Consider the following 112,098-nt stretch of genomic DNA (forward strand, 5'->3'; position numbering starts at 1 on the left):
CCGGCGCGGCCGGCTCCAGCGCCCCGGCCGGCGCGGCGAACCCCGGCAGCGCGGGCGGCACGGGGCGCGCGGGCGATTCCGGACGTACGGGCAGCGGCGGCTCCGGCAGTGCGGGTGCGGCCGGCTCGTACCCGGGTGCGAGCGCCGGCAGGGGCACGGGGGCGGGGCCGGTGGGGGCCGGTGCGGGGGGCACGTCGTCGTCGGCTTCCGGACGGGGCACCGGGGCGTACCCGCACAGCGCCTCTTCCGCCGCGCCCGCCGCGAGCCCCGTCAGCACCACGCGCCCGTCGTCGCAGACCAGCACCGTGCGTACCGTGATGTTCCGGTGGACCCAGCCGTGCGCGTGGAGCGCGCGCAGCGCGGTGAGCACCTCGGAGCCGATCTCGGCCGCCCGGTAGGGGCTCAGCGGCTCCTCGGCGAGCAGGGCCGCCAGGGGCCTGGCCGCGACCAGTTCACTCACTACCCACAACGACCCGGCCTCGGCGAAAACGTCGAACACCTGGTCGAGACGAGGATGGTCCGGGATCTGCGCGGCGGCCTGGGCGGCCTCGATGGCCCGCCGTACCGCCGGGTCACCGGAGCGCCGGGACACCCGCCCCCGGACCGGCCCGCGTGGCGGCACCCGCCCTCCGGCCGGACCGGCGTACCCGTCCGGCTCCTCCGGATCCACCACCTCGGCGTCGACGACCTCCGGCAACGGCACCTGCCGTACCAGCACTTCCTGGCCGCTGTACGTGTCGAAGGCCCGCGTCTCGACGAGTTCGTACTCGTCGGACGGCGGCAACGGCAGGCGGTAGCGGTCGGCCAGCACCCTCCCCGCATAGTCGTCCACGACGCCGCCTCCCCACGAGCGAGCTGTCCCCGGCTTCACAACCCGTGCGAAACCGTCAAATCCGGTCGTTCGGTGCGCAGTTACCCGCTCACTCCGGCTGCGTACGGCTCACGAGCTCTCACGATACGTGGCCCTGGTCAGTCCTTGGGGCTGAATGTGGCGAACGCCGTGTCCCGCAGCGTCCTGCACTCCGTGCCGTTCCACTCACCGGCCTTGCAGGTGATCATGATCGCGTAACCGTGCTCGGCGTCGACCTTGAAGCCCCGGTTGAGCACCCGCACCCGCTCCCCGTTCTGCTCGCGCTCGAACTGCCAGTCGGCGACCGTCGGATAACCCTTGTACTCCACCTTGTCGATCCCATGGTGCCGGTAGCCACTGACACTCGCCCTGAGACCGGCCAAGGCGGCCGTCCAGGCGGCCACCGCGTCGTCCTTGGGGCTGCTGGTGAAGTCGACCTGGACGCGCGGGAACCCGCCGCTCTCGCTGTATATCGCGCCCGAGTTCCGCCCGGCCACGCCGGTCGGGCGGAAGCTCGACGGCATGGCCATGGTGAAGTGGAACCGGTCGTTGCCGACCATGGTGTACCCGGCGGGCAGGGACGCCCCCGCGTCACCCTTCGAGGGCCCGCCGGACGGCGTCGCCCCACCGGTGCCGCCCGTGCCCCCGGTGCCGGGCTGCTCGCTTCCCCGCCCCTCGTCCTGCTCCTTGCCCTGTTCGCCGTCGGGCCGGCCGTCGTTGCCGCCGGTGGCGCCCTGCGCGACCGCGGAACCCGCCGAGGCCGTCCGGTCGGTTCCGGGTGTGCCCTGGCCCTTGGCGCCCGGCTCGTCGTCGCCGCTCAGGGCGATGGCGAGCACGGTCGCGAGCACGGCGAGTGCGACGACGACCGCGATGATCACCAGCGTACGGCGCGGCACCACATCCGTGAGCGGTGCCCGCGCGGGAGCCACCGGCGCGGAACGCTCGGCGGTCTGCGACCCGGCCGCCGGCTCCGCCTTGGCGAACGCCGCCGCGTTGCGTACCGAACGCAGCGCGCCGCGCATCCGCTCCGCCGCGGCGTCGTCCGCCTCCTTGGGCCTGGCGAGCGCCTCCTCGCCGGGCAGCGGCAGCAGGGGCACGATGCGCGTGGTCTCCGGCGACAGCTCGGCCACCGGCGCCACGGACGCCTCCGGCGCGTGGATCACGTGGTTGAGCAGGACCCGGGCGCCCGCGTCGTCGAGGCGCTTGGCCGGGTCCTTGTGGAGCAGGCCGTAGATGACCTCCTCCAGCAGTCCGGCGTTCTTCGGCGGGTCGAGCTGCTCGGTCATCACGGCGGTCAGCGTCGCGATGGCGGAACCCTTGTCGTACGGCGGGCAGCCCTCCACGCACGCGTAGAGCAGGCCGCCCAGCGACCACATGTCCGCCGCCGGTCCGGGCTTGTGGCCACGGGCCCGCTCGGGCGAGATGTAGGAGGGGGCGCCGACGAGCATGCCCGTCGACGTGATGGACGGGTCGCCCTCGACCTGCGCGATGCCGAAGTCCGTGAGAACGACCCGGCCGTCGTCGGCGATGAGGACGTTGGACGGCTTCACGTCACGGTGCAGGATGCCCTCGCGGTGCGCGGAGCGCAGGACGTCGAGGATGGCGAGGCCGACCTCGGCCGCGCGCCTGGGCGTGAGGACGCCGTCCTCCCGGATGGCGTCGGCGAGCGACCTGCCCTCGATCAGCTCCATGACGATCCAGGGGCGGTCGTCCTCGTCGACGACGTCGTAGACGGTCACCGCGCCGTTGTTGCGGATCCGGGCGATGGCCTTGGCCTCGCGGAGGGTACGCGTGATGAGGCGGCGCTTCTCCTCCTCGTCGATGCTGCTGGGGAAGCGGAGTTCCTTGACGGCGACGGTGCGTCCGAGCGTCTCGTCCACGGCCCGCCAGACGGTTCCCATGCCGCCGCGGCCCAGTACGCCGCCGAGGCGGTACCGGCCGGCGAGCAGCCGTCCCTCACCCGTCGGCCGCGTCGCCGACGCCGCCCCGGCCCGGCCGCCGCGCCCGCCGGGCGGCGCCGGCTTCGCCTCCGCCGGCCCCGACGCCACCTTGCCGCCCTTGGACTCCCCCGCTCCCTTCGGCTCCTTGGCCCACTTGGGCTCCCCCATGGCCTTGGCCGCCTGCGGCTCCCCGGCCTTCTTCGGCTCCTCGGCCTCCCCGGTCCCCGGGGCCTTCAGCGGCTCCCCCGCCCCCTTCGGCACCTCCGAGCCCTCCGAACCCTTCAAGCCCGCAGCCCCCTTCGCGCCCGCCGGCCCTTCCGAGCCCAGCGAACCCCTGGACGCCAGCGGCGCCTCCGGCCCCTCCGAACTCTTGGACGCCACCGGCGCCTCCGAGCCCTCCGAACCCTTCAGACCCGCAGCCCTCTCCGGCACCCCCGGCACCTCCGGGCCCTTCGGGTCCTTCGGCTCGTTGGCGCCACCGGCCGCGCCGGAACGCGCCGCGGGCACCGAACGGCCGCCACTTCCCGCGCCGGTGGCGGACGACGGCGCCTCGACCCGCGCTTCGTCGGCCACGCTCGCCGCGCCGCCCTGCCGAACCGCGTCCCGCTCGCCGCCCGCGCCCTTGGCCGGCCGGTCACCGGACCCGGTGGTTTCGGCGCCCGCGTCCGGCCGGCCCCCCGGTCCACCCGGTCCACGCGATCCGTCCGGCCGGGCCGATCCGGCCGTGCGGGGGGCGGGAACGGAACCGCCCGCGCCCGAACCGGGCGTCGCGGCGGGGTCCTTGCCCGAGGGCCCGCCGGCCGCGCCGGCCGCGTCGGACGCGTCGGACGCGTCGGACGCGTCGGACGCAGGCTTGGACCTGGGGTCGCCGGACCCGTCGGCCGCAGGCTCGGGCCGGCCGGCGCCCAGCTTCATGGTCGCGTCCTTGACCGGCTCGGTACCCGGCATGGCGGGTGCGCCCTCGGCCGATTCGGCGCGCGGTCCCCTGTCCGGCCCGTCCGCCCCGACGCCCGGCTTCGCCGCGTCCCGCTGAGGTTCCCGAGCCGCGTTCCGCGACTGCTCCGCTCCCGACATGCGTCCCCTCTGCGATCCCTGATCCTCGCCCGCGCCTGCCGCTTCCGCGCGATGCGGTAACCCGCCCTGGAAGAGCGTCCATTGTCTCTCACTCCGGGACCGGTGGATGTCCCGGGTCCTCAGTCCGTCAGGATGGGCCCCGAAGAAGGGACCCCACGATGCCACTGCTCCGTGCCCGGCTCGCCATTCCGCTGGTCACCGCCCTGCTCGGACTCGGCGTCAGCCCGCTGCCGGGGGGCCCCTCCCCCACCCCTCCCTCCGCCGTTCTGCCCCGGCTCGTCACCGAGGGCCGGGCCCCGGCCGCGGCGATGGTGTCCGCTTCGCCCACCGCGTCGCGGTTCCAGGCGGCGGGTCCCGGTATCCGCCGCGCCGACCGCTTCCGCGCGGGCAGCGTCACCAAGACGTTCATCGCGACGGTGGTGCTCCAACTCGCCGCGGAGGGCAGGCTGCGCCTCGACGATCCCGTCGCCCGCCACCTGCCGGGCCTGGTCCCCGGCACGGCGGGCCGCCGCGTCACGCTGCGCGCGCTGCTCACCCACACCAGCGGCCTGCCCGAGTACACCGACGCCGGGGCGGCCCTGTCGTCCTTCACGCGGACCACCGCTCGCGAGGCGGTCCGCCGCGCGCTGGCCGGCCACCCGCCGGGTCCCGTCGGCCGCTACGCGTACTCCAACACCAACTACGTCCTGCTGGGCCTCGTCATCGAGCGGGTGACCGACCGCTCCTACGCGGCCGCGGTCGGTCGGCGCATCATCAGGCCCCTTCAGCTCACGGGCACTTCCCTCCCGGGCGCCCGCACGACGCTGCCCACGCCGCACGGCCGGGCGTACGACGTCACCGGCCGGGACGTCACCGTTCTCGACCCGCGGGCCGCCGACGCCGCGGGTGAACTGATCAGCACCCTCGACGACCTGAACCACTTCTACGCCGGACTCCTCTCCGGGCGCCTGCTGCCGCCGCCCCAGCTCCGGGAGCTGCTCGACACCCGTCCCACGAACGGCTGGTACGGCATGGGCGTCTATCCGCTCCGGCTCTCCTGCGGCGTCACGGTGTGGGGGCACAACGGCCACATCACCGGCAGCTATGTCCGTTCCGCCACGACCGGCGACGGCCGGCACACCGTCACCTTCCGTGTCAATACGGACCACCTCGCCGACCGGACCCGCCACGTCCTCGAACCGGCGTTGCTGGAGGAGGAGTTCTGCCGGGGTACCGCCCCGCGCGCCCACGCGCAGCACGACCGGGGAGCGCGCCCGCCCTCCGCCACCGGCGCCCAGCACCCGCCCTCCGCCGCCGCCGGCGCCCAGCGCCCGCCGGGCGCCGGGCGGACGTCGCACCGCCGCGTCCCTGGTCCTGCCTACAGCGGCACGATGTCCGGCGCGCCCAGCCGTGCCGCGTCCGCCGTCAGGTCGTCCGGCTGCCGCTGCGACTCGCGTTCCGCCTCGACCCGCTTCTCGTAGTGCTCCACCTCCCTTCCGATCTGCCCCTCGTCCCAGCCCAGCACCGGGGCCATCAGCTCCGCGCACTCCCGCGCGCTGCGCGTCCCCCGGTCGAAGGTCTCGATGGAGATCCGGGTCCGCCGGGTGAGCACGTCGTCCAGGTGCCGGGCCCCCTCGTGCGACGCGGCGTAGACGACCTCCGCCCTCAGGTAGTCGTCGGCGCCGCCCAGCGGTTCGCCCAGCTTCGGGTCGGCGACGATCAGCTCCAGCAGCTCCTCCACCAGCGAGCCGTACCGGTTCAACAGGTGCTCCACCCGCGCCACGTGAAGCCCCGTCCGGGCGGCGATCCTCGCGCGCGCGTTCCACAGCGCCCGGTATCCCTCGGCGCCCAGCAGCGGGACGTCCTCGGTGACGCAGGCCGCGACCCGCGTGTCGAGGCCGTGCACCGCCTCGTCCACCGCGTCCTTGGCCATCACCCGGTACGTCGTGTACTTGCCGCCCGCCACCACGACGAGACCCGGCACCGGGTGGGCCACGGTGTGCTCGCGGGACAGCTTGCTCGTCGCGTCGGACTCGCCGGCCAGCAGGGGCCTCAGTCCGGCGTACACGCCCTGCACGTCGTCCCGGGTGAGCGGGACCGCCAGCACGCTGTTCACGTGCTCCAGCAGGTAGTCGATGTCGGCGCTGGACGCCGCCGGGTGGGCCTTGTCCAGGTCCCAGCCGGTGTCGGTGGTCCCCACGATCCAGTGGCGGCCCCACGGGATGACGAAGAGCACCGATTTCTCGGTGCGCAGGATGAGACCGGTGCTCGAGTGGATCCGGTCCTTGGGCACGACCAGGTGGATGCCCTTGGACGCCCGGACGTGGAACTGCCCCCTCTCCCCGATCAGCGCCTGGGTGTCGTCCGTCCACACTCCGGTCGCGTTGACGATCTGCTTGGCCCGGACCTCGTACTCGCCACCCGCCTCCACGTCCCGCACCCGGGCGCCGACCACCCGCTCGCCCTCGCGCAGGAAGCCGACCACCCGCGCCCGGCTGGCGACGTGCGCGCCGTAGCTCGCGGCCGTCCGCACCAGGGTCGCCACGAAACGCGCGTCGTCCATCTGCGCGTCGTAGTACTGCAACGCCCCGACCAGTGCGTCCTTCTTCAGCGCGGGCGCCACGCGCAGCGCCCGGCGCCGTGACAGGTGCCGGTGCACGGGAAGTCCGCGCCCGTGGCCGGACGAGATGGACATCGCGTCGTACAACGCCACGCCGGAGCCCGCGTAGAACCGCTCCCAGCCCTTGTGCTGGAGCGGGTAGAGGAACGGCACCGGTTTCACCAGGTGCGGTGCGAGGCGCTGCAGCAGCAGCCCGCGCTCCTTCAGCGCTTCCCGTACGAGCGCGAAGTCCAGCATCTCGAGATAGCGCAATCCGCCGTGGATCAGCTTGCTCGACCGGCTGGAGGTGCCCGACGCCCAGTCGCGCGCCTCCACCAGTCCGGTCGTCAGTCCGCGTGTCGCCGCGTCGAGTACCGTCCCGGCGCCGACCACTCCGGCACCCACGACCAGCACGTCCAGTTCACGATCGGCCATGGCCGCCAGCGCCTGTGCGCGCTCGGCGGGTCCCAGTGTCGCTGTCCTCACCGCTGCCTCCCGTCGCCCCCGTGTGGTCCCTGTGTGGTCGGGCTCACAGACTCGATTCTGTCCCGGCCCCCCGACTTCAGCCACCGCCTGTGGACAACACTCGGCCGAACCACGGCTCACAATGCCGCATAACGGTCATATTTACGCCTAGTCTGACATTGCGCTGCGCTCGTTCCGTCCACAGGACTTGCGTCTCTCGTCCACTCCGGCTACTGGGAAGGACGGCATCACCCCATGCCCGCAGACCTCGCCGTCATCGGCCTCGGCCACCTCGGACTGCCCCTCGCCCAAGCCGCCACAGCCGCCGGGATCGACACCATCGGCTATGACACCGACCCGCGACCCGTGGCGGAGCTGGCGGCCGGCCGGCCCCCGGTCGACGGCTCGCTCACCGCCTCGGAGATCCGCCGGATGCTCTCGGGGGGCTTCCGGCCGACCACCAACCCCACCGAACTGGGCCGAGTCCGCACCGCCGTCATCTGCGCCCCCACCCCCCTCGGCGCCGACCGCACCCCGGACCTGGCCGCCGTCACGGAGGCGGCGCGGGCGCTGGCCGCCCGGCTGCGGCCCAACACGACGGTCCTGCTCGAATCGCCGGTCCACCCCGGGACCACCGAGGACGTCCTGCGCCCGCTGCTGGAAACGGGCTCGGGGCTCACGGCCGGCCGCGACTTCCACCTCGCGTACTCCCCCGGCCGCCTCGACCCCGGCAACCGCGCGCACGGCTTCGCGCACACGCCCCGGGTCATCGGCGGCCTCACCCCCGCCTGCACGGAATCAGCCGCCGCCTTCTACGGCCGCCTCACCGACAAGGTCGTACGGGCCCGGGGCACCCGCGAGGCCGAGACCGTCAAGGTGCTGGAGACCAACTTCCGTCACGTCAACATCGCCCTGGTCAACGAGATGGCGGTGCTCTGCCACGAACTCGGTGTCGACCTGTGGGACGTCATCCGGTGCGCCGAGACCAAGCCCTTCGGTTTCCAGGCGTTCCGCCCCGGCCCCGGCGTCGGCGGGCACGGCGTCCCCGTCGACACCATCGGCCCGCACCGCCCTCTGCGCCTGGTGGAGCTGGCCGGCCAGGTCAACGAACGCATGCCCCAGTACGTCATCCAGCGCTGCGCCACGCTCCTCAACGAGCACGGCAAGTCCGCGCGCGGCGCCCGCGTCCTGCTGCTCGGCGTCACCTACAAGCCGGACCTGGCCGACCAGGAGGGCTCCCCCGCGGCCGAGATCGGCCGCCGCCTGATGGACATGGGCGCGGTGGTCAGCTACCACGATCCCTATGTCGCCGACTGGCGTGTCCGCGACCTGCCCGTCCCCCGGGCCGACTCCCTGTACGAGGCGGCGGCCGCGGCCGATCTGACGGTGCTGCTCCAGCACCACCGCACCTACGACCTCCAGGGGCTGGCCGTGAAGGCCCAGCTCCTCCTGGACACCCGGGGAGTCACCCCGGCGGGCGCGGCCCACCGCCTGTAGGGCGGGCTCCTGCCCGGATATCGGGGGGCGGACGCCGGACCGGACTGTTAGTCTCCGGACCCTCTACTTCACACGGCCTTTATACGCACAGGTGTGCGGCTTGGCCGTGCACGTTCCAGGGGGAATTCCCAGCATGAGCCAGCCCGTTCCGCCGCCCGGCAACCCGTTCGGCGGTCCCGCCGGTGCCACGCCCTACCCGCCCGCACCCGCCCCGGCTGCCGCCCCCGCGCGGGACAACGTCGCGCTCGGCCTGGTGGCCGCGGTCGTGGCCGCCCTCGTCGCCGCCGTCGCGTACGGCGCGATCGGTGGCACCATCGAACGGGAGATCGGGTACGCCGCTGTCGGTGTCGGGTTCCTCGTCGGCTTCGCCGCCGCCAAGGCCGGCGGTCGCAATCCGGCCCTGCCCGTGGTCGCCGCGGTCCTGTCGATCGCCGCCGTCTACCTCGGCCAGCTGGTCGCGATGGCGGTCGTCATCAGCAACACCCTGGGCGGGTCCGCCCCCGAAATCCTCATGGAGGAGTTCGGCTCGCTGACCGACCTGTGGAAGGAGACCGCCGAAGCCATGACGTACGTCTTCCTCGCCATCGCCGCCGTCACGGCCTTCGCCGGCGCCAAGAAGGCCGACTCCTGAAGGCCGACTCCTGAAGGCCGACTCCTGAAAGCCGGTTTCTGAGGGCCTGAGCGGTCGCCGCACGGACGGAAGGGGCCCGCACCGGTTGGTGCGGGCCCCTTCACGTACCGGCGAATGCGGGTCAGCGCTTGTGCTGGGCGTCCGCGACCGTGACCTCGACGCGCTGGAACTCCTTGAGTTCGCTGTAGCCCGTCGTCGCCATCGCGCGGCGCAGCGCGCCGAAGAAGTTCATGGAACCGTCGGGCGAGTGCGAGGGACCCGCCAGGATCTCCTCGGTGGTGCCGACGATGCCCAGATCGACCAGCTTGCCGCGCGGCACGTCCTCGTGCACCGCCTCCATGCCCCAGTGGTGGCCCTTGCCCGGCGCGTCGGTCGCCCGCGCGAGCGGCGAGCCGATCATCACCGAGTCGGCGCCGCAGGCGATCGCCTTGGGCAGGTCGCCGGACCAGCCCACCCCGCCGTCCGCGATGACGTGGACGTACCGGCCGCCGGACTCGTCCATGTAGTCCCGGCGGGCGGCCGCCACGTCCGCGACGGCGGTCGCCATCGGGACCTGGATGCCCAGCACGTTCCGGGTGGTGTGCGCGGCGCCGCCACCGAAGCCGACCAGGACGCCCGCCGCACCGGTGCGCATCAGGTGCAGGGCGGCGGTGTAGGTGGCGCAGCCGCCGACGATGACGGGGACGTCGAGCTCGTAGATGAACTGCTTGAGGTTGAGCGGCTCGGCCGCGCCCGACACGTGCTCGGCGGAGACGGTCGTGCCGCGGATGACGAAGATGTCCACACCGGCGTCGACGACCGCCTTGGAGAACTGGGCGGTGCGCTGCGGGGAGAGCGCCGCCGCGGTGACCACGCCCGAGTCGCGCACCTCCTTGATGCGCTGCCCGATCAGCTCCTCCTGGATCGGGGCCGCGTAGATCTCCTGCAGACGGCGGGTGGCGTTGTCCTCGTCCAGCCCGGCGATCTCGTCGAGCAGCGGCTGCGGGTCCTCGTACCGGGTCCACAGACCCTCGAGGTTGAGGACGCCGAGGCCGCCCAGCTCGCCGATGCGGATCGCGGTCTGCGGCGAGACCACCGAGTCCATGGGAGCGGCCAGGAACGGCAGCTCGAAGCGGTAGGCGTCGATCTGCCAGGCGATCGAGACCTCCTTCGGGTCCCGGGTGCGCCGGCTCGGTACGACGGCGATGTCGTCGAACGCGTACGCCCTGCGGCCGCGCTTGCCGCGCCCGATCTCGATCTCAGTCACGATGTGTGGCCTTTCCCTCTACGTCTGCGCCTACCAGTATCCCCGACACGCGCGTGGGGGGCGGTTCCGGCCACATGCCGGTACCGCCCCCCACGCGCGCGTGGATCACTTCCTGCTGTAGTTGGGCGCCTCGACGGTCATCTGGATGTCGTGCGGGTGGCTCTCCTTGAGGCCCGCCGAGGTGATCCGGACGAACCGTCCGCGCTCCTGGAGCTCGGGAACCGTGCGCCCACCGACGTAGAACATCGACTGGCGCAGGCCGCCGACCAGCTGGTGGACGACCGCGGAGAGCGGGCCGCGGAAGGGCACCTGGCCCTCGATGCCCTCGGGCACCAGCTTCTCGTCGGAGGCGACGCCCTCCTGGAAGTACCGGTCCTTGGAGAAGGACCGCTGCTCGCCCCGGGACTGCATGGCGCCGAGGGAGCCCATGCCGCGGTACGACTTGAACTGCTTGCCGTTGATGAACATCAGCTCACCGGGCGACTCCTCGCAGCCCGCCAGGAGCGAGCCGAGCATCACCGTGTCGGCGCCGGCGACCAGGGCCTTGGCGATGTCGCCGGAGTACTGCAGGCCGCCGTCGCCGATGACCGGGACACCGGCCGCCTTGGCGGCGAGGGAGGCCTCGTAGATGGCGGTGACCTGCGGGACGCCGATACCGGCGACCACGCGGGTGGTGCAGATGGAGCCGGGGCCGACACCGACCTTGATCCCGTCGACGCCGGCGTCGATCAGCGCTTGGGCGCCGTCGCGGGTGGCGACGTTGCCGCCGATGACGTCCACCGAGGAGTTCGACTTGATCTTGGCGACCATCTCGCCGACGAGCCGTGAGTGGCCGTGCGCGGTGTCGACGACGATGAAGTCGACACCCACCTCGATCAGTGCCTGGGCGCGCTCGAAGGCGTCGCCCGCGACACCGACGGCGGCGCCGACGAGCAGCCGGCCTTCCTTGTCCTTCGCCGCGTTCGGGTACTTCTCCGCCTTGACGAAGTCCTTGACGGTGATGAGGCCCTTGAGGATGCCCGCGTCGTCGACGAGCGGCAGCTTCTCGATCTTGTGGCGGCGCAGCAGCTCCATGGCGTCGACACCGGAGATGCCGACCTTGCCGGTGACCAGCGGCATCGGCGTCATGACGTCGCGCACCTGCTGGGTGCGGTCGGTCTCGAAGGCCATGTCGCGGTTGGTGACGATGCCGAGGAGCTTGCCCGCCTGGTCGGTGACGGGGACGCCGCTGATGCGGAACTTGCCGCAGATGGCGTCGGCCTCGGCGAGCGTCGCGTCCGGGTGGACGGTGATCGGGTCGGTCACCATGCCGGACTCGGAGCGCTTGACCAGGTCGACCTGGTTGGCCTGGTCGGCGATGGACAGGTTGCGGTGGAGCACACCGACGCCGCCCTGCCGGGCCATGGCGATCGCCATCCGGGCTTCGGTGACCTTGTCCATGGCGGCGGACAGCAGCGGGATGTTCACCCGTACGTTCTTGGAGATGTACGAGGAAGTGTCGATCTGGTCGGGCGCCATGTCGGACGCGCCCGGCAGCAGCAGCACGTCGTCGTAGGTCAGCCCGAGTGTCGCGAATTTCTCGGGCACTCCGTCGACGTTGGCAGTCATGACACCTTCCCCAAATGGCCTTGATCGGTGCGGATGTCCATGCTAACGGGCCGCGGCCGTGTCTCATTCCACGAGCAAGATCACCCGAAAGGTTTGTACGTTCACACGTACGGCCGCACGCGCGTCCACCCCGCCCGCGCGGATCACTGCTCGGCGAGCGCCCGCAGCCGGCTGAGCGCGCGGTGCTGCGCCACCCGCACGGCCCCGGGGGACATGCCCAGCATCTGGCCGGTCTCCTCGGCGGTCAGGCCGACCGCGACCCGCAGCACCAGCAGTTCGCGCTGGTTCTCGGGGAGGTTGGCGAGCAGACGCTTGGCCCACTCCGCGTCGTCGCTGAGCAGCGCCCGCTCCTCCGGACCGAGGGAGTCGTCGGGCCGCTCGGGCATCTCGTCGGAGGGCACGGCGGTGGACCCGGGGTGCCGCATGGCGGCGCGCTGGAGATCGGCGACCTTGTGGCCGGCGATGGCGAAGACGAACGCCTCGAAGGGGCGTCCGGTGTCCTTGTAGCGCGGCAGCGCCATGAGCACCGCCACGCAGACCTCCTGGGCGAGGTCCTCGACGAAGTGGCGCGCGTCGCCGGGCAGGCGGCTCAGCCGCGTACGGCAGTAGCGCAGCGCCAGGGGGTGGACGTGGGCCAGGAGGTCGTGCGTGGCCTGCTCGTCGCCATCCACCGCACGGTGTACGAGCGCACCGATGGCCCCGTGGGCATGGGCCGCCTCGTCGTCGCGCATCGGTCCATGGTGCCTTGGCGGTCGCTCGTCCGCGGCACCGCCTCCACTGTTGTGCACCGAAGCGTTATGAGCAGGTGCGCCGGACGTCATCTCCTGCGCCCTCCCCTCCCGCTCGATCGACTCGTCCCCGAGGAACTCCACCCTTCAAGGATGCGGCATCGGGCCGGAAACGGATATCGGGCCTCCGCCGCCCCGTCCGCCGGGCGGCGGACGGGGATCGGTACGGTCACGCGCTAGCGCACCAGGCCCCAGCGGAAGCCAAGCGCCACCGCGTGCGCCCGGTCCGATGCGCCCAGCTTCTTGAAGAGCCTCCTGGCGTGCGTCTTCACCGTGTCCTCGGAGAGGAAGAGCTCGCGGCCGATCTCCGCGTTGGAGCGGCCGTGGCTCATCCCTTCGAGCACCTGGATCTCACGCGCGGTGAGGGTGGGGGCCGCGCCCATCTCGGCCGAGCGCAGCCGGCGCGGGGCGAGCCGCCAGGTCGGGTCGGCGAGGGCCTGGGTGACCGTGGCCCGCAGCTCGGCGCGCGAGGCGTCCTTGTGCAGGTAGCCACGGGCACCGGCGGCGACGGCGAGCGCCACGCCGTCCAGGTCCTCGGCGACGGTGAGCATGATGATGCGGGCGCCGGGGTCCGCGGAGAGCAGCCGGCGGACGGTCTCCACGCCGCCCAGCCCGGGCATGCGTACGTCCATCAGAATCAGGTCCGAGCGGTCCGCGCCCCAGCGGCGGAGGACTTCCTCGCCGTTGGCCGCGGTCGTCACGCGCTCGACGCCGGGCACCGTCGCGACGGCGCGGCGGAGCGCTTCTCGGGCAAGCGGGGAGTCGTCGCAGACGAGGACGGATGTCATGGCCGTCCTCCGCAGCTGATGCGCGTCACCTTGAGCCTCCAGGCTGGTTACGAATCGTCACCTGTGCGGTTGACGCCCCCGGACATCTGCCCGAGCGCTTGTTCTCTCAACCGCCTCCGCACTCTCAACGACGGTCACTCGAAAGAGTTACGGGTACGCCCCACCCCTTCGGCACTCTACGTGAGGGAGCGCGTACGGAGCAGAGCGACGCAGGTCACCGTTGCTTCACTCAGAGCTATGCCCCATTTAGCGGCTTTTCCTTCACTTTGTTGGTGTCTGTGGCTAGATTCGCAATGAGTCATATTTACATCTACTAAGACAGTAGTTGTACGGTCGAGGCTGTATCAGCCCACTCACCCGCTCAGTACCGGAACCAAGGGGACATGCGCTATGGCAGATTTCTCCCGCCTTCCCGGACCCAACGCCGACCTGTGGGACTGGCAGCTGCTCGCGGCCTGCCGGGGGGTCGACAGTTCGCTCTTCTTCCACCCCGAGGGGGAGCGCGGCGCGGCGCGGAGTGCGCGCGAGAACTCGGCGAAAGAGGTCTGCATGCGGTGCCCGGTCCGCGCGGAGTGCGCGGCCCACGCGCTGGCCGTGCGGGAGCCCTACGGCGTATGGGGCGGCCTCACCGAGGACGAGCGCGAAGAACTCATGGGACGAGCCCGCAACCGTCTCGTCACGGCTTCGCAGGGGACTCCGGCCCGCGCCTGAAGGAACGTTTCTGCGCGGGTTCCCGGCTCTTCCGGGCGCTCACGGCTCCGCACCCCACCCGCTCCATCCGGCCCTCGGCGAGGCGGCTGCCCCGCATCAGGCCGAGGGGCGGCCTCGCCGGGCCGCCCCTCGGTACGCGTGACGGGCTCGGGGCCCGGGGCGCCCTACGCCAGCGCCGCCGCGCGCGTCAGCTGGTCGAGGGTGGCGGCGACCGCCGGGACCTTGGCCAGATCCGGGAGGGTGAGGGCGACGATCTCCCGCTCGACGGCCGGTTCCACCACCACCGTCCTGGCGCCCCGGGGGCGTACCGAGCGGATGGCGAGCTCGGGCATGACCGCGACCCCGAGACCCGCGCCGACCAGGCCGACGACCGCCGGGTAGTCGTCGGTCGCGAAGTCGATGCGCGGGGTGAAGCCGGCGGTCTCGCACACGTCCACGAGCTGGCGGCGGCAGCGGGGGCAGCCCGCGATCCAGGACTCCTCGGCCAGCTCCCCGATGGCCACGGCGTCGGCGTCCGCGAGACGGTGCCCCTCCGGGACGAGGCCGACCAGGCGGTCGGCGAGGAGCGGGCGGACGACGAGGTCGTCCCACTCCGCGGCGGTGGGGCGGTAACGGAAGGCGAGCGCCACGTCGCAGTCGCCGTCGCGGAGCATCCCGACCGAGCGGGGCGGCTCGGCCTCGACGAGCGACACCCGGGTGCCGGGGTGGGCGGCGCGCAGGGCGGCGAGGGCGGTGGGCACCAGGGTGGAGCTGCCGCTGGGGAAGGAGACCAGCCGGACGCGTCCGGCTCGCAGGCCCGCGATGGCGGCGATCTCCTCCTCGGCGGCGGTGAGGCCGGCGAGGATGCCGGAGGCGTGGCGTACGAGCGCCTCACCGGCCTGCGTCAGGCGCATCTCGCGGCCCGTACGCACCAGCAGCGGCGTGCCCGCGGAGGCTTCGAGCGCCTTCATCTGCTGGCTGACGGCGGGCTGGGTGCAGCCCAGTTCGCGCGCGGCCGCGGAGAAGGAGCCGGTGGTGGCGACGGCGCGCAGGACGCGCAGATGGCGGGCTTCGATCACCCTTCGAATATAAGGCTCGCTTGGGCGGTGTGCGAAATATCCACTGGCTGCTTTGAGGTCGGTCGGTCTAGCGTGTCGCCATGCGAGTTCTCACCGTCAACGTGGGGCGGCCGAAGGCCGTGGAGTACACCGACGCGCCCAGCGGCACGACGGGCATCGACAAGCGGCCGGCCGACGGTCCGGTGCGGGTGACCGATCCGGGCCCCAGGGGCGAGGGCGCGAGCGGCGTTGCCGGGGACACGGTGTGCGACCTGCGCCACCACGGCGGGACCCACCAGGCGGTGTACGCGTTCGCCCGGGAGGACCTGGACCACTGGGAGGCCGAGCTGGGGCGGCCGCTGGCCAACGGCGCCTTCGGGGAGAACCTCACGACCCTGGGTCTGGACGTCAACGCCGCGCTCATCGGGGAGCGGTGGCGGATCGGCGGGTCGGCGGTGCTGGAGGTGGCGTCCGGGCGCGTTCCGTGCCGCACGTTCGCGAGCTGGCTGGGCGAGCAGGGCTGGGTGAGGCGGTTCACCCGGCGCGCCGCCCCGGGCCCGTACCTCCGGGTCGTCGAGCCGGGGGAGATCCGCGCGGGTGACGCGATCGAGATCGTGCACCGACCGGACCACGACGTGACCGTCGAGCTGGTGTTCCGGGCGTTCATGGGTCACCGGGAGTTGCTGCCGCGCACGCTCGCGGCGGGCGAGGCGCTGGACCCGGAGGTACGCGAGGCGGCGCTCAAGTACGCCGCCTCACGGGACTCCTAGCGGTCGCGCCGACTCTCGGACGGGTGGCGGATCCTGATACTCCGTACATGTACGGCGGGATGTCCGCCGCCCCGCGGGACCGCGCGTCCCGTTGTCCGCGCGGGGCACTAACGTGCCGCTCATGACGACTGCACTGATTACGGGCGCGACGGCGGGAATCGGGGCCGCCTTCGCGCGGCGGCTGGCGGCGGACGGCCGGGACGTGGTGCTGGTGGCCCGGGACGGGAAGCGGCTCCGGGAACAGGCCACCGAGCTGCACGACCGGCACGGGATCGAGGCCGAGGTCCTGGTCGCGGACCTGGCGGAGGAGGACGGCATCGCGGCCGTGGAGGCACGGCTGTCGGACCGGAAGCGGCCGGTGGACCTGCTGATCAACAACGCCGGGTTCGGCAACAAGGGCCGCTTCCTGGATGTGTCCATGGCCGACGAGCTGAGGATGCTGAAGGTGCACTGCGAGGCGGTGCTGCGGCTGACGTCGGCCGCGACCGCGTCGATGCGGGACCGCGGCCGGGGCGGTGTGGTGAACGTCGCCTCGGTGGCCGCCTTCGTGCCGCGCGGCACGTACGGGGCGTCGAAGGCGTGGGTCGTGCAGTTCACGCAGGGCGCGGCGCGCGACCTGGCGGGGAGCGGGGTGCGGCTGATGGCGCTGTGCCCGGGGTTCGTGCGGACGGAGTTCCACGAGCGGGCCGGGATGGGCACGGACAACATCCCCGGCTGGATGTGGCTGGACGCCGACAAGCTGGTGGCCGCGGCGCTGGCGGACCTGGCGCGGGGCAGGACGCTGTCGATCCCGGACCCGCGCTACAAGGCCCTGATGGGCGTGGTGAAGCTGGCGCCGCGCAGCCTGCTCGGGGGTGTCAGCTCCCGGGCGGGCCGCAAGTACGGGCCGCGGTAGTCCCCCGGGCCACCGCGACGGGTCACGCGGCGTTCCGGGGCCATCAACCTCTGCGTGGTCGAGCGTCACTACCCACGAAAGAATGATCGGACGATCGCTGTTCGATCAGCCGTGCTTCCGCGGTGACTCGGGGTCCGACGACGGGCGCCGCTCGACCGAGCCACCACACCCGGAGGGGATTTTGCCGTGCGCGAGAGTGCTGTTGAACGTCACGACCGTCTGCTCGCCCTGGTGCGGGAGCGCGGCACGGCCCGGGTCTCGGACCTCGCCGCACAACTGGGCGTCTCGCCCGTGACCGCGCGCCGGGACGCCGAGGCCCTGGCGGCCCGGGGCCTGCTGGACCGGGCGCACGGCCAGGTGTCGTGGCCCGGGGGGCAAGGCGGGGGCGAACGGCGCCCGGCCGGCGGGGCGGTGGCCGGGGCGCCGGGCGGCGGTCCGGTGCTGGGCCTGCTCGCGCCCTCGGCGACGTACTACTTCGCGGAGGTGATCCGCGGGGCGCGCGAGGCGGCCGCGCGGGCGGGGGCGCGGCTGGTCCTGCGGATCTCCGACTACCGGCCGGAGGAGGACCGGGCCCGCACCGAGGGCCTGCTCGCCGCGGGCGCGGAAGGCCTGCTGGTGGCACCGGGCTGGCGGGCCCCCGGCGACCAGGAACGGCACGGTGACTGGATCGCCGGGCTTCCGGTGCCGACCGTGCTCCTGGAGCGGCGCGCCACGCCGGGTTCGGCGCTGGACGGGCTGGACCGGGTGTCGTCCGACCACCGGCACGGGGTGGCCCTCGCCGTACGCCACCTGGTGGGGATGGGGCACCGGGCGCCGCTGCTGGTGGCCCGCGCGGACAGCCCGACCGCGCTGGCCGTGCGGACGGGGTACGCGCAGGCGCTGGGGGCCCTGGGGCTGGCGGAGCCGGGGCCGGTGATCGACTCGGTGCCGTCCGAGCTGGACCCGGACGGGTTCGAGGAGGCGGTGCGGGCGCTGTGCTCGGCGGTCTCCTCCGGCACGGCGTCCGCGGCGCTGGTCCACAACGACGTGGACGCCATCCAGATCGTGCAGCGCCTCGCCGAGCTGGGCGTGCGTGTGCCCGGGGACCTGGCCCTGATCGCGTACGACGACGAGGTCGCGGCCCTGGCCGACACCCCGCTGACCGCGGTCGCCCCACCCAAGCGGCAGGTGGGCCGGCTGGCCACGGAACTCCTGGTCGAACGGCTCGTCCGGGCGGCGGGGACTCCTGACCACGGGGCCGGGGCGGGCCGCGCCGAGGAGCGTGACCACCCGGGCGCGGAGGAGGATCCCCGCCGGCATGTGACGCTGCTGCCGCGCCTGCGGGTGCGGGGCTCGTGCGGGGCGGATCAGCCGAAAGTGCTCTGATCGTTTTTCGATCGATCAATCTTTCGCTCTTGACTTCGCTCATGAGGGGCTCGATCATCACGGCCACGCCTTCCGACCCCGGCAGCGTCAAGTGAGGCCGCACGTGAGGAGCACCCGTCCCACCATGCACCACGCCACTGACAACCGGTCCGCCGGACGCCCCGCCCTGCTGCTCGCCATGGGCCCCGGCATCGCCGGGCGGCTGCTCACCGACGCCCACCTCGCCCGTCTCACCGCACTCGCCCGCACCGACCCGCACCTGATCGCCCACGACCTGACCGCGCCCTCGCCCCTGGTGGCGTCCGCGCTCGCGCAGGCGGAGGTGCTGTTCACCTGCTGGGGGGCGACACCGCTCACCGCGTCCGTCCTGGACAGGGCGCCGCGCCTGCGCGCCGTCGTCCACGCCGCCGGCTCCGTCAAGCACCACGTCACCGATGCCTGCTGGGAGCGCGGCATCGCCGTGACCTCGGCGGCCGCGGCCAACGCGCTGCCCGTCGCCGAGTACACGCTGGCCACCATCCTGCTGAGCGGCAAGCGCGTCCTGCGCGCCGCGCGGAGGTACGGCGAGCTGCGCGCCGGGCACGACTGGCTGCGGGAGCTCTCCGACAGCGGCAACCACCGCCGCACGGTCGGCGTCGTGGGCGCGTCCCGCATCGGCCGCCGCGTGATCGAGCTGCTGCGCCCCTTCGACGTACAGGTGCTGCTGTACGACCCGTACGTCACCCGCGACGCGGCCTCGGCGCTCGGCGCCGTCCCCGCCGCGCTGGACGAGCTGTGCGCCCGTGCGGACATCGTCTCCGTACACGCCCCGCAACTGCCGTCCACGCGCCACCTGATCGGCGCCGCGCAGCTGGCCCTCATGCCGGACGGCGCCACGCTCATCAACACCTCGCGCGGCTCCCTGGTCGACGAGGCCGCCCTGCTCCCGCACCTCACCGCGGGCCGCCTCAACGCCGTGCTCGACGTGACCGACCCCGAACCGCCGTCCCCCGACTCCCCGCTCTACACCCTCCCCAACGTGCTGCTCACCCCGCACATCGCGGGCTCGCTCGGCAACGAGCTGCACCGTATGGCGGACCAGGCCCTGGACGAGCTGGAGCGGTACGCCAAGGGCGAGCCGTTCGAGGATCCGGTGCGGCCCTCGGAGCTGGGCCGCTCCGCGTAGAGCCGTGGAAACACCGAGGCCCGGTGCCCCCGCGACGGGGGCACCGGGCCTCGTAACGCTCAGCAGGCGTCAGTGGGAGTGGCCGTGACCGTGGCCGTGGCCCGCGTCCGCCGGCTCCTCTTCCTTCTTCTCGACGACCAGGGTCTCGGTCGTGAGCAGCAGGGAGGCGATGGAGGCGGCGTTCTCCAGGGCCGAGCGGGTGACCTTGACCGGGTCGATGACGCCGGCCTTGATCAGGTCGCCGTACTCACCGGTGGCGGCGTTGAAGCCCTGGCCCTTGTCGAGCTCGGAGACCTTCGACGTGATGACGTAACCCTCGAGGCCGGCGTTCTCGGCGATCCAGCGCAGCGGCTCCACGGCGGCGCGGCGGACGACCGCGACACCGGTGGCCTCGTCGCCGTCCTTGCCGAGGTTGCCGTCCAGCACCTTGACGGCGTGGACGAGCGCGGAGCCACCACCGGAGACGATGCCCTCCTCGACCGCGGCGCGGGTCGCGGAGATGGCGTCCTCCAGACGGTGCTTCTTCTCCTTCAGCTCCACCTCGGTGGCGGCGCCGACCTTGATCACGCACACGCCGCCGGCCAGCTTCGCGAGGCGCTCCTGGAGCTTCTCGCGGTCCCAGTCGGAGTCCGTGGTCTCGATCTCGGCCTTGATCTGGGCGATGCGGCCGGTGACGTCCTCGGTGTTGCCACCGCCGTCGACGATCGTCGTGTCGTCCTTGGTGACGGTGACGCGGCGGGCGGTGCCCAGCACGTCCAGACCGGCCTGGTCCAGCTTGAGGCCGACCTCCTCGGCGATGACGGTGGCGCCGGTGAGGGCGGCCATGTCGCCGAGCATCGCCTTGCGGCGGTCGCCGAAGCCGGGGGCCTTGACCGCGACGGCGTTGAACGTGCCGCGGATCTTGTTGACGACCAGGGTCGACAGGGCCTCGCCCTCGACGTCCTCGGCGATGATCAGGAGCGGCTTGGAGGAGCCGGCCTGGATGACCTTCTCCAGCAGCGGCAGCAGGTCGGTGATCGCGGAGATCTTGCCCTGGTGGATCAGGATGTACGGGTCGTCGAGGACGGCCTCCATACGCTCCTGGTCGGTGACCATGTACGGGGACAGGTAGCCCTTGTCGAAGGCCATGCCCTCGGTGAAGTCCAGCTCCAGACCGAAGGTGTTGGACTCCTCGACGGTGATGACACCGTCCTTGCCGACCTTGTCCATCGCCTCGGCGATGAGCTCGCCGACCTGCTGGTCCTGCGCGGAGAGCGCGGCCACGGCGGCGATGTCGGCCTTGTCGTCGATCGGACGGGCCGACGCGAGCAGCTCGTCGGAGACGGCCTTGACCGCGGCGTCGATGCCCTTCTTCAGGGCGGCCGGGGAGGCACCCGCGGCGACGTTGCGCAGACCCTCGCGGACCAGGGCCTGGGCCAGGACGGTGGCGGTGGTGGTGCCGTCACCCGCGATGTCGTTGGTCTTGGTCGCCACCTCCTTCACCAGCTGGGCGCCGAGGTTCTCGTACGGGTCCTCGATCTCGACCTCGCGGGCGATCGTGACACCGTCGTTGGTGATGGTCGGCGCGCCGAACTTCTTGTCGATGACGACGTTGCGGCCCTTGGGGCCGATCGTCACCTTGACCGTGTCGGCAAGCTTGTTGACGCCGCGCTCAAGGGCGCGACGGGCGTCCTCGTCGAACTTCAGGATCTTCGCCATGGGAGCGATTCAGCCCTCTCGAAAACTCTGGTTGACGAACCGCGCCCCTCGCCGCCCGGCAATGTGTCATCAGCGGGGGCCAGGGGCGCAGCTCAAAAGCGATCTTGCTCGGGTGAATTACTTCTCGACGATCGCGAGCACGTCGCGAGCCGAGAGGACGAGGTACTCCTCGCCGCTGTACTTCACCTCGGTGCCGCCGTACTTGCTGTACAGCACGATGTCGCCGGTCTTGACGTCGAGCGGCAGGCGCTCGCCGTTCTCGAAGCGGCCCGGGCCAACGGCCAGGACGACGCCCTCCTGGGGCTTCTCCTTGGCGGTGTCCGGAATGACCAGGCCAGAGGCGGTGGTCTGCTCGGCGTCGAGCGGCTGGACCACAATGCGGTCCTCGAGCGGCTTGATGGCAACCTTGGAGCTGGTGGTCGTCACGATCCGACCTCCCCCTTCGGAGATCTCACGGGGTTAACTGTCTGAGGTGGCGACCAGGTGGATCCGTCGTCGCGGGTGCCGGACCTGCCCGTCGCTGTGTTGGCACTCTCCAGTGGGGAGTGCCAGAGCTGAGACTATGACCGGGATTAGCACTCGGTCAAGCGGAGTGCCAATTCACCGCCCGGTCGTGGCGTCACCGACCCCCCGGGAAGGCCGGTGCCGTCGCCGCCCGGTGAGGGAAGAAGCACCGCCGGCCCGGGCGGCGGCGGTCCCGCACCGGCCGCTGCCGACCGCCACCGACCGCCACCGACCGCCACCGGCCGCCATCGGCCGCCGACCGGGCGGACCGGGCCGATGCGGCGACCGTGCCGGGGCCGCCGCCGACCGGGCCGGCACGACCGCCGGAGCCGGTCCACCGCCGGCCTGGCCGCACGACCGGCCCGGCCGAGGGCGGCCGAGCCCGGCCGGTGGTCGGGGTCACACGTAGTCCTCCAGCCTGGCCACCGCGTACCCCTTGGCCGTGACCACGTCCATCACCTGCCTGATCATGTCCGGCATGGTGCCGTTCCAGTCCTCCGTGCCGCGGAAGTGCGTGAGGATGATGTCGCCGGGATGCAGGTCCCGGTCCCATTCACGCCACTCCATGCGGTCGGGGAAGGCCTCGGCCGCCCACAGGGGCACGGCCTTGACGCCGCAGGACCGGGCCGCGCGGAGGGTGTCGGCGTTGTAGTTGCCGTAGGGCGGGCGGAAGAGCGTGGGGCGCTTGCCGTACCGCTTCTCGATGGTGTCCTGCTGCCCGCAGATCTCGCGCTTCTGCTCCGCGTACGAGAGGGCCGGCATGTAGCGGTGGTTGAGGGTGTGGTTGTGCAGGGCGACGCCCCGGTCCTGCATGCGCTTGAAGTAGCCGTAGTCCTCCTTGACCAGGTAGTCGCTGAGGAAGGCGCTGTAGGGGATGTCCAGTTCGTCCATCATCTCCAGCAGCCGGGGGTCCTTCTCCGCGCCGTCGTCGATCGTCAGGAAGACGACCCGCTCCTCGGTCGGGACGGTGGTGAAGACGGGCGGCAGGGTCGGGTCGCCGACGCCGAAGCCCTTGCGGAAGGTGATGTGCGGCCTGTCGGCCGCCGCCGGGGGCGGGGGCGCGGCCAAGGGAGCGGCCTTGAGGCCCCACTTCCGGGCGGCGAGCGCACGGGCGGCCTGCGCCCGCCGGACCTTCTCCACGTACGCGGTGAGGGCGGCGGCCGCGTCGGGAGGCTGCTGGGGCTGCTGACCCGCGGCGGGCTCGGCCCTGCCGCCGCCCGCTCCGGAGCCCGGCCCCGTGCCCGCCCCTCCGGCACCGGTCTCCGCCGCACAGGCGGATCCGAGCGCCGCGACCAGCAACGCGGTGAGGAGAAACCGCGCCCGCTTACTTACCGTTTGACCTTTTTGTCGGACTAGCTGCATGGCGCCGCATCCTGTCAGCGCGCCGCCCCGGCCACCGGCCGACACCGCCGCCTGACGCGCACCATCCCCCGCCTGGCCCACAATGGGCCGGGTGACCGATCTCGCCGCCTTCTCCACGCTCCTCACCGACGAGGGCCAGGCCCTGCTCACCGCCCTGCGCGACTACACCCCCTCCCAGGAGCTGGCGGTCGCCTCCCGGCTGCGCCGCGATCACCCCGCGGAGCTGGTCACGGCGGCGCTCGGGCAGGCGCGGCTGCGGCAGCGGGCGGTGGCGAAGTTCGGCGAGCGGGACGCGCACCGCATGTACTTCACGCCCGGCGGCGTCGAGCAGTCCACCCGCAAGGCGGTCGCCGAACACCGCGCCGCCGCCTTCGCCCGCCTCGGCGTGCGCGACGTCGCTGACCTCTGCAGCGGCATCGGCGGCGACGCGATCGCGCTGGCCCGCGCCGGCGTCCGCGTCCTCGCCGTCGACCGCGACCCGCTCACGGTCGAGGTCGCCCGCGCCAACGCCGCCGCGCTGGGCCTGACCGACCTGATCGAGGTGCGCTGCGCGGACGTCACGGAGGTCGACACCTCGCCGTACGACGCCGTCTTCGTCGACCCGGCGCGGCGCGGCGGGCGGGCGTCGGGCGGGCGGATCTTCGACCCGGAGGCGTACTCCCCGCCCCTGTCCTGGGCCGTCCAGGCGGCCCGCAAGGCCCCGCACGCGGCGCTGAAGATCGCCCCAGGTGTCCCGCACGAGACGGTCCCGCCGGAGGCCGAGGCCGAGTGGGTCTCGGACGGCGGCGACGTGAAGGAGGCGGTGCTGTGGTTCGGCACCCGTCCCGGCAGGGTCACCGCGACCCTCCTGCCCGGCCCGCACAGCCTCACCGGCCGGGGCCTGCCCAACCCTCCCGTCCGTGCCGTCGGCCGCTACCTGTACGAGCCGGACGGCGCCGTCATCCGCGCGCACCTGGTCGCGGAGGTCGCCGAGGACCTCGGCGGCGGCCTGATCGACGAGACGATCGCGTACATCACTGCGGACGAGCCACGCCCCACCCCGTACGCCGCCGCCTACGAGATCACCGACGAGCTGCCGTTCAACCTCAAGAGGCTGAAGGCCCTGCTGCGCGAACGGGAGGTGGGCACCCTCACGGTGAAGAAGCGCGGCTCGGCGGTCGAGCCGGAGGAGCTGCGCCGCAAGCTCAAGCCGAAGGGACCGCACGCGGCAACGGTCTTCCTGACCCGGGTGGCGGGGGCGCCGACGATGCTGCTCGGACGGCCGGTGGCATAGGGCGCCGACGGCGGTGGCCCCGCGCCCCCGCGGGGCCGTTCACCGGCGCCCTCTTCGAGAGCCGGCCGCCGGCGAGGGAGGACCGGGCCGGCGGGTGAGCCGTGCGCGGGACGGACCGGTCAGGGCGGAGGCCCCTCAGGCCGGTCCCGCCGGACGCGCCCGTTCGAGCAGCAGGGCCCGCTCGCGGGCGTTGCGCGTCAGCGAAGCCGCTCGCTCGAACTCCGCCCGGGCCTCGTCGGCGTGCCCGAGCCGGGCCAGCAGGTCACCCCGTACGCTCGGCAGCAAGTGGTAGTCCTTCAGGGCCGGTTCACCGGCCAGGGCGTCCACGATCGTCAGCCCCGCCGCCGGGCCGTCGGCCATCGAGACGGCCACCGCGCGGTTGAGTTCCACGACCGGGGAGGGGGCGACGGCGGCGAGCCGCCCGTACAGGGCCGCGATGGTCGCCCAGTCGGTCTCCTCGTACCGCGGCGCCCGCGCGTGGCACGCCGCGATCGCCGCCTGGAGGGAGTACGGGCCCGTCCCGGCCCTCTCCAGCGCCGCGAAGCCCCGCCGGATCAGGAGCCGGTTCCAGCGCGCGCGGTCCTGGTCGGCCAGCAGCACCGGCTCCCCGTCCGGCCCGGTGCGCGCCGCCGTGCGCGAGGCCTGGAGCTCCAGGAGGGCGGCGAGCCCGTGCACTTCCGGTTCGCCGGGCATCAGCCCGGCCAGCACGCGCGCCAGCCGCAGCGCGTCCTCGCACAGGCCCGGGCGCAGCCAGTGGTCGCCGGCGGTCGCCGCGTACCCCTCGTTGAAGACGAGGTAGACGACCTCCAGCACGGACCCGAGGCGGGCCGCCCGGTCCTGCCCGCGGGGCACCTCGAAGGGCACGCCCGCCCGGGCGAGGGATCGTTTCGCCCGGACGATCCGCTGCGCGACCGTGGCCTCGGGCACCAGGAAGGCGCGGGCGATCTCCTCCGTGGTCAGCCCGCCGAGCAGCCGCAGCGTGAGCGCCACGCGCGCGTCGGCGGAGAGCACCGGATGGCAGGCGGTGAAGACGAGCCGCAGCAGATCGTCGTCGATGTCGTCCGGTTCGGCCGTCTCCGGTTCGTACGCGGTCTCCAGGTCGCGTCCGACCTCGGCGAGCTTGCGCGCGTACGTTTCACGGCGGCGTACGAGGTCGATGGCGCGGTTCCTGGCCGTGGCCATGAGCCAGGCGCCCGGCTTGTCCGGGACGCCCGACTCCGGCCACTGCTCCAGGGCGGCGACCAGAGCGTCCTGCGCCAGTTCCTCCGCGATGCCCACGTCGCGGACGATCCGGGCGACGGCCGCGATGATCCGCGCCGACTCGATCCTGAACACCGTCTCCACGGCGTGGGGTGCGCTCACGCCTCCCCATGGTGCCGCATCGGGCCGGTGCCGGTGCGGGGCGTCAGCCTTCGGCGATCTCCCGCACCTCGGCGGTGATGGTCCAGTGGTCCTCGTGGGTCCGGAGGAACCGCCTGGTCCACTCGACGGCCTCGGCCTTGTCCTTGCACTGGGTGATCGAGTACCCGCCGATGACCTCCTTGGACTCGGTGAAGGGCCCGTCGGTGACCGACAGCCGCCCGCCCGACCAGGTCACGCGGGTGCCCTGGGAACTGGGCGTGAGCCCGGCGGTCTCCAGCATCACCCCGGCCTTGGTGATCTCCTCCAGGAGCTTGCCCATCCGCTCCTGGAGCTCGGGGCTCGGGCCCTCGGCGGGGGCGTTCTTCTCGTCGATACGGATCATCGTCAGGAAGCGCGGCACGACCGTCTCCTCGGGTGTGTGCGGCGGGGCCGTTCCCCGCCTCTCACCCATACGTCGAACGGGCGGGAGCCGGATCGACACCCGGCGCGGAAAAGTTCCGGGAACGGTCGCTCGCGGGCCGGTCCGGGCCCGGGCTCCGCCGGGGGCTCACGTCCCGTGGGACTCGAAGCGCCAGCGGTGCACCGGGCGGGTGACCAGCTCCGGGGCGGGCTCCGGCAGCTCGGGCAGGTCCGCGTCGTAGGGGGCGTCCCACCAGGTGAGGACCAGCACCCGGCCGCCGGGCGCCGTGAACGTCTCACGGCGGACGGGTTCGGCGGGCAGCACCCGCGCCCGCGCCCATTCCAGGAGCTCCGCGCCGCGGCCCTCCGCCGCGCGGGCCTCCCACATGAGGGTGACCGTCACGAGTACAGGTTCTCCTTGCTGATCTCGTGGACGTGGTCGTGGCTGTGGCTGTGGCTGTGGTCGTGTGCGTGGTTTCCGGGGACGTGCGGGTCCGTCACCGGCAGGGACGAGTCCGCCGACAGCTCCAGGTCGGAGGCCGGCCGGTTGCGGGCCACCATCTCGGCGCCGAGGGCCGCGACCATCGCGCCGTTGTCGGTGCACAGGCCGGGCCGGGGGACGCGCAGCCGGATACCGGCGCGCTCGCACCGCTCCTCGGCCAGTGCCCGCAGCCGGGAGTTGGCGGCCACACCGCCGCCGATCATCAGGTGGTCGACGCCCTGGTCCTTGCACGCCCGCACGGCCTTGCGGGTCAGGACGTCGACGACCGCCTCCTGGAAGGACGCCGCCACGTCCCGTACCGGCACCTCCTCGCCCGCCGCGCGCTTGGCCTCGATCCAGCGGGCCACGGCCGTCTTCAGCCCCGAGAAGGAGAAGTCGTACGCCGGGTCCCGCGGCCCGCTCAGCCCGCGCGGGAACGCGATGGCGGACGGGTCGCCCTCCTTGGCCAGCCGGTCGATGACCGGGCCGCCCGGGAAGCCCAGGTCCAGCACCCGGGCGATCTTGTCGAACGCCTCGCCCGCCGCGTCGTCGATCGTCGAGCCCATCGGCCGGACGTCGGACGTGATGTCCGGGGCGAGCAGCAGCGACGAGTGGCCGCCGGAGACCAGCAGCGCCATCGTCGGCTCGGGCAGCGGGCCGTGCTCCAGCTGGTCGACGCAGATGTGCGAGGCCAGGTGGTTCACCCCGTACAGCGGCTTGTCCAGGGCGAACGCGTACGCCTTCGCCGCCGACACGCCCACCAGGAGCGCGCCCGCCAGGCCGGGTCCCGCGGTGACGGCGACGCCGTCGAGGTCACGGGCGGAGACGCCGGCCTGCCGCAGGGCGCGCTCGATGGTCGGGACCATCGCCTCCAGGTGCGCGCGGGAGGCGATCTCGGGAACGACGCCGCCGAACCGGGCATGCGTGTCCACGCTCGACGCGACGGCGTCCGCGAGCAGGGTCGTACCGCGGACGATGCCGACGCCGGTCTCGTCGCAGGAGGTCTCGATGCCGAGGACGAGGGGTTCGTCAGCCATGACTCTCAGTTCCTTGTACGTCTGGTGCGTCGGGTACGTCTGGTGCGTCGGGTGCGCCGTTCGCATCGGGTGCGTCGGGTGCGTCCAGGGCGCCGGGTGCCTCGGGGGCGTCCTGGACGCGCAGGCGCATGACGAGCGCGTCGATGTTGCCGGGCTGGTAGTAGCCGCGGCGGAAGCCGATCGGTTCGAAGCCGAAACGCTCGTACAGCTTCTGGGCACGGGTGTTGTCCACGCGCACCTCGAGCAGGACCTCGTCGCACTCGAAGGCGGTGGCGTGCTGGAGCAGGTCCGTCAGCAGCCGGGCGCCGAGTCCGGTGCCCCACTGGTCACGGGCGACGGCGATCGTCTGCACGTCGCCGAGTCCGCCGGCCGCGGCGAGCCCGGCGTACCCCACCAGCCGGTCGCCGTCCTCGGCCACGACGTACCGGCGGGTGGCGTGCGGGCCGCGCGCGTGGGCCAGCTCGGACCAGAACATGCCCTCCGACCACGCGTCCTCGGGGAACAGCTCACGTTCCAGCTCCAGCACCGGCGCGATGTCCCACCAGCGCATCTCACGCAGTCGGGCGGCCCCGCCGCGCGGGGGCGTGGTCGGGGGGCGCGGGTCGGGCGACGGGCGGGGGGTCACTTGGGGGTGACCACCTTGTAGTTCTTCGGCACTTGGGCGTCGGGACGCCGCAGGTACAGCGGGCGCGGCTCCAGGAACGGCTCCCCCGCCTTCAGCCGCTCGGCCGCCAGCGCCGCGAGCGCGGCCGCCGACTGGTGCTCGGGGTCCCGGGCGTCCGGGAACACCTCGCCGTACAGCCGCGCGCCCGCCCCTACCGCCGGGAGGCCGGCGACCCGCTCGGCGATGTCGGCGGGCCGGTCGACGGCGGGCTCGGTCACGCGGGTGCGGCAGTCGTCGTACCGCGCCCAGTAGACCTCCTTGCGGCGGGCGTCGGTCGCCACGACGAACGGCTCGTCGATCCCGGAGGCGTACGCGAGCCCGTCCAGCGTGCACAGTCCGTGCACCGGTACGCCGCCCAGCGCCGAGGCGAAGGTCGCGGCGGTCACGAGGCCCACCCGCAGCCCGGTGTACGGGCCGGGTCCGACGCCGACGACGATGCCGGTCACGGCGTCGAGCTTCAGCCCGGCGTCCCGGAGCACCCGGTGGACGGCGGGCAGCAGCAGTTCCCCGTGGCGGCGCGCGTCGACCTGACTCGACGTGGCGACGACATGGTCCCCGTCGTGGAGGGCGACGGTGACGGCGGGTGTGGCGGTATCCATGGCGAGCAAGAGCACGCAAACAGCCTACGGCTCCGTGGCGGCGGGCACGGAGCCCCGGGTCGCGGGCATGATCCTGCTACGGTCACACCGCATACGTACGTGGGAGAGGTGGGCAGCAACGTGGCAAGGAGCAGCTCGGGATTCGTGGCCGGGCTCACCGCGGCGGCTCTGGCCGCGGTCGGCTTCCTCGCCTATCAGGCGTCGGCCAATGTCCCCGCCGACCTGTCGGCCGGGTCTCCCGGCCCGGCCGCCTCGCCGTCGGCCCCCGTCCCGGGCGGTGCTCCGAGCCAGCCGGCCGACCGCGCGCTCGCGCCGCCGAAGCAGTCGGGCTCGGGCGAGCGGGTGGTGTACTCGCTCAGCGAGCGGCGGGTGTGGCTGGTGGGCGAGAAGGACGCGGTGACGCGTACGTTCGCGGTGATGCCGAGCACGGTCGACCCGGCTCCGGGGACGTACGCCGTGACGTCCCGGTCGGGCAGTGTGGCCGGCTCCGACGGCGTCCGGATCGAGCACGTCGTGCGGTTCGCGACCGTCGACGGCGTGACGATCGGCTTCAGCGCGGCCGTCGACGGCACGATGGCCACCCCGGACCCGACGCGGCGGACGGGCGGCATCCGGATGAAGCGGGCCGACGGCAACGCCATGTGGACGTTCGCGACCGTCAACTCCAAGGTCGTCGTCGTCCCCTGAACGGACGCCGCCCCGCACGCCAGCGCGGGCGGGCGCGCTGCCGCACCCGTGCGCCCCGTGGCACGGCGCGCACGGCGCATCTCGTGTCGCTCGGCGCGGACCCCACGCCGCCGGTACGCGACTCCATATGCGCACGCCGGAACTCCCGGCTCACCGCGCCCGGTGAACGGGGGAGCCGCACGGGGGCTCCGGGCTCACCGCGTCCGGTGACCGATGACCGGTGGCCGGTGGCCGCCTGATGACCGCCGCCCGGTGACCGCTGCCCGTCCGCGGGGCGGGCAGGCCCGGCACGGCGCACAGGGCGCACGACGGGACGGGAAGTGACCGGACGCCCGTCTCCCGGCGTCCAGCGCCCGCCTCCCGGCACCCGGCGGCCCGGCGACGGGCGCCTGGAGCCGGTGCCGGCCGGCCGGCCGGCACCGAGGTCTATGCCGCTCGGCGCCTTTCCGGAGCCGGCTCCGGGGCAGCCTCCCCGGCGGCTTTCCCGTCCTGGACGTCGCGGACACCGGCGCCGGGCGCGGGGTCCTCGTCCGCACCGGTCGCCTTGGGCGGCGTGGAGACGGCGCTGGCCGCCGCGCACGACGCCAGCAGATCGCGCATCGACACATCCTGCTTCGACGTCGGCATGGGGCCTCCTCGGGCTGCGGGGCAGGCACAGTTAGGTAGACCTAACCAGGGTCCTGGTACCCATGTGACCACGGCTCGGAGGTACGGCGCAACATCATGCCGACGTCTTGTCGGAAAGTACGGCGCCCGGACGCCGCCCGGCTACCCCAGCGCCAGGTCCACTCCGGCCCAGCGCGCCCCGTACCCGGTCAGCGTCACGACCCGCCGCTCGTCGTCCGTGGACCCGACGACCCGGTGGATGACGACGTGGAGCCGGTCCTCGCTGAGGTCCTCCACCTTGCCCTCGCCCCACTCCACGACCACCACCGAGTCGGGCAGCGAGACGTCCAGGTCGAGGTCCTCCATCTCGTCGAGCCCGCCGCCCAGGCGGTAGGCGTCGACGTGGACGAGCGCGGGGCCGCCCACCAGGGACGGGTGGACGCGTGCGATGACGAACGTCGGGGACGTCACCGCGCCGCGTACCCCCAGGCCCTCGCCGAGCCCGCGCGTCAGGGTCGTCTTGCCGGCGCCGAGCTCGCCGGTGAGCATCACGAGGTCGCCGGGGCGCAGCAGCTTGGCGAGCGTACGGCCCAGGTCCTGCGTCTGCTCGGGGGCGTGGAGGGTGAGTCGGGCGGTGGCCGTGGCCCCCTCAGGGGCCGGGCTGTGCGGTGCTTCCATACGTGCCAACGTTAGTCGCTGCCGACACCGCCCCGACCCGTACCAGCAGGTCCGCGAGCCGGTCGGTGACCACCTCGGGGTGCTCCAGCATCACCAGGTGCCCGCCGTCGGGCACGATGACCAGCTCGGCGTCGGGGAGCAGGTCGGCGATGGCCTCCGTGTGCGAGCTGGGCGTCACCAGGTCCTGGTCGCCGGCGAGCGCCAGCGCCGGGACCTCGGCGAAGATGTTCAGCGCCTCGGCCTTGTCGTGCTCGGTGAACGCCGGGTAGAACTCGGCGACCACGTCGATGGGCGTCCCCTCGATCATCCGCTCCGCGAACCGGGCGACCGCCGGGTCGACCTCCCTCGACGAGAACGAGTACCGCTTGATGAGCCCGGCGAACAGGTCGGCGGTGGCCTGCCGCCCCCGCTCCACCAGTTCCGCCTGCGAGCCCAGCGCCCGCAGCACACTCGGCAGCACCCGGCGTACGGCGTTGACGCCCGCGACCGGCAGCCCGTAGTTGACCTCACCGAGTCTGCCGCACGACGTACCGACGAACGCGACGCCCACGACCCGCTCACGGATCAGCTCCGGGTACTGCTCGGCCAGCGCCATCACGGTCATGCCGCCCATCGAGTGCCCCACCAGCACCAGGGGCCCCTCGGGCGCGGCGGCGTCGATGACCGCCTTCAGGTCGCGGCCGAGCTGGTCGATGGTGACCGGCACCCGGTCCGGGCCCTGCTGCGCCGCGCCCCGCCCGGAACGGCCGTGGCTGCGCTGGTCCCAGTGGACCGTGCGGACCAGGCCCCGCAGGGCGGCCCGCTGGAAGTGCCAGGAGTCCTGGTTGAGGCAGTAGCCGTGGCTGAACACGACGGTGACGGGGCCGGGCGACCTGCGTCCGAAGAGCCGGCGGCGGCGCGGCGGCGCGCTGCTGTCCGCCTCCACCTCGTCGACCTCGTAGTACAGCTCGGTGCCGTCGTCGGCGCCGGCCCGGCCGGGGGTACCGCGCAGCGCACCGTACGGGCCGACGGCGTCCAGCGCGAGGCGCGCCTTGCGGCGCATGCCGCGCCCGACCGTGAGCCGCTCGATGGCGACACCGGCCGCCGCGCCCGCCGCGACCACTCCTATCGCGGCGCCGGCGAACCCGGCGCGGCGCCAATTGCCGGCCGCGGCGGACAGCGCTTCCGCCGCCTCCACCGAACTGGTCTCACTCACTACGGCGCTCCTCCAGGCTCCCGCTACTCGTTCAGATAGACGCGTGGTACCCGCGAACCGATGCGCGTCACGATCTCGTACGCGATCGTGTCCGCGGCGCGCGCCCAGTCCTCGGCGGTCGGTTCACCGTGATCGCCTGCCCCGAACAGCACCGCTTGTGCACCCGGATCGACGGCGTCCCCCTGGAGGTCGACGACGAACTGGTCCATGGCGACCCGTCCGGCCACCGTCCGCACCCTGCCGCCGACGAGCACCGGCCCGCGGCCGGACGCGTGGCGCGGGATGCCGTCGGCGTACCCGAGGGGTACCAGGCCGAGGGTGGTGGCTTGCTCGGTGACGTAGTGGTGGCCGTAGCTGACGCCGTGCCCGGCCGGTACGTCCTTGACGAGGGCGACGCTCCCCACCAGCCTCATCACGGGCCGCAGTCCGAAGTCCGCGGGCGCGCCGACCTCGGGGCTCGGCGAGACGCCGTACATGGCGATCCCCGGGCGTACGAGGTCGAAGTGCGTCTCCGGGAGGGTGAGCGTGGCCGGGGAGTTGGCCATGTGCCGCACCTCGGGATCGACGCCCGCCTTCTCGGCCGCGTCGAGCATCTCGTGGAACGTCTCCAGCTGCGCGCCGATCGAGGGGTGTCCGGGCTCGTCGGCGCACGCGAAGTGCGACCAGACGCCGGTGACCTTCAGGAGCCCCTCGGCCTGCGCGGCGAGGGCCTCGCCGACGAGCCGGGACCAGTCGGCGGGCTGGCAGCCGTTGCGCCCCAGCCCGGTGTCCGCCTTGAGCTGCACGCGCGCCGGCTGCGCGGTCCGGCGCGCCGCCGCGGTGACCTCCCGCAGGGCCCACAGCCCGCTCACGGTCATGTCCAGGTCGGCCCGGATGGCCTCGTCCCAGGGGCCGCCGGGCGTCCACAGCCAGCACAGCACGGGTGCGTCGATACCGGCCGCCCGCAGCGCGAGCGCCTCGTGCGGTGTGGCGGTGCCGAGCCAGGTCGCCCCGGCCTCCAGCGCCGCCCTCGCGCACGGCACGGCCCCGTGCCCGTACGCGTCGGCCTTCACGACGCCCATGACCTGAACGTCCGTCCCCACGCGCCCGCGCAGGGCACGCACGTTGGCGCGCAGCGCGCCGAGGTCGATCTCGGCGCGGGCGCGAAGGGTCTGTGCTGTCTCACTCATCGCGCCCAGTCTCTCAGGTGCGCGCCCCGCCTCCCCCGTGTCCCCGCCCACGCCCGTGGGAACCCGTACCGAGCCCGGGGCCCTGGTGTGGACGCGTGCCCGGGGCCCGGGCCGGGGGCGCGGGGGGGGGCGGGGGGCAGGGTCGGGGGCCGGGGCGGGAGGCCGAGCCCGGAGCCCGGTCCGGGAGGCCGAGGCGGGAAGTCGGGCCCCCGGGCCCGGGGGCCGGACGCGGGGCCGGGGGCCGGACGCGGGCCAGCCCGGCAGCCAGCCCGGGGCCGGGCCCGGGGGCCGGGTGAGCGACGCCCGCCGGGGTGGGCGACGCCCGCCGGGGCCGGGTGGGGGCCTCAGCCCCGTACGTCCCGCCACGCCGCCGGCAGCGCCTCCGCCACGTCGTACGCCGCGACCGGGGCGCCGCGCGAGGCACGGCGGGCCGCCAGGCCGTGCAGGTACGCCCCGGCCGACGCGGCGTCGCGCGGCGCGAGGCCCGCCGCCAGCAGCGAGCCGGCCAGGCCCGACAGGACGTCACCGCTGCCGGCGGTGGCCAGCCAGGGCGTACCGGTCGGGTTGACGCGTACCGGCCCGTCGGCGGAGGCCACCAGCGTCGTCGAGCCCTTGAGCAGCACCGTCGCGCCGTACCGCCCGGCCAGCTCCCGTACCGCCTCCAGGCGCCGGGACTCCACGTCCTCGCGGGCGGTGCCCAGCAGCGCCGCCGCCTCACCCGCGTGCGGGGTGAGCACCGTGGGCGCCGGGCGGGAGCGCACCGCCGACGGGTCCAGGTTCCGCAGCCCGTCGGCGTCCACCAGGACGGGGACGTCCGACTCCAGGACGTCGTCCGCCCCCGGCGTGTCGCCCAGGCCCGGGCCGATCACCCACGCCTGGACGCGCCCCGCCTTGGCGGGCGGCCCGGCGTGCACCAGGGTCTCCGGGTGGCGGGCCAGCACCGCGTCGCCGGCCGGCCCCACGTACCGCACCGCTCCGGCGCCGCCCCGCAGCGCGCCCGACACCGCCAGCACGGCCGCGCCGGGGTAGCGCGCCGAACCGGCGACGACCCCGACGACACCCCGCCGGTACTTGTCGCTCTCCCCGACCGGGACGGGCAGCAGCCGGGCGACGTCCTCGTGCTGGAGCGCCTCGACGTCGGGCACCGGCGGCAGGGCGAGCCCGATGTCGACCAGCCGCAGCGCCCCCGCGTGCTCGCGGGCCGGGTCGATCAGCAGCCCCGGCTTGTACGCCCCGAACGTCACCGTCGCGTCCGCGCGCACCGCCTCCCCGGCCACCTCACCCGTGTCGGCGTCCACGCCGCTCGGCAGGTCGACTGCCACCAGCACGGCACCGGAGCCGCGCGCCGCCCGCACCACCTCCGCCGCGTCCGGCCGCAACCCGCCGCGCCCGCCGATCCCGGTGATGCCGTCCACCACGAGGTCGGCGCGCTCCACCGCCCCGACCGGGTCGTCGGCCACCCGCCCGCCCGCGCCCCGCAGCGCCGCCAGCCCGGCCTCGTGGGCGCGCGAGCCCAGCAGTACGGCGGACACGCCCGCGCCCCGGCGCGCCAGCCGGGCGCCCGCGTACAGCGCGTCGCCCCCGTTGTCGCCGCTGCCGACGAGCAGCACCACCCGCGCGCCGTAGGCACCGCCGAGCATCCCGGCGCACGCGGCGGCCAGCCCCGCCGCCGCGCGCCGCATCAGCGCGCCGTCCGGCAGTTTCGCCATCAACTCGGCCTCGGCGGCCCGTACTGTCTCCACGCGGTAAGCGGTACGCATGGGTCAACCCTCCGCGATCACCACCGCCGACGCCACCCCCGCGTCATGACTGAGCGACACGTGCCAGTGCCGTACGCCCAGTTCGGCGGCGCGGGCCGCGACCGTGCCGCGCACCCGCAGCCGGGGCTGCCCGCTGTCCTCGACGTACACCTCGGCGTCCGTCCACTGGAGCCCGGCCGGAGCGCCGAGGGCCTTGGCGATCGCCTCCTTCGCCGCGAACCGCGCCGCGAGCGAGGCGATACCGCGCCGCTCCCCGCTCGGCAGCAGCAGCTCCCGCTCCAGGAACAGCCTCTGCGCCATCTGCGGCGTCCGCTCCATCGCCGCCGCGAACCGGTCGATCTCCGCCACGTCGATCCCCACCCCGATGATCATTCGACGGTGACCGACTTCGCCAGGTTGCGCGGCTGGTCCACCTCATTGCCGCGGGCGGTCGCCAGCTCGCAGGCGAACACCTGCAACGGCACCGTCGACACCATCGGCTGGAGCAGCACCGGCGTCGCGGGGATGCGGATCAGATGGTCCGCGTAGGGCGTCACCGCCTCGTCGCCCTCCTCCGCGATGACGATCGTGCGGGCACCCCGGGCCCGGATCTCCTGGATGTTCGACACGATCTTGTCGTGCAGGACCGACCGTCCGCGCGGTGACGGGACCACGACGACGACCGGCAGATCCTCCTCGATCAGCGCGATCGGCCCGTGCTTGAGCTCACCGGCGGCGAACCCCTCCGCGTGCATGTAGGCGAGCTCCTTGAGCTTCAGCGCGCCCTCCAGGGCAACCGGATAGCCCACGTGCCGCCCCAGGAACAGCACGGTGTCCTTGTCCGCCAGCGACCGCGCCAGCTCCCGCACCGGCTCCATGGTCTCCAGGACCCGCTCGACGTCGTCCGCGATCCGCGCCAGGTCCCTGACGACCGCCCGGATCTCGTCGCCCCACTGCGTCCCGCGCACCTGCCCCAGGTACAGGGCCAGCAGGTACACGGCCACGAGCTGGGTCAGGAACGCCTTGGTGGACGCGACCGCCACCTCCGGCCCGGCGTGCGTGTACAGCACGCCGTCCGACTCGCGCGGGATGGTCGAGCCGTTGGTGTTGCAGATCGCCAGCACCCGCGCCCCCTGCGCGCGGGCGTGCCGCAGCGCCATCAGGGTGTCCATGGTCTCGCCCGACTGCGAGATCGCGATCACCAGGGTCCGCTCGTCCAGGATCGGGTCCCGGTAACGGAACTCGCTCGCCAGTTCCACCTCGCACGGGACGCGGGTCCAGTGCTCGATGGCGTACTTGGCGATCAGCCCGGCGTGGAACGCCGTCCCGCACGCCACGACCACCACCTTGTGCGCCTCGCGCAGCACCGCGTCGGGGATCCGCAGCTCGTCCAGCCGCAGCGAACCACCGGCGTCGATCCGGCCGAGGAGGGTGTCGGCGACCGCCTTCGGCTGCTCGGCGATCTCCTTGAGCATGAAGTAGTCGTATCCCCCCTTCTCGGCCGCCGAGGCGTCCCAGTCGACGTGGTACGAGCGCACCTCGGCGGGCGCCCCGTCGAAGTCGGTCACCGTCACCCCGTCCCGGCGCAGCTCCACCACCTGGTCCTGCCCGAGCTCGATCGCCGAGCGGGTGTGGGCGATGAACGCGGCCACGTCGGAGGCGAGGAACGTCTCCCCCTGGCCGACCCCCACCACCAGCGGCGAGTTGCGCCGCGCGCCCACGACCACGTCCGGCTGGTCGGCGTGCACGGCGACGAGGGTGAAGGCGCCCTCCAGCCGCCGGCACACCAGCCGCATCGCCTCCGCCAGGTCGCCGCACGAGGAGAACTCCTCGGCCAGCAGGTGGGAGACCACCTCGGTGTCCGTCTCGGACTCCAGGGTGTGCCCCCGCCCGGTCAGTTCGGAGCGCAGCGGTGCGAAGTTCTCGATGATGCCGTTGTGGACGACGGCGACCCGCCCGGCGTTGTCGAGATGCGGGTGGGCGTTGGCGTCGGTCGGCCCGCCGTGTGTCGCCCACCGGGTGTGCCCGATACCCGCGCTGCCGGTCGGCAGCGGCCGGCCGTGCAGCTCCTTCTCCAGGTTGACGAGTTTGCCCGCCTTCTTCGCAGCGGCCAACGAGCCGTCGGAGAGCACCGCGACACCGGCCGAGTCATAGCCCCGGTACTCGAGCCGCTTCAGGCCCGCGATCACCACATCAAGCGCCGACTGCCCGCCGACGTAACCCACGATTCCGCACATGCCGAGCAGCCTAAAGCCGCCTCCCCCTCACACCCGCAAGGCGGACCGTGACCGACCGGGCCGACCGGGTCAGGCCGGGACCGCCGGGACAGGCCGGGACCGACCGGACCGCCGGGGCCGGCCGGGCGCCCGGCGGGTCAGGCCTTCGCCCGGTACGCCCGCATGGCCAGCGGATAGAACACGACGGCTATGCCCGCCGCCCAGAGCAGCGACCACAGCACCGGCCGGCCCACCTCGCCGCCCAGCAGCAGGCCGCGGAAGGCGTCCGACAGGTGCGTCACCGGGTTGACGCGCACCCAGGCCTGGAGCCAGCCGGGCATCGTGTCGACCACGACGAACGCGCTGCTGGTGAAGGTGACCGGGAAGACCAGCGTGAAGCCGAACGCCTGCACCTTCTCCGCGTCACCCGCCAGCATCCCGATGAGCACCGCGCACCACGACACGGCCGCCGCGAACACCACGATCAGCAGGGCGCCGGCCAGGAACGCGCCCGGACCACCGGTGACGCGGAAGCCGAGCGCCAGACCCAGGCCGATCATCAGCAGCATCGCCCACAGGTGCTTGACCAGGTCGGCGGCGATCCGGCCGAACAGGGGCGCCGACCGGGCTATCGGCAGGCTCCGGAGCCGGTCGAAGACCCCCTTCGTCAGGTCGGTGTTGAGGGCCATCGCCGTGTAGATGGTCATGAAGAGGGTGTTCTGGACGATGATCCCCGGCAGCGCGTACTTCAGGTACGCGTCGGGCGACCCGGCCATCTGCCCGCCCATCACGTACGTGAACAGGAACACGAACATGATCGGCGTGATGCTGTAGTCGACGAGCTCCAGCGGATTGTGCTTGACGGCCACCAGGCTCCGCCACGCCATCGTGGCGGTCTGCCGCAGGCCCGCGCCGGGCCGCACCCGGCCGCTCACGGTCGGCCGGGCGCCGATCGTCGTGGCGGTCATGCCGAACTCACCACCTTCTCGATGTCGCTGTCGTCGGGCTCCGCGTCCCCGCCGCCGGCCCCCGGCTCCGCGCGGTGCCCGGTGAGCGCCAGGAACACCTCGTCCAGCGAGGAGCGGCGCAGGGTCAGCTCGCCCACCGCGATGCCCGCCCCGTCCAACCGCCGTACGACGGCGGGCATCAGCTCCGGGCCGCTCACCGGGGCGGTGATCACGTCGCCCTCGATCTGCGTCTGCCGGCCGGCCGCCTCGGCGACCAGGGCGTGCGCGCCCGCCAGGTCGTCCGCCCGCACCGGCCGCACCTGGAGCACCTGGCCGCCGACCTGGGACTTCAGCTCGTCGGAAGTGCCTTCGGCGATGACGCGGCCCCTGTCGATCACCACGATGTCGTCGGCGAGCACGTCCGCCTCGTTCAGGTACTGCGTGGTCAGCAGGGCGGTCACCCCCTCGGCGACCAGGCCGCGCAGCATGTCCCACAGCTCGCCGCGGCTGCGCGGGTCCAGGCCCGTGGTCGGCTCGTCGAGGAACAGGATCCGCGGCCGCCCCACCAGGCTCGCCGCCAGGTCCAGCCTGCGCCGCATACCGCCCGAGTACGTCTTCACCGCGCGCCCCGCCGCGTCGCTCAGCCGGAACCGGTCCAGCAGCTCCGCCGCCCTGGCCCTCGCCTCCCGCCTCGGTATCCCCAGCAGGCGCCCGATCAGCAGCAGGTTCTCCGTGCCCGTCAGGTTCTCGTCGACCGCCGCGTACTGACCGGTGAGGCCCACGAGCGAGCGCACGACCCCGGCCTCCCGCACCACGTCGTGCCCGGCGACCCGGGCCCGGCCCGCGTCGGGCGTCAGCAGCGTGGCGAAGATCCGGACGGCCGTGGTCTTCCCCGCCCCGTTCGGCCCCAGCAGTCCCAGCACCGTCCCGGTGCGGGCGGCCAGGTCCACACCGGCCAGCGCCTGGGTCTCCTTGAACCGCTTGACCAGGCCTTCCGCCTGAATCGCATACGTCATGGGACCGGTCCCCTCGGCTCGGGTCGTACCACGCGGACGCCGGGGTCGGCGCCCACCTCCCTCACAACTGTGACGCACGCCACTGACATTCCGGCCGGGCCCTCCGGGGTGACCGAGCACACGGCCCACAACACCGCCGCAAGCACCACAATGGCCGTGTGATCACTTCGCCGCCACGAAGCTCCGCCGCCCACCGCCGTGCGGAGGCCACTCCGTACGTCGACCTCACCCGCGACGAGTGGAGCGCGCTGCGCGACAAGACGCCGCTGCCCCTCACCGCCGAGGAGGTCGAGCGGCTCCGCGGCCTCGGCGACGTCATCGACCTCGACGAGGTCCGGGACATCTACCTGCCGCTCTCCCGCCTCCTCAACCTGTACGTCGGCGCCACCGCCAATCTGCGCGGTGCGCTGAACACGTTCCTCGGCGACGTCGGCCAGAAGAGCGCCCAGCGCGGCACCCCGTTCGTCATAGGGGTCGCCGGTTCCGTCGCCGTCGGCAAGTCCACCGTCGCCCGGCTCCTCCAGGCGATGCTCGCCCGCTGGCCCGAGCACCCGCGCGTGGAGCTGGTGACCACCGACGGGTTCCTGCTGCCCATGAAGGAGCTCCAGGCGCGCGGCCTGATGTCCAGGAAAGGCTTTCCCGAGTCGTACGACCGGCGCGCCCTGACCCGGTTCGTCGCCGACATCAAGGCGGGCAAGGACGAGGTCACCGCCCCCGTCTACTCCCACCTGATCTACGACATCGTCCCCGGCCAGCGCCTCACGGTCCGGCGGCCGGACATCCTGATCGTCGAGGGCCTCAACGTCCTGCAGCCCGCGCTGCCCGGCAAGGACGGCCGCACCCGCGTCGGACTCGCCGACTACTTCGACTTCTCGGTGTACGTCGACGCGCGCCCCGAGGACATCGAGGCCTGGTACCTGAATCGTTTCCGCAAGCTGCGGGCCACCGCGTTCCAGAACCCCTCCTCGTACTTCCAGAAGTACACGCAGGTCAGCGAGGAGGAGGCGCTCGACTACGCCCGTACCATGTGGCGGACCATCAACAAGGTGAATCTGCTGGAGAACGTGGCGCCGACGCGCGGGCGTGCAACCCTCGTCGTGCGCAAGGGTCCGGACCACAAGGTCCAGCGGTTGTCCCTCCGCAAGCTCTGACGACTCCGGACATCTCGAAGGGGCCACGGCCGTGCTGCACCTGCGCCTGATCGTCCCGGCCGACCGCACCGACGACGTGGTCGGCACCATCGAGAAGACGGTCGGCACCGCCCACCTCGCGGTCATCCCCGGCGCCGCCCGCGACCCGGCCGGCGACCTCGTCCTGTGCGACGTGGCGCGCGAGGCGGGCGACGGCCTGATCTCCGAGCTGTGCGCCCTGGGGCTGGACAGGTCGGGCTCGATCGCCCTCCAGGACATCGGCCTGTCACTCTCCGAGCGGGCCGAGAGGGCCGAGGAGGCAGCACCCGGCGAGGGCGCCGACGCCGTGCTGTGGGAGCAGCTCCAGGACGGCACGCGCGAGGAGTCCACCCTCGGCGTCACCTATGTGGCGTTCCTGACGCTCGCCACCATGATCGCGGCCTGTGGCGTGGTCCTCGACAACGCGATCCTGATCGTGGGCGCCATGGCGGTGGGCCCGGAGTTCGGCCCGCTCGCCGGGATCTGCACGGCGCTGGTGCGGCGCCGGCCACGCCTGGCCGTACGGCCGCTGGTCGCCCTGCTCGTGGGCTTCGCGGCGGCCATGGCGCTGACGGTGCTGTTCAGCCTCGGCATGGACGCGGCGGGCCTGTTCACCGCGGACATGCTGCACGGCGAGCGGCCCAACACCGGGTTCGTCTACGCCCCGGACTGGTTCTCGTTCGTCGTCGGCCTCCTCGCGGGCGCCGCCGGCACCCTGTCGCTCACGTCCGCGAAGTCGGGGGCGCTGGTCGGGGTGGCCATCTCGGTCACCACCGTGCCGGCGGCGGCCAACGCGGCCGTCGCACTCGGGTACGGCGACCTCGGCCAGACCAGGGGCTCCATCGAACAGCTCCTGCTGAACCTGCTGGCGATCGTGGTCGCCGGCACCCTGACGCTGCTGGCGCAGAAGTGCTTCTGGGCCCGGAAGCACCGCCGCACAGCGGCGCGCCCGGCCTCCTGACGCCCGGACGCCACGGCCGAGGGCCGGTACGGCTACCGCCGCCGCGACGGCGAAAAACCGGACCCGTAAGGCCGGTACGGCGTACCGCCACCGCCACCGCCACCGCGAGGCGAAAGGCCGGCCCCCGACGCGTGTGCGGCGGGACCGGCCCCTCGTCGTCCTCCGGCGGGGGCTAGCCCAGCGCGGACTTCACCACGTCGGCGAGCTCCCCGGCGACCGCGCGGGCCTGCTCGATGTCGGCGGCCTCGACCATGACGCGTACCAGCGGCTCCGTGCCCGAGGGACGCAGCAGGACCCGACCGGTGCTGCCCAGTCGGCGCTCGGCGTCCGCGACGGCGCTGCCCAGCTCGGCTGAGGTCTTCACCCGCGTCTTGTCGACGTCCTTGACGTTGATCAGGATCTGCGGAAGGCGCTCCATGACCCCGGCCAGCTCGGCCAGCGACCGCCCGGTCGCCGCGACACGCGCGGCGAGCAGCAGACCGGTCAGGGTGCCGTCGCCGGTGGTGGCGTGGTCGAGGACGATGACGTGCCCGGACTGCTCGCCGCCCAGGGCGTAGTCGTGCTCCTTCATCGACTCCAGCACGTAGCGGTCGCCGACCGCCGTCTGGACGAGCTGGAGGCCCTCGCGTTCCATGGCGAGCTTGAAGCCCAGGTTCGACATGACGGTCGCGACGACGGCGTCGCCGCGCAGCGTCCCGGCCTCGCGCATGGCGAGGGCGAGCACGGCGAGGATCTGGTCGCCGTCGACCTCGGCGCCCGTGTGGTCGACGGCCAGGCAGCGGTCGGCGTCCCCGTCGTGGGCGATGCCGAGGTCCGCGCCGTGCTCGACGACGGCGGCCTTCAGCATCTCCAGGTGGGTGGAGCCGCAGCCGTCGTTGATGTTGAGCCCGTCCGGGGTGGCGCCGATGGTGATGACCTCGGCGCCGGCCTGCTGGAACGCGGCGGGCGACACACCGGACGCGGCGCCGTGCGCCTCGTCGAGCACGATCCTCAGGCCGTCGAGCCGGTTCGGCAGGACGCGCAGCAGGTGGGCGACGTACTGGTCGAAGCCCTCGTGGTAGTCGGCGATCCGGCCGACACCGGCGCCGGTCGGCCGGTCCCACGGCTCACCGGTGCGGTGCTGCTCGTAGACCGCCTCGATACGGTCCTCCAGCTCGTCGGCCAGCTTGTGGCCGCCGCGCGCGAAGAACTTGATGCCGTTGTCCGGCATGGCGTTGTGGCTGGCGGAGAGCATGACGCCCAGGTCGGCGCCGAGCGCGCCCGTCAGGAACGCGACGGCCGGTGTCGGCAGCACGCCGACCCGCATGACGTCCACACCGGCGCTCGCGAGGCCCGCCACGACGGCGGCCTCCAGAAACTCTCCCGACGCACGGGGGTCACGCCCGACCACGGCGGTCGGCCGATGTCCTTCAAAGGTCCCCGCCTCGGCGAGCACGTGCGCCGCCGCGACCGACAGGCCGAGCGCGAGCTCCGCCGTCAGATCCGCGTTGGCGACACCGCGCACACCGTCCGTGCCGAAGAGTCGTCCCACAGCTGTCCTCCGAGTTACTCCGAAAAAAGCAAGGTGAAGCGTATAGACGTACGCCCCGGCAGCACGGAGGTGCCGCCGGGGCGTACGTCGAGCAGGGCGAGCAGGCGTGATTAACGCTTGCTGTACTGCGGGGCCTTACGGGCCTTCTTGAGACCGGCCTTCTTGCGCTCGACGGCACGGTCGTCGCGGCTCAGGAAGCCGGCCTTCTTCAGCGCGCCGCGGTTGTTGTCCACGTCGGCCTCGTTCAGGGCGCGCGCCACGCCGAGGCGCAGGGCGCCGGCCTGGCCGGAGACGCCGCCACCCGAGATGCGGGCGATGACGTCGTAACGGTTGTCGAGCTCGAGCACCTTGAAGGGCTCGTTGACTTCCTGCTGGTGCACCTTGTTCGGGAAGTAGTCCTCGAGGGTGCGACCATTGATCTTCCACTTGCCGGTGCCCGGGACGATCCGGACGCGGGCGATGGCGTTCTTGCGGCGGCCCAGGCCGGCGGCCGGCTGCGGCTCGCCGAAGCGGGACGCCATCGACTCGGAGGTGTACTCGCCCTCGACGGGCACCTCGGACTCGAAGGTGGTGACCTCGGCGTAGGTCTCCTCGCCCTCGATGGGGTTCTCAACAGTGGTCTCGGCCACGATGCTCCTCAGATTCTTTTCGTCTTAGGGGGTGGCCGGACTTACTGCGCGACCTGGGTGATCTCGAACGGGACCGGCTGCTGGGCAGCGTGCGGGTGGTTCTCGCCCGCGTAGACCTTCAGCTTCGAGAGCATCTGACGGCCAAGGGAGTTCTTCGGGAGCATGCCCTTGACGGCCTTCTCGACAGCCTTCTCGGGGTTCTTCTCGAGCAGCTCGTCGTAGCGGACGGAGCGCAGACCACCCGGGTAACCGGAGTGGCGGTAGGCCATCTTCTGGGTCCGCTTGTTGCCGGACAGGTGCACCTTGTCGGCGTTGATGATGATGACGAAGTCACCAGTGTCAACGTGCGGCGCATAGATCGGCTTGTGCTTGCCCCGCAGAAGGGTGGCGGCGGTGGTCGCCAGACGGCCCAGGACGATGTCCTGCGCGTCGATGATGTGCCACTGGCGCGTCACATCGCCGGGCTTGGGGCTGTACGTACGCACGGTCGTAGCCTTCGCTTCTTCAGTGAGTGGGTCCTGACAAGGCCACCCGGACGATCACGACAGCCTAGACGGCACGTCGGGGACGCAACCCGAGTGCCAGTCGCTGGTCATCGGCCCGGTGGACCGGCGTAACGGCCTCTCACGTGAGAACGAGCAAGCCAATACGCATAACGAACCAGAAGAATACGCGCCGTCCCCCACCCGGGTCAAAACAGGCCCGTCCGGGTACGGCGCGGGGACGCCCCCGTACCCGGTCACGGGGCGCCGGGACGACCGGCGGCCCGGGCGAGGGAGACCCGCCCCGTCCCGCCGGCGGCGAGCTCCGCCAGTACGACGAGCGGCCCGGCCTCCAGTACGACGAGCGGCCCGGCCTCCTCCCCTGGCCGGAGCCCTGCCCCCGCCCGCGTGCCGCCCCGCTTCCCCGGCCCGGGCCCGGACGCCGCCGCCGGCCCCCCGCACCCGCGTCCGCCCCGCCCGCATCCCTCCCGGCCCCTCGGGGCGCGGCGGCTATCGCGCCCGCTCCACCCGCCGCTCGTCCCACACCGCCTCCGGCGTCTCGCGCACGACGCCGTCCGCGCCGAAGACCAGGTACCGGTCGAAGGAGCGCGCGAACCAGCGATCGTGCGTGACGGCCAGCACCGTCCCCTCGTACGCCTCCAGGCCCACCTGGAGCGCCTCCGCCGACTCCAGGTCCAGGTTGTCCGTCGGCTCGTCCAACAGCAGCGCGGTGGTCCCCGCCAGCTCCAGCAGCAGGATCTGGAACCGTGCCTGCTGCCCGCCCGACAGCCGGTCGAAGGCCTGGTCGCCCTGGCGCTCCAGCTCGTACCGCCGCAGGGCGGACATCGCCCCGCCCCGGTCCTTGGCGTGCTCCGTCCACAGGATGTCCACCAGCGTCCGGCCCATCAGCTCGGGGTGGGCGTGCGTCTGCGCGAAGTGGCCCGGCACCACCCGCGCGCCCAGCTTCCAGGTGCCGGTGTGGGAGACGTCCTCCCCCGCCAGCAGCCGCAGGAAGTGGGACTTCCCGGAGCCGTTCGAGCCCAGCACGGCGACCCGCTCCCCGTAGAAGACCTCCAGGGAGAAGGGCTTCATCAGCCCCGTGAGCTCCAGGTCCCCGCAGGTCACGGCCCGCACCCCGGTGCGTCCGCCGCGCAGCCGCATCCGGATGTCCTGCTCGCGCGGCGGCTCGGGCGGCGGACCGGCCTCCTCGAACTTCCGCAGCCGGGTCTGGGCGGCCTGGTAGCGGGAGGCCAGCCCGTCGTTGAACGCGGCCTTGTTCTTCAAGGTGTTCACCAGGTGCTTGAGCTGCGCGTGCTTCTCCTCCCAGCGCCGCTGGAGCTCCTCGAACCGGGCGAACCGCTCCCGCCGCGCCTCGTGGAAGGTCCCGAAACCGCCGCCGTGCACCCAGACGTCCGACCCGGCCGGTCCCGGCTCCACGGCCACGATCTTCCCGGCGGCCCGCGCCAGCAGCTCCCGGTCGTGCGAGACGAACAGCACGGTCTTGCGGGTCTCGGCCAGCCGCTCCTCCAGCCACCGCTTGCCGGGGACGTCCAGGTAGTTGTCCGGCTCGTCGAGGAGGAGCACCTCCTCCGGCCCCCGCAGCAGCGCCTCCAGCACCAGCCGCTTCTGCTCGCCGCCGCTGAGCGTGCGCACCTGGCGGAACTGGGCCTTCTCGTACGGCACGCCCAGCGCCGCCATGGTGCACATGTCCCACAGGGTCTCGGCCTCGTACCCCCGCGCCTCCGCCCAGTCGCTCAGCGCCTGCGCGTACGCCATCTGCGCGGCCTCGTCGTCGACCGTCAGGATCAGGTGCTCGGCGGCATCCACCGCGGCCGCCGCCGCCCGGATCCGCGCCGGCGCGACCGACACCAGCAGGTCCCGCACGCTCCGCTCGTCGCGCACCGACCCGACGAACTGCGGCATCACACCCAGCCCGCCCGAGACGGTGACCGTCCCACCGTGCGGCTGGGCGTCGCCCGCGATCAGCCGCAGCAGCGTGGTCTTGCCGGCCCCGTTCGCCCCGACGAGGGCCACGACCGCGCCCTCGCCGACCCGGAAGGACACGTCTGCGAGCAGCACCCGCCCGTCCGGCAGGCAGTACTCCAGATGCGCGACCTCTACATGTCCCATGGCCGCATTGTCCACGGGGGCCGCCCCCCGTCCCAACCGGTTTAGGATGCGCGGCATGAGCTTTGGGGGACCCCAGTGGCCGCAGCAGCCGCACGATCCGTACCAGCAGGATCCGTACCAGCAGAACCAGCCGTACCAGGCCGGGACGCCGGACTGGAGCGCCCTGGCGGAGGCGTCGGCCGCGCGCACGCGCCGTAGGCGTCTGCTGCTCGTCGGCGGTGCCGCGCTCGCCACCGCGCTGGTGGGCACGGTGATCGCGGTGGCCATCGTCTCGACCGGCAAGAAGAGCGACGACGGTGCCAACCTCGCGGACACCACCAGCGGGGCCCCGGAGCTGCCCACCGACACCGCCAAGCCGCAACCGTCCTTCTCCTCGGTCGCTCCCCCGCCCCCGCCGGACCCGATGGACTACATCTCCAGCGCCCAGAAGGACCGGGCGCCGCTCAGCGCGGAGTCCCTCTTCCCCGGCAGGAAGCTCACGATGGGCGACCGCGTCCACAGGAAGGGCGCCACCGCCTCCACCACCGACTGCGCGACGGCGGCGGAGGACGGCCTCGGCCCGGTCCTGGAGCGGAACGGCTGCCTGCGCGTCATCCGCGCCACCTACGAGAAGGACGGCGTCGCCGTCACGGTCGGCGTCGCGCTCTTCGACACCCAGGCGGCCGCGCTCAAGGCGAAGGAACAGGCGGTCGGCGGCATCACCCCGCTCGCCGGGTCCGGCGTCGACGGCTTCTGCCGGGCGCAGACGGTGTGCCTGCGCCGTTCCAACGCGCTCGGCCGGTACGCCTACTTCACGCAGGCGGGCTTCACCAGCGGCAAGAAGGTCACCAAGGCCGACGAGGCGGTCTTCCGGACCAGCGACGACCTCGGGACCTTCACCTTCAACCAGATCTACGCCCGCGGCCGCGCCCAGGCCTCAGCAGCAGCCACCGCTCCCGCCGCGGGCGGCCAGTGACCGCCTGTTGCGGGCCTCCAGGTTCCTGGCGGCCAGCAGCTCGTCGGCCGGGTACCCGACCTCCTCGAGCGTGAGCCCGTGCGGCCGTACGACATGGACGGCCGAGTCCCGCACGCCCGCGGCCAGCACCTTCCCCGGCCAGTCCACCGGCCGGTGCCCGTCGCCGACGAACAGCAGCGCGCCGACGAGCGAGCGGACCATGTTGTGGCAGAAGGCGTCCGCCTTGACCGTGGCCTCCAGGACCCCGGACGGCAGCCGCTCCCACCGCAGCTCCTGCAGCGTGCGGATGGTCGTCGCCCCCTCCCGCTTCTTGCAGTACGCGGCGAAGTCGTGCTCGCCCAGCAGCGGCTCGGCGGCGGCGTTCATCGCCTCGACGTCCAGCGGCCAGTCGTGCCACAGGATGTGCCCGCGCAGCAACGGGTCGACGCCACCGGGCTCGTCGGTCACCCGGTACGCGTACCGCCGCCAGATCGCCGAGAAGCGCGCGTTGAAACCGGCCGGCGCCTCCTCGACCCTCCACACCCGCACGTCGTGCCCCAGCCGCCCGGCCAGCCGCCGCAGCAGCTTCTCCCGGTGCTCCGCCCACACGGCCTCCGGCAGGTCCACGTGGGCGACCTGCCCGCGCGCGTGCACACCGGCGTCCGTCCGGCCCGCGACGGTCAGCTCGTACGTCTCGGACGACCGCGTCACCGTGCGCAGCGCGTCCTCGATCTCCCCCTGCACGGTCCGCTGCCCGCGCGCCTGCTTGGCCCAGCCGTGGAAGTCCTTGCCGTCGTACGAAAGGTCCAGCCGTACCCGTACGGAGCCGGGCTTCACGTCATCGCTCACGCGTCAATCCTCTCAAGCCGGACGGGCCCGCCCCCCGTGAGGGGGACGGGCCCGTCGTTGCGCCTTCAGAACGCGGTTCAGGCGTCCTTGGACTCGTCGGCCTTGGCCTCGTCAGCCTTGGCCTCCGCCTCGTCGGCCTTCGCCTCGTCGACCTTGGCGTTGGCCTCGTCGGACTCCTTGACGGCGCGCTTGGTGGCGGCCTCGGCCTCGGCGACGGTCGCCTTCTTGGCGATCTCGCCCTCGACCAGCTCGATCACGGCCATCGGGGCGTTGTCGCCACGACGGTTGCCGATCTTGGTGATGCGGGTGTAGCCACCCGGGCGCTCGGCGTAGCGCGGAGCGATCTCGGTGAAGAGCGTGTGGACGATGCCCTTGTCCGTGATCGTCTGCAGCACCAGGCGACGGTTGTGGATGTCGCCCTTCTTCGCCTTGGTGATCAGGCGCTCGGCGACCGGACGCAGGCGGCGGGCCTTCGCCTCGGTCGTGGTGATGCGGCCGTGCTCGAAGAGCGACTTCGCGAGGTTCGCGAGGAGCAGCTTCTCGTGCGCGGCGCTGCCGCCCAGACGGGCACCCTTGGCGGGCTTCGGCATGGTGTTTCTCCTTGTGATCTGCCCCGGCCGTATCAGGTACCGGGGTCAGGGCCCCGCGGGCGGTCGCCCGCGGGCAGTGATCAGTACTGCTCGGTCTCGACGAAGCCCGCGTCCGCGTCGTCGTCGGCGCCGAAGGCGTCGGCGGCGGCGGTCGGGTCGAATCCGGGCGGGCTGTCCTTGAGGGCCAGGCCCATGCCGGCCAGCTTCGCCTTGACCTCGTCGATCGACTTCGCACCGAAGTTGCGGATGTCGAGCAGGTCGGCCTCGGAGCGCGCCACGAGCTCACCCACGGAGTGGATGCCCTCGCGCTTGAGGCAGTTGTACGAACGAACGGTGAGCTCGAGCTCCTCGATCGGCAGCGCCAGGTCGGCGGCGAGGGCGGCGTCCGTCGGGGACGGGCCCATGTCGATGCCCTCGGCGTCGATGTTGAGCTCGCGGGCCAGACCGAACAGCTCGACCAGGGTCTTGCCGGCCGACGCCATGGCGTCGCGCGGACGCATGGCCTGCTTGGTCTCGACGTCGACGATCAGCTTGTCGAAGTCGGTGCGCTGCTCGACACGCGTGGCCTCGACCTTGTACGTGACCTTCAGCACCGGCGAGTAGATCGAGTCGACCGGGATGCGGCCGATCTCCTGACCCACCTGCTTGTTCTGGACGGCGGAGACGTAGCCGCGACCGCGCTCGACGGTCAGCTCCATCTCCAGCTTGCCCTTGCCGTTCAGCGTGGCGAGCACCAGGTCGGGGTTGTGCACCTCGACACCGGCCGGGGGCGCGATGTCGGCCGCGGTCACGAGGCCCGGACCCTGCTTGCGCAGGTACATCACGACCGGCTCGTCGTGCTCGCTGGACACGACCAGCTGCTTGATGTTCAGGATGAGGTCGGTGACGTCTTCCTTGACGCCCGGCACGGTGGTGAACTCGTGCAGGACGCCGTCGATGCGGATGGACGTGACCGCCGCACCCGGGATCGAGGAGAGGAGGGTCCGGCGGAGCGAGTTGCCGAGCGTGTAGCCGAAGCCCGGCTCCAGCGGCTCGATGACGAACCGCGAGCGGTACTCGTCGACGACCTCTTCGGTCAGCGAGGGACGCTGAGCGATAAGCATGGTGTATTTCCTTCAGTCGTGGACGCCCGCTATTTGACGTCCTCGGATAATGCAAGGGTACGGGCGGCACGCCCCCGAAGAGCCGTACCGCCCGAGAATCCCTGCGAAAGCAGCCGTGCGTCAGACGCGGCGGCGCTTCGGCGGACGGCAACCGTTGTGCGGCGTGGGGGTGACGTCCTGGATGGAGCCGACCTCGAGACCGGTCGCCTGGAGCGAACGGATGGCCGTCTCACGACCCGAGCCCGGGCCCTTGACGAAGACGTCGACCTTGCGCATGCCGTGCTCCTGCGCGCGGCGGGCGGCCGACTCGGCGGCCATCTGCGCGGCGAAGGGGGTGGACTTGCGCGAGCCCTTGAAGCCGACGTGGCCGGCGGAGGCCCAGGAGATCACGTTGCCCGAGGGGTCGGTGATCGAGACGATGGTGTTGTTGAACGTGCTCTTGATGTGGGCGTGCCCGTGAGCGACGTTCTTCTTTTCCTTGCGGCGCACCTTCTTGGCAGCGCCCTGACGACCCTTGGGGGGCATGTCTTACTCCTACGGGAGGTGGTCGGTCCTACAGCGAAGACCGTGGACAGTCGTCCGCTGCGGACTACTTCTTGCCCGGCTTCTTCTTGCCGGCGATGGCGCGACGCGGGCCCTTGCGGGTACGGGCGTTCGTGCTGGTGCGCTGGCCGTGGACCGGCAGACCGCGACGGTGGCGCAGACCCTGGTAGCAGCCGATCTCGACCTTGCGGCGGATGTCGGCCTGGATCTCGCGACGGAGGTCACCCTCGGTCTTGAGGTTGGCGTCCACGTACTCGCGGATCTTGACCAGGTCCTCTTCGGACAGGTCACGAACGCGGGTGTTCGGGTTCACACCGGTGGAGGCGAGGGTCTCCTTCGCCAGGGTGCGGCCGATGCCGAAGACGTAGGTGAGTGCGACCTCCACACGCTTGTCGCGCGGGATGTCAACACCGGAAACGCGTGCCATTCAATGGCTCCTGTGTGTTCGGGGGTCTTCCGCAGTGCCGCTCCATGGCCGCCGTACGAGGTACGGACCAGGTCCCCGGCCCCCGCCGGAGGTGTCGCCGCCCCTGTGGGGATCAGGCGGGCACTGCGTATGTACGAATTCGCTTGCGTCGCGCGAAGAACTGCGGAGGTGCAGGTCGGCGTGCGTCAGCCCTGGCGCTGCTTGTGGCGCAGGTTGTCGCAGATGACCATGACCCGACCGTGACGGCGGATCACCTTGCACTTGTCGCAGATCTTCTTGACGCTCGGCTTGACCTTCATGGGATGTGAGGTTCTCCGGGTCAGTGCCACCGCCCCACAGGTGGGGCGCGACAAGATCTACTTGTATCGGTAGACGATCCGCCCACGCGTCAGGTCGTACGGAGACAGCTCCACGACGACCCGGTCGTCCGGGAGGATACGGATGTAGTGCATCCGCATCTTGCCGGAGATGTGCGCGAGGACTTTGTGACCGTTCTGGAGCTCCACCTTGAACATGGCGTTCGGCAGGGACTCGATCACGGTGCCCTCAATTTCGATGGCACCTTGCTTCTTGGCCACGCTTCGCCCTTCGAATCGGCTACCTTGATCGACTCTCGTCACCATGTGCGGACACACGGGTACACGAGAGCCGACGCATCAGTCTACGTCAGGCCCCTGGAAAAGACGAATCCCCGTAGCTTGCCCACCGCCGGAGATCGTTACCCCCACCCGGCCCCGCCGTCCCGGCGGATGCCCGCGCCGGGCCGTCGGCGCCCGGCCGTCAGGCCAGCGGGTCGGGGGCCGCCGTGACGCCCAGCTCCGCGAGCTTGGCCTTGCCGCCGTCCGGTGCCGTCAGGACGAGCGGACCCTCCTCCGTGAGGGCCACGGAGTGCTCCCAGTGGGAGGACCAGGTGCCGTCCGTCGTGATGACGGTCCAGTCGTCCTCCAGGACCTCCGTGCGGGGCGTGCCGAGCGACACCATCGGCTCGATCGCCAGGCAGAAGCCGGGCACCAGCTTGGGACCCTTGCCACGCTTGCGGGCGACGTAGTTCAGCAGGTGCGGGTCCATGTGCATCTCGGTACCGATGCCGTGGCCGCCGTAGTCCTCGATGATCCCGAACTTGCCCAGGCTGTGCTCGCCCGTGGCCGGGCGCGGCTGGCGGCGGATGTAGGACTCGATCGCCCGGGAGATGTCCACCAGCCGGTTGCCGTTCCTCATCGCGGCGATGCCGGCCCACATCGACTCCTCGGTCACCCGGGACAGCTCGATCAGCTCCGGGGCGTGGCCCGACCCCACGAAGGCGGTGTACGCGGCGTCACCGTGCCAGCCGTCGATGATCGCGCCGCAGTCGATGGAGATGATGTCCCCGTCCTTGAGCACGACCTCGTCGCTCGGGATGCCGTGGACGACGACCTCGTTCACCGAGGTGCAGATCGTCGCGGGGAACCCCCCGTACCCCAGGAAGTTCGACTTGGCCCCATGGTCGGCGATCACCTTCCGCGCGACCTCGTCCAGGTCCTTCGTCGTCGCGCCGGGCACAGCGGCCTCACGTGTCGCCGCGTGGATGGCGGCGACGACAAGCCCCGCCTCGCGCATCTTCGCGATCTGCTCGGGAGTCTTGATCTGCACCATGACGGCTGACGCCTTTCCAAACGGAGAACGGGGTGACCTGACCACGATACGGCCGTACGACAGCGGCCGCGGTGCCCGGAGGGGCACCGCGGCCGGTGTACGACACGTGTCGGAGCGGCGCTACGCGGCCTTCTCGCCCCGCAGGGCCTCCATCGCCCGCCCGGTCACCTCGTCGACCTTGCCGAGCGCGGAGATGGTGACCACCAGGCCCTGGGCCCGGTAGTAGTCGATGATCGGCTCGGTCTGCGTGTGGTAGACCTCCAGCCGCTTGCGGACGGTCCCCTCGGAGTCGTCGTCACGCTGGTACAGCTCGCCGCCGCAGGCGTCGCAGACACCCTCGGTCTTCGGCGCCGCGTACGTCACGTGGAAGACGTGGGAGCTGTCGTTGCGGCAGATGCGGCGGCCCGCGATCCGCTTGACGACCTCGTCCTCCTCGACCTCCAGGTCGAGGACGGCGTCCAACTTCATGCCCTCGCCGTCGAGCATGGCGTCCAGCGCCTCGGCCTGGGCCACGTTCCGCGGGAAACCGTCCAGCAGGAAGCCGTTCTCGGCGTCCGGCTGCTCCATGCGGTCCTTGGCCATGCCGATGGTGACCTCGTCGGGTACGAGGTTGCCGGCGTCCATGTACGCCTTGGCCTGCTTGCCCAGCTCCGTGCCCTGACTGATGTTGGCGCGGAACAGGTCGCCCGTGGAGATGTGCGGGATCGACAGGTTCTTGGCAAGGAACGCGGCCTGCGTTCCCTTGCCCGCACCGGGCGGTCCGACGAGGACGATACGCATCAGCGGAGGAACCCTTCGTAATTGCGCTGCTGGAGCTGGCTCTCGATCTGCTTCACGGTCTCCAGCCCCACACCCACGATGATGAGGATGCTCGTCCCGCCGAACGGGAAGTTGGCATTGGCGCCACCGAAGCCTGCCAACGCCATCGTCGGCACAAGAGCGATCAGACCCAGATACAGCGAGCCCGGCCAGGTGATCCGGTTGAGCACGTAGCTCAGGTACTCGGCAGTAGGTCGACCAGCCCGGATACCCGGGATGAAGCCACCATACTTCTTCATGTTGTCCGCGACTTCCTCGGGGTTGAACGAGATCGCCACGTAGAAGAAGGCGAAGAACACGATCAACAGGAAGTACACGGTGATGTAGTAGGGGTGGTCACCCTTGACGAAGTGGGCTTCGATCCAGGTCTTCCAGGCGGAGGTCCCGGTCGAGAACTGGGCGATCAGCGCCGGGATGTAGAGCAGCGACGAGGCGAAGATGACAGGAATCACACCTGCCTGGTTCACCTTGAGCGGGATGTAAGTGGACGTACCGCCGTACGACCTGCGGCCGATCATGCGCTTCGCGTACTGCACCGGGATGCGGCGCTGGGCCTGCTCGACGAAGACGACCAGGCCCACCATCACGAAGCCGATCAGGATGACGGTGCCGAACTCGATCCAGCCCTGCGCGAGCTTGCCGCTGACCTTGATGGCCCACAGGGCGCCCGGGAAGCCGGCGGCGATCGAGATGAACATCAGGATCGACATGCCGTTGCCGATGCCGCGGTCGGTGATGAGCTCACCGAGCCACATCACGAGGGCGGTACCCGCGGTCATGGTGATGACCATCAGGATGGTCACGAAGATCGACCGGTCGGGAACGACCTGACCGGCCACCGTGCAACCGCTGAACAGCGCGCCGGTGCGGGCGGTCGCCACCAGACCTGTGCCCTGGAGGATCGCGAGGGCGATCGTCAGGTACCGCGTGTACTGCGTGATCTTGGCCGTACCCGACTGACCCTCCTTCTTGAGGGCCTCGAGGCGCGGAATGACGACGGTCAGCAGCTGCAGGATGATGCTCGCCGTGATGTACGGCATGATGCCGAGCGCGAAGATGGTGATCTGCAGAAGCGCCCCACCGCTGAACAGGTTCACCAGGCCGAGCAGGCTGTTGCCGCCCTTGCTGGCCTCGTCCACGCACTGCTGGACGGACTGGTAGTCGACACCGGGGACGGGGATGTGGGCCCCGAGCCGGTAGATCACGATGATGCCCAGCGTGAAGAGCAGCTTCTTGCGCAGGTCGGGCGTCTTGAACGCCCGGGCGAACGCGGTGAGCACGGTGCCTCCTGCGACCCCCGCGTTACGCGCGTGAGGGTGACGGTTTGGTAAGTGAGTAGATACAAACACGGCAGCCTTACACCACGGGGGCAGACTGCCGGGACACTAACAGCGGCTACCATACCCGGCCGCCACCCCCGCGTGAAACGTCGCTGAGGCACGTCAACCGCGGGTAAGGCCGAAGCCCTCGGACAACCGCTCGACCGGCCCCACCCCGGCCAACGACCGAGCGCCCCGGATTGACACCCGGCACGCGGCCCATGCGGCCAACATGTCCGAAACCCGCCCCCTGCCGCCCGCCGCCCGGCCAGGACGGCGCCCGCCCGAACCACACTCGGCGGCTCCCTCCGGGCCGGCTTCCGCACCCGCCGCCGGGCGGGCCTCCGCCCAGGCACCGGCGCTCACCAGGGCCGGAGCTCGTACAGCCGCCGAAAACCACACCTCGGGAGTGGCGCCCGGCCCACTTCGGGGGCACGCACGGCACGCAAAAAAGAGCCTGGCCGACGCCCCGTGAGGGACGTCGGCCAGGCTCTTTTCCGTCAGTGTCCGTCAGGACGAAGCTCAGACGAGCTCGGTGACGGTACCGCCGGCGGCGGTGATCTTCTCCTTGGCGGAGCCGGAGACGGCGTCAACCGAAACCTGCAGCGCCACGGAGATCTCGCCCTGGCCCAGGACCTTGACGAGGCTGTTCTTGCGCACCGCGCCCTTGGCGACCAGATCGGCCACCGTGACCTCGCCACCCTCGGGGTAGAGGGAGGCGAGCTTGTCCAGGTTCACGACCTGGTACTCGGTGCGGAACGGGTTCTTGAAGCCCTTGAGCTTCGGAAGACGCATGTGGAGGGGCATCTGCCCACCCTCGAAGCGCTCCGGAACCTGGTAACGGGCCTTGGTGCCCTTGGTACCACGACCAGCCGTCTTACCCTTCGACGCCTCACCACGACCCACACGGGTCTTGGCGGTCTTGGCGCCCGGGGCGGGACGGAGGTTGTGGACCTTCAGCGGGTTCTGCTCCGCCATGTCAGTCGACCTCCTCGACCGTCACGAGGTGGCGGACGGTGTGCACCATTCCGCGGAACTCGGGGCGGTCCTCCTTGACAACCACGTCACCCAGGCGCTTGAGGCCCAGGGAACGCAGGGTGTCGCGGTGGTTCTGCTTGCTGCCGATGTACGACTTCGTCTGCGTGACCTTGAGGCGAGCCATTACGCACCCGCCCCTGCACGCGCACGGAGGAGAGCCGCGGGGGCGACGTCCTCGAGGGGCAGACCACGGCGAGCCGCGATCTCCTCGGGACGCTGCAGGCCCTTGAGGGCCGCCACGGTCGCGTGCACGATGTTGATCGCGTTGGAGGAGCCGAGCGACTTCGACAGGATGTCGTGAACGCCGGCGCACTCGAGCACGGCACGCACCGGGCCACCGGCGATAACACCGGTACCGGGGGAAGCAGGCTTGAGCAGGACGACGCCCGCGGCCTTCTCGCCCGTGATCGGGTGCGGGATGGTGCCCTGGATACGGGGGACCTTGAAGAAGTGCTTCTTGGCCTCCTCAACACCCTTGGCGATGGCGGCCGGCACCTCCTTGGCCTTGCCGTAACCGACACCCACGGTGCCGTCACCGTCGCCCACCACGACCAGCGCGGTGAAGCTGAAGCGACGACCACCCTTCACAACCTTGGCGACGCGGTTGATCGCGACGACGCGCTCAACGTACGCGGTCTTCTCGGCGGCAGCAGCGCCGCCGTCACGGCCCTTCCGGTCCCGCCGCTCGCCGCCACCGGCACCGCTTCCGCGGCGCTGGGGTCCAGCCATTGGAATTACCTCTCTTCGTTTTCCGCTGAGCTACGGAACCGGCTCAGAACTTGAGCCCGGCTTCGCGGGCGGCGTCCGCCAGGGCGGCGATGCGCCCCGCGTACTGGTTGCCGCCACGGTCGAACACGACAGCCTCGATGCCGGCGGCCTTGGCACGCTCGGCCACGAGCTGGCCGACCTGCTTCGCCTTCGCCGACTTGTCGCCTTCGCCGCCGCGGATGGACGCGTCCAGGGTGGACGCCGACGCGAGGGTGTGACCCGCGATGTCGTCGATGACCTGAGCGGTGATCCCGCGGTTGGAGCGCGTGACGACCAGGCGCGGACGCTCGGTCGTACCCGCGATCTTCTTGCGGATGCGGATGTGGCGACGCTTCAGAGCAGCGCCCTTGTAGGCCTTGCCCTTGGCAATCTTTACGCCGTATGCCATGGCTTACTTACCAGCCTTTCCGACCTTGCGGCGGATGACCTCACCCGCGTACTTCACGCCCTTGGCCTTGTAGGGGTCGGGCTTGCGAAGCTTGCGGATGTTCGCGGCGACCTCGCCGACCTTCTGCTTGTCGATGCCCTCGACCGAGAACTTGGTCGGCGACTCGACCTTGAAGGAGATGCCCTCGGGGGCCTCCACCAGGATCGGGTGGCTGTAGCCGAGCTGGAACTCCAGGTTGGAGCCCTTCGCGGCCACGCGGTAACCGACACCGCTGATCTCGAGCGCCTTCGTGTACCCCTGGGTCACACCGGTGATCATGTTGGCCACCAGCGTGCGGGACAGGCCGTGGAGGGCCTTGTTCTGACGCTCGTCGTTCGGGCGGGTGACGTTGAGAACGCCGTCCTCACCCTTAACGATCTCGATCGGCGCGGCGACGGTGTGGCTCAGGGTGCCCTTGGAACCCTTCACCGTGACCGTGCGGCCCTCGATGGTGACGTCCACGCCGGCGGGAACCGTGATGGGGAGCTTGCCAATACGCGACATTAGCTTTTCCTCCGTTCCCGACTACCAGACGTAGGCGAGGACTTCCCCACCCACGCCCTTCTTCTGCGCCTGCTGGCCGGTCAGGAGGCCGTGGGACGTGGAGATGATCGCCACGCCCAGACCGCCGAGGACCTTCGGCAGGTTGGTGGACTTCGCGTAAACCCGCAGACCGGGCTTCGAGATCCGCTTGATGCCCGCGATGGAGCGCTCACGGTTCGGACCGAACTTCAGCTCGAGGACGAGGTTCTTGCCGACCTCGGCGTCCTCGACCTTCCAGCCCGTGATGAAGCCCTCCTGCTGGAGGATTTCCGCGATGTGAGACTTGATCTTGCTGTGCGGCATCGTCACGGAGTCGTGGTACGCCGAGTTCGCGTTCCGCAGACGCGTAAGCATGTCTGCGATCGGATCAGTCATGGTCATGAATTGGCCTTCGGCCTCTCTCGCCGGGGTTTCCTGTATGCGCCATCCCTCTCCCCACTCATGGGCGGGACGGGTGCGGTGCGGGGACCTACGGCGTAGTAAGTCGTACGGGCGGCAGGCGCCCAACCCCACAAGCCTACGACATGTGGGGCGGGGCTCCTGCCGACCAGATGCTTACCGAGAGTCCTGGAGCAACCCGAAAGGGCTGTTACCAGGAGCTCTTGGTCACGCCCGGCAGCTCGCCACGGTGAGCCATCTCACGGAGGCACACGCGGCACAGGCCGAACTTGCGGTAGACGGAGTGCGGACGACCGCAGCGCTGGCAACGGGTGTACGCGCGCACGCCGAACTTGGGCTTGCGGGCAGCCTTCGCGATGAGAGCCTTCTTCGCCATCTCGCTTACGCCTCCTTGAACGGGAAGCCGAGGTGACGGAGGAGCGCACGGCCCTCTTCGTCGTTGGTCGCCGTGGTCACCACGGTGATGTCCATACCCCGGACACGGTCGATCTTGTCCTGGTCGATCTCGTGGAACATGACCTGCTCCGTGAGACCGAAGGTGTAGTTGCCACGGCCGTCGAACTGCTTGGGGGACAGGCCGCGGAAGTCGCGGATGCGCGGGAGCGCGAGCGACAGGGTGCGGTCCAGGAACTCCCACATGCGGTCGCCACGGAGCGTGACGTGGGCACCGATGGGCTGGCCCTCACGCAGCTTGAACTGCGCGATGGACTTGCGGGCCTTGGTGACGGCCGGCTTCTGGCCCGTGATCGTGGTGAGGTCCTTGATGGCCCCGTCGATCAGCTTGGAGTCGCGGGCGGCGTCGCCCACACCCATGTTGACCACGATCTTCACGAGGCCGGGAACCTGCATGACGTTCTCGTACGAGAACTCCTCACGCAGCTTGCCCGCGATCTCCTCGCGGTACTTCGTCTTGAGACGCGGAGTGGTGGTGGTAGCCATCAGATGTCCTCACCCGTCCGCTTGGCAACGCGGATCTTGTTGCCCTCGTCGTCGAAGCGGTAACCGACGCGCGTGACGACCTTGTTGCCGTCCTTCTCCACCACGAGCTGAACGTTGCTCACGTGGATCGGGGCCTCGGTCGTGACGATGCCACCGGTCTGCGAACCGCGAGCGGTCTGACCGGCCTTGGTGTGCTTCTTGACCCGGTTGACACCCTCGACCAGGACGCGGTCCTCGCGGGGGAAGGCCGCGATGACCTTGCCCTGCTTGCCCTTGTCCTTACCGGTGATGACCTGGACCAGGTCGCCCTTCTTGATCTTCATGCTTACAGCACCTCCGGCGCGAGCGAGATGATCTTCATGAACTTCTTCTCGCGCAGCTCACGGCCCACGGGGCCGAAGATACGGGTGCCGCGAGGGTCGCCGTCGTTCTTCAGAATGACGGCGGCGTTCTCGTCGAAGCGGATGTACGAGCCGTCCTGGCGGCGGCGCTCCTTGACGGTGCGAACGATGACCGCCTTGACGACGTCACCCTTCTTCACGTTGCCACCGGGGATCGCGTCCTTGACGGTGGCGACGATGACGTCACCGATGCCCGCGTAGCGGCGACCGGAACCACCGAGAACACGGATGCAAAGGATCTCCTTGGCACCAGTGTTGTCGGCGACACGCAGTCGCGACTCCTGCTGGATCACGTCTATCTCCTGATCGTCTGCCGGTTCCCGGCAGGGCCTGTGAAGGCCCTGCCGAGCCTGGCGGAACTAAGTGCTGGGGCAGTGACGCCTCAGCGGGGGGCATGCGGGACCTCTCCCGTCAGGGAGAGGACCCCGCAAAATTACTTGGCCTTCTCGAGGATCTCGACGACGCGCCAGCGCTTGGTCGCGGACAGCGGCCGGGTCTCCATGAGGAGGACACGGTCGCCGACACCCGCGGCGTTCTGCTCGTCGTGCGCCTTGAGCTTGTTCGTACGGCGGATGACCTTGCCGTACAGCGCGTGCTTGACGCGGTCCTCGACGGCGACGACGACGGTCTTGTCCATCTTGTCGCTGACGACCAGACCCTCGCGGGTCTTGCGGAAACCGCGCTCGGTCTTTGCAGTCTCAGTCACGTTGTTCTCGCTCATCAGGCGCTCTCCACCGTCTCGATGCCCAGCTCGCGCTCACGCATCAGGGTGTAGATCCGGGCGATGTCCTTACGGACGGACTTGAGCCGACCGTGGTTCTCGAGCTGCCCGGTCGCCGCCTGGAAACGGAGGTTGAACAGCTCTTCCTTGGCCTCGCGGAGCTTGGCAACAAGCTCCTCGTTGCCCAGTTCGCGCAGCTCGGACGCCTTGGTACCGGCCGACATCACGCTTCACCTGCCTCGCGCTTGACGATCCGGCACTTCATCGGCAGCTTGTGGGCCGCGCGAGTCAGAGCCTCACGTGCGATCTTCTCGTTCGGGTAGGACAGCTCGAACATGACCCGGCCCGGGTGCACGTTCGCGACCCACCACTCCGGGGAACCCTTACCGGAACCCATGCGGGTCTCGGCAGGCTTCTTCGTCAGCGGGCGGTCCGGGTAGATGTTGATCCAGACCTTGCCGCCACGCTTGATGTGGCGGGTCATCGCGATACGAGCCGCCTCGATCTGGCGGTTGGTCACGTACGCCGGAGTCATGGCCTGGATGCCGTACTCGCCGAACGCAACCGTCGTACCACCCTTCGCCATACCGCGGCGCTTGGGGTGGTGCTGCTTGCGGTGCTTGACCCTACGGGGGATCAGCATGTCGGTCAGGCCTCCGTTCCGGTGCTCTCAGCCGGAGCGGCGGCAGCGGCCTCGGCCTTGGGGGCCTCGGCAGCGGAACCAGCCTGCTGCGGCTTGCGACCGCGACCGCCACGCTCGCCACCGCGGCCACCACGGGCCGGGCGGTCAGCGCCGCCACGGGCCGGGCGGTTGCCGGCGCGGGCAGCGGCGTTCTCGGCGCGAACCTCGGCGATGTTCTTGACGTCGCCCTTGTAGATCCAGACCTTCACGCCGATGCGGCCGAAGGTCGTCTTGGCCTCGAAGAAGCCGTACTCGACGTTCGCGCGGAGCGTGTGCAGCGGCACACGGCCCTCACGGTAGAACTCCGAGCGGGACATCTCGGCGCCGCCGAGACGGCCGCCACACTGGATCTTGATGCCCTTGGCGCCCGCCTTCATCGCCGACTGCATGCTCTTACGCATGGCGCGGCGGAAGGAGACGCGGGAGGACAGCTGCTCGGCAACGGCCTGGGCCACGAGCTGAGCGTCGACCTCGGGGTTCTTGACCTCGAGGATGTTCAGCTGGACCTGCTTGCCCGTGAGCTTCTCGAGGTCGCCGCGGATGCGGTCGGCCTCGGCGCCACGGCGGCCGATGACGATGCCCGGACGCGCGGTGTGGATGTCCACCCGCACGCGGTCACGGGTGCGCTCGATCTCAACCTTCGAGATGCCGGCGCGCTCCATGCCGGACGTCATCATCCGACGGATGGCGACGTCTTCCTTGACGTAGTCCTTGTACAGCTTGTCGGCGTACCACCGCGACTTGAAGTCGGTGGTGATGCCGAGCCGGAACCCGTGCGGGTTTACCTTCTGGCCCATTACCGGGTTCCTTCCTTGCTGCTGACGACCACGGTGATGTGGCTGGTCCGCTTGCGGATCCGGTAGGCACGGCCCTGGGCGCGCGGACGGAACCGCTTCAGGGTCGGGCCCTCGTCGACGTACGCCTCGCTGATGTACAGCGAAGAGGCGTCCGTGTGGTCGTAGTTGTGCGCGGCGTTGGCAATGGCGCTGTCCAGCACCTTGCCCACCGGCACGCTCGCGGCCTGCGGGGCGAAACGCAGGACCGCCTGAGCCTCCGTGGCGTCCATGCCACGGATGAGGTCCACCACGCGGCGGGCCTTCATGGGCGTGACGCGGATGTACCGCGCCTGGGCCCTGGCTTCCATGGTTGTCCCTTCAGTGTCTGACACGTTCGTCATGGTCTTTCACCCCGCGTTAGCGGCGCTTCGACTTCCGGTCGTCCTTGACGTGGCCGCGGAAGGTGCGAGTCGGCGAGAACTCGCCGAGCTTGTGGCCGACCATCGACTCGGTGACGAACACCGGGATGTGGGTCTTGCCGTTGTGCACCGCGATCGTGTGGCCGAGCATGGCCGGGACGATCATCGAGCGACGGGACCAGGTCTTGATGACGTTCTTGGTGCCTGCTTCGTTCTGCGTGTCCACCTTCTTGATCAGGTGGTCGTCGACGAAGGGCCCCTTCTTGAGACTACGCGGCATCTAAACCCGCTCCTAGCGCTTCTTGTTCGTCTTGCGGCGGCGGACGATGTACTTGTTGCTCGCCTTCTTGGGAGAACGAGTACGACCCTCCTTCTGACCCCAGGGGGAGACCGGGTGGCGACCACCGGAGGTCTTGCCCTCACCACCACCGTGCGGGTGGTCGACCGGGTTCATCGCCACACCGCGGACGGTCGGGCGAACGCCCAGCCAGCGCTTGCGGCCGGCCTTGCCCCAGTTGATGTTCGACTGCTCGGCGTTGCCGACCTCGCCGATGGTGGCGCGGCAGCGGACGTCGACCAGGCGGATCTCACCGGACGGCATGCGCAGGTGGGCCATCTGGCCCTCCTTCGCGAGCAGCTGCACGGAGGCACCCGCGGAGCGGGCGAACTTGGCGCCACCGCCGGGACGGAGCTCGATCGCGTGGATCGTGGTACCGACCGGGATGTTGCGGAGGGCCAGGTTGTTGCCGGGCTTGATGTCGGCGCCGGGGCCGTTCTCGATCCGGTCGCCCTGGTTCAGGCCACGCGGAGCGATGATGTAGCGCTTCTCGCCGTCCACGTAGTGGAGGAGCGCGATGCGCGCGGTGCGGTTCGGGTCGTACTCGATGTGAGCGACCTTGGCCGGCACGCCGTCCTTGTCGTGACGACGGAAGTCGATCACGCGGTAGGCGCGCTTGTGGCCACCGCCCTGGTGACGGACGGTCACACGACCGGTGTTGTTACGGCCGCCCTTGCTGTGCAGGGGGCGGACCAGCGACTTCTCCGGCGTGGACCGCGTGATCTCGACAAAGTCGGCGACGCTGGAGCCACGACGGCCCGGAGTCGTCGGCTTGTACTTGCGGATACCCATTTCTCAGTCCTCGTCCGATATTCGGACGATCCAGACCGCCGTTAGGCGGTCGGACCGCCGAAGATGTCGATACGGTTGCCCTCAGCAAGGGTCACGATGGCGCGCTTGGTGTTCGCGCGCTTACCGAAACCGGTGCGGGTGCGCTTGCGCTTGCCCTGACGGTTGATCGTGTTCACCGACATGACCTTGACCGAGAAGACCGCCTCGACGGCCTGCTTGATCTGGGTCTTGTTCGCGGTGGGTGCCACGATGAACGTGTACTTGTTCTCGTCGAGCAGCGCGTAGCTCTTCTCGGAGACAACCGGCTTGACGAGAACGTCGCGCGGGTCGGAGAAGGTCTTGCTGGTGATCTCGGCCATCAGGCCTCGCTCCCCTCGTTGTCATCGGCCTTGGGGCCAGACACGAAGGACTCGAAGGCGGCCTTGGTGAAGACCACGTCGTCGGAGACGATCACGTCGTACGTGTTCAGCTGGCCCGGCTCCAGGATGTGAACCTGGGGCAGGTTGCGGGCGGAGAGCCACGCGGCCTCGTCGGCGCGGTCGACGACCAGGAGCAGGTTCTTGCGCTCCGAGATCTTGCCGAACAGCGTCTTGGCGGCCTTGGTGGAGACCTCGCCCTCGACCACGCCGGTGACGACGTGGATGCGGGAGTGACGCGCCCGGTCCGAGAGGGCACCGCGCAGGGCGGCGGCCTTCATCTTCTTCGGGGTGCGCTGCGAGTAGTCACGCGGCACGGGGCCGTGGACGACGCCACCGCCGGCGAACTGCGGGGCGCGGGTCGAACCCTGACGGGCGCGGCCGGTGCCCTTCTGGCGGTAAGGCTTCTTGCCACCACCGCGGACTTCGCCACGGGACTTGGTCTTGTGCGTGCCCTGACGGGCAGCGGCCAGCTGGGCGACGACGACCTGGTGGATCAGCGGAACGCTGGTCTTCGCGTCGAAGATCTCCGCGGGGAGCTCGACGGTACCGGCCTTGTCGCCTGCCGGCGAAAGGATGTCAATGGTGCTCATCGTTACCTCAGGCCCCCTTGGCCGCGGTACGGACCAGGACGAGGCCGCCGTTCGGACCGGGGACCGCGCCCTTGATGAGCAGCAGACCCTTCTCCGCGTCAACGGCGTGGACGGTCAGGTTCTGGGTGGTGACCCGCTCGTTGCCCATGCGGCCCGCCATGCGGAGGCCCTTGAACACACGGCCCGGGGTGGCGCAGCCACCGATGGAACCGGGCGAGCGGTGCTTGCGCTGGGTACCGTGTCCGGCGCCCAGGCCACGGAAGTTGTGGCGCTTCATGACACCGGCGAAGCCCTTGCCCTTGCTCTTGCCGGTGACGTCGACCTTGACGCCCGCCTCGAAGACCTCAGCGGTGATCTCCTGGCCGAGCGTGTACTCGGAGGCGTCAGCGGTGCGGATCTCCACCAGGTGGCGGCGCGGGGTGACGTCGGCCTTGGCGAAGTGACCCTTGAGGGGCTTGTTCACCTTGCGCGGGTCGATCTCGCCGAAGGCGATCTGGACCGACTCGTAGCCGTCGATGTCGTTGCTGCGGACCTGGGTGACGACGCAGGGCCCGGCCTTGACGACGGTCACCGGGACGACCCGGTTGTTCTCGTCCCAGACCTGGGTCATGCCGAGCTTCTCGCCCAGGACGCCCTTAATGTTCTTAGCCATCTCGCGCGTCACCTCAGAGCTTGATCTCGATGTCGACGCCGGCCGGCAGGTCGAGACGCATCAGCGAGTCAACCGTCTTCGGCGTGGGGTCGAGGATGTCGATGAGGCGCTTGTGCGTGCGCATCTCGAAGTGCTCGCGCGAGTCCTTGTACTTGTGCGGCGACTTGATGACGCAGTACACGTTCTTCTCAGTGGGCAGCGGCACCGGGCCCGCGACCGACGCACCAGTGCGCGTCACCGTCTCGACGATCTTCTTCGCCGACGAGTCGATGACCTCGTGGTCGTAGGCCTTGAGCCGGATGCGGATCTTCTGTCCCGCCATGGCTACTCAGTAGTCCTGTCTCTCGTAACGCTCTGGAACCTGGTGGGTTCGCGTTCTTTCTCCGACCCACGCGGTCGGGCGTGTCGCATCCCCTCTACGCAGATATCCCGAAGGATTTCCCAACCAAGGGGGTGCGGGCCCGAGGACCGCGCTGTGCTCAATGAAGAGCGTCGGGGGCAGAACACCCACCGGGTGCCTGGTCGGCGCCCCGCCCACGCTTCCCGAAAGATTCCCGTACGTCCGCCCCTGATCAGGGGCGACGAGTACTGTGGGACTCGCTTCCGGTCCTCCCGGCGGGAGGCGCGCAGCATCGGCACTCAACCGAGCAACCCCGACAGTCTGCCATACGGGGCAGAGCCCGCGCCAATCGAGCCGAAGAGATTACCCCGCGGGATGTCCCTGTCAAACCCCGGCACGCGGCGCCCGCGACGGAAGGGCACCCCGCGCCACCTGGCCGGGAGCCCATCCGCGCCCTCGGCGGGAGGGCGCGCGCGGCCGGGCCGGGGTGCGGCCCACATCACACGGCGCGGCCTCCGCCACCGGCCGGCGAGCCCCGGACCGGGGCCTAGGTCCGGGTGACGGTGCCGCACTCCTGGGACTGCTCGTCCAGGGGCTTGCTCCGGTCGTAGGGATCGATCTCCCTGCCGCCGCCTCCCCCGTCCTCCCCGGCCACCAGGTCCGAGAGGAACTGCGGGTGCAGGAATCCGTCGCCGTCGCGCGAGCAGTCGTCGTTGCCCGCGCTCTCGTCCATGCGCAGGACATACAGCTTGCCGGGCGTCGTACGGGTCTTCTCGGGGTCGTACAGGACGAGGGTCAGCTGCCTGCGCACGATCGTCCGGGCGACCTCCGTGGCGCCGGGGTCCGCCTTCACCACCGGGTAGACGAACGTGTAGTCGGCGTGCACCCGGACCTCACCGTCCCGGTCGCCCTTGTCATACGTCAGCCGGCCCTGGACCTTCACCACATCGCCCGCCGGACGGACCTCGGACGGGTCGAAGCGGCTGAAGACCCACAGCGGATCGCGGTCCACGCCCGGGTCGGTGAGGGCCTTCTCCAGCACGCCGCGCCCGTCGGTCTGGAGCGGGTCCAGGAGGTCCAGCGCCGCCCGGGGCCGCTCGCCCCGGAGGGTGGCGGGGTCCAGGTTGGCGGCGACGAGCAGTGTCTTGGTGCTGGTCAGCGCGTGCTGGACGTCCTGCCGGCTCATGCCGCCCACGGGCTTCGCCTCGGGCACCACGATTCCGGCGGCGCCGTCCGCCCACCGGGCGGCGGGCGAGCCCCGGAAGGGCTCGGTGAGCGTCGGGGCGTCGGGCAGCGTCCCCACCGGCGGCGCGGCGCCGGCGAACCGGTCGGTGATCAGGCCGGGGCGTATGGCGACGACGAGGAGCCCCACCGCCAGCAGCATCCTGAGCACCCCGGTGACATTCCGACGCCGCCGGGCGCGTCCGTCGATCTCCCGCCAGGCCGGCCCGGTGCGCCACCCCTCGGGCTGCGCGGAGCGGGCGATCCGCGCAGCCCGCTCGGCCCGCTCATCGGCCGACGGCTCCTTGGGCGCGCTCGCCCCGCCGTCCTCCTCCGCCGCACGGAGGAACCGCGCCCACTCCTCGTCGGACACCGACGACCCGTCGCCGGGCCGCCCCTCCGGTGCGCTCGTCCCCATAGTCCCCACCCACGTCGCATCTCTGACGCGCACATTTCACCACGTGGACCGGGGCGCCTCGACGGCCCCTCGCAGGATGGGCGTACTACCTGTCCTATCTCCACGCGAAGTACCAGCAGCCGCCCGTGCTGCTGGTCGTCTGCCAGGATCGTTCCACGGCCGAATGGGCCGCCCGGCCGGTCCATATCGGCCCCAGGCAGTGGGCCTCCCTCATCCTCCGCCCCCTTGTGGCGGGTCCGCACAACATGCCCGTGATCCGCAACACGGTCGAGGCCCGCAAGGACCTGGCCCTGACCACCTTGGCGGCCATCACCCATGCCGACAATCCGGACGTCGCTGCCATACTGAAGGCAGTCTCCGGCGCCCTGCGCGAAACACCCGAAGAGCTGTCCTTCCCCCTCGCCGAACTCATCTCACAAGGCCTGGGCAAGCGCCCGGCCGCACAACTGTGGAGGCAACTGATGGCCGTGGACCTCTCGTTCTACAAGTCCCCGATCTCGGAGGAGATCCGGGACGAGGGCCGTGCCGAAGGCCGCGTCGAAGGTCGCGTCGAAGGCCGTGCCGAAGCCCTCCTGATCGTCCTGGAGCAGCGCGGCCTCGGCATCCCCGAGGAGACCCGCGACCGCATCACCAGCTGCGACGACCCCGAACTCCTGCGCCGATGGCTCGCCCGTGCCGTCACCGCTCCGTCCGTCGAGGACGTCTTCGCCGAGCAGTAGCCCCGGGCCCCGGGCCCGCAGGGCGCACCCGGTGCCGGCCACGCTCCGTGGCCGGCACCCGCCGTCGGACGGCGTCCGGCGCGTGCGTGTACGGGCACGCGTACGCGCTGACGCAGGCGACGTGACCGGGTGCTGAACACCGCACGGCGGCCGGGCAACCCGTTTCCCTGATTTACCGTCTATCCGACCGCAGATCGCCGGCGGTTGCGCATACGGGGGAAGCGGGACGTGGACCACATACGGGGAGCAGGGCCGCGCCCTGCCGCAATACGGCGGCGGGGCCTCCTGGCCTCTGCCGCGGCCGTCGCGCTGGCGGCCGTCACCGGGTGTTCGGTGCCCGCCCCACGGCGCGGCGGGCCCATGGCGGATCCCGCGCCGGGGATCCCGATCAGCAGTTCCCGGCGCGCGCAGCTGATGCAGATCGCGGCCCACCCGGACGACGACCTGTACTTCATGAACCCCGACAGCCAGCGGCTGGTGGACGCCGGTGTCCCGCTGGTCTCCGTCTACGTCACCGCCGGCGAGCACGACGGCAGGAACCGCATACCGGGGCAGAAGGACGAGGTCCCCGCCGACAAGGCGGCCTACTCCTCCGCCCGTCACCAGGGCCTTCGCCAGGCGTACGCGACCATGCTCGGCCTGGACAAATTCACCGCCTGGCAGAAGGGCGTCGTCACCCTCCGGGGTGACCGCCGCGCCGAGATCAACACCCTCACCAACGGCGACCGCCGCGTCGAGCTGGTCTTCCTCAACCTCTCCATGCACGCCCCCCGTCGCTGGATGGCCCTGCCGAGCCTGTGGAAGGACCGGGCGCTCGGGCTCCGCACCGTGGTGGCCGACGACTCCCCCGTACGCAAGGCCGACACGTACGACTACGACGCGCTCGTCGACGTGCTCGTCGGGCTCATGGAGCATTACCGGCCGACCGTGATCCACACGCTGGACCCGGACCCCGACATCCAGCACAGCGACGAGCGGACCCGGAAGAAGGACTCCGAGCAGCCGGGTTACTCGGACCACGCCGACCACACCGCCGTCGCGTCCTTCAGCTGGGCCGCCATGGTCCGCTGGGTGGCCGACGCGACGGACGACGGCGGCGCGATACCCCCCTTCGTGACGACGTCCTTCCGGGGCTACTACAACCGGCACTGGCCCAAGAACCTCCCGGAGCGGGTACTCGAGGAGAAGGCCGCGCACCTCGTGCCGTACGGCGGCGACCCGTCCTGGAACTGCGGCAACAGCGGCGGCTGCGGTGACTACAACGTCGGCGGCGCCCGCCCGCTCACCAACAGGAAGGGGTGGGTCAGAGCGACCCACCACCGCTACCCGGACGCGGGCCCGGTCGTGGCCGCCGAGCCGGACGGGCGGCTCGCCGTGTACGGGGTGCTGGGCCTGCGCGCGGTGCGCTGGCGCGAGACGGAGCCCGGCAGCGGACAGTGGGGGGAGCCGGGCGACCTGGGCGGCGGGCCGCTCGCGCCGGGGCTCGGCGGGGTCACCCTGAAGGACGGCCGACAGCTGCTCTTCGGCCTCCGGTTCGCGGCGCTCGGCGGGCACGGCGGGCCGAACAGGCGCGAGATCGTGCTGCTGGAGCAGCGGGAGCCGGGCGGGGCGTTCCTCGCCTGGACCGGTCTGGGCAACCCCGAGCACGGCGACGACCGGGGGCGACGGCTGGGGGTTCCGGTGGCGGTGGCCGACAGGGACGGCCGGGTCCACCTCTTCGTACGCAACGCGGACAAGGGGGTGAACGGCCGGGTCCGGGACGCCGACGGGACGTGGGGGCCGTGGCTGGACCTCGGCGGGGCCGAGGTGCAGGACGGGCTGTCGGCCGCGGTGGACGGCGCGGGCCTCGTCCACCTGTTCGCGGCGGGCCGCGAGAGCGTCCACCACTGGTCGCAGGACACGCCGGGCGACCCGGTCACCTCCCGCGCCGGTACCGCCCTCCCCGTCCCGGGCGGCCCGGTCGCTGTCACCGCCGTCCCCGGCGGCGGCCTGGCGCTCCACTACCGCGCGCCCGCCCGCGAGGACCTGACGGCGGTACGCCCCGACGGCACCGCCCTGCCCCGGGTCGCCTTCGACGGCTACGGCCCGATCGCCGCGGCCCCGACACCCCAGGGGCCCGTCCTCCTCGGCAGGGACCTTCGCGGCCGCGTCGGGATCCGTACGCCCGGACCCACGGGCCGGCTGACCGTCCGTACCCAAGGAGCCGTCGCCCTGACAGGGGCCACCCTCCACAACGGCGGCAAGCACGGCCTCCTCGCCATCGGCATGGGCGCGGACGCCCGTCCCTGGACCTGGGACCCGGAGCCCCGCACCGAGGGCTGAGTGCCCCGCGAGCCCCGTCCGCCCCGCACGCCCTGCCCGCCCCGCGAGCCCCCGCGGGGCGGACGGCCCGCCCGCGCGGCGCCGGAACAGCCGTACACCACAACGCGAAGGGCCCCGCACCTCTCGGTGCGGGGCCCTCCTTGCAGCTCTGCGGCGAGCTACCAGGTCGGATCAGAATTACTTCGTGATCTTGGTGACCTGGCCGGCGCCGACGGTCCGGCCACCCTCACGGATGGCGAACTTCAGGCCCTCCTCCATGGCGACCGGCTGGATCAGCGAGACCGTCATGGTGGTGTTGTCGCCCGGCATGACCATCTCGGTGCCCTCGGGGAGGGTCACGACGCCGGTCACGTCCGTGGTACGGAAGTAGAACTGCGGGCGGTAGTTGTTGAAGAACGGCGTGTGGCGGCCACCCTCGTCCTTGGACAGGATGTAGGCCTGCGCCTCGAACTCGGTGTGCGGGGTGACCGAGCCCGGCTTGATGATGCACTGGCCGCGCTCGACGTCCTCGCGCTTGATGCCACGGAGGAGCAGACCGACGTTCTCACCGGCCTGGCCCTCGTCGAGCAGCTTGCGGAACATCTCGATGCCGGTGACCGTGGTGGTGGTCTTCTCGGTCTTGATGCCGATGATGTCGACGGTCTCGTTGACCTTGAGGACACCACGCTCGATACGGCCGGTGACGACCGTACCGCGACCGGTGATCGTGAAGACGTCCTCGATCGGCATCAGGAACGGCTTGTCGACGTCACGCTCGGGCTGCGGGATGGACTCGTCGACGGCGGCCATCAGGTTCAGGACCGACTGGCCCCACTCCTTGTCGCCCTCGAGCGCCTTGAGCGCCGAGACCTTGACGACCGGAACGTCGTCGCCCGGGAACTCGTACTCGGTGAGCAGCTCACGGACCTCGAGCTCGACGAGCTCCAGGATCTCCTCGTCGTCCACCATGTCGGCCTTGTTCAGGGCGACGACGATGTACGGAACGCCGACCTGGCGGGCCAGGAGCACGTGCTCCTTGGTCTGCGGCATCGGGCCGTCGGTGGCGGCGACCACGAGGATGGCGCCGTCCATCTGGGCAGCACCGGTGATCATGTTCTTGATGTAGTCCGCGTGACCGGGGCAGTCGACGTGGGCGTAGTGACGCGACTCGGTCTGGTACTCGACGTGCGCGATGGAGATGGTGATACCGCGCTGGCGCTCCTCAGGAGCCTTGTCGATCTGGTCGAAGGCCGAGGCCTCGTTCAGGTCCGGGTACGCGTCGTGCAGCACCTTGGTAATGGCGGCCGTGAGGGTCGTCTTACCGTGGTCGATGTGACCGATGGTGCCGATGTTGACGTGCGGCTTAGTCCGCTCGAACTTCGCCTTCGCCACGGGGTTCCTCCTGAGAGTGGTTCTGGTACGCCTTACTCATCGGCGCCAGGTGATCTTTGCTGGGTGGCCACCCGCCGGGACCCTGCCTCGGGTTCGGGGCGGAGCCCCGGCGGATGGTGTCAAGCCTAAAGCGTGAACTCGGGAGAGTTACTCGCCCTTGGCCTTCGCGATGATCTCCTCGGCGACGTTCCGCGGAACCTCGGCGTAGGAGTCGAACTGCATCGAGTAGCTTGCGCGACCCGAGGTCTTGCTGCGGAGGTCGCCGACGTAGCCGAACATCTCCGAGAGCGGCACCAGGCCCTTGACGACCCGGGCGCCGGCCCTCTCCTCCATGGCCTGGATCTGGCCACGGCGGGAGTTGATGTCACCGATCACGTCACCCATGTAGTCCTCGGGCGTGGTGACCTCGACGGCCATCATCGGCTCCAGGAGCACGGGGGACGCCTTGCGCGCGGCCTCCTTGAAGGCCTGCGAACCGGCGATCTTGAAGGCGAGCTCGGAGGAGTCGACCTCGTGGTAGGCACCGTCGAGAAGCGTGACGCGGACGCCCGTCATCTCGTAGCCCGCGAGGATGCCGAACTGCATGGCCTCCTGGCAGCCGGCGTCCACCGAAGGGATGTATTCCTTCGGGATACGGCCACCGGTGACCTTGTTGACGAACTCGTACGAGGCGTCGCCGCCCTCGATCGGCTCGACCGCGATCTGCACCTTGGCGAACTGACCGGTACCACCGGTCTGCTTCTTGTGGGTGTAGTCCACGCGCTCGACGGCCTTGCGGATCGTCTCACGGTACGCGACCTGCGGCTTACCGACGTTGGCCTCGACCTTGAACTCGCGCTTCATGCGGTCGACGAGCACCTCGAGGTGAAGCTCACCCATACCGCCGATGACGGTCTGGCCGGTCTCCTCGTTGGTGTGCACCTGGAAGGAGGGGTCCTCCTCCGCGAGACGCTGGATGGCGACACCCAGCTTCTCCTGGTCACCCTTGGACTTGGGCTCGATGGCGACCTCGATGACCGGCGCCGGGAAGTCCATGGACTCCAGGATCACCGGCTTCTTCTCGTCGCACAGCGTCTCACCGGTCGTGGTCTGCTTCAGACCCATGACGGCGATGATGTCGCCGGCGCCCACCGACTCGATCTCCTCACGCTTGTTCGCGTGCATGCGGTAGATCTTGCCGATGCGCTCCTTCTTGCCCTTGACCGAGTTCAGCACCGAGGTGCCGGACTCCAGGCGACCGGAGTAGATCCGGACGAAGGTGAGCTTGCCGAGGTGCGGGTCGCTCATGATCTTGAACGCCAGCGCCGACAGCGGCTCGTCGTCGGACGGCTTGCGCTTGACGACCGTCTCCGCGTCCTTGACGTCGTGGCCCTCGATGGCCTCGATGTCGACGGGCGACGGGAGGTAGCGCACGACCGCGTCGAGCAGGGGCTGGACACCCTTGTTCTTGAACGCGGTACCGCAGAACACCGGGGTCACCGTGGTGCCGGTGCCCTTGCCGGAGGCGATGGTGATACGACGGATCGCGGCGTACAGCTGCTCCTCGGACGGCTCCTGGCCCTCCAGGTACAGCTCCATGATCTCTTCGTCGTTCTCGGCCACGGCCTCGAGCAGCTTGCCGCGGTACTCCTCGGCAGCCTCGGTGTGGGTGTCGGGGATGTCGACGATGTCGTACATCTCACCCTTGGCCGCCTCGGCGGACCAGACCAGAGCCTTCATCCGAACGAGGTCGATGACGCCCTTGAAGTCGGCCTCGGCACCGATCGGGAGCTGCATCACGATCGGCTGCGCGCCCAGGCGGTCGCTGATCATGTCGACACAGCGGTGGAACTCGGCGCCGGTGCGGTCGAGCTTGTTGACGAAGCAGATACGCGGAACGCCGTAGCGGTCCGCCTGACGCCACACGGTCTCGGACTGCGGCTCAACGCCGGCGACGCCGTCGAACACCGTCACGGCACCGTCGAGCACGCGGAGCGAACGCTCCACCTCGACGGTGAAGTCGACGTGGCCCGGGGTGTCGATGATGTTGATGGTGTGGTCAACGTCTTCCAGCGGCCAGTGGCAGGTCGTCGCGGCAGACGTGATCGTGATGCCGCGCTCCTGCTCCTGCTCCATCCAGTCCATCGTGGCAGCGCCGTCGTGGACTTCACCGATCTTGTAGGAGACACCGGTGTAGAACAGGATCCGCTCGGTGGTGGTCGTCTTGCCCGCGTCGATGTGGGCCATGATCCCGATGTTGCGGACCTTGGCCAGGTCAAGCGAAGTGGTAGCCATAAGGCTTCAGTCTTCTCTCGGTCTCGATGTGGGTGCGACTACCAGCGGTAGTGCGCGAAGGCCTTGTTGGACTCGGCCATCTTGTGCGTGTCCTCACGCTTCTTGACCGAAGCACCGAGGCCGTTGGAGGCGTCGAGGAGCTCGTTCATGAGGCGCTCGGTCATGGTCTTCTCGCGACGGGCGCGGGAGTAACCCACGAGCCAGCGCAGCGCGAGCGTGGAGGCGCGGCCGGGCTTGACCTCGATCGGCACCTGGTAGGTGGCGCCACCGACGCGGCGGGACTTGACCTCGAGGGACGGCTTGACGTTCTCGAGAGCGCGCTTCAGCGTGATGACCGGGTCGTTGCCGGTCTTCTCGCGGAGGCCTTCCATGGCGCCGTAGACGATCCGCTCGGCGGTGGAGCGCTTGCCGTTCAGCAGGATCTTGTTGATGAGCGAGGTCACCAGAGGAGAGCCGTAGACCGGGTCGATGATGACCGGGCGCTTCGGGGCGGGGCCCTTACGAGGCATTCTTACTTCTCCTTCTTGGCGCCGTAGCGGCTGCGGGCCTGCTTGCGGTTCTTGACACCCTGGGTGTCGAGCGAACCGCGGATGATCTTGTAACGAACACCCGGCAGGTCCTTCACACGGCCACCACGCACGAGCACGATGGAGTGCTCCTGCAGGTTGTGTCCCTCACCCGGAATGTAAGCGGTGACCTCGATCCCGCTGGTCAGACGCACACGCGCGACCTTACGCAGGGCCGAGTTCGGCTTCTTCGGGGTGGTCGTGAACACACGCGTGCAGACGCCGCGGCGCTGAGGGGAACCCTCGAGCGCGGGCGTCTTGTTCTTCTCGACCTTGTCCTGCCGGCCCTTCCGGACCAGCTGCTGGATCGTAGGCACTACTTCTCCGGTTTCTGTGTGCCGTGTAGTAAAGCTAACCTGGAACGTCGCCGACCCACGCGGTCGGGTGTGTCGAATACTGCGAACTCCCGCCGCAAGGCGGAGAGCGGGCGCAGATTACGGTGGCCGTTCAGGACTCGTCATGCGGTTGCAGACACGCACACGAGCCCAGGCACACCCCAGGCACAAGGTCTGAGCGTACCTACCGCATGGACTTCGGTCAAAACAAATGCGGGCGGCGGCGACACGCCGGATCCGATCACCCCGGATGCGACCGTTCATGGCTCGATCTGCTCGTTCGGGTCCCCTCGGAGCCGCGCCTTCAGTACGTTGATCGGTCCGCTCGACGAATCGGGGGACCCATGACGGCGGCGTACTCATCCGGCGGAAGCGGCCGGCCGGCCTGTACGGACGGAGGCGGTGCCGACGGCGGTGGGCTGGACGACCGGGTGCCCTTCCTCGCCCGCCTGGAGACGGCCGACCGCCAGGCACTGCTGGCCCTCGGCCGCGAGCTTCGCTTCGCGCCCCGCATGGTCCTGCTCCACCAGTACGAGCCGTCGTCGCACGTCCTGTTCCTCGTGCACGGCTGGACCAAGGTCACCGCCTCCGCCGCCAACGGTTACGAGGCGCTCCTCGCCCTGCGCGGGCCGGGCGACATCGTCGGTGAGTCCGCCGCGCTGACCGGGCGGCCCCGCTCGGCGACGGTCACCGCGCTGGAGCCCGTCCGCGCGGTGGCCGTGGAGCACGAGCGGTTCACGGACCTCCTCGGGCGTTCCCCGGCCGTCTCGTTCGCCCTGCTGGCGCTCACCTCCGACCGCACCCGCGCCGCCGACCGCCGCCGGCTGCAGTTCGCGTCGATGAGCGTGCGGGAACGGTTCGCGGCGCTGCTGCTGGAGCTGGCGCGGATGCACGGCCGGCGTACCGACGAGGGCATCGAGGTCGCCGTACCGCTGAGCAAGCAGGAGCTCGCCGGGTCGGTCGGGGCCTCCCGGGAGATGGTGCAGCGGCTGCTCAGGGAGCTGCGCGCGCGGGAGGCGGTGTCCACCGGGCGCCGCACGCTGCTGATCACCCGCCCCGACGTGCTCCGGCGGATCGCCCGCGCCGGACACCACGCCGACTGATCCCGCCGGCCGGCCCGTCCCGCACGCACTGCCGAGCCGTCCCCCACGTACTTCTGTGCACACGGTCACACTTCGAGTGGGTCATCGTTCCTCACCCCACGAGCCCCCGGGTCGCCACTCTGCTGTCACCCCCTCCACCGGAAAGGCGACCATGACCGACCCCGTGAGCCGGACGATCCTCCTGCTCGACATCGAGAAGTACAGCGACCGGGACGACGTCGAACAGGCCTACCTGCGCCGGATGCTGTACGGCATCAGCGACAGCGTGCTGGACAGCGCGGCCATCGACGAGACCCTCCGGCTGCGTGCCGACCGCGGTGACTCCGTCATGGAACTGATCGACGCCAACGCCTCGGTGACCTCGCTGCTGCGCGCCCTGCTCACCGACGTGCCGGTCCAGCTGCGCGCCGTCAACCGGATGGCGTCCAGCTCGGCGCAGATCCGGCTGCGCGCGGTCCTCGCCACCGGTTACGTGGCGGTCGACGAGCTGGACGGCTGGGTGGGCTCCGACCTGAACCACGCCTGCCGCCTCCTGGACGCCGAGGAGCTGCGCGCCGCCCTGCGGGAGCGCCACGACGACTTCGCGCTGTGCGTCTCCGAGGGCGTGCACTCCGGCATCGTGCGCCACGGGCACCCCGGCGTCCCGGCCGAGGACTTCCACCCCATCACGGTGACCAGCAAGAACGGCCCGCTGCGGGCCTGGCTGCACGGCCCGGTGCCGCGAGCACCGCGCCGCGACGACCACAGTGATACGGGGGTGGGGGAGGCCCCGGCGCCGGGCGGATCGGGGGACCGTCCGGCGCCGGGGACCGCGTACGACTTCCGGGGCGCGGACGTCCGCGTCGACGGCGGGTTCGTCGGCGGCAGCCACCACGGCATCAGCGGCGGCACCTTCAACGGCGACGTACGCATCGGCGGTGACGCGTGAGCGCGGAGGAGCACGGACCGGCGGGGACGGCCGGGCCCGCCGGGCCCGCCGAGCCGGACAGACCCGCCGAAGCCGCGGACGGGGCCGAGCAGCCGGGCGGCGGCACCGGGGAAGCCCCGCCGGAGGAGCCGGACCAGCGGCAGAACGCCTGGTCGGCGCGGCGCGACCTGGTCAACCACAGCCCCTGGAACGTCACGGGCGGCGTCGTCGGGGCGGACCACCACGGCATCAGTGGCGGCCACTTCACCGGCAGCGTCCACCTGGGCGCCAGGACCGAGATCGTGTACCAGTTCGGCGGGGCGGCGACGGCCGCGCACTCCTCGGGCGAGGTGCCGGAGGCGACGCTGCGGCGGCTGGCCGCCCGCTTCGTCACCGGCGGGGACGAGGCCTTCGACGCGCTGGTCGAGCGGCTCCGCGCCGAGCGGGTGCTGGTCCTCTCCGGCGCGCAGTTCACCGGCCGCCGCACCGCCGCCCTGATGCTGCTGCACCGCCTGGACGCCACGCCGGTGCGCGCACTGGACCGGGAGACCGGCCCCGGTGAGCTGGCGGGGCACGTGGGGGCGGGCGGCCACGTCCTGTGCGATCCGCTCACCCGGCGCGACCGGCCGCTGCGCGAGGCGCATCTGCTGGCCGCGCGGGACCGGCTGGCCGAGAAGGACGCGTACCTGGTCATCACCGTCGGCCCCACCGCCGCCCTGGAGGACGTCGCCCCCGCCGCCTGGAGTCCGCCCTCCCCCGCCGCCGTCCTGGAGGCGCACCTGCGCGCGGAGACGGACGGCGACGAGGAGGCCGTACGGAAGCTGCTGGCCCTGCCGCCGGTCACCGGGTTCCTCGGCCGGGGCCACCAGCTGCGCGAGGCCGCCGCGTACGCCCCCGTCCTCGCGCGGTACGCGGCCGGGGAGGTCGAGGAGCGGCGGATCGAGCAGTTCTCGCAGGCCGCGCTGGAGACCCAGGTCCAGGAGTGGTTCGAGCAGGACGAGGCCGCCCTCCACTTGCGCGACAAGGCGTTCCTGGTCGCGCTGGCCGCCTTCGACGGCGGACCGTACGCCCTGACGGCCGAGCTGAGCGACCTGCTGTACGCCCTGCTCCAGAAGACCGAGAACCCCTCCCAGCCGCCGACGGTGCCTGTCTTCGGCACGCACGTCGGCAAGCGCCTCCAGCTCGCCCGGGCCGTGCGGTACGAGGAGGAGGAGCACACCGAGTGGGGCCCGGTCAGCCAGCTCAAGGCGCGGTACGAGGACGACCGGACCGCGCTGGTCCTGCTGCGGGAGGTGTGGACGGGCCACCCGTCCGCCCGGCCCGCCCTGATCGCCTGGTTGCGGCGGCTCGCCGGTGACGGCCGCCCCCTGGTGCGTACGCGCGCGGCCGCGACCGTCGCCGTCCTCGCGTACACCGACCTGCCGTCCGCCATGGCCCTGGTCATCGAGCCGTGGGCGACCCACAGCCGCTTCCGCTACCGCCTCGTCGCCGTCAACGCCCTCACGCTCGCGCATCTCGTCGGCACGCCGAACGTGCCGCGCGTCCTGGACGCCTGGTGCGAGAGCGACGACCAGCGCCTGTGCTGGGTGGCCATCCGTACGCACGGGCTGATCGGCCCCGGGCGGCCGGTGGAGGCGATGGCGGCGCTCCGGGCCGCTGCCCGCCACCAGGACGCCCAGGACAAGCCCGACGCGCTGCTGACGGCGGAGCTCGCCGAGTCGGTGGAACTGCTGCTGCTCTCCCCCGCCGGTGACCGCGTCCTGTCGGAACTGGTCAGGACCCTCCATGACGACCGGACCGTCCTCGACCTGGCCGTGAGCGGGTTCGTCAGGGCATGCCGGCACACCGAGGACGACGAGCGGTACGGCCGGCCGCTGGTCCTGCGCTGGTACGCGCGGTCCGCCGCCGAGCACGGTCCGGCGGCGCACCACATCACCACCCTGTGGCGTACCGCCCTCGGGGACCGTGCCCACACCGACGACGCGCGCGACGTGCTGCGCGGCTGGGTCCTGGTGGCCGAGCGTGACCAGGGCGTCGAGTGGGAGCTCGCCGCGCTGCTGCCGGCGCTCGTCACCACGGCCTCCGAACACCGGCGGCTGGACCACCTGCTGCGCACCATGCGCGGTGAGGACGGTGCTCCCAGGCCCCTCGTGGCGGGCCGTCTGCTCACCGTTCTGCCGCACCCGGCCCCATGACCGCACCGGCGCCGGCACCGGCCCGGCACCCGTCCGATCCGCTGAGCCCCGCCGACACCCGCCCGATCCGCGAGGAGAAACCGTCCCCATGCCCGACTTCCGCCGCCCGTTCGAGTGGGTGCAGGACGCCGACCGGCACACGCAGTTGATCGACCCGGTGCTCACCGTGCGGCAGCTCGCGCGGTTCGACTTCGCCCGCAGGTCCCTGACCCGTATCGACCACGCCCTCGTGTTCGCCACGCCGAAGGGCACGTACGACGCCTACCTGCCGCCGCGGCGGCCCTCGCGCTCCGAGGCGGCGGCCAAGCGGTACACCGCGGTGTACGAGGTGGACATGGGCGTCCACCCAGTACGGGCGGAGATCAAGCTGCCCAGCGACAACGACGCCTTCGAGTTCGGGGTGATCGCCGAGCTGTCGTGGCAGGTCGCCGACCCGGCCCGGTTCGTGGAGAGCGGCCACCGGGACGTGCCGCGGCTGCTGCTCGGCGAGCTGGAGCAGGCGGCCCGGCCGGTGGCCCGCCGCTTCCCGATCGCCGAGAGCGCGGCCGCCGAGCGGGAGCTGCTGGACGCCGTGGCCGCGCGGGGCGCGCTGGGCGCGTCGGTGGGGCTGACGGTGACGTGGACGGTCCGGCTCCGCCGCGACCAGGAGAACATCGACCACCAGCTGCGGCTCCAGGCCATCGACCATGCCGCCACGGAGCAGATCCACACCGAGCGGCGCGGCATGGAGTACGACGTCGCCCTGGACCGGCGCAGTCGGCAGCAGGACGCCCTCCAGGTGGGCCGGGCCATGGAGTACGGACAGCAGCAGCAGGAGCTGGTGCTCCAGCAGCAGGCGTGGCAGCACGAGCGGGCCATGCTGGAGGCCCGCCAGGCGGTCGAGATGCAGCGGATCGAAGCGCAGAAGATCGAGTTCTACCAGTGGCACCTCCAGCAGGGCGGCGTCCACGCCTGGGCACTGCACCTGGCGCAGCACCCTGAGGACTCCCGGCTGGTGATGAACAGCATGCGGGAGGACCAGCTCCGGCTCATCCAGGCCCAGATGGGCCTGGTCGGCCAGTTGCTGGGCGGCGACGGGGCGGAGAACTACGAGCTGGAGGGCCCCAAGGAGCTGGCGCTGCGGGCGGTCAGCGACATCCTGAACCAGCGCCTCCCGGGTGTGGCCCAGGGCGCTCCGCCCCAGCTGCCGGGCGACCCGGACCACCCGCGGGCCGGTACGCCCCGGGCCGGCACGCCGCAGACCGGTACGCCGCAGTCCCCGCCCGGCCCGTCTGCCGCACCGCCCCAGCCGGACACGCCTCCTCACGCACCGGCACCGCCGTTCCCGGGCGTCCCGCGGGCGGCGGAACCCGCGCCGACTCCGGCCGTCCCCGGGCCAGGCCCCGCTCCCGGCCACCAGCCGCCGGACGCGGTGGGCACCTTCCAGGGCTGGCAGCCGCCGCCGGGGTACGGCACCGCGCCGGTGATGCCGCCGCAGCCGCCGACGCCTCCACCCGTACAAGCGCCCGTACAGCCGCCTGTACCGCCGCCCGCGTCACCGCCCGTACAGCCGCCCGCGCCGCCGCGGCCTCCGGCCGGCCGGCACGCCACCGCCCCTGCCGAGGAAGGCGGAACGGCCGAGGACGGGCCCGCCCGGGAGGCCGGTGCGCCGTGACGGACGCCTCCCCGGACCCCGCGGCCCCCGCCGCCGTCCCGGCCTTCGACGCCGCCGCCCGGCTGCTCGCGGACCTGCGCTCCGAGATCGCCCGAGCGGACCACAAGGCATCCGTCCTGGTGGCCGCGCTCGGTATGACCGCCGGCGTGGTCAGCGGCCTGCTCGCCGGCCGTGGGTGGGGCCCCGGCGCGCTGTCCCTGCCCGGCGCGGCCGCCTGGTGGGCGGGCACGGGCGCGCTCGCGCTGGCTCTGCTGGCCCTGCTGATGGCCATCGTGCCGCGGTACGGCGCGGCCGACTGGGAGCCGGGGCAGCCGCTCTCCTACTTCGGTGACATCCAGGAGGCCGTACGACGAGGCCTACTGGCCGAGGCGCTCGCCGAGACGGAGCGCGCCGGAGCCGTCTCGCTCATCGCGGCGCTGACCGAGAACAGCCGCATCGCCGCTCGCAAGCACCAGTGGATACGGACGGGTGTGCTCGCGTTCTCGGCGGGCGCGGTCCTGCTGCCCGCGTCCCTGCTCGTCGGCTGACGTCGACCCACACCACGAAGGACCTCGAAGGATCACCATGTCGCAGCCACCGGAACCGCAGTACCCGGGCTCGGACTCCCCGCCCTCGTACCCGGCGTCCCCACCAGCACCCGCGTACCCGGAACCCGCCCCGGCGGCGCCTCCGGCCGCCCCGCCCCCGTACCCCCAAGCCCCACAGGCCACCGTCCCGCCGCAGTACCCCCAAGCCCCACAGACCTCCGTGCCTCCACAAGCTCCCCAGCCCGTCCCATCCGTCCCATCCGTCCCATCCGCCCCACCTACCGCCCAGCCCCCGCAGTACCCACCGCCCTACCCTCACCCCCAACCGCAGCACCACCCATATCCACATCCGTATCCGCACTCGCAGCCGAATCCCCACCCGCACCCACAACCGCCCCAAGCCCCACCCGCCCCGGACCCCACGACGCTCAGCACCCCACCCGGCAGCACACCCGCCCCCGGCCCCACGACCCTCGGCACCGCACCCCCCGCACCCGGCAGCACACCCGCCCCACCCGGCAACACACCGGCCGCGCCCGCCCTCCACCCCGACGACCCCTCCCACCCGCACCACATCAGCACCGACCGGCGCCGTATCCACCTCTCCGACAGCCAGCGCGGCGCGGACGCCACGGCCGTCGGTAACCTGCTGCTCTACCTGCCCCACTTCCTGTGCAGCGCGTTCGTCATGGCCCTGGTCTCGCTGGTCTTCGGCGGGCTCGGGCTGATCGTGTTCTTCGCCTGGCTGCTCAGCGGCGCGCTGGTGTTCCACCGCCCCACCGAGAGCGCCGTCGCACGCCACCTGCTGCGCCTGCGTCACCCCACGCCACAGGAGCGCGCCCGGCTCGAACCGGTGTGGCGGGAGGTCACCGCACGTGCCGGCGTGGAGGGGCGCAACTACGAGCTGTGGGTGGAGGACAGCGACCATCTCAACGCGGTCGCCGCCGCCGGACACATCGTCGGCGTCACCCGCTTCGCCATGAACCAGCTGCCCAACGGCGAGCTCGCCGCCGTCCTGGCCCACGAGCTGGGCCACCACGTCGGCGGCCACGCCTGGTCCTCGTTGCTGGGCCACTGGTACGCGCTGCCCGGCCGCGTCGCCTGGCGCGTGCTGCGTACCGTCTCGTCGGCGGTCTTCAAGGTGTCCCGCCTGTTCTCCTGCTTCGGCATGGGGCTGGTCATCCTGGTTTTCGGCAGCTTCGCACTGGCGACCATCAGCACGCTGTACGGTCTGCCGCTGCTCATCCTCGGCGTTCCGTACGCTCTCGCCGCCGTCGGCCGGCGCGCCGAGCTACGGGCCGACCAACACGCGGCGGCCCTCGGGTTCGCGCCGATGCTGGCCGCCGTCCTGGACAAGCTGCACCAGGCGGAACAGCACCAGCGGGCGCAGGCGGCCGCCATCGCGGCCTACCACGGGGGTCCCCCTCCGCAGGAGAGCCCGCTGAGCAAGCTGCTCTCCTCGCATCCGGACCACTACACCCGGCTGCACCACCTCCAGCCGTACCTCCAGCCCCAGCGCTGAGAGCCCACGGAAGCGAGTGCGCGAAAGCGCGCGCGCGGAAACCACACGCGCAGACGCCAACGCGCGGAAGCCGCACAGGCGGCACCACACCCGAACGCCAACCCGCGAAACAGACACACGGAAACGCCGAGGGCGGTCACCCCGTACGAAACGGGGTGACCGCCCTTCGGTCGATCAAGCGACTCGCTTACTGGTTGTACGGACCGTAGTCGTAGTCCTCCAGCGGAACGGCCTGGCCGGAGCCGGTGCCGAACGGCGAGTAATCGATGTCGTCGTAGCCGACGGCCGAGTACATCGCGGCCTTCGCCTCCTCGGTCGGCTCGACCCGGATGTTGCGGTAGCGGGACAGGCCCGTACCGGCCGGGATGAGCTTACCGATGATGACGTTCTCCTTGAGGCCGATCAGGGAGTCGGACTTGGCGTTGATCGCCGCGTCCGTCAGGACCCTGGTCGTCTCCTGGAAGGAGGCCGCGGACAGCCACGACTCCGTCGCCAGCGACGCCTTGGTGATACCCATCAGCTGCGGACGGCCGGAGGCGGGGTGACCGCCCTCGGTGACCACACGACGGTTCTCCGACTCGAACTTCGACCGCTCGACCAGCTCGCCCGGCAGGAGCTCCGCGTCGCCGGACTCGATGATCGTCACGCGGCGCAGCATCTGCCGGATGATGATCTCGATGTGCTTGTCGTGGATCGACACGCCCTGCGAGTTGTAGACCTTCTGGACCTCGCCGACCAGGTGGACCTGGACGGCACGCTGGCCGAGGATGCGCAGCACGTCGTGCGGGTTGGTGGCGCCCGCGGTGAGCTTCTGGCCCACCTCGACGTGGTCGCCCTCGTGCACCAGGACCTTGGCGCGCTTCGAGATCGGGTAGGCCGTCTCGTCGCTGCCGTCGTCCGGGGTGACGACGATCTTCTTGGTCTTCTCGGTCTCCTCGATCCGCACGCGGCCGGAGGCCTCGGAGATCGGGGCGACACCCTTGGGCGTACGAGCCTCGAAGAGCTCGACGACACGGGGCAGACCCTGGGTGATGTCGTCACCGGCCACACCACCGGTGTGGAAGGTACGCATCGTCAGCTGCGTACCGGGCTCACCGATGGACTGGGCGGCGATGATGCCGACCGCCTCACCGATGTCGACCAGCTTGCCGGTGGCGAGCGACCGGCCGTAGCAGAAGGCACAGGTGCCGACCGCGGACTCGCAGGTCAGGACCGAGCGGGTCTTGACCTCCTCGACGCCCGCGTTGACCAGGGCGTCGATGAGCACGTCACCCAGGTCGACGTTGGCCGGCGCGATGACCTTGCCGTCCACGACGACGTCCTCGGCGAGCATCCGCGCGTACACGGACGTCTCGACGTCGTCCGCCTTGCGGAGGACACCGTCGGCGCCGCGCTCGGCGATCCGCAGCTTCAGACCGCGCTCGGTGCCACAGTCCTCCTCGCGGATGATCACGTCCTGCGAGACGTCCACCAGACGACGGGTCAGGTAACCCGAGTCGGCGGTACGCAGGGCGGTGTCGGCGAGACCCTTACGGGCACCGTGGGTGGAGATGAAGTACTCCAGCACGGACAGGCCCTCGCGGAAGGACGCCTTGATGGGACGCGGGATCGTCTCGTTCTTGGCGTTCGACACCAGACCGCGCATACCCGCGATCTGGCGCATCTGCATCATGTTTCCTCGAGCGCCCGAGTTCACCATCATGAAGATCGGGTTCGTCTTGGGGAAGTTGTCGTTCATCGCCTCGGCGACCTCGTTGGTCGCCTTGGTCCAGATCGCGATGAGCTCCTGCGTGCGCTCGTCCTTGGTGATCAGACCGCGCTCGTACTGCTTCTGGACCTTCTCGTCCTGAGCCTCGTACGACTTGACGATCTCCTTCTTCGCCTCGGGAACGACGACGTCGGAGATGGCGACGGTGACACCGGAGCGGGTCGCCCAGTAGAAGCCGGCCGCCTTCAGGTTGTCGAGCGTCGCCGCCACGATGACCTTGGGGTAGCGCTCGGCGAGGTCGTTGACGATCTCGGAGAGCTGCTTCTTGCCGACCGAGTAGTCGACGAACGGGTAGTCCTCGGGCAGCAGCTCGTTGAAGAGCGCACGGCCCAGGGTCGTCCGCAGGCGGAACGAGTCACCCTGCTGCCACGCCCCGGCCGCGACCGAGTCGTCACCCTCCTCCTCGACCGGCGGGGTCCAGCCACGCGGCGGGACGGTACCGATCGGGAAGCGGATGTCGACCTTCGCCTGGAGCGACAGCTCGCCCCGGTCGAAGGCCATGATCGCCTCGGCGGAGGAGTTGAAGGCGCGGCCCTCACCCTTGACCTCGCGCTCCTCCTCGTCCGTGGTCAGGAAGAAGAGGCCCAGCACCATGTCCTGGGTCGGCATGGTGACCGGACGGCCGTCGGCCGGCTTGAGGATGTTGTTCGAGGACAGCATCAGGATGCGGGCCTCGGCCTGCGCCTCCGCGGACAGCGGCAGGTGCACGGCCATCTGGTCACCGTCGAAGTCCGCGTTGAACGCGGTGCAGACGAGCGGGTGGATCTGGATGGCCTTGCCCTCGACCAGCTGCGGCTCGAAGGCCTGGATGCCGAGGCGGTGCAGCGTGGGCGCACGGTTCAGCAGCACCGGGTGCTCGGCGATGACCTCTTCGAGGACGTCGTACACCACGGTGCGGCCGCGCTCGACCATGCGCTTGGCCGACTTGATGTTCTGCGCGTGGTTCAGGTCGACCAGGCGCTTCATCACGAACGGCTTGAAGAGCTCCAGCGCCATGGCCTTGGGCAGGCCGCACTGGTGCAGCTTCAGCTGCGGGCCGACGACGATGACGGAACGCGCCGAGTAGTCGACTCGCTTGCCGAGCAGGTTCTGACGGAAGCGACCCTGCTTACCCTTCAGCATGTCGCTGAGGGACTTCAGCGGGCGGTTACCGGGACCGGTGACCGGGCGACCGCGGCGGCCGTTGTCGAACAGCGCGTCGACGGCCTCCTGGAGCATCCGCTTCTCGTTGTTCACGATGATCTCGGGGGCGCCGAGGTCAAGGAGACGCTTGAGGCGGTTGTTGCGGTTGATGACGCGGCGGTACAGGTCGTTGAGGTCGGAGGTCGCGAAGCGGCCACCGTCCAGCTGCACCATCGGACGCAGGTCCGGCGGGATGACCGGCACGCAGTCCAGCACCATGCCCTTGGGGCTGTTGCTGGTCTGCAGGAACGCGGACACGACCTTGAGCCGCTTCAGGGCGCGGGTCTTCTTCTGGCCCTTGCCCGTACGGATGATCTCGCGGAGCTTCTCGGCCTCCTCGTCGAGGTCGAAGGACTCCAGGCGCTTCTGCAGCGCCGCGGCACCCATCGAACCGTCGAAGTACGTGCCGAAGCGGTCGCGCAGCTCGCGGTAGAGCAGTTCGTCGCCCTCGAGGTCCTGGACCTTGAGGTTCTTGAAGCGGTTCCACACCTCGTCGAGACGGTCGATCTCGCGCTGGGCACGGTCGCGCAGCTGCTTCATCTCGCGCTCGGCACCCTCGCGCACCTTGCGGCGCACGTCGGCCTTGGCGCCCTCGGCCTCGAGCTCGGCGAGGTCCGTCTCGAGCTTCTTGGCGCGGGCCTCGAGGTCGGCGTCACGGCGGTTCTCGATCTGCTGGCGCTCGACGGAGACGTGGGCCTCCAGCGACGGCAGGTCGCGCGTGCGGCGCTCCTCGTCGACGTACGTGATCATGTACGCCGCGAAGTAGATGACCTTCTCGAGGTCCTTCGGGGCGAGGTCCAGCAGGTAGCCCAGCCGGGACGGGACGCCCTTGAAGTACCAGATGTGGGTGACGGGAGCGGCCAGCTCGATGTGGCCCATCCGCTCACGGCGCACCTTGGCGCGGGTGACCTCGACGCCACACCGCTCACAGATGATGCCCTTGAAGCGGACGCGCTTGTACTTGCCGCAGTAGCACTCCCAGTCCCGGGTCGGGCCGAAGATCTTCTCGCAGAAGAGTCCGTCCTTCTCGGGCTTCAGGGTGCGGTAGTTGATGGTCTCCGGCTTCTTGACCTCGCCGTGGGACCACTGACGGATGTCGTCCGCGGTGGCCAGGCCGATCCGCAGCTCGTCGAAGAAGTTGACGTCGAGCACTATGCGTCAATCCCTCTCAGGGTTTGAGTCTCAATCATGGTCTGTACGGGTCCGGGGCAGGGCCGGGGCCTCGCGAGGAGGCCCCGGCCAGACCCGTCAGACCTCTTCGACGCTGCTCGGCTCGCGCCGGGACAGGTCGATGCCGAGCTCTTCCGCAGCGCGGAAGACGTCCTCGTCGGTGTCGCGCATCTCGATGGACATGCCGTCCGAGGACAGCACCTCCACGTTGAGGCACAGGGACTGCATCTCCTTGATGAGCACCTTGAAGGACTCGGGGATGCCGGGCTCGGGGATGTTCTCGCCCTTGACGATGGCCTCGTAGACCTTCACGCGGCCGGTGACGTCGTCGGACTTGATGGTCAGCAGCTCCTGGAGGGCGTAGGCGGCGCCGTAAGCCTCCAGCGCCCACACCTCCATCTCACCGAAGCGCTGGCCACCGAACTGAGCCTTACCACCCAGCGGCTGCTGGGTGATCATCGAGTACGGACCGGTCGACCGGGCGTGCAGCTTGTCGTCGACCAGGTGGTGGAGCTTGAGGATGTACATGTACCCGACGGAGATCGGGTCCGGGAACGGCTCGCCGGAGCGCCCGTCGAACAGCCGGGCCTTACCGGTCGGGAGCACCATCCGGTCCCCGTCGCGGTTCGGGATGGTGTGCTGGAGCAGACCGGCCAGCTCGTCCTCACGCGCACCGTCGAAGACGGGGGTGGCGACGTTGGTGCCGGGCTCGACCTGGTCGGCGCCGATGGCCTGGAGGCGCTGCGCCCACTCGTCCGCGAGGCCGGAGACGTCCCAGCCGCGGCTGGCGAGCCAGCCGAGGTGGATCTCCAGGACCTGTCCCGGGTTCATTCGGGACGGGACACCCAGCGGGTTGAGGATGATGTCGACCGGGGTGCCGTCCTCCAGGAACGGCATGTCCTCGATCGGCAGGATCTTGGAGATGACGCCCTTGTTGCCGTGACGGCCGGCGAGCTTGTCACCGTCGGTGATCTTGCGCTTCTGCGCGACGTACACGCGCACCAGCTGGTTCACACCGGGGGGAAGCTCGTCGCCCTCCTCGCGGTCGAAGACGCGGACGCCGATGACCTTGCCGGTCTCGCCGTGCGGCACCTTCAGCGAGGTGTCACGGACCTCACGGGCCTTCTCACCGAAGATCGCGCGGAGCAGGCGCTCCTCCGGGGTCAGCTCGGTCTCACCCTTCGGGGTGACCTTGCCGACCAGGATGTCGCCGGCGACGACCTCGGCACCGATACGGATGATGCCGCGCTCGTCGAGGTCGGCGAGGACCTCCTCGGAGACGTTCGGGATGTCCCGGGTGATCTCCTCCGGGCCGAGCTTGGTGTCACGGGCGTCGACCTCGTGCTCCTCGATGTGGATCGAGGAGAGGACGTCGTCCTGCACGAGGCGCTGCGACAGGATGATCGCGTCCTCGTAGTTGTGACCCTCCCACGGCATGAACGCGACCAGCAGGTTCTTGCCGAGCGCCATCTCACCGTTCTCGGTGGCGGGGCCGTCGGCGAGGACCTGGCCCTCGATCACGCGGTCGCCCTCGGAGACGACGACCTTCTGGTTGACCGAGGTGCCCTGGTTGGACCGGGAGAACTTGGCGATCCGGTACGTGGTGTACGTGCCGTCGTCGTTGGCGACGGTGACGTAGTCGGCCGAGACCTCCTGGATCACACCGTCCTTCTCGGCCTTGATGACGTCGCCGGCGTCGGTGGCACAGCGGTACTCCATGCCGGTGCCGACCAGCGGCGCCTCCGCCTTGATGAGCGGAACGGCCTGGCGCATCATGTTCGCGCCCATGAGGGCACGGTTGGCGTCGTCGTGCTCGAGGAACGGGATCATGGCGGTCGCCACCGACACCATCTGGCGCGGCGAGACGTCCATGTAGTCCACGTCGTCGGGCGCGACGTAGTCGACCTCGCCACCACGGCGGCGGACCAGCACGCGGGCCTCGGCGAACCGGAGCTCGTCGGTCAGCGGCGCGTTGGCCTGCGCGATGACGAAGCGGTCCTCCTCGTCGGCGGTCAGGTAGTCGACCTCGTCGGTGACCTGGCCCTCGACGACCTTGCGGTACGGCGTCTCGACGAAGCCGAACGCGTTGACACGTCCGTACGAGGCCAGCGAACCGATCAGACCGATGTTCGGGCCTTCGGGCGTCTCGATCGGGCACATACGGCCGTAGTGGGACGGGTGCACGTCACGGACCTCGAAGCCGGCCCGCTCACGGGACAGACCACCCGGGCCAAGAGCCGACAGACGGCGCTTGTGGGTGAGACCCGACAGCGGGTTGTTCTGGTCCATGAACTGCGACAGCTGGCTGGTGCCGAAGAACTCCTTGATGGAGGCGACGACCGGCCGGATGTTGATCAGGGTCTGCGGCGTGATCGCCTCGACGTCCTGGGTCGTCATGCGCTCGCGCACGACGCGCTCCATCCGGGCCAGACCCGTGCGGACCTGGTTCTGGATGAGCTCGCCGACGTTACGCAGACGACGGTTGCCGAAGTGGTCGATGTCGTCGGTCTCGACGACGATCTGCGTGCCGTTCTCGCCGATCGTCTCGGTCTCGCCCGCGTGGAGCTTCACCAGGTACTTGATCGTGGCGATGATGTCGTCGGTGGTCAGGACACCGGCGTCCAGCGGCTCATCGGCGCCGAGCTTCTTGTTCACCTTGTAGCGGCCGACCTTGGCGAGGTCGTAGCGCTTGGGGTTGAAGTAGAGGTTCTCGAGCAGCGTCTGAGCGGCCTCGCGCGTCGGCGGCTCGCCCGGGCGCAGCTTGCGGTAGATGTCGAGCAGCGCGTCGTCCTGACCCTGGGTGTGGTCCTTCTCCAGGGTGGCGCGCATGGACTCGTACTCGCCGAACTCCTGCAGGATCTGCTCGGTGGTCCACCCGAGCGCCTTGAGGAGGACGGTGACGGACTGCTTGCGCTTGCGGTCGATGCGGACACCGACCATGTCGCGCTTGTCGATCTCCATCTCCAGCCAGGCACCCCGGGAAGGGATGATCTTGGCGGAGAAGATGTCCTTGTCGGACGTCTTGTCGATGGAGGAGTCGAAGTAGACACCCGGCGAGCGGACGAGCTGCGACACCACGACACGCTCGGTGCCGTTGATGACGAAGGTGCCCTTGTTGGTCATGAGCGGGAAGTCGCCCATGAAGACCGTCTGGGACTTGATCTCGCCGGTCTCGTTGTTGGTGAACTCGGCCGTGACGAAGAGCGGGGCGGCGTACGTGAAGTCGCGCTCCTTGCACTCGTCGATCGAGTTCTTGGGGGGCTCGAAGCGGTGGTCGCGGAAAGTCAGCGACATCGACCCGGAGAAGTCCTCGATCGGCGAGATCTCCTCGAAGATCTCCTCCAGACCGGACTTGGTGGGAACGTCCTGTCCGGACTCCAGAGCCGCCTCGACACGAGCCTTCCACGCGGCGTTGCCGAGCAGCCAGTCAAAGCTCTCGGTCTGCAGCGCGAGGAGGTTCGGAACCTCGAGGGGCTCCTTGATCTTTGCAAAGGAGATGCGCAGCGGGGCGGTGCTTGCGCCGTTGTTCGTATTCGCGGTCGAGGCGTTGCGCGAGGCGGCCAAGAGGGGGTCCTTCCGAGGGCTCGGACTCACTACGCGCGTACCGGTCCCTCGCCGGACACGGAGACAGACTTCCTGATGCCGGACAAAAGGCCAGGTCAGGAGGGTCGGTCAACTGTGCTCTTGCGAGGGTATGCCCCTGGTGACGGGCAGGAGGCAGCTAACAGGCAGCGCAAAGGGTCAGTGTAGCCACTTGGCCCACTGATGTCCAGGGCGAGCAATTCGCGACCCTCGTTGTTCTCAACTCCGCGGCACCTCGCGCCGTTGGCGCACATCGATACTGCCCGTTCGGCCGTCGATCCATGCCTCGGATCCGGATCGTGTGACGGCGCGTCCTGAGAATTGCGCGCGGCGTGCGGTTCGTCAAGGCCCCCGGCCGTGCGGGGCCGTGCGCGGCGCACGGCGAAGATCACCATACTCCGCGCCGGGCTCAGCGCAAGGCAGGCGTTCCGGCAACGCCGAAGGGCGACCACCCGGATGGGTGATCGCCCTTCTGAACGCCCTGTGAGGGGCGCTGAGCGAGTCAGGAGACTCGCGGGGTGTTACTTGACCTCGACGGAGGCGCCGGCAGCCTTGAGGGACTCGGCAGCCTTCTCCGCGGCGTCCTTGGCGACCTTCTCGAGGACCGGCTTCGGGGTGCCGTCGACGAGGTCCTTGGCCTCCTTCAGGCCCAGGGAGGTCAGCTCACGCACGACCTTGATGACCTGGATCTTCTTGTCGCCGGCACCGGTGAGGATGACGTCGAACTCGTCCTTCTCCTCAGCGGCCTCGGCCGGGGCGCCCGGGACACCGGCGGCGGCAACGGCGACCGGAGCGGCGGCGGTGACGTCGAACTTCTCCTCGAACGCCGAAACGAACGCGGCGAGCTCGATGAGGGTCATCTCCTCGAACTGCGCGAGCAGGTCTTCCTGAGACAGCTTCGCCATGATGGCGGTCCTTCCACTAATTCGGCTGGTGCCGGGTGTACATGTGAGGCGGGCGTACGTTGGGCCCGCTGCGACCGTCGCCCCTAGGGGGCCACGATCAATGCGCGAGCCGAATTACTCGGCACCGCCCTGCTCGGCCTGCTTGGCACGGAGCGCGTCCACGGTGCGGACGAGCTTCGAGGGAAGCGCCTGGAAGAGCGCGGCAGCCTGGGACTGCTTGCCCTTCATGGCGCCCGCCAGCTTGGCGAGCAGAACCTCGCGGGACTCGAGGTCCGCAAGCTTCTTGATCTCATCGGCGGACAGCGCCTTGCCGTCAAGGACACCGCCCTTGATGATCAGGTTGGGGTTCTCCTTGGCGAAGTCACGAAGACCCTTCGCCGACTCCACCGGGTCACCGGTGATGAAGGCGACAGCCGTCGGACCAGCGAACTGGTCGTCCAGCGTCGTGATCCCGGCCTCGTTGGCCGCAATCTTGGTCAGCGTGTTCTTCACCACGGCGTACTGGGCGTTCTCACCGAGCGAACGGCGCAGCTGCTTGAGCTGTGCCACGGTGAGACCGCGGTACTCGGTCAGCACGGCGGCGTTGGAGCTGCGGAACTTGTCCGTCAGCTCGGCAACCGCAGCAGACTTGTCGGGCCTCGCCATGAGCCTCGGCCTCCTTCCGGGTGATTCGGACCGCGTGGGCTGAAGGAAGGAGACTGGGCAAAACGAAACGCCCCGGCGCAGGCGCACGGGGCGTGACTCGACCGACTGCGCTCAGGAAGAGCGGCATCCGGGAGTTACATCCACATTCACCTGCGCGGGTCGTCCGCAGCTAGCGGATCCTTCGGCCGCCGCGACTCTGACGAGCGCGGCAACGACCAGCGGTCTTTGGCTTCTGTAGAAGAGTACGGGACCGCCCCGACGTCAAGCAAATCGGCCCACCCGGGTGATCCGTCACCGCGCCCAGGAAGGTGCCCGGGCCCCCACCCGCCCCGGCCCGCGGTCCGGTGTCCCGCACTCGGCGGAGGCCCCGGGAGGGCGGGTCGGCCGCCCACCGGCGGCCACCGCCCGGCGCCCCGCTCCCCCGGCCGGCCCTGCGAGCCGCTCCACCGGGAGGGGTGTGCGGCCGAGGCTCAGGCGCCGCTGCCGGGGCTGCCGGCGCCCGCCCCGGTGCCGGCCGAACCGGCCGCGCCGAGCTCCTCCATCAGCTTCATGAAGTCGAAGGTCTCGGCGGCCGGCGGCGCCACCACGGTGGCCTTGACGCCGTAGTCGGAGTAGTTCGCGGTGATCTTCACCGTGCCCTGCGGCATCGTCATGCCGAGGTCCATCTTCACCGGGTAGCCGGCCTCATCGACCCAGACCTCGGTGTCGTAGCCCTTGATGCCCGACTTCTCCGCCTGGTCCACCAGCTCCTTGCGCTCCTTCTCGGTGAGCACGTCGAGCGACTTGTTGGACTTCACCATGTCCTGGAAGGTCAGCGTGCCCTTGTAGTGCTGGGCCTCGACTCCGCCGACCTTCTGGGAGCCGACGTGCTTGAGGTTCGGCGAGTCGAGGAGCAGGGCGAGCTGCTGGGCCGGGGACTGGTTCATGTCCTCCAGGCCGCGCGTCATCTGCTTCTGGAGCTGCTTGTCCCCGGACGCCTCGGCCATGGCGCCGAGGTCCATCTTCATCCAGCGCTTGCCGTCCATCTCCTCGGCGGCCTTGGTGCCCAGATCCATGTACATGGCGTCGTCGAGCCACTTCATACGGATCTGCTCGGGCATGGCCGCGTCCGCGCCGGCGCCCGCCATCCCCTTCGGCGCCTTCATGGTCATGTCCATGAGCGTGGGGTCCCACCCCATGACGCCCGACAACTCCATGGTTCCGGCGGCCTCGGCCGACCCGGACATGGTCATCGTCATACTGACCTTGGCCGTCTTGGCCTCCGCCGTCTTCTTGTACGCCGCCTGGACGACCTTGGTCACGGCGTCCCGGGACTGCAGCTCCGGCCCGCCGGTGGCCTTCTTGTTCCCCGCGTCGCCGTCCTGGCAGCCTGCGGCGCCGACGAGAACCGCCGCCGTGACCACCGGTATTCCCGCGCGCTTCCATACGGACATGCGTACGACCCCCACCCTCGTGTTCTCCCCAATGAGTATGGAAAAGACCCTAACGCACCCCTCTGACACCGTCGCCGGAAACAAGTCGGCCCCCGCGGTTCCGGAGAACTGCGGGGGCCGGCTTCAGCACGCGAGACCCGCGGCTGCCGTCAGGTTCAGACGGCGGCCGGGTCCTCCTCGACGAGGAGGTTGCGGGTGCGGTTGGCGTCCAGCGGGATGCCGGGGCCCATCGTGGTGGTGAGGGTCGCCTTCTTGATGTAGCGGCCCTTGGCGGCGGACGGCTTCAGACGGAGGATCTCCTCCAGCGCCGCCGCGTAGTTCTCGACCAGCTTCGTCTCGTCGAAGGAAACCTTGCCGATGATGAAGTGCAGGTTCGAGTGCTTGTCGACGCGGAACTCGATCTTGCCGCCCTTGATCTCGCTGACAGCCTTCGCGACATCCATGGTGACGGTGCCGGTCTTCGGGTTCGGCATCAGACCACGCGGGCCGAGGACGCGGCCCAGGCGGCCGACCTTGCCCATGAGGTCCGGGGTGGCGACGACCGCGTCGAACTCGTTCAGGCGGTTGCCCTTGGAGATCTCGTCGATCAGTTCGTCGGAGCCGACGATGTCGGCGCCCGCGGCTTCCGCGGCCGCAGCACGGTCACCGGTCGCGAAGACCAGGACCCGGGCGGTCTTACCGGTGCCGTGCGGAAGGTTCACGGTGCCACGGACCATCTGGTCGGCCTTGCGAGGGTCAACGCCCAGGCGGAAGGCGACCTCGACGGTGCCGTCGAACTTGGTGGCGGCGGTGTCCTTGGCGAGACGGACGGCCTCGAGGGGGGCGTAGTTACGCTCCCGGTCGACCTTGGCGTCCGCGCCGCGGAGTGCCTTGCTGCGCTTCACTGCTTCTCCTGGTGTGGTTCAGGTGTGGAGGTGTGGTGCGGGCCAGCGCGTGGCCCTCCCACAGGTCGTACGGGGGCTGCTCAGCCCTCGACCGTGATGCCCATGGAACGGGCGGTGCCGGCGATGATCTTCTCGGCGGCGTCCAGGTCGTTGGCGTTCAGGTCGGGCAGCTTGACCGAGGCGATCTCGCGGACCTGGGCGCTCGTGAGCTTGGCGACCTTGGTCTTGTGCGGCTCGCCGGAGCCCTTGTCCACACCCGCGGCCTTGAGGATCAGCTTGGCGGCCGGCGGAGTCTTGGTGATGAAGGTGAAGGAACGGTCCTCGTAGACCGTGATCTCCACCGGCACGACCATGCCACGCTGCGACTCGGTCGCGGCGTTGTAGGCCTTGCAGAACTCCATGATGTTGACGCCGTGCTGACCCAGGGCGGGGCCGACCGGCGGAGCCGGGTTGGCCGCGCCGGCCTGGATCTGGAGCTTGATAAGCCCCGTGACCTTCTTCTTCTTGGGAGGCATTGCTCTCTCCGGGTCCTAGTGAGAGTTTTCAGCCACCATCCGATGTCATCCGGATGGAGGCATACCGCACAACGATAACGGGTATCCATGCGCGGCCAAAAACCGAGCAGGTCAGAACGGGCGCGAGACCCGGTCTGACCTGTTCGGAAACCTGTGGGGGTTAGTTCTTCTGGATCTGGTCGAAGCTCAGCTCGACCGGAGTCTCGCGGCCGAAGATCTCGACGAGGCCCTTGACCTTCTTCGAGTCGGCGTTGATCTCGTTGATCGTGGCCTGCAGCGTCGCGAACGGACCGTCGGTGACGGTGACCGAGTCGCCGACCTCGAAGTCCAGCACCTGGACCTCGACCTTGCGGGCCGGAGCCGGCTTGCCCTCGGCCTCGGCGGCCTCACGGGCGGCCTTCTCCTCGGCCTCGGGGGCGAGCATCTTGACGATCTCGTCCAGGGTCAGCGGGTACGGGTCGTAGGCGTTGCCGACGAAGCCGGTGACGCCCGGGGTGTTGCGGACGACGCCCCAGGACTCGTTCGTCAGGTCCATGCGGACCAGAACGTAGCCGGGCAGCTTGTTCTGCCGGACGTTCTTCCGCTCACCGTTCTTGATCTGGACGATCTCTTCCTCGGGGACCTCGGCCTGGTAGATGAAGTCCTCGACGTTCAGCGAGACGGCACGCTGCTCCAGGTTGGCCTTCACGCGCTTCTCGTAGCCCGCGTAGGTGTGGATGACGTACCACTCGCCGGGCAGACCGCGCAGCTCGTCCCGGAGGGCCGCGATCGGGTCGACCGGAGCCGCGGGCTCCTCCTCGACCTCGGCCTCGGCGGGCTCGTCGTCCGTCTCGGCGGGCTCGTCCGCCTCGGTCTCGTCCTCGGCCCCGACGAGCTCCTCGTCCGCGCCCTCGTCCTCGACGTGAAGCGCGGCTTCTTCGGCGGCCTCGCCGACAGCGGCGTCCGCAGCTTCCGCCTGGTCCTCGTCGGCCGCCTCGACGACGTCGAGCTCGTCCTGGGCGGACTCGTTCAGGTTCGGGTCAGACACGGTGGCTGCTTCTTCCTGGATACAGATGGGTGGAACATGCGAAAAGGGGCGCCGGGGTGGGCGCCCTCCGCGGGAATCAGCCGAAGACGTACTTGACTGCTTCCTGGAAGCCAAGGTCAATCACGGTCACCAGACCGATCATGATGACGACGAAGACGATGACGACGGTCGTGTACGTCGTCAGCTGGCTGCGAGTCGGCCAGACGACCTTGCGCAGCTCGGCGACAATCTGACGGTAGAAGAGCGCGAGACGGCCCAGCGGGCCCTTCTTTCCGCGCTTGCCGCCCTTGCGGCCCTTCTTCTTCGACTCCTGTGCTTCGTCCTCGGCATCAGGCATGTCGATGGAGCCTACGGCATCCGTCACGTCTCTCACCTGATTCCGGGTCGGCCGTGCCGCGCCCGGGTGGAGCCGCACGGCGGTGCAATGAAGTACATACCTGCGCACACAACCTGGCGGTGTGTGTAGCAGGGCCGGAGGGACTTGAACCCCCAACCGCCGGTTTTGGAGACCGGTGCTCTACCAATTGAGCTACGACCCTTTGTCGTTCTCCCCCAACCTACCGCATCCGAGGAAGTGGTCGGTGAGGGCCAACGAGCAGAGAGTGTACGTGGTCAGCGGCGCCGCGTCGAACAGATACCTCCGGACGCGGCCCGCGCACCCGCCGCCACCCCGGTGTGCGCTCGGCCAAACCCGTGTGCCGCGCTCTTCCGTGGTCTGGGACGATGGGCCGCATGAGCGCTGCAACCCCTCCCACCGAGCGCCGGGTCTCCGCCCGAGTCGGCGCGATCTCCGAGTCCGCGACCCTCGCCGTCGACGCCAAGGCCAAGGCACTGAAGGCCGCCGGACGTCCGGTGATCGGCTTCGGCGCGGGTGAGCCCGACTTCCCGACGCCCGACTACATCGTCGAGGCGGCGATCGAGGCCTGCCGCAACCCGAAGTACCACCGCTACACGCCGGCCGGCGGTCTGCCCGAGCTGAAGACCGCCATCGCCGCGAAGACGCTGCGCGACTCCGGTTACGAGGTCGACGCCTCCCAGGTCCTGGTGACCAACGGCGGCAAGCAGGCCATCTACGAGGCGTTCGCCGCCATCCTGGACCCGGGCGACGAGGTCATCGTCCCGGCCCCGTACTGGACGACGTACCCCGAGTCGATCCGCCTGGCGGGCGGTGTCCCGGTGGAGGTCGTCGCCGACGAGACCACCGGCTACCGGGTGTCCGTGGAGCAGCTGGAGGCGGCCCGCACGGAGAGGACCAAGGTCGTCCTCTTCGTCTCGCCGTCCAACCCGACCGGCGCCGTCTACAGCGAGGCCGACGCCGAGGCCATCGGCCGCTGGGCCGTGGAGCACGGCCTGTGGGTGCTGACCGACGAGATCTACGAGCACTTGGTGTACGGCGACGCGAAGTTCACCTCGCTGCCGGCGATCCTGCCCGAGCTGCGCGACAAGTGCGTCGTCGTCAACGGCGTCGCCAAGACGTACGCCATGACGGGGTGGCGCGTGGGGTGGATCATCGGCCCGAAGGACGTGGTGAAGGCCGCGACCAACCTTCAGTCGCACGCCACGTCGAACGTGTCGAACGTCGCTCAGGCCGCCGCCCTGGCCGCTGTCTCCGGCAGCCTGGACGCGGTGGCGGAGATGCGGACCGCGTTCGACCGCCGCCGCCAGACCATGGTGCGGATGCTCAACGAGATCGAGGGCGTCTACTGCCCGACGCCGGAGGGCGCGTTCTACGCGTACCCCTCGGTGAAGGGACTGCTGGGCAAGGAGATCCGCGGCAAGCGTCCGCAGACCTCCGTGGAGCTGGCGGCGCTGATCCTGGACGAGGCCGAGGTGGCGGTCGTCCCGGGCGAGGCGTTCGGCACCCCGGGCTACCTGCGGCTGTCGTACGCGCTGGGCGACCAGGACCTGGTCGAGGGCGTGTCGCGGATGCAGAAGCTGCTGGCGGAAGCGCGCGACTGACCCACCTCCCGTTTTTCGTAGGTGAGCGGGCCCCCGGCGGGGGCCCGCTTCTCCGTTCCCCGGGACACCCGATCAGTGAAAGGGGCTCCCGCGCGGGCGGGGGTTTTGGCAGGATCCCCGGATGGAGCACGTACGAGATCTGCGGTTGTTGCCCAAGGCCCACCTGCACCTGCACTTCACGGGGTCGATGCGGCCCGCGACACTGCTGGAGCTCGCCGACAAGTACGGCGTCCATCTGCCCGAGGCGCTGACCGGCGGCGAGCCGCCGAAGCTCCGGGCCACCGACGAGCGGGGCTGGTTCCGCTTCCAGCGGTTGTACGACCTCGCCCGGTCCTGTCTGCGCGAGCCGGAGGACATCCAGCGGCTGGTGCGGGAGGCGGCCGAGGAGGACGTCAGGGACGGGTCCGGGTGGCTGGAGATCCAGGTGGACCCGACCTCGTACGCGCCTCGCCTGGGCGGGTTGATCTCGGCGCTGGAGATCATCCTGGACGCGGTCCGGAGCGCCTCGCGGGAGACCGGCCTGGGCATGCGGGTGCTGGTGGCCGCGAACCGTATGAAGCACCCGCTGGACGCCCGTACGCTGGCCCGCCTGGCCGTGCGGTACGCGGACCGGGGAGTGATCGGGTTCGGGCTCTCGAACGACGAGCGGCGCGGGATGGCGCGTGACTTCGACCGGGCGTTCGCGATCGCCCGTGAGGGCGGCCTGCTGGCGGCGCCGCACGGGGGCGAGCTGACGGGCCCGGCGTCCGTCCGGGACTGCCTGGACGACCTGCGGGCGGCCCGCATCGGGCACGGTGTGCGGGCGGCGGAGGACCCACGGCTGCTGCGGAAGCTGGCCGAGCGGGGCGTGACGTGCGAGGTGTGCCCGGCGTCGAACGTGGCGCTCGGCGTGTACGAGAAGCCCGAGGACGTCCCGCTGCGGACCCTGTACGAGGCGGGCGTGCCGCTGGCGCTGGGCGCGGACGACCCGCTGCTGTTCGGGTCGCGGCTGGCGGCGCAGTACGAGATCGCGCGCGTGCACCACGGTTTCACCGACGAGGAGCTGGCGGAGCTGGCCCGGCAGTCGGTACGCGGCTCGGCGGCCCCCGAGGGCGTCAGGGCGAAGCTGCTGGCGGGCGTCGACGACTGGCTGGCGGGCGGCCCGGCCGCCTGAAGTGCGGGTGGGGCGCGTACGCCTGGCAGCCGACGTCGCGCTCGGTGCGGCGCCGGACGCGCCCCGGCACGGGCATCCGGTGAACGGGCCGACCCGTGCGTCGTGCGTCTCGCCGGCCCCCTTCTCGCACGGGCCGGAGCCCGCCGTGCTCCGGATCGCGGGAGGCGGCGGGGCGCAGACGCTGGGTGTGGTGGACCAGCACGAGGTCGGACGGGGTCCCGGGGCCCGGAGGCCCGGGGCGTATTGCCGGGGGACGCTCTCCCGCAGCGGCACGCGCACCAGGGTGTGCCGGGAGACGGCGGGTTCAGCCGGACCGGCTGCCGCGCAGGACGAGGACGGCGTTGTGTCCTCCGAAGCCGAAGGACATGCCGCGGCGGAGGAGAGCAGCGCGGCGAGGCGGACCGGCCCGCCGTGGTCGCCCACGAGGTGCCCCCCCAGCCCTCGGAGGGGTCGCTGAGCGTGGTGTGCCGCGGCGGCGTACGGGGCCGCACGGCACGGTGTCCGTAGGGGCCCGTGCGCGGGCGGAACCCGGTCAGCACCGGTCGCACGGGCCGAGCCCGGCCGCCGCCCCGGATCCACGGCGACGCGTACGTCCGCCCGTGCCGCGTCGCCCCTGCTCCTCGGACGCTCGGTTCAGAGCGAGACGCCGACCATCACCGGCTCGTTGACCAGCGTGACGCCGAAGGCGTCGCGTACGCCCGCGACCACCTCGCGGGCGAGGGCCAGGAGGTCCTCGGTGGTGGCCCCGCCACGGTTGGTGAGGGCCAGGGTGTGCTTGGTGGAGATACGGGCGGGACCGGCGCCGTACCCCTTGGTGAAGCCCGCCTTGTCGATCAGCCAGGCAGCCGAGGTCTTGACCCTGCCGTCGCCGGCCGGGAAGGCGGGCGGGGCGACATCCGGGCCGAGGCGGTCGCGGACGCGGCCGAGGAACTCCTCGTACTGCTGCTGCTCCAGGACCGGGTTGGTGAAGAACGATCCCGCCGACCAGGTGTCGTGGTCCTCCGGGTCCAGGACCATGCCCTTGCCGGCGCGCAGCTTGAGCACGGTCTCACGCGCGGTGGCGGCCGGAACGCGGTCGCCGGGCTCCACGCCGAGCGCGCGGGCCGTCTCGGCGTACTTGATGGGCGCGCTCAGGCCCCGCGCGTCCTCCAGCTCGAAGCGGACGCGCAGCACGACGAACCGGTCGGGGTCGGCCTTGAAACGGCTGTGGCGGTACGAGAAGGCGCACTCGGCGTTCGGGACGGTCACCGTCCCGCCCGCGCGGCGGTCGTAGGCGACGACCTCCGTGATGGTGGCCGAGACCTCCTGGCCGTACGCCCCCACGTTCTGGATCGGCGTGGCGCCCGCCGAGCCGGGGATGCCGGCCAGGCACTCGATGCCGGCCAGTCCGGCCTCCACCGTGCGGGCCACGGCGTCCGTCCACACCTCGCCGGCCGCCAGCTCCAGCCGCGTGCCGTCCAGGGTGAAGCCCCTGGTGGCGATGCGCAGGGCGGTGCCGTCGAAGCCCTTGTCGCCGATCACCAGATTGGAACCGCCGCCGATGAGGAGCAGCGGCGTCCCGGCCCGGTCCGCCTCACGTACGGCGGCGACGACCTCGTCGTCGGTCGTGGCCGTGACGAGGCGGTCGGCGGGGCCGCCGAGCCGGAAGGTGGTCAGCGGGGCGAGGGGAGCGTCATGGAGTTCCTGCACGGGCCCAAGCCTACGGTGCGCCTCGGACACTCCCCGGGTCCCGGCCACGGCGCCGTGCTCCCCCGGTGCGCCCCCTGGCCGAGGACGCCCCGGGGCGCACCGCCGTCCACCCGCGTCCGTCGACGGGTCCGTGGCGGTGGTGGGCGGTGGTGGCGGTGAGCCGCGTGGCGAAGCTCACGAGGGCCCGACGTGCCGGACGGGTGGCCGCGGCGCCTGGCAGGCCTCCGGCTTCTGACCGGCAGGCCGGCGTTCGGACCCGGACAGCTCGCGCACCCGGCCCGAAGCCGGAGTCCCGGCCGAAGCACTGACCCGATCAGTCACCCGAATCAGGCAGGGCCGGGCCGGCGAAGTCGGGACGGCGCCCGGGCCGCCCGGCCGTCCGCTCAGGGCGACCGCAGGCCGGGACTCCCAGCCGGGTGCCGAAAGCCGGCCCCGGCGCCCGGGCCGCCGCGCCGGCACCCCGGGCGGCCGCCGCACCGGACACCGCTGGGCGGGTGGCCGGTACGGCACCAGCCGAGCTGGGCGGCCCGCACGGCGTCCGGTGGGCGTCAGGCGAGGCGCACGACCGCGCGGGACATGCCCAGCACCTTCTGGCCTGCGCTCATGGCGGTCAGGTCCACGCGCACCCGGTTGTCGTCCAGCTTCGCGGCCACCTTGCCGCTGACCTCGATCAGGGCGCCCGCCTCGTCGTTGGGCACGACGACCGGCTTGGTGAACCGCACCCCGTACTCGACGACCGCTCCCGGGTCGCCCGTCCAGTCGGTCACCACCCGGACCGCCTCGGCCATCGTGAACATGCCGTGCGCGATGACGTCCGGCAGCCCGACCTCCTTGGCGAACTTCTCGTTCCAGTGGATCGGGTTGAAGTCCCCCGAGGCACCCGCGTACCGCACCAGCGTGGCGCGCGTCACGGGGAAGCTCTGCGGCGGCAGCTCGGTGCCGACCTCGACCTCGTCGAACGCGATCTTCGCGGTCATCGCCTCACGCCTCCTCTGCCGCGGCACGGGCCACGAGCTTCGTCCACGCGGTCACCACGTGCTCACCGGCCTCGTCGTGGACCTCGCCGCGGATGTCGACGATGTCGTTCCCGGCGAGCGACTTGATCGCCTCGATGGTCGAGGTGACCGTCAGCCGGTCCCCGGCCCGTACCGGCCGGGTGTACGCGAACTTCTGGTCGCCGTGCACCACGCGGCTGTAGTCCAGACCCAGCTGCGGGTCCGCGATCACCTCACCCGCCGCCCTGAACGTGATGGCGAACACGAAGGTCGGCGGCGCGATCACCTCCGAGTGGCCGAGCGCCTTGGCGGCCTCCGTGTCGGTGTACGCCGGATTCGCGTCGCCGACGGCCTCCGCGAATTCGCGGATCTTTTCCCGGCCGACCTCGTACGGCGCGGTGGGCGGGTAGGTCCGCCCCACGAAGGACTGATCGAGCGCCATGAACTCGCTACCTCCTGGTGTGTCTCGAACAAACGACACGAGGCCGCCCCCTCTCGGGGACGGCCTCGTGTACGAGCCTGATTCAGCGCGTCTCGCGGTGCGCGGTGTGCGCGTTGCAACGCGGGCAGTGCTTCTTCATCTCAAGACGGTCCGGGTTGTTACGCCGGTTCTTCTTGGTGATGTAGTTCCGCTCCTTGCACTCCACGCAGGCCAGCGTGATCTTCGGGCGGACGTCGGTGGCAGCCACGTGAGTGCTCCTTGGACGGACGTTGGACGGATGAACGCATAAAAGAGTAGCCGATCGAAGGACCGACCCCACAATCGGCTACTGTGTGTAGCGGTGACCGGACTTGAACCGGTGACACAGCGATTATGAGCCGCTTGCTCTACCGACTGAGCTACACCGCTTTGATACGGAATCCCTCACCCGAAGGTGAGGGCTACCGCACCAGAGCCCCAATACGGAATCGAACCGTAGACCTTCTCCTTACCATGGAGACGCTCTGCCGACTGAGCTATTGGGGCGAGCGATGAAGACATTACACGGTCGGCCGCCGTTCGCCCAAATCCGATTCGGGCGGCTACCCGGCCGCGACCCGGCCACACCTCCGACCACCCCCGCGGCCTCCCCCGACCGCCCTCGGTAGCCCTCGGGCGAACGGTCTCCCGCCGCCTTCCCACCGCCCTCCCCGAACCGGCCCGGACATCGCCCCGCACACCGTCCCCGGCTCGGGAACCACCTCCGACTCCGGTGACCCGTACGCCACTCGCGGCCCATGCCGGTACGACTATTGCGCTCCTCCTCGATGCCCGGTCGGAGGGCCCCTAGGCTCGCCTCACGCTACGTGATCGCGCCAGTACACCCGTGCACGCGGGCAAGCCGGCGGCCCCACCACGGATCACGCCCGAGCCACCGAGCCCCCGAGCCCGCCAGGAGCCCGATGTCCTCCGACAGCCAGCAGCCGCAGCCGCCCGCGGGCGCCACCGCCGACACCGCCGCGCTGCTGCTGTGCGGCGCCCGACTGACCGACGGCCGGACCGTCGACGTACGCATCGGCGGCGGACGCATCGAAGCCGTGGGCACCGCGGGCAGCCTGCCCACCCACGGCGCCCGTGTGGACCTCACCGGCTACCTGCTGCTGCCCGCCCCCGCGGAACCGCACGGCCACGCCGACACCGCGCTCAGCGCCGACTGCCCGGGCCCCGTGTCCTACGCCACCGAGGACGTCCAGCGCCGCGCCACCGAGGCCGCCCTGCTCCAGCTCGGGCACGGCGCGACCGCGCTGCGCGCCCACGTACGGATCGGCGACGTCCAGGGGCTGGGGCCCCTGGAGGCGGTCCTCCAGGCGCGGCGCTCGCTGCGCGGCCTGGCCGACCTGACGGCGGTCGCCGTACCGCGGCTGCTGACCGGCGTGGCGGGCGCGGACGGCCTCGCCATGCTGCGCGACGCGGTGAAGATGGGCGCCGGCGTGGTCGGCGGGTGCCCCGACCTGGACCCGGACCCGGCCGGCTACGCGGAGGCGGTCCTGGAGGTGGCGGCCGAGCAGGGCTGTCCGGTGGACCTGCACACCGACGGCGACGACCCGGCGCGCCTCGCGCGGCTGGCGGCCATGGTGGGCGGGCTGCGGCCGGGGGTCACCATCGGGCCGTGCGGGGCCCTGGGGCGGCTCTCCAGGGACGCGGCGGCCCGGGCGGCCGACCAGCTCGCGGCGGCCGGTGTGACGGTCGTGTGCCTGCCGCAGGGGGGTTGTGGCGGTACCGAGGTGCGGGGCGTCGCGCCCGTGCGGCTGCTGCGGGCGGCGGGGGTGCGGGTCGCGGCCGGGAGCGGGACGCTGCGGGACGTGGCCAACCCGGTGGGCCGGGGCGATCCGCTGGAGGCGGCGTACCTGCTGGCCTCCCAGGGCGGGTTGCGGCCGGCCGAGGCGTACGGGGCGGTGAGCGGGGCCGCGCGGGAGGCGATGGGTCTGCCGGACGTCCGGGTGGAGGCGGGTTTCCCGGCGGAGCTGCTGGCGGTGCGGGGGGAGCGGCTGGCGGGCGTGCTGTCGCTGGCGTACAGCAGGATCGTGGTGCACCGGGGGCGGGTGGTGGCGCGGACCAGCGCGGTGCGGGAGTACTGCGACTCGGCGGCGGCGCTCGAACTGCCGCGCCAGGGGCGTCCGGACGCCCGTCCGTGAGCACTTCGGGCCGCGACGTCGTACGGTCGGGAGCATGCGCATTGTCATCGCTGGAGGACACGGTCGGATCGCCCTGCGGCTGGAGCGGCTGCTCTCGGCGGGCGGGCACGAGGTCGCGGGCATCATCCGCGATCCCGAACAGGCGGACGCCCTGCGGGAGGCGGGTGCCGAACCGGTGGTGCTGGACCTGGAGTCGGCCACCGTCGAGGCGGTCGCGGAGGCGTTGACGGGCGCCGACGCGATGGTGTTCGCGGCGGGTGCCGGGCCGGGCAGCGGCGCCGAGCGCAAGGCGTCCGTGGACCGGGGCGCGGCGGTGCTCTGCGCGGACGCGGCGGAGCGGGCGGGGGTACGGCGCTACCTCGTCGTGTCGTCGATGGGCGCCGACGCGGACCGCGCCGGGGACGAGGTCTTCGACGCGTACCTGCGGGCGAAGGGTGCCGCTGACGACTACGTACGGGCCATGCGGAACCTGGACTGGACGATCCTCAAGCCCGGCATGCTGACCAACGACGCCGGGACGGGTCTTGTGCGGCTGGAGGCGTCGACCGGGCGCAGGCCGGTGCCGCGCGACGACGTGGCGGCGGTGCTGGCCGAGCTGGTGGAGACGCCGGCCACGGCGGGGCTGACGCTGGAGCTGGTCAGCGGCTCGGTACCGGTGACGGTCGCGGTGAAGGCGGTCGCGGGCGAATGACGTTCCCCGGACCGGTCGTGGTGGAACGGACCGAGCGGGCGGGTGTCTTCACGCGCCGTTCAATGACGATGGACGGCTTCGCCGGGCTCCCAGCCGGCCGCCGGAGCTGATCGGATGGCCGGCGGGGCGGGGCTTCGGGACCACCGGTGCCCGGCCCCCGCCACCATCCGGGCCGGCCGGCCCTGCCGCCCGCTCGCACGAACGGCGGCCGAGGCGAACAGCCCCCCGCGCCGCGCGAGGGGGCCCGCTCGCACGAACGGTCCCTCCCGTGAACTGCCCACTCACGCAAACGGCCCCTGATCGCGTTTCCGCAGATCAGGGGCCGTTCATCGCGTGGCGGCGCCAGGATTCGAACCTGGGTAGGCTAAGCCGACGGATTTACAGTCCGCTCCCATTGGCCACTCGGGCACACCGCCATGGGATGTCGCCAGGAGGATGGCCGCTTTTCGGCGGTGCTCCCCGGCAACGACGTAAACGATACCCGATGTCCGGGGGTGCTCCGCCACCGGATTGATCAGCGCTCGTGGTGGGCGGGATGGCTAGGCTTTGCGGTGCGGTCCGGGAGCCCGGCCGTACCTCTAGGCAACCTCTACGCACGCGACTCAAGGAGCCACAGGACATGGCCGACTCCAGTTTCGACATCGTCTCGAAGGTCGAGCGGCAGGAGGTCGACAACGCCCTCAACCAGGCGGCGAAGGAGATCTCGCAGCGCTACGACTTCAAGAACGTCGGGGCCTCCATCGCCTGGTCGGGCGAGAAGATCCTGATGCAGGCGAACTCCGAGGAGCGGGTGAAGGCCATCCTCGACGTGTTCGAGTCCAAGCTGATCAAGCGCGGGATCTCGCTGAAGTCGCTGGACGCCGGTGAGCCGCAGCTGTCCGGCAAGGAGTACAAGATCTTCGCCTCCATCGAGGAGGGCATCTCCCAGGACAACGCCAAGAAGGTGGCGAAGATCATCCGCGACCAGGGCCCCAAGGGCGTCAAGGCCCAGGTGCAGGGCGACGAGCTCCGCGTCAGCTCGAAGAGCCGCGACGACCTCCAGGCCGTCATCGCGCTGCTGAAGGGGCAGGACTTCGACTTCGCCCTGCAGTTCGTGAACTACCGGTAGAACCGCGCGCCGGCGCGGCCGGGCCCGGGCGCATCGGGGGCGGACACGGCTGCGGCCGGTCCGCCCCCGCCCTGTGGCCCGGGGATCGTCGTGTCCGAAAACCGCCAGCTCCGGCGCCGGGACGGACGGAGACTGGTGGGGACCGAGGAGGAAGGGAACGGATCATGACGGTGTACGCGTACGTCGACGGCCCGCTGGGCGAGATGCTGCTCACCGGCGAGGAGTCCGCGGACGGCCGGACCGCGCTCGCCTCGCTCTCCCTGCCGGGGCAGAAGGGTGGGGTGGTCGTCCGGGAGGGATGGCGGCACGACCCGGAGGCGTTCCTCGGCATCGCGACTCAGCTGCGGGCGTACTTCACGGGCGGGCTGACCCGCTTCGACCTCGCGTACGCCCACACCGGCACCGGCACCGGCACCGACTTCCAGCGGCGGGTGTGGCGTGCGCTGGAGGACATCCCGTACGGCACGACCGTGACGTACGGCGAGATCGCGGCGCGCGTCGGCGCGTCCGGTGCCGGAGTACGTGCGGTGGGGACCGCGATCGGGCGCAACCCCCTGCTGGTGGTGCGCCCCTGCCACCGGGTGATCGGCGCGGACGGGGCGCTGCGGGGGTACGCGGGCGGGCTGGAGCGCAAGGAGCGGCTGCTGGGGCTGGAAGGCGCGCTCATACGGTGAGGGACGGCCTGTTCGCGCTGCCCCACGAGCCGGTGGAGGTCGCCCCCGGTGCGGTGCACGTGCCGGGGTGGCTGTCGGTGGAGCGGCAACGGGAACTGGTCGCGGCGTGCCGTGAGTGGGCGCTGGGTCCGGTGCCGATGCGGCACACCGTGCTGCCGGGTGGCGGGGTGATGTCCGTGCGGACGGTGTGCCTCGGCTGGCACTGGCAGCCGTACCGGTACACGCGGACGGCCGGGGACGTGAACGGTGCCCGGGTGGCCCGCTTTCCGGACTGGCTGGCGGACCTGGGGCGGGAGGCGCTGGTGGCGGCGTACGGGGGCGGCGGTGGCGGTGGCGGTGGCGGTGGCGCCGGTGAGTACGCTCCGGACACGGCGTTGATCAACTTCTATGACGGGGCGGCCCGCATGGGCATGCACCAGGACAAGGAGGAGCGGTCCGCCGCCCCGGTGGTGTCGCTGAGCATCGGGGACAGCTGTGTCTTCCGGTTCGGGAACACCGCGACGCGCAACCGCCCTTACACGGATGTGGAGTTGGTCTCGGGCGACCTGTTCGTCTTCGGTGGCCCGTCGCGTTTCGCGTTCCACGGGGTGCCGAAGGTACGGCCCGGCACCGCCGATCCGGCCGTGGGCCTGGCGTCGGGCCGGTTGAACATCACGCTGCGGGAGACGGGGCTGCCCGGGTGACCCCGGAAACCCGGGGCCCCGGGGCCCGGGGCCCGGACTACGCGGGGCTCCGGCGCGGCCCCGGCCTCGGGGCACCCGCTCAGCGTGAGCGCGAGTGACCGAACAGGATGCGGTAGGCGATCAGCAGCACGAGCGAGCCACCGATGGCCGCGAGCCAGGTGGGACCGTCGTAGAACTGGTTGCTGATCGGGCGGTCCAGGTAGCGGGCCGATATCCAGCCTCCGACGAAGGCGCCCGCGATACCGATGAGCGTCGTGCCGATCAGGCCGCCGGGGTCACGGCCGGGCAGGAGCACCTTGGCGACGACGCCGGCCAGCAGCCCGAGAATGATCCAGCTGAGAATGTCCATGCCGTGAACTCGCCTTTCGTGCGGTGTTGTCCGGGAGGACGCCCGGGGTGCGGAGCGTGGTTGCGCGGATCAGTAGGGTGCGGCGCATGACACAGGAGCTGCGGCGGTCGCTGGGCGTCTTCGACGCGGTCGTCATCGGGCTGGGGTCGATGATCGGTGCCGGAATCTTCGTGGCGCTCGGTCCGGCGGCCGGGGCTGCTGGAAGCGGGCTGTTGCTGGGGCTGGCGCTGGCCGGGGCGGTCGCGTACTGCAACGCGATGGCGTCGGCACGGCTGGCCGCCCACTATCCGGCTTCGGGCGGGACGTATGTGTACGGGCGTGAACGGCTCGGTCCCTTCTGGGGCTACCTCGCGGGCTGGGCCTTCGTGGTCGGCAAGACGGCCTCGTGCGCGGCGATGGCCCTGGCGGTCGGGTCGTACGTGTGGCCCGGGCAGGCCCATGCGGTGGCGGTCGCGGCGGTGGTGGCGATGACCGCCGTGAACTACGGGGGCGTGCGGAAGTCGGCCCTGCTCACGCGCGTGATCGTGGCGGGGGTGCTGGCGGTCCTGGTCGCGGTGGTGGTCTCCTCCCTCGGGTCGGAGGCGGCGGATGCCGGGCGCCTGGAGTTCGGTGGGGACGTGTCGGCGGGAGGGGTGCTGCAGGCGGCCGGCCTGCTGTTCTTCGCCTTCGCCGGGTACGCGCGGATCGCCACGCTCGGCGAGGAGGTACGGGACCCGGCGCGGACCATCCCCCGGGCGGTGCCACTCGCGCTGGGCATCGCGCTGGTCGTGTACGCGGGTGTGGCGGTGTCCGTCCTTTCGGTGCTGGAGGCGGGGGAGCTGGCCGGGTCGGCGGCTCCGCTCGCGGACGCGGCGCGGGCGACGGGTGCGGGCTGGCTGGTTCCGGTGGTGCGCGTGGGCGCGACGGTGGCCGCGCTGGGTTCCCTGCTGGCGCTGGTCCTCGGGGTGTCCCGTACGACGCTGGCGATGGCGCGTGACGGTCACCTGCCTCGCGCGCTCGCTGCCGTGCACCCCCGATTCCATGTGCCGCACCACGCGGAGCTCGCGGTGGGGCTGGTCGTCGCGGTGGTGGCGGCGACGGCGGACGTGCGCGGGGCGATCGGATTCTCGTCGTTCGGGGTGCTGGTGTACTACGCGATCGCCAACGCCTCGGCGTGGACGCTCGGTTCGGGGCGGATCCTCGCCGGGGCCGGGCTGGCGGGCTGCCTGGCCCTCGCGTTCGCACTGCCCGTGTCGTCGGTCCTGGTCGGCACGGCGGTCCTGGCCGCGGGCGCGGTGATGTACGCGGTACGGCGAAGCTGACGCATCCGGCGCGTCATATTCGGGTGCGGGCCGCGACCACGCCACCGGGCGCCAACTGCTCGTTCTCGGTCATGTGTTCATGGTGCACCACGGCACTGACAATCACGCGAGGACGGCCGCGCCGCCCCTTCCCTCACCGGGTCGCGAACGGACGGTCGCTGGGCACGATCTCCTTGCCCAGCGGCAGCAGGGACACCGGGATGAGCTTGAAGTTCGCGATGCCGAGCGGGATGCCGATGATCGTGACGCACAGGACGACGCCCGTGACGACATGGCCCAGTGCCAGCCACCAGCCGGCCAGCACCAGCCACAGCACGTTGCCGACGCAGGACGGGGCACCCGCGTCGCGGCGGTCGACGACCGTCTGGCCGAAGGGCCACAGCGCGTACACCCCGATGCGGAAGGCGGCCAGGCCGAAGGGGATGCCGATGATGGTGACGCAGAGCAGCAGGCCCGCGGCCAGGTAGCCGAGGAACAGCCAGAAGCCACTCAGGACGAGCCATATGACGTTCAGGATGGTTTTCATGGGTGGCGACCTGCCATCTGTTCGAGCCGGGCGATGCGTTCCGCCATCGGCGGGTGGGTCGAGAACATCTTGGCGAACCCCCGGCCGGGGCGGAACGGGTTCGCGATCATCATGTGGCTCGCGGTCTCGATCCTGGGCTCCGGCGGGAGCGGGAGCCGCTTGGTGCCCGCCTCCAGCTTGCGCAGCGCGCTGGCCAGGGCGAGCGGGTCGCCGGTGAGCTGAGCGCCGGAGGCGTCGGCCTCGTACTCCCGGGAGCGGCTGATGGCGAGCTGGATCACCGATGCGGCGAGCGGGCCCAGCAGCATGATCAGCAGCATGCCGATCAGGCCCGGCCCGTCATCGTCGTCGGACCGGCCGATCGGGATCAGCCACGCGAAGTTCACCAGGAACATGATCACGGAGGCGAGGGCTCCGGCGACCGAGGAGATCAGGATGTCCCGGTTGTAGACATGGCTCAGCTCGTGGCCGATGACGCCGCGCAGCTCGCGCTCGTCGAGGATCTGCAGGATGCCCTCGGTGCAGCACACCGCGGCGTTGCGCGGGTTGCGGCCGGTCGCGAAGGCGTTGGGCGCCTGGGTCGGCGAGATGTAGAGGCGGGGCATCGGCTGCCGGGCCTGTGTGGAGAGCTCACGCACCATCCGGTACAGCTGGGGCGCCTGGAATTCGCTCACGGGGCGGGCCCGCATGGCCCGCAGCGCGAGCCTGTCGCTGTTCCAGTACGCGTAGGCGTTGGTGCCGAGCGCCACGAGAAGCGCGACGAAGAGCCCGGTACGGCCGAAGAAGCTGCCGATCAGGATGATGAGTGCGGACAGTCCCCCGAGGAGTACGGCGGTCTTCAGCCCGTTGTGCCGGCGATGCACGGTACGCCCTCCAAGTGGTGCGGCAGGGGAACCCTTTGCCTGGTGCTGCTCCACTGTTCAGTGGACGCTCCCGTACTGGTCAACGCCAGGCGGGCATGGCGGGTTCCCTTGTGCGCCGGGGGTGGAGGGGTGGGCCGTCCGGGTGATTCAGCGCTGGGCGACGAGCCCGGCCTTCTCCAGGGCTTGCCGCACCGGCTCGACGTCGCTGGTGCAGTGGGCGCAGCGGCTGGCGACGGCCGGGATCTCGGTGAAGCAGCGCGGGCAGTCGCGCACCGCCGCCTTGATGTCGAAGGACTCGTCGCGCTTGAACCGGGTCTGGATCTTCATCATCGGGACGACGACACAGAAGTAGAGGACGGCCGCCGTGATCATGAAAGCCAGAGCGGCGCTGATGAACAGGCCGTAGGGGAACTTGGCGTCCCGGATGGTGAAGTAGGAGTGGCTGAAGTCACCGACGGTGCCCGTGGCGAGACCGATGAGCGGGGTGATGAAGGCGTTGCTGAAGGCGGTGACGACCGCGGTGAAGGCGGCGCCGACGGCGAGGCCGATCGCCATGGAGATGACGTTTCCACGGAGGACGAAGTCCTTGAAACCGTTCAGCACGGCCGTGCTCCTCGATGGTGCGTGGGTTCGACGGATCAGAAGAGGGTGTCCGCGGCGAAGCGCAGGACGAGCTGGGGGTAGCCCGACAGCGCGACGCCGGCGACGGCGGTCACGACGATGGCCGCGGTGATGGCCGCCGGGGTTTGTTGTTTCGCCGCGGCGGGTCGGTCCGCGGGGGCGCCCTCGGGCGCGCGGAAGAGCACCGCCGTCCACTGCAGGTAGTAGTAGAGGGCGATGACGACGTTGACGCCCATGACGACGGCGAGCCAGCCCAGGCCCGCGTCGACCGCCGCCGAGAAGACGGTGACCTTGGCGAAGAGGCCGATGATGCCCGGCGGCAGGCCGGCCAGGCAGAGCAGGAAGAAGCCCATGGCGAGCGCGGCACCGGGCCGGGTCGCGTACAGGCCCCGGTAGTCGGAGATCCGGTTCAGCGGGTGCGTACGGGCGACCAGGGCGGCCACCGCGAAGGCGCCGAGGTTCACGACGGCGTACATCAGGGCGTAAGCGACAGTGGCGCCGATCTGGTCGTCGCCGGAGTACGCGGCCGCCGCGATCGGCACCAGGAGGTAGCCCGCCTGGCCCACCGAGGACCACGCGAGCAGCCGGACCGCGCTCCACGCGCGCGTGGGGACCTGCCGGAGGGCGGCGACGTTGCCGACGGTCATGGTGAGCGCGGCCAGCACCACGAGCGCCGGGCCCCACACGTCCGCGTACGTCGGGAAGGCGATGACGGTCACCAGGATGAGCCCGGAGAAGCCGACTGCCTTGCCGACGACGGAGAGGTAGGCGGCGACGGGCAGCGGCGCTCCGACATAGGTGTCGGGGACCCAGAAGTGGAACGGCACGGCGGCCGTCTTGAAGGCGAACCCGACGAGGGTGAGCGCGACGCCCGCCTTGGCGAGGGTCTCCAGCCGCGCCGGGACGTCGTCCAGGTTCTGGGCGATCTCGGTGAGGTGCAGGGTGCCGGTCGCCGCGTACACGAAGCTGACGCCGAGCAGCATGACGGCCGTGGCGGTGACCGAGGAGAGGAAGAACTTCAGCGCGGCCTCGCCGGACATGCGGTCGCCGCGCTTGAGGCCGACGAGGGCGAAGGCGGGCAGCGAGGCGACCTCCAGGGCGACGACCAGCGTCGCCAGGTCGCGGGAGGCGGGCAGCAGGGCGGCGCCGGCCGCGGAGGCGAGCAGCAGGAACCAGAACTCTCCGGGGGGCAGCTTCTCCTTGGTGTCGTGGAGCGACAGGAGCGCCGTCAGGAGCGCCCCTCCCAGCACCAGGAACTGGATGACCAGGGCGAAGTGGTCGGCGGTGTAGCTGCACGCGTCGGCGTCGGTGGTCAGGCAGAACGTGCTCCGGCTGCCGTCGCGCAGCGGCACGAGCGTGATGATCGCGGCGATGAGGCCCGCGATGGCGCCCCAGCCGAGGAGCTGCTTGCGTTCCTTCGGTACGAAGAGGTCGGCGACGAGCACGGCAAGGGCGACCACGGCCGTGATGGTCGGCGGCGCGATGGCGGCCCAGTCGACGGACTGGACCAGGTTGCCCGCGTCTGCGGCGCTCGTGGCGGCGAGGGTCACGACTTGCCTCCTGCGAGGAGCTTCTGCACGGCCGGGTCGGTCAGGCCGAGGAGGACCGCGGGCCAGAGGCCGGCGACGACGGTGAGGACGGCCAGCGGCGACCAGGCGGCGAGCTCGTACCTCTGGATGTCGGGGAGCGCCGGCTGGTCGGCGGCGGGCCTCGCGCCCATGCAGACGCGCCGCACGACGACCAGGAGGTACGCCGCGGTGAGCAGCGTGCCGAACGCGCCGACGGCCATGAAGGTGAGGAAGGCGGGCCGGCTGAGCCCCTCGGCCGGCTGGAACGCGCCGAACAGCGCGAGCATCTCGCCCCAGAACCCGGCGAGGCCGGGCAGCCCGAGGGAGGCGACGGCGGCGAATGCGAGGAGGCCGCCGAGGCGGGGCGCGCGGCCGTAGAGCGCGGCGCCGGTGGCCCCGGCGAGGGTGTCGAGGTCGGCGGTGCCGTACCGGTCCTTGATGGCACCGACCAGGAAGAACAGCAGGCCGGTGATGAGGCCGTGGGCGATGTTGGCGAAGAGCGCGCCGTTGACACCGGTGGGCGTCATGGTCGCGATGCCCAGGAGGACGAAGCCCATGTGGCCCACGGAGGAGTACGCGATGAGGCGCTTGAGGTCGCCCCTGGCGCCGGTGCGGGCGAGGAAGAGGCAGGCGAGCGATCCGTAGATGATGCCGGCGGC

At 71.1% G+C, this 112,098-nt stretch carries 113 protein-coding genes, 4 tRNA genes and 1 pseudogene (1 of these 118 only partly in view); 29 read left to right on the forward strand and 89 right to left on the reverse strand.

What is annotated here, in order from left to right; all coding sequences use genetic code 11:
• Positions 1-832: protein kinase (locus tag ABD347_RS19325; RefSeq protein WP_344362955.1), on the reverse strand; the 832-nt coding region annotated here is incomplete at its 3' end.
• Positions 833-969: 137 nt separating this feature from the next.
• Entirely contained in the window at positions 970-3,738 is a 2,769-nt protein-coding gene (locus ABD347_RS19330) for a serine/threonine-protein kinase (RefSeq protein WP_425575705.1), read from the reverse strand.
• Positions 3,739-4,022: 284 nt separating this feature from the next.
• On the opposite strand from ABD347_RS19330, the gene ABD347_RS19335 reads away from it, so the two are divergent.
• On the forward strand, positions 4,023-5,324 hold the full coding sequence (locus ABD347_RS19335) for a serine hydrolase domain-containing protein (protein ID WP_344362957.1): 1,302 nt from the start codon (positions 4,023-4,025) through the stop codon (positions 5,322-5,324).
• Here ABD347_RS19335 and ABD347_RS19340 read toward each other — a convergent pair.
• Positions 5,222-6,928, reverse strand: coding sequence for a glycerol-3-phosphate dehydrogenase/oxidase (locus ABD347_RS19340; protein WP_344362960.1), 1,707 nt, complete (start codon positions 6,926-6,928; stop codon positions 5,222-5,224). The two genes, ABD347_RS19335 and ABD347_RS19340, sit on opposite strands and share 103 nt — an antisense overlap.
• A 234-nt stretch (positions 6,929-7,162) precedes the next feature.
• Here ABD347_RS19340 and ABD347_RS19345 point away from each other — a divergent pair, with 234 nt between their 5' ends.
• Entirely contained in the window at positions 7,163-8,404 is a 1,242-nt protein-coding gene (locus ABD347_RS19345; RefSeq protein ID WP_344362963.1) for a nucleotide sugar dehydrogenase, read from the forward strand.
• A 133-nt stretch (positions 8,405-8,537) separates the two neighbouring features.
• A complete protein-coding gene (locus ABD347_RS19350) occupies positions 8,538-9,035 on the forward strand; it encodes a hypothetical protein (RefSeq protein WP_344362966.1) in 498 nt (165 codons plus the stop codon).
• A 121-nt stretch (positions 9,036-9,156) separates the two neighbouring features.
• Here ABD347_RS19350 and ABD347_RS19355 read toward each other — a convergent pair whose 3' ends face one another.
• From ABD347_RS19355 to ABD347_RS19370, 4 genes are all read right to left on the reverse strand, one after another.
• Positions 9,157-10,281, reverse strand: coding sequence for a GuaB3 family IMP dehydrogenase-related protein (locus tag ABD347_RS19355; protein WP_344362968.1), 1,125 nt, complete (start codon positions 10,279-10,281; stop codon positions 9,157-9,159).
• Between the two features lie 105 nt (positions 10,282-10,386).
• Positions 10,387-11,889, reverse strand: a complete 1,503-nt coding sequence (gene guaB / locus ABD347_RS19360; RefSeq protein ID WP_344362971.1) for an IMP dehydrogenase — start codon at positions 11,887-11,889, stop codon at positions 10,387-10,389.
• 143 nt (positions 11,890-12,032) lie between these two features.
• Positions 12,033-12,620: a sigma-70 family RNA polymerase sigma factor gene (locus ABD347_RS19365; RefSeq protein WP_344362974.1), complete on the reverse strand. Its 588-nt coding sequence runs from the start codon at positions 12,618-12,620 to the stop codon at positions 12,033-12,035.
• 233 nt (positions 12,621-12,853) lie between these two features.
• Positions 12,854-13,465: a response regulator transcription factor gene (locus tag ABD347_RS19370; protein WP_003948568.1), complete on the reverse strand. Its 612-nt coding sequence runs from the start codon at positions 13,463-13,465 to the stop codon at positions 12,854-12,856.
• Between the two features lie 390 nt (positions 13,466-13,855).
• Here ABD347_RS19370 and ABD347_RS19375 point away from each other — a divergent pair, with 390 nt between their 5' ends.
• On the forward strand, positions 13,856-14,176 hold the full coding sequence (locus tag ABD347_RS19375) for a WhiB family transcriptional regulator (protein WP_344362975.1): 321 nt from the start codon (positions 13,856-13,858) through the stop codon (positions 14,174-14,176).
• 164 nt (positions 14,177-14,340) lie between these two features.
• On the opposite strand, the gene ABD347_RS19380 is transcribed toward ABD347_RS19375, so the two are convergent.
• On the reverse strand, positions 14,341-15,234 hold the full coding sequence (locus tag ABD347_RS19380) for a LysR family transcriptional regulator (RefSeq protein ID WP_344362977.1): 894 nt from the start codon (positions 15,232-15,234) through the stop codon (positions 14,341-14,343).
• Between the two features lie 80 nt (positions 15,235-15,314).
• Here ABD347_RS19380 and ABD347_RS19385 point away from each other — a divergent pair, with 80 nt between their 5' ends.
• From ABD347_RS19385 to ABD347_RS19400, 4 genes are all read left to right on the forward strand, one after another.
• On the forward strand, positions 15,315-15,983 hold the full coding sequence (locus tag ABD347_RS19385) for an MOSC domain-containing protein (protein WP_344362978.1): 669 nt from the start codon (positions 15,315-15,317) through the stop codon (positions 15,981-15,983).
• A 121-nt stretch (positions 15,984-16,104) separates the two neighbouring features.
• The gene (locus ABD347_RS19390) at positions 16,105-16,878 is read left to right on the forward strand and encodes an SDR family NAD(P)-dependent oxidoreductase (RefSeq protein WP_344362980.1); all 774 of its coding nucleotides are present in this window, start codon (positions 16,105-16,107) and stop codon (positions 16,876-16,878) included.
• Between the two features lie 186 nt (positions 16,879-17,064).
• Entirely contained in the window at positions 17,065-18,243 is a 1,179-nt protein-coding gene (locus ABD347_RS19395) for a substrate-binding domain-containing protein (RefSeq protein ID WP_344362983.1), read from the forward strand.
• Between the two features lie 124 nt (positions 18,244-18,367).
• The gene (locus tag ABD347_RS19400) at positions 18,368-19,408 is read left to right on the forward strand and encodes a hydroxyacid dehydrogenase (protein ID WP_344362985.1); all 1,041 of its coding nucleotides are present in this window, start codon (positions 18,368-18,370) and stop codon (positions 19,406-19,408) included.
• Positions 19,409-19,477: 69 nt separating this feature from the next.
• Here the strand turns inward: ABD347_RS19400 and groL are convergent, their stop codons facing one another.
• From groL to ABD347_RS19415, 3 genes are all read right to left on the reverse strand, one after another.
• Positions 19,478-21,106 (reverse strand): chaperonin GroEL, encoded by a 1,629-nt coding sequence (gene groL, locus ABD347_RS19405; RefSeq protein ID WP_344362988.1) that lies wholly within the window; start codon positions 21,104-21,106, stop codon positions 19,478-19,480.
• A gap of 117 nt (positions 21,107-21,223) precedes the next feature.
• Positions 21,224-21,532, reverse strand: a complete 309-nt coding sequence (gene groES / locus ABD347_RS19410; protein WP_010471835.1) for a co-chaperone GroES — start codon at positions 21,530-21,532, stop codon at positions 21,224-21,226.
• Between the two features lie 477 nt (positions 21,533-22,009).
• Positions 22,010-22,972 carry a polysaccharide deacetylase family protein gene (locus ABD347_RS19415; protein ID WP_344362993.1) on the reverse strand — a complete coding sequence of 321 codons (963 nt, stop codon included), beginning with the start codon at positions 22,970-22,972 and terminating at the stop codon, positions 22,010-22,012.
• A gap of 91 nt (positions 22,973-23,063) precedes the next feature.
• Between ABD347_RS19415 and ABD347_RS19420 the strand changes: the two genes are divergently transcribed.
• Positions 23,064-24,245, forward strand: coding sequence for a THUMP-like domain-containing protein (locus tag ABD347_RS19420; protein WP_344362996.1), 1,182 nt, complete (start codon positions 23,064-23,066; stop codon positions 24,243-24,245).
• A 135-nt stretch (positions 24,246-24,380) separates the two neighbouring features.
• Here ABD347_RS19420 and ABD347_RS19425 read toward each other — a convergent pair whose 3' ends face one another.
• From ABD347_RS19425 to tsaB, 6 genes are all read right to left on the reverse strand, one after another.
• On the reverse strand, positions 24,381-25,607 hold the full coding sequence (locus ABD347_RS19425; RefSeq protein WP_344362999.1) for an RNA polymerase sigma factor: 1,227 nt from the start codon (positions 25,605-25,607) through the stop codon (positions 24,381-24,383).
• A 43-nt stretch (positions 25,608-25,650) separates the two neighbouring features.
• A complete protein-coding gene (locus tag ABD347_RS19430) occupies positions 25,651-26,007 on the reverse strand; it encodes a YciI family protein (RefSeq protein WP_344363002.1) in 357 nt (118 codons plus the stop codon).
• Between the two features lie 147 nt (positions 26,008-26,154).
• Entirely contained in the window at positions 26,155-26,409 is a 255-nt protein-coding gene (locus ABD347_RS19435; RefSeq protein ID WP_344363003.1) for a hypothetical protein, read from the reverse strand.
• The gene (gene tsaD / locus ABD347_RS19440) at positions 26,406-27,524 is read right to left on the reverse strand and encodes a tRNA (adenosine(37)-N6)-threonylcarbamoyltransferase complex transferase subunit TsaD (RefSeq protein ID WP_344363005.1); all 1,119 of its coding nucleotides are present in this window, start codon (positions 27,522-27,524) and stop codon (positions 26,406-26,408) included. The genes ABD347_RS19435 and tsaD overlap by 4 nt, the downstream gene beginning before the upstream one ends.
• Positions 27,517-28,074, reverse strand: a complete 558-nt coding sequence (gene rimI / locus ABD347_RS19445; protein ID WP_344363419.1) for a ribosomal protein S18-alanine N-acetyltransferase — start codon at positions 28,072-28,074, stop codon at positions 27,517-27,519. The genes tsaD and rimI overlap by 8 nt, the downstream gene beginning before the upstream one ends.
• Positions 28,075-28,145: 71 nt before the next feature.
• Positions 28,146-28,802, reverse strand: a complete 657-nt coding sequence (gene tsaB / locus ABD347_RS19450; RefSeq protein WP_344363008.1) for a tRNA (adenosine(37)-N6)-threonylcarbamoyltransferase complex dimerization subunit type 1 TsaB — start codon at positions 28,800-28,802, stop codon at positions 28,146-28,148.
• A gap of 129 nt (positions 28,803-28,931) precedes the next feature.
• On the opposite strand from tsaB, the gene ABD347_RS19455 reads away from it, so the two are divergent.
• Positions 28,932-29,474 (forward strand): L,D-transpeptidase, encoded by a 543-nt coding sequence (locus ABD347_RS19455; protein ID WP_425575715.1) that lies wholly within the window; start codon positions 28,932-28,934, stop codon positions 29,472-29,474.
• 426 nt (positions 29,475-29,900) lie between these two features.
• On the opposite strand, the gene ABD347_RS19460 is transcribed toward ABD347_RS19455, so the two are convergent.
• The 9 genes from ABD347_RS19460 to ABD347_RS19500 form a co-directional block, all read right to left on the reverse strand.
• Entirely contained in the window at positions 29,901-30,101 is a 201-nt protein-coding gene (locus ABD347_RS19460; RefSeq protein WP_344363014.1) for a hypothetical protein, read from the reverse strand.
• 141 nt (positions 30,102-30,242) lie between these two features.
• On the reverse strand, positions 30,243-30,758 hold the full coding sequence (gene tsaE / locus ABD347_RS19465; RefSeq protein WP_344363016.1) for a tRNA (adenosine(37)-N6)-threonylcarbamoyltransferase complex ATPase subunit type 1 TsaE: 516 nt from the start codon (positions 30,756-30,758) through the stop codon (positions 30,243-30,245).
• Entirely contained in the window at positions 30,730-31,953 is a 1,224-nt protein-coding gene (locus tag ABD347_RS19470) for an alpha/beta fold hydrolase (RefSeq protein ID WP_344363018.1), read from the reverse strand. Before ABD347_RS19470 ends, tsaE begins: the two co-directional genes overlap by 29 nt.
• 23 nt (positions 31,954-31,976) lie before the next feature.
• On the reverse strand, positions 31,977-33,122 hold the full coding sequence (gene alr / locus ABD347_RS19475; protein ID WP_344363021.1) for an alanine racemase: 1,146 nt from the start codon (positions 33,120-33,122) through the stop codon (positions 31,977-31,979).
• Between the two features lie 344 nt (positions 33,123-33,466).
• Positions 33,467-34,882 (reverse strand): NAD(P)H-hydrate dehydratase, encoded by a 1,416-nt coding sequence (locus ABD347_RS19480; RefSeq protein ID WP_344363024.1) that lies wholly within the window; start codon positions 34,880-34,882, stop codon positions 33,467-33,469.
• A gap of 3 nt (positions 34,883-34,885) precedes the next feature.
• Entirely contained in the window at positions 34,886-35,254 is a 369-nt protein-coding gene (locus tag ABD347_RS19485; protein WP_344363027.1) for a holo-ACP synthase, read from the reverse strand.
• Positions 35,251-37,098: a glutamine--fructose-6-phosphate transaminase (isomerizing) gene (gene glmS / locus ABD347_RS19490; protein ID WP_344363029.1), complete on the reverse strand. Its 1,848-nt coding sequence runs from the start codon at positions 37,096-37,098 to the stop codon at positions 35,251-35,253. Before glmS ends, ABD347_RS19485 begins: the two co-directional genes overlap by 4 nt.
• Positions 37,099-37,235: 137 nt before the next feature.
• A complete protein-coding gene (locus ABD347_RS19495; RefSeq protein ID WP_344363032.1) occupies positions 37,236-38,045 on the reverse strand; it encodes an ABC transporter permease in 810 nt (269 codons plus the stop codon).
• Positions 38,042-39,040 (reverse strand): ATP-binding cassette domain-containing protein, encoded by a 999-nt coding sequence (locus ABD347_RS19500; protein ID WP_344363033.1) that lies wholly within the window; start codon positions 39,038-39,040, stop codon positions 38,042-38,044. The genes ABD347_RS19495 and ABD347_RS19500 overlap by 4 nt, the downstream gene beginning before the upstream one ends.
• Positions 39,041-39,198: 158 nt before the next feature.
• Here ABD347_RS19500 and coaA point away from each other — a divergent pair, with 158 nt between their 5' ends.
• Entirely contained in the window at positions 39,199-40,191 is a 993-nt protein-coding gene (coaA, locus tag ABD347_RS19505) for a type I pantothenate kinase (RefSeq protein WP_344363035.1), read from the forward strand.
• Between the two features lie 31 nt (positions 40,192-40,222).
• Positions 40,223-41,170: a DUF389 domain-containing protein gene (locus ABD347_RS19510; protein WP_344363038.1), complete on the forward strand. Its 948-nt coding sequence runs from the start codon at positions 40,223-40,225 to the stop codon at positions 41,168-41,170.
• Positions 41,171-41,342: 172 nt separating this feature from the next.
• Here the strand turns inward: ABD347_RS19510 and glmM are convergent, their stop codons facing one another.
• From glmM to ABD347_RS19530, 4 genes are all read right to left on the reverse strand, one after another.
• On the reverse strand, positions 41,343-42,701 hold the full coding sequence (gene glmM, locus ABD347_RS19515; RefSeq protein ID WP_344363041.1) for a phosphoglucosamine mutase: 1,359 nt from the start codon (positions 42,699-42,701) through the stop codon (positions 41,343-41,345).
• A gap of 110 nt (positions 42,702-42,811) precedes the next feature.
• Complete coding sequence (rpsI, locus tag ABD347_RS19520; RefSeq protein ID WP_344363043.1) at positions 42,812-43,330, reverse strand: 30S ribosomal protein S9; 519 nt, start codon at positions 43,328-43,330, stop codon at positions 42,812-42,814.
• Between the two features lie 41 nt (positions 43,331-43,371).
• The gene (gene rplM / locus ABD347_RS19525; RefSeq protein WP_084897844.1) at positions 43,372-43,815 is read right to left on the reverse strand and encodes a 50S ribosomal protein L13; all 444 of its coding nucleotides are present in this window, start codon (positions 43,813-43,815) and stop codon (positions 43,372-43,374) included.
• Between the two features lie 507 nt (positions 43,816-44,322).
• Positions 44,323-45,942: an ABC-F family ATP-binding cassette domain-containing protein gene (locus ABD347_RS19530; protein WP_344363046.1), complete on the reverse strand. Its 1,620-nt coding sequence runs from the start codon at positions 45,940-45,942 to the stop codon at positions 44,323-44,325.
• A gap of 55 nt (positions 45,943-45,997) precedes the next feature.
• Between ABD347_RS19530 and ABD347_RS19535 the strand changes: the two genes are divergently transcribed.
• A complete protein-coding gene (locus ABD347_RS19535; RefSeq protein ID WP_344363049.1) occupies positions 45,998-46,897 on the forward strand; it encodes a hypothetical protein in 900 nt (299 codons plus the stop codon).
• Here the strand turns inward: ABD347_RS19535 and truA are convergent.
• From truA to ABD347_RS19695, 32 genes are all read right to left on the reverse strand, one after another.
• Positions 46,859-47,725 carry a tRNA pseudouridine(38-40) synthase TruA gene (gene truA / locus ABD347_RS19540; RefSeq protein ID WP_344363052.1) on the reverse strand — a complete coding sequence of 289 codons (867 nt, stop codon included), beginning with the start codon at positions 47,723-47,725 and terminating at the stop codon, positions 46,859-46,861. The two genes, ABD347_RS19535 and truA, sit on opposite strands and share 39 nt — an antisense overlap.
• Before the next feature lie 77 nt (positions 47,726-47,802).
• Positions 47,803-48,315, reverse strand: a complete 513-nt coding sequence (gene rplQ, locus ABD347_RS19545; protein ID WP_344363054.1) for a 50S ribosomal protein L17 — start codon at positions 48,313-48,315, stop codon at positions 47,803-47,805.
• Positions 48,316-48,395: 80 nt separating this feature from the next.
• On the reverse strand, positions 48,396-49,418 hold the full coding sequence (locus tag ABD347_RS19550) for a DNA-directed RNA polymerase subunit alpha (protein WP_003956430.1): 1,023 nt from the start codon (positions 49,416-49,418) through the stop codon (positions 48,396-48,398).
• 120 nt (positions 49,419-49,538) lie between these two features.
• On the reverse strand, positions 49,539-49,943 hold the full coding sequence (rpsK, locus tag ABD347_RS19555) for a 30S ribosomal protein S11 (RefSeq protein WP_003956432.1): 405 nt from the start codon (positions 49,941-49,943) through the stop codon (positions 49,539-49,541).
• A 64-nt stretch (positions 49,944-50,007) separates the two neighbouring features.
• Positions 50,008-50,388 carry a 30S ribosomal protein S13 gene (gene rpsM, locus ABD347_RS19560; RefSeq protein ID WP_064069941.1) on the reverse strand — a complete coding sequence of 127 codons (381 nt, stop codon included), beginning with the start codon at positions 50,386-50,388 and terminating at the stop codon, positions 50,008-50,010.
• A 185-nt stretch (positions 50,389-50,573) separates the two neighbouring features.
• Complete coding sequence (gene rpmJ, locus ABD347_RS19565) at positions 50,574-50,687, reverse strand: 50S ribosomal protein L36 (RefSeq protein ID WP_003956441.1); 114 nt, start codon at positions 50,685-50,687, stop codon at positions 50,574-50,576.
• 57 nt (positions 50,688-50,744) lie between these two features.
• On the reverse strand, positions 50,745-50,966 hold the full coding sequence (gene infA / locus ABD347_RS19570; protein ID WP_003956442.1) for a translation initiation factor IF-1: 222 nt from the start codon (positions 50,964-50,966) through the stop codon (positions 50,745-50,747).
• Between the two features lie 202 nt (positions 50,967-51,168).
• Entirely contained in the window at positions 51,169-52,020 is an 852-nt protein-coding gene (gene map, locus ABD347_RS19575; protein WP_344363058.1) for a type I methionyl aminopeptidase, read from the reverse strand.
• Positions 52,021-52,140: 120 nt separating this feature from the next.
• A complete protein-coding gene (locus ABD347_RS19580) occupies positions 52,141-52,800 on the reverse strand; it encodes an adenylate kinase (protein ID WP_344363061.1) in 660 nt (219 codons plus the stop codon).
• Positions 52,800-54,119 (reverse strand): preprotein translocase subunit SecY, encoded by a 1,320-nt coding sequence (secY, locus tag ABD347_RS19585; RefSeq protein WP_344363063.1) that lies wholly within the window; start codon positions 54,117-54,119, stop codon positions 52,800-52,802. Before secY ends, ABD347_RS19580 begins: the two co-directional genes overlap by 1 nt.
• Positions 54,120-54,680: 561 nt before the next feature.
• The gene (gene rplO / locus ABD347_RS19590) at positions 54,681-55,136 is read right to left on the reverse strand and encodes a 50S ribosomal protein L15 (RefSeq protein ID WP_344363065.1); all 456 of its coding nucleotides are present in this window, start codon (positions 55,134-55,136) and stop codon (positions 54,681-54,683) included.
• 1 nt (position 55,137) lies between these two features.
• A complete protein-coding gene (gene rpmD / locus ABD347_RS19595) occupies positions 55,138-55,320 on the reverse strand; it encodes a 50S ribosomal protein L30 (protein WP_041130781.1) in 183 nt (60 codons plus the stop codon).
• Positions 55,320-55,925 (reverse strand): 30S ribosomal protein S5, encoded by a 606-nt coding sequence (gene rpsE / locus ABD347_RS19600; protein WP_006376045.1) that lies wholly within the window; start codon positions 55,923-55,925, stop codon positions 55,320-55,322. The genes rpmD and rpsE overlap by 1 nt, the downstream gene beginning before the upstream one ends.
• A 43-nt stretch (positions 55,926-55,968) precedes the next feature.
• Positions 55,969-56,352 carry a 50S ribosomal protein L18 gene (rplR, locus tag ABD347_RS19605; protein WP_031076680.1) on the reverse strand — a complete coding sequence of 128 codons (384 nt, stop codon included), beginning with the start codon at positions 56,350-56,352 and terminating at the stop codon, positions 55,969-55,971.
• 3 nt (positions 56,353-56,355) lie between these two features.
• Entirely contained in the window at positions 56,356-56,895 is a 540-nt protein-coding gene (rplF, locus tag ABD347_RS19610; protein ID WP_064069946.1) for a 50S ribosomal protein L6, read from the reverse strand.
• 21 nt (positions 56,896-56,916) lie between these two features.
• A complete protein-coding gene (rpsH, locus tag ABD347_RS19615; RefSeq protein ID WP_006347222.1) occupies positions 56,917-57,315 on the reverse strand; it encodes a 30S ribosomal protein S8 in 399 nt (132 codons plus the stop codon).
• A 208-nt stretch (positions 57,316-57,523) separates the two neighbouring features.
• Positions 57,524-57,709, reverse strand: coding sequence for a type Z 30S ribosomal protein S14 (locus ABD347_RS19620; RefSeq protein ID WP_003956452.1), 186 nt, complete (start codon positions 57,707-57,709; stop codon positions 57,524-57,526).
• A 5-nt stretch (positions 57,710-57,714) separates the two neighbouring features.
• Positions 57,715-58,272, reverse strand: coding sequence for a 50S ribosomal protein L5 (gene rplE / locus ABD347_RS19625; protein ID WP_064069947.1), 558 nt, complete (start codon positions 58,270-58,272; stop codon positions 57,715-57,717).
• On the reverse strand, positions 58,272-58,595 hold the full coding sequence (gene rplX, locus ABD347_RS19630; RefSeq protein WP_019888758.1) for a 50S ribosomal protein L24: 324 nt from the start codon (positions 58,593-58,595) through the stop codon (positions 58,272-58,274). Before rplX ends, rplE begins: the two co-directional genes overlap by 1 nt.
• Positions 58,596-58,597: 2 nt before the next feature.
• The gene (gene rplN / locus ABD347_RS19635) at positions 58,598-58,966 is read right to left on the reverse strand and encodes a 50S ribosomal protein L14 (RefSeq protein ID WP_003956455.1); all 369 of its coding nucleotides are present in this window, start codon (positions 58,964-58,966) and stop codon (positions 58,598-58,600) included.
• A 140-nt stretch (positions 58,967-59,106) separates the two neighbouring features.
• Positions 59,107-59,394, reverse strand: a complete 288-nt coding sequence (gene rpsQ, locus ABD347_RS19640) for a 30S ribosomal protein S17 (RefSeq protein ID WP_031076673.1) — start codon at positions 59,392-59,394, stop codon at positions 59,107-59,109.
• Positions 59,394-59,618: a 50S ribosomal protein L29 gene (gene rpmC, locus ABD347_RS19645; RefSeq protein WP_031076670.1), complete on the reverse strand. Its 225-nt coding sequence runs from the start codon at positions 59,616-59,618 to the stop codon at positions 59,394-59,396. Before rpmC ends, rpsQ begins: the two co-directional genes overlap by 1 nt.
• Positions 59,618-60,037 carry a 50S ribosomal protein L16 gene (gene rplP / locus ABD347_RS19650; RefSeq protein ID WP_005313579.1) on the reverse strand — a complete coding sequence of 140 codons (420 nt, stop codon included), beginning with the start codon at positions 60,035-60,037 and terminating at the stop codon, positions 59,618-59,620. Before rplP ends, rpmC begins: the two co-directional genes overlap by 1 nt.
• Before the next feature lie 5 nt (positions 60,038-60,042).
• Positions 60,043-60,873 (reverse strand): 30S ribosomal protein S3, encoded by an 831-nt coding sequence (gene rpsC / locus ABD347_RS19655; protein ID WP_031076668.1) that lies wholly within the window; start codon positions 60,871-60,873, stop codon positions 60,043-60,045.
• Positions 60,873-61,220, reverse strand: a complete 348-nt coding sequence (gene rplV, locus ABD347_RS19660) for a 50S ribosomal protein L22 (RefSeq protein ID WP_030685471.1) — start codon at positions 61,218-61,220, stop codon at positions 60,873-60,875. Before rplV ends, rpsC begins: the two co-directional genes overlap by 1 nt.
• 49 nt (positions 61,221-61,269) lie before the next feature.
• A complete protein-coding gene (gene rpsS, locus ABD347_RS19665) occupies positions 61,270-61,551 on the reverse strand; it encodes a 30S ribosomal protein S19 (protein ID WP_003974263.1) in 282 nt (93 codons plus the stop codon).
• A 12-nt stretch (positions 61,552-61,563) separates the two neighbouring features.
• Positions 61,564-62,400 (reverse strand): 50S ribosomal protein L2, encoded by an 837-nt coding sequence (gene rplB / locus ABD347_RS19670; protein WP_344363073.1) that lies wholly within the window; start codon positions 62,398-62,400, stop codon positions 61,564-61,566.
• Positions 62,401-62,441: 41 nt separating this feature from the next.
• Positions 62,442-62,759, reverse strand: a complete 318-nt coding sequence (rplW, locus tag ABD347_RS19675; RefSeq protein WP_344363075.1) for a 50S ribosomal protein L23 — start codon at positions 62,757-62,759, stop codon at positions 62,442-62,444.
• The gene (gene rplD, locus ABD347_RS19680) at positions 62,759-63,409 is read right to left on the reverse strand and encodes a 50S ribosomal protein L4 (RefSeq protein WP_344363078.1); all 651 of its coding nucleotides are present in this window, start codon (positions 63,407-63,409) and stop codon (positions 62,759-62,761) included. Before rplD ends, rplW begins: the two co-directional genes overlap by 1 nt.
• 7 nt (positions 63,410-63,416) lie before the next feature.
• The gene (rplC, locus tag ABD347_RS19685) at positions 63,417-64,061 is read right to left on the reverse strand and encodes a 50S ribosomal protein L3 (protein ID WP_344363080.1); all 645 of its coding nucleotides are present in this window, start codon (positions 64,059-64,061) and stop codon (positions 63,417-63,419) included.
• A gap of 13 nt (positions 64,062-64,074) precedes the next feature.
• Positions 64,075-64,383 (reverse strand): 30S ribosomal protein S10, encoded by a 309-nt coding sequence (rpsJ, locus tag ABD347_RS19690; RefSeq protein ID WP_003948644.1) that lies wholly within the window; start codon positions 64,381-64,383, stop codon positions 64,075-64,077.
• Between the two features lie 565 nt (positions 64,384-64,948).
• Positions 64,949-66,040 (reverse strand): hypothetical protein, encoded by a 1,092-nt coding sequence (locus ABD347_RS19695; protein WP_344363083.1) that lies wholly within the window; start codon positions 66,038-66,040, stop codon positions 64,949-64,951.
• Between the two features lie 56 nt (positions 66,041-66,096).
• On the opposite strand from ABD347_RS19695, the pseudogene ABD347_RS19700 reads away from it, so the two are divergent.
• Together ABD347_RS19700 and ABD347_RS19705 are read left to right on the forward strand one after the other, a co-directional pair.
• Positions 66,097-66,759: pseudogene (locus ABD347_RS19700) on the forward strand (RpnC/YadD family protein); the annotation flags it as partial.
• A gap of 360 nt (positions 66,760-67,119) precedes the next feature.
• Entirely contained in the window at positions 67,120-69,081 is a 1,962-nt protein-coding gene (locus tag ABD347_RS19705) for a PIG-L family deacetylase (RefSeq protein ID WP_425575707.1), read from the forward strand.
• A 177-nt stretch (positions 69,082-69,258) separates the two neighbouring features.
• On the opposite strand, the gene tuf is transcribed toward ABD347_RS19705, so the two are convergent.
• The 4 genes from tuf to rpsL all read right to left on the reverse strand — a co-directional run bounded on the left by tuf (position 69,259) and on the right by rpsL (position 73,609).
• The gene (gene tuf / locus ABD347_RS19710; protein ID WP_344363086.1) at positions 69,259-70,452 is read right to left on the reverse strand and encodes an elongation factor Tu; all 1,194 of its coding nucleotides are present in this window, start codon (positions 70,450-70,452) and stop codon (positions 69,259-69,261) included.
• 147 nt (positions 70,453-70,599) lie between these two features.
• Entirely contained in the window at positions 70,600-72,726 is a 2,127-nt protein-coding gene (gene fusA / locus ABD347_RS19715; protein WP_084897864.1) for an elongation factor G, read from the reverse strand.
• 38 nt (positions 72,727-72,764) lie between these two features.
• Positions 72,765-73,235, reverse strand: coding sequence for a 30S ribosomal protein S7 (gene rpsG / locus ABD347_RS19720; RefSeq protein WP_031076642.1), 471 nt, complete (start codon positions 73,233-73,235; stop codon positions 72,765-72,767).
• Positions 73,236-73,237: 2 nt separating this feature from the next.
• The gene (gene rpsL, locus ABD347_RS19725; protein ID WP_003948652.1) at positions 73,238-73,609 is read right to left on the reverse strand and encodes a 30S ribosomal protein S12; all 372 of its coding nucleotides are present in this window, start codon (positions 73,607-73,609) and stop codon (positions 73,238-73,240) included.
• Between the two features lie 362 nt (positions 73,610-73,971).
• Between rpsL and ABD347_RS19730 the strand changes: the two genes are divergently transcribed.
• The 6 genes from ABD347_RS19730 (at position 73,972) to ABD347_RS19755 (ending at position 81,535) form a co-directional block, all read left to right on the forward strand.
• Complete coding sequence (locus ABD347_RS19730) at positions 73,972-74,730, forward strand: Crp/Fnr family transcriptional regulator (RefSeq protein WP_344363090.1); 759 nt, start codon at positions 73,972-73,974, stop codon at positions 74,728-74,730.
• A 151-nt stretch (positions 74,731-74,881) separates the two neighbouring features.
• Positions 74,882-75,658, forward strand: coding sequence for a hypothetical protein (locus ABD347_RS19735; RefSeq protein ID WP_344363091.1), 777 nt, complete (start codon positions 74,882-74,884; stop codon positions 75,656-75,658).
• Positions 75,655-77,832, forward strand: a complete 2,178-nt coding sequence (locus ABD347_RS19740) for a hypothetical protein (protein WP_344363094.1) — start codon at positions 75,655-75,657, stop codon at positions 77,830-77,832. The genes ABD347_RS19735 and ABD347_RS19740 overlap by 4 nt, the downstream gene beginning before the upstream one ends.
• Before the next feature lie 88 nt (positions 77,833-77,920).
• Entirely contained in the window at positions 77,921-79,486 is a 1,566-nt protein-coding gene (locus tag ABD347_RS19745) for a hypothetical protein (RefSeq protein ID WP_344363096.1), read from the forward strand.
• A complete protein-coding gene (locus tag ABD347_RS19750) occupies positions 79,483-80,013 on the forward strand; it encodes a Pycsar system effector family protein (protein WP_344363099.1) in 531 nt (176 codons plus the stop codon). Before ABD347_RS19745 ends, ABD347_RS19750 begins: the two co-directional genes overlap by 4 nt.
• A gap of 688 nt (positions 80,014-80,701) precedes the next feature.
• Positions 80,702-81,535 carry a M48 family metalloprotease gene (locus ABD347_RS19755; RefSeq protein WP_344363101.1) on the forward strand — a complete coding sequence of 278 codons (834 nt, stop codon included), beginning with the start codon at positions 80,702-80,704 and terminating at the stop codon, positions 81,533-81,535.
• 187 nt (positions 81,536-81,722) lie between these two features.
• Here the strand turns inward: ABD347_RS19755 and ABD347_RS19760 are convergent, their stop codons facing one another.
• From ABD347_RS19760 to ABD347_RS19805, 10 genes are all read right to left on the reverse strand, one after another.
• Positions 81,723-85,637, reverse strand: a complete 3,915-nt coding sequence (locus ABD347_RS19760) for a DNA-directed RNA polymerase subunit beta' (protein WP_344363104.1) — start codon at positions 85,635-85,637, stop codon at positions 81,723-81,725.
• Between the two features lie 96 nt (positions 85,638-85,733).
• Entirely contained in the window at positions 85,734-89,219 is a 3,486-nt protein-coding gene (gene rpoB, locus ABD347_RS19765; RefSeq protein WP_344363107.1) for a DNA-directed RNA polymerase subunit beta, read from the reverse strand.
• A gap of 539 nt (positions 89,220-89,758) precedes the next feature.
• The gene (gene rplL, locus ABD347_RS19770; protein WP_156692854.1) at positions 89,759-90,142 is read right to left on the reverse strand and encodes a 50S ribosomal protein L7/L12; all 384 of its coding nucleotides are present in this window, start codon (positions 90,140-90,142) and stop codon (positions 89,759-89,761) included.
• A 114-nt stretch (positions 90,143-90,256) separates the two neighbouring features.
• Positions 90,257-90,787 carry a 50S ribosomal protein L10 gene (rplJ, locus tag ABD347_RS19775; protein WP_073753442.1) on the reverse strand — a complete coding sequence of 177 codons (531 nt, stop codon included), beginning with the start codon at positions 90,785-90,787 and terminating at the stop codon, positions 90,257-90,259.
• A 470-nt stretch (positions 90,788-91,257) separates the two neighbouring features.
• On the reverse strand, positions 91,258-92,220 hold the full coding sequence (locus ABD347_RS19780) for an SCO4651 family lipoprotein (RefSeq protein WP_344363115.1): 963 nt from the start codon (positions 92,218-92,220) through the stop codon (positions 91,258-91,260).
• A 155-nt stretch (positions 92,221-92,375) separates the two neighbouring features.
• Positions 92,376-93,104: a 50S ribosomal protein L1 gene (rplA, locus tag ABD347_RS19785; RefSeq protein ID WP_344363117.1), complete on the reverse strand. Its 729-nt coding sequence runs from the start codon at positions 93,102-93,104 to the stop codon at positions 92,376-92,378.
• A gap of 80 nt (positions 93,105-93,184) precedes the next feature.
• Positions 93,185-93,619, reverse strand: a complete 435-nt coding sequence (rplK, locus tag ABD347_RS19790) for a 50S ribosomal protein L11 (protein WP_064069966.1) — start codon at positions 93,617-93,619, stop codon at positions 93,185-93,187.
• 160 nt (positions 93,620-93,779) lie between these two features.
• Positions 93,780-94,646, reverse strand: coding sequence for a transcription termination/antitermination protein NusG (nusG, locus tag ABD347_RS19795; RefSeq protein ID WP_344363119.1), 867 nt, complete (start codon positions 94,644-94,646; stop codon positions 93,780-93,782).
• Between the two features lie 76 nt (positions 94,647-94,722).
• Positions 94,723-95,010 carry a preprotein translocase subunit SecE gene (gene secE, locus ABD347_RS19800; protein ID WP_064069968.1) on the reverse strand — a complete coding sequence of 96 codons (288 nt, stop codon included), beginning with the start codon at positions 95,008-95,010 and terminating at the stop codon, positions 94,723-94,725.
• A gap of 102 nt (positions 95,011-95,112) precedes the next feature.
• Positions 95,113-95,185, reverse strand: a tRNA-Trp gene (locus ABD347_RS19805).
• Positions 95,186-95,378: 193 nt separating this feature from the next.
• On the opposite strand from ABD347_RS19805, the gene ABD347_RS19810 reads away from it, so the two are divergent.
• Both ABD347_RS19810 and ABD347_RS19815 read left to right on the forward strand, forming a co-directional pair.
• Positions 95,379-96,605 (forward strand): pyridoxal phosphate-dependent aminotransferase, encoded by a 1,227-nt coding sequence (locus ABD347_RS19810; RefSeq protein ID WP_344363122.1) that lies wholly within the window; start codon positions 95,379-95,381, stop codon positions 96,603-96,605.
• A 121-nt stretch (positions 96,606-96,726) separates the two neighbouring features.
• Positions 96,727-97,758 (forward strand): adenosine deaminase, encoded by a 1,032-nt coding sequence (locus ABD347_RS19815; RefSeq protein ID WP_344363124.1) that lies wholly within the window; start codon positions 96,727-96,729, stop codon positions 97,756-97,758.
• A 633-nt stretch (positions 97,759-98,391) separates the two neighbouring features.
• Here ABD347_RS19815 and ABD347_RS19820 read toward each other — a convergent pair.
• The 6 genes from ABD347_RS19820 to ABD347_RS19845 all read right to left on the reverse strand — a co-directional run bounded on the left by ABD347_RS19820 (position 98,392) and on the right by ABD347_RS19845 (position 101,409).
• Positions 98,392-99,447 carry a UDP-N-acetylmuramate dehydrogenase gene (locus ABD347_RS19820; protein ID WP_344363126.1) on the reverse strand — a complete coding sequence of 352 codons (1,056 nt, stop codon included), beginning with the start codon at positions 99,445-99,447 and terminating at the stop codon, positions 98,392-98,394.
• 548 nt (positions 99,448-99,995) lie between these two features.
• Positions 99,996-100,424, reverse strand: a complete 429-nt coding sequence (locus ABD347_RS19825) for a MaoC family dehydratase (protein WP_344363129.1) — start codon at positions 100,422-100,424, stop codon at positions 99,996-99,998.
• 4 nt (positions 100,425-100,428) lie between these two features.
• Complete coding sequence (locus ABD347_RS19830; protein WP_344363131.1) at positions 100,429-100,884, reverse strand: FAS1-like dehydratase domain-containing protein; 456 nt, start codon at positions 100,882-100,884, stop codon at positions 100,429-100,431.
• 82 nt (positions 100,885-100,966) lie between these two features.
• Complete coding sequence (gene rpmG / locus ABD347_RS19835) at positions 100,967-101,131, reverse strand: 50S ribosomal protein L33 (RefSeq protein ID WP_003948671.1); 165 nt, start codon at positions 101,129-101,131, stop codon at positions 100,967-100,969.
• Between the two features lie 88 nt (positions 101,132-101,219).
• Positions 101,220-101,292: transfer RNA gene (locus ABD347_RS19840), tRNA-Met, on the reverse strand.
• Between the two features lie 44 nt (positions 101,293-101,336).
• Positions 101,337-101,409: transfer RNA gene (locus tag ABD347_RS19845), tRNA-Thr, on the reverse strand.
• Between the two features lie 416 nt (positions 101,410-101,825).
• Between ABD347_RS19845 and ABD347_RS19850 the strand changes: the two genes are divergently transcribed.
• Both ABD347_RS19850 and ABD347_RS19855 read left to right on the forward strand, forming a co-directional pair.
• Positions 101,826-103,058, forward strand: coding sequence for an amidohydrolase family protein (locus tag ABD347_RS19850; protein ID WP_344363133.1), 1,233 nt, complete (start codon positions 101,826-101,828; stop codon positions 103,056-103,058).
• 34 nt (positions 103,059-103,092) lie between these two features.
• On the forward strand, positions 103,093-103,749 hold the full coding sequence (locus tag ABD347_RS19855; protein WP_344363136.1) for an SDR family oxidoreductase: 657 nt from the start codon (positions 103,093-103,095) through the stop codon (positions 103,747-103,749).
• A gap of 334 nt (positions 103,750-104,083) precedes the next feature.
• Here ABD347_RS19855 and ABD347_RS19860 read toward each other — a convergent pair.
• Positions 104,084-104,165: transfer RNA gene (locus ABD347_RS19860), tRNA-Tyr, on the reverse strand.
• Between the two features lie 203 nt (positions 104,166-104,368).
• Here ABD347_RS19860 and ABD347_RS19865 point away from each other — a divergent pair.
• From ABD347_RS19865 to ABD347_RS19875, 3 genes are all read left to right on the forward strand, one after another.
• Entirely contained in the window at positions 104,369-104,857 is a 489-nt protein-coding gene (locus tag ABD347_RS19865; RefSeq protein WP_344363139.1) for a YajQ family cyclic di-GMP-binding protein, read from the forward strand.
• Between the two features lie 164 nt (positions 104,858-105,021).
• Positions 105,022-105,531 (forward strand): methylated-DNA--[protein]-cysteine S-methyltransferase, encoded by a 510-nt coding sequence (locus ABD347_RS19870; RefSeq protein ID WP_344363140.1) that lies wholly within the window; start codon positions 105,022-105,024, stop codon positions 105,529-105,531.
• On the forward strand, positions 105,528-106,214 hold the full coding sequence (locus tag ABD347_RS19875; RefSeq protein ID WP_344363141.1) for an alpha-ketoglutarate-dependent dioxygenase AlkB family protein: 687 nt from the start codon (positions 105,528-105,530) through the stop codon (positions 106,212-106,214). Before ABD347_RS19870 ends, ABD347_RS19875 begins: the two co-directional genes overlap by 4 nt.
• 79 nt (positions 106,215-106,293) lie before the next feature.
• On the opposite strand, the gene ABD347_RS19880 is transcribed toward ABD347_RS19875, so the two are convergent.
• Positions 106,294-106,563, reverse strand: a complete 270-nt coding sequence (locus ABD347_RS19880) for a GlsB/YeaQ/YmgE family stress response membrane protein (protein WP_344363143.1) — start codon at positions 106,561-106,563, stop codon at positions 106,294-106,296.
• Positions 106,564-106,649: 86 nt separating this feature from the next.
• Here ABD347_RS19880 and ABD347_RS19885 point away from each other — a divergent pair, with 86 nt between their 5' ends.
• Entirely contained in the window at positions 106,650-107,864 is a 1,215-nt protein-coding gene (locus ABD347_RS19885; protein WP_344363145.1) for an APC family permease, read from the forward strand.
• A gap of 133 nt (positions 107,865-107,997) precedes the next feature.
• On the opposite strand, the gene ABD347_RS19890 is transcribed toward ABD347_RS19885, so the two are convergent.
• From ABD347_RS19890 to ABD347_RS19910, 5 genes are all read right to left on the reverse strand, one after another.
• A complete protein-coding gene (locus tag ABD347_RS19890; RefSeq protein ID WP_344363147.1) occupies positions 107,998-108,390 on the reverse strand; it encodes a YccF domain-containing protein in 393 nt (130 codons plus the stop codon).
• Positions 108,387-109,250 (reverse strand): zinc metalloprotease HtpX, encoded by an 864-nt coding sequence (gene htpX, locus ABD347_RS19895; protein ID WP_344363149.1) that lies wholly within the window; start codon positions 109,248-109,250, stop codon positions 108,387-108,389. The genes ABD347_RS19890 and htpX overlap by 4 nt, the downstream gene beginning before the upstream one ends.
• A 147-nt stretch (positions 109,251-109,397) precedes the next feature.
• The gene (gene mscL / locus ABD347_RS19900; protein WP_344363151.1) at positions 109,398-109,853 is read right to left on the reverse strand and encodes a large conductance mechanosensitive channel protein MscL; all 456 of its coding nucleotides are present in this window, start codon (positions 109,851-109,853) and stop codon (positions 109,398-109,400) included.
• Positions 109,854-109,888: 35 nt separating this feature from the next.
• Positions 109,889-111,421, reverse strand: coding sequence for an NADH-quinone oxidoreductase subunit N (locus ABD347_RS19905; RefSeq protein WP_344363153.1), 1,533 nt, complete (start codon positions 111,419-111,421; stop codon positions 109,889-109,891).
• On the reverse strand, positions 111,418-112,098 hold the end of the coding sequence (locus ABD347_RS19910) for a complex I subunit 4 family protein (RefSeq protein WP_344363424.1). 873 nt of this gene lie beyond the right edge of the window; only the last 681 of its 1,554 coding nucleotides appear in the window; its start codon lies off the right edge, out of view; the stop codon is at positions 111,418-111,420. Before ABD347_RS19910 ends, ABD347_RS19905 begins: the two co-directional genes overlap by 4 nt.

Source organism: Streptomyces gobitricini (assembly GCF_039532985.1).
Lineage (GTDB): Bacteria > Actinomycetota > Actinomycetes > Streptomycetales > Streptomycetaceae > Streptomyces > Streptomyces gobitricini.

Coding starts and splice junctions, on each gene's coding strand:
- ABD347_RS19385 (WP_344362978.1), top strand. CDS start 15,315: ATGCGAGTTCTCACCGTCAACGTGGGGCGGCCGAAGGCCGTGGAGTAC.
- ABD347_RS19335 (WP_344362957.1), top strand. CDS start 4,023: ATGCCACTGCTCCGTGCCCGGCTCGCCATTCCGCTGGTCACCGCCCTG.
- rpsM (WP_064069941.1), bottom strand. CDS start 50,388: ATGGCACGCGTTTCCGGTGTTGACATCCCGCGCGACAAGCGTGTGGAG.
- guaB (WP_344362971.1), bottom strand. CDS start 11,889: ATGACTGCCAACGTCGACGGAGTGCCCGAGAAATTCGCGACACTCGGG.
- rplX (WP_019888758.1), bottom strand. CDS start 58,595: ATGAAGATCAAGAAGGGCGACCTGGTCCAGGTCATCACCGGTAAGGAC.
- ABD347_RS19415 (WP_344362993.1), bottom strand. CDS start 22,972: ATGCAGCTAGTCCGACAAAAAGGTCAAACGGTAAGTAAGCGGGCGCGG.
- tsaD (WP_344363005.1), bottom strand. CDS start 27,524: ATGGCTGACGAACCCCTCGTCCTCGGCATCGAGACCTCCTGCGACGAG.
- ABD347_RS19850 (WP_344363133.1), top strand. CDS start 101,826: ATGTCCTCCGACAGCCAGCAGCCGCAGCCGCCCGCGGGCGCCACCGCC.
- fusA (WP_084897864.1), bottom strand. CDS start 72,726: ATGGCTACCACTTCGCTTGACCTGGCCAAGGTCCGCAACATCGGGATC.
- ABD347_RS19370 (WP_003948568.1), bottom strand. CDS start 13,465: ATGACATCCGTCCTCGTCTGCGACGACTCCCCGCTTGCCCGAGAAGCG.
- rplD (WP_344363078.1), bottom strand. CDS start 63,409: ATGAGCACCATTGACATCCTTTCGCCGGCAGGCGACAAGGCCGGTACC.
- ABD347_RS19890 (WP_344363147.1), bottom strand. CDS start 108,390: ATGAAAACCATCCTGAACGTCATATGGCTCGTCCTGAGTGGCTTCTGG.
- ABD347_RS19705 (WP_425575707.1), top strand. CDS start 67,120: ATGGCGGATCCCGCGCCGGGGATCCCGATCAGCAGTTCCCGGCGCGCG.
- ABD347_RS19550 (WP_003956430.1), bottom strand. CDS start 49,418: ATGCTTATCGCTCAGCGTCCCTCGCTGACCGAAGAGGTCGTCGACGAG.
- ABD347_RS19830 (WP_344363131.1), bottom strand. CDS start 100,884: ATGGCGCTCGATCAGTCCTTCGTGGGGCGGACCTACCCGCCCACCGCG.
- alr (WP_344363021.1), bottom strand. CDS start 33,122: ATGAGTGAGACAGCACAGACCCTTCGCGCCCGCGCCGAGATCGACCTC.
- rpmD (WP_041130781.1), bottom strand. CDS start 55,320: ATGGCTCGCCTCAAGGTCACGCAGACGAAGTCGTACATCGGCAGCAAG.
- rplQ (WP_344363054.1), bottom strand. CDS start 48,315: ATGCCGAAGCCCGCCAAGGGTGCCCGTCTGGGCGGCAGCGCCGCGCAC.
- rpsJ (WP_003948644.1), bottom strand. CDS start 64,383: ATGGCGGGACAGAAGATCCGCATCCGGCTCAAGGCCTACGACCACGAG.
- ABD347_RS19580 (WP_344363061.1), bottom strand. CDS start 52,800: ATGCGTATCGTCCTCGTCGGACCGCCCGGTGCGGGCAAGGGAACGCAG.
- ABD347_RS19480 (WP_344363024.1), bottom strand. CDS start 34,882: ATGCGTACCGCTTACCGCGTGGAGACAGTACGGGCCGCCGAGGCCGAG.
- ABD347_RS19880 (WP_344363143.1), bottom strand. CDS start 106,563: ATGGACATTCTCAGCTGGATCATTCTCGGGCTGCTGGCCGGCGTCGTC.
- ABD347_RS19730 (WP_344363090.1), top strand. CDS start 73,972: ATGACGGCGGCGTACTCATCCGGCGGAAGCGGCCGGCCGGCCTGTACG.
- rplL (WP_156692854.1), bottom strand. CDS start 90,142: ATGGCGAAGCTGTCTCAGGAAGACCTGCTCGCGCAGTTCGAGGAGATG.
- rplF (WP_064069946.1), bottom strand. CDS start 56,895: ATGTCGCGTATTGGCAAGCTCCCCATCACGGTTCCCGCCGGCGTGGAC.
- rpsS (WP_003974263.1), bottom strand. CDS start 61,551: ATGCCGCGTAGTCTCAAGAAGGGGCCCTTCGTCGACGACCACCTGATC.
- rplP (WP_005313579.1), bottom strand. CDS start 60,037: ATGCTGATCCCCCGTAGGGTCAAGCACCGCAAGCAGCACCACCCCAAG.
- rplR (WP_031076680.1), bottom strand. CDS start 56,352: ATGGCATACGGCGTAAAGATTGCCAAGGGCAAGGCCTACAAGGGCGCT.
- ABD347_RS19620 (WP_003956452.1), bottom strand. CDS start 57,709: ATGGCGAAGAAGGCTCTCATCGCGAAGGCTGCCCGCAAGCCCAAGTTC.
- ABD347_RS19530 (WP_344363046.1), bottom strand. CDS start 45,942: ATGGGACATGTAGAGGTCGCGCATCTGGAGTACTGCCTGCCGGACGGG.
- rpsK (WP_003956432.1), bottom strand. CDS start 49,943: ATGCCCCCCAAGGGTCGTCAGGGCGCTGCCAAGAAGGTGCGCCGCAAG.
- ABD347_RS19755 (WP_344363101.1), top strand. CDS start 80,702: ATGGCCCTGGTCTCGCTGGTCTTCGGCGGGCTCGGGCTGATCGTGTTC.
- rimI (WP_344363419.1), bottom strand. CDS start 28,074: ATGCGCTGGTGGGACATCGCGCCGGTGCTGGAGCTGGAACGTGAGCTG.
- rplO (WP_344363065.1), bottom strand. CDS start 55,136: ATGGCGGAGCAGAACCCGCTGAAGGTCCACAACCTCCGTCCCGCCCCG.
- rplE (WP_064069947.1), bottom strand. CDS start 58,272: ATGGCTACCACCACCACTCCGCGTCTCAAGACGAAGTACCGCGAGGAG.
- ABD347_RS19460 (WP_344363014.1), bottom strand. CDS start 30,101: ATGCCGACGTCGAAGCAGGATGTGTCGATGCGCGATCTGCTGGCGTCG.
- ABD347_RS19535 (WP_344363049.1), top strand. CDS start 45,998: ATGAGCTTTGGGGGACCCCAGTGGCCGCAGCAGCCGCACGATCCGTAC.
- ABD347_RS19825 (WP_344363129.1), bottom strand. CDS start 100,424: ATGACCGCGAAGATCGCGTTCGACGAGGTCGAGGTCGGCACCGAGCTG.
- ABD347_RS19745 (WP_344363096.1), top strand. CDS start 77,921: ATGCCCGACTTCCGCCGCCCGTTCGAGTGGGTGCAGGACGCCGACCGG.
- rpsH (WP_006347222.1), bottom strand. CDS start 57,315: ATGACCATGACTGATCCGATCGCAGACATGCTTACGCGTCTGCGGAAC.
- ABD347_RS19815 (WP_344363124.1), top strand. CDS start 96,727: ATGGAGCACGTACGAGATCTGCGGTTGTTGCCCAAGGCCCACCTGCAC.
- ABD347_RS19810 (WP_344363122.1), top strand. CDS start 95,379: ATGAGCGCTGCAACCCCTCCCACCGAGCGCCGGGTCTCCGCCCGAGTC.
- groL (WP_344362988.1), bottom strand. CDS start 21,106: ATGGCGAAGATCCTGAAGTTCGACGAGGACGCCCGTCGCGCCCTTGAG.
- rpsQ (WP_031076673.1), bottom strand. CDS start 59,394: ATGAGCGAGAACAACGTGACTGAGACTGCAAAGACCGAGCGCGGTTTC.
- rpsC (WP_031076668.1), bottom strand. CDS start 60,873: ATGGGCCAGAAGGTAAACCCGCACGGGTTCCGGCTCGGCATCACCACC.
- ABD347_RS19885 (WP_344363145.1), top strand. CDS start 106,650: ATGACACAGGAGCTGCGGCGGTCGCTGGGCGTCTTCGACGCGGTCGTC.
- ABD347_RS19350 (WP_344362966.1), top strand. CDS start 8,538: ATGAGCCAGCCCGTTCCGCCGCCCGGCAACCCGTTCGGCGGTCCCGCC.
- glmS (WP_344363029.1), bottom strand. CDS start 37,098: ATGTGCGGAATCGTGGGTTACGTCGGCGGGCAGTCGGCGCTTGATGTG.
- rplB (WP_344363073.1), bottom strand. CDS start 62,400: ATGGGTATCCGCAAGTACAAGCCGACGACTCCGGGCCGTCGTGGCTCC.
- rplV (WP_030685471.1), bottom strand. CDS start 61,220: ATGGAAGCCAGGGCCCAGGCGCGGTACATCCGCGTCACGCCCATGAAG.
- ABD347_RS19375 (WP_344362975.1), top strand. CDS start 13,856: ATGGCAGATTTCTCCCGCCTTCCCGGACCCAACGCCGACCTGTGGGAC.
- ABD347_RS19345 (WP_344362963.1), top strand. CDS start 7,163: ATGCCCGCAGACCTCGCCGTCATCGGCCTCGGCCACCTCGGACTGCCC.
- tsaE (WP_344363016.1), bottom strand. CDS start 30,758: ATGGAAGCACCGCACAGCCCGGCCCCTGAGGGGGCCACGGCCACCGCC.
- ABD347_RS19735 (WP_344363091.1), top strand. CDS start 74,882: ATGACCGACCCCGTGAGCCGGACGATCCTCCTGCTCGACATCGAGAAG.
- ABD347_RS19870 (WP_344363140.1), top strand. CDS start 105,022: ATGACGGTGTACGCGTACGTCGACGGCCCGCTGGGCGAGATGCTGCTC.
- rplK (WP_064069966.1), bottom strand. CDS start 93,619: ATGCCTCCCAAGAAGAAGAAGGTCACGGGGCTTATCAAGCTCCAGATC.
- ABD347_RS19500 (WP_344363033.1), bottom strand. CDS start 39,040: ATGACGTATGCGATTCAGGCGGAAGGCCTGGTCAAGCGGTTCAAGGAG.
- ABD347_RS19865 (WP_344363139.1), top strand. CDS start 104,369: ATGGCCGACTCCAGTTTCGACATCGTCTCGAAGGTCGAGCGGCAGGAG.
- rpmJ (WP_003956441.1), bottom strand. CDS start 50,687: ATGAAGGTCAAGCCGAGCGTCAAGAAGATCTGCGACAAGTGCAAGGTG.
- ABD347_RS19495 (WP_344363032.1), bottom strand. CDS start 38,045: ATGACCGCCACGACGATCGGCGCCCGGCCGACCGTGAGCGGCCGGGTG.
- ABD347_RS19400 (WP_344362985.1), top strand. CDS start 18,368: ATGCACCACGCCACTGACAACCGGTCCGCCGGACGCCCCGCCCTGCTG.
- rpmC (WP_031076670.1), bottom strand. CDS start 59,618: ATGTCGGCCGGTACCAAGGCGTCCGAGCTGCGCGAACTGGGCAACGAG.
- rplJ (WP_073753442.1), bottom strand. CDS start 90,787: ATGGCGAGGCCCGACAAGTCTGCTGCGGTTGCCGAGCTGACGGACAAG.
- map (WP_344363058.1), bottom strand. CDS start 52,020: ATGGTGCAGATCAAGACTCCCGAGCAGATCGCGAAGATGCGCGAGGCG.
- ABD347_RS19485 (WP_344363027.1), bottom strand. CDS start 35,254: ATGATCATCGGGGTGGGGATCGACGTGGCGGAGATCGACCGGTTCGCG.
- rpsG (WP_031076642.1), bottom strand. CDS start 73,235: ATGCCTCGTAAGGGCCCCGCCCCGAAGCGCCCGGTCATCATCGACCCG.
- ABD347_RS19780 (WP_344363115.1), bottom strand. CDS start 92,220: ATGTCCGTATGGAAGCGCGCGGGAATACCGGTGGTCACGGCGGCGGTT.
- rplC (WP_344363080.1), bottom strand. CDS start 64,061: ATGGCTAAGAACATTAAGGGCGTCCTGGGCGAGAAGCTCGGCATGACC.
- ABD347_RS19390 (WP_344362980.1), top strand. CDS start 16,105: ATGACGACTGCACTGATTACGGGCGCGACGGCGGGAATCGGGGCCGCC.
- ABD347_RS19365 (WP_344362974.1), bottom strand. CDS start 12,620: ATGCGCGACGACGAGGCGGCCCATGCCCACGGGGCCATCGGTGCGCTC.
- rpsE (WP_006376045.1), bottom strand. CDS start 55,925: ATGGCTGGACCCCAGCGCCGCGGAAGCGGTGCCGGTGGCGGCGAGCGG.
- ABD347_RS19330 (WP_425575705.1), bottom strand. CDS start 3,738: ATGCCGGGTACCGAGCCGGTCAAGGACGCGACCATGAAGCTGGGCGCC.
- ABD347_RS19695 (WP_344363083.1), bottom strand. CDS start 66,040: ATGGGGACGAGCGCACCGGAGGGGCGGCCCGGCGACGGGTCGTCGGTG.
- ABD347_RS19855 (WP_344363136.1), top strand. CDS start 103,093: ATGCGCATTGTCATCGCTGGAGGACACGGTCGGATCGCCCTGCGGCTG.
- rplW (WP_344363075.1), bottom strand. CDS start 62,759: ATGGCCGAGATCACCAGCAAGACCTTCTCCGACCCGCGCGACGTTCTC.